This is a genomic window from Pseudomonas sp. PME37.24/025 (assembly GCF_055556615.1).
Genome location: NZ_JBVHNK010000019.1, coordinates 1 through 107,313, shown reverse-complemented (window position 1 = coordinate 107,313; position 107,313 = coordinate 1). Strand labels below are relative to the sequence as shown.

93 protein-coding genes, 1 rRNA gene and 12 pseudogenes are annotated in these 107,313 nt (G+C 57.2%); 55 read left to right on the top strand and 51 right to left on the bottom strand.

Translation table 11 applies throughout. The annotated features are described in order from the left end of the window. Positions 1 to 411: 411 nt before the first annotated feature. Positions 412 to 945: pseudogene (locus tag ACZ3HH_RS27505) on the top strand (DHH family phosphoesterase); the annotation flags it as partial. Positions 946 to 1,351: 406 nt separating this feature from the next. Here ACZ3HH_RS27505 and ACZ3HH_RS27500 read toward each other — a convergent pair. Both ACZ3HH_RS27500 and ACZ3HH_RS27495 read right to left on the bottom strand, forming a co-directional pair. Continuing rightward, positions 1,352 to 1,743: pseudogene (locus ACZ3HH_RS27500) on the bottom strand (erythromycin esterase family protein); the annotation flags it as partial. Between the two features lie 93 nt (positions 1,744 to 1,836). Beyond that, positions 1,837 to 2,622, bottom strand: a complete 786-nt coding sequence (locus ACZ3HH_RS27495; RefSeq protein WP_465809410.1) for a sulfite exporter TauE/SafE family protein — start codon at positions 2,620 to 2,622, stop codon at positions 1,837 to 1,839. A gap of 75 nt (positions 2,623 to 2,697) precedes the next feature. On the opposite strand from ACZ3HH_RS27495, the pseudogene ACZ3HH_RS27490 reads away from it, so the two are divergent. The 5 genes and pseudogenes from ACZ3HH_RS27490 (at position 2,698) to ACZ3HH_RS27470 (ending at position 7,146) form a co-directional block, all read left to right on the top strand. Continuing rightward, positions 2,698 to 3,329, top strand: a pseudogene (locus ACZ3HH_RS27490) (hypothetical protein). Between the two features lie 25 nt (positions 3,330 to 3,354). Further along, complete coding sequence (locus tag ACZ3HH_RS27485) at positions 3,355 to 3,828, top strand: MarR family winged helix-turn-helix transcriptional regulator (protein WP_465809408.1); 474 nt, start codon at positions 3,355 to 3,357, stop codon at positions 3,826 to 3,828. Between the two features lie 584 nt (positions 3,829 to 4,412). After that, positions 4,413 to 4,832 carry an organic hydroperoxide resistance protein gene (locus tag ACZ3HH_RS27480; RefSeq protein WP_465809406.1) on the top strand — a complete coding sequence of 140 codons (420 nt, stop codon included), beginning with the start codon at positions 4,413 to 4,415 and terminating at the stop codon, positions 4,830 to 4,832. Between the two features lie 29 nt (positions 4,833 to 4,861). After that, complete coding sequence (locus tag ACZ3HH_RS27475) at positions 4,862 to 5,881, top strand: alpha/beta hydrolase (RefSeq protein WP_465809404.1); 1,020 nt, start codon at positions 4,862 to 4,864, stop codon at positions 5,879 to 5,881. A gap of 494 nt (positions 5,882 to 6,375) precedes the next feature. Beyond that, on the top strand, positions 6,376 to 7,146 hold the full coding sequence (locus tag ACZ3HH_RS27470; RefSeq protein ID WP_465809402.1) for an alpha/beta fold hydrolase: 771 nt from the start codon (positions 6,376 to 6,378) through the stop codon (positions 7,144 to 7,146). Positions 7,147 to 7,488: 342 nt separating this feature from the next. Here the strand turns inward: ACZ3HH_RS27470 and ACZ3HH_RS27465 are convergent, their stop codons facing one another. Further along, complete coding sequence (locus ACZ3HH_RS27465; protein WP_465809399.1) at positions 7,489 to 8,406, bottom strand: LysR substrate-binding domain-containing protein; 918 nt, start codon at positions 8,404 to 8,406, stop codon at positions 7,489 to 7,491. 101 nt (positions 8,407 to 8,507) lie between these two features. Between ACZ3HH_RS27465 and ilvD the strand changes: the two genes are divergently transcribed. The 3 genes from ilvD to ACZ3HH_RS27450 all read left to right on the top strand — a co-directional run bounded on the left by ilvD (position 8,508) and on the right by ACZ3HH_RS27450 (position 12,194). Beyond that, a complete protein-coding gene (gene ilvD, locus ACZ3HH_RS27460; RefSeq protein ID WP_465809397.1) occupies positions 8,508 to 10,388 on the top strand; it encodes a dihydroxy-acid dehydratase in 1,881 nt (626 codons plus the stop codon). Positions 10,389 to 10,834: 446 nt separating this feature from the next. Continuing rightward, positions 10,835 to 11,323 carry a hypothetical protein gene (locus tag ACZ3HH_RS27455; protein WP_465809395.1) on the top strand — a complete coding sequence of 163 codons (489 nt, stop codon included), beginning with the start codon at positions 10,835 to 10,837 and terminating at the stop codon, positions 11,321 to 11,323. A gap of 532 nt (positions 11,324 to 11,855) precedes the next feature. Then, positions 11,856 to 12,194 carry a HopJ type III effector protein gene (locus tag ACZ3HH_RS27450; protein ID WP_465809393.1) on the top strand — a complete coding sequence of 113 codons (339 nt, stop codon included), beginning with the start codon at positions 11,856 to 11,858 and terminating at the stop codon, positions 12,192 to 12,194. Between the two features lie 76 nt (positions 12,195 to 12,270). On the opposite strand, the gene ACZ3HH_RS27445 is transcribed toward ACZ3HH_RS27450, so the two are convergent. Continuing rightward, a complete protein-coding gene (locus ACZ3HH_RS27445; RefSeq protein WP_465809391.1) occupies positions 12,271 to 12,762 on the bottom strand; it encodes a RidA family protein in 492 nt (163 codons plus the stop codon). Between the two features lie 122 nt (positions 12,763 to 12,884). Here ACZ3HH_RS27445 and ACZ3HH_RS27440 point away from each other — a divergent pair, with 122 nt between their 5' ends. Next, positions 12,885 to 14,294, top strand: a complete 1,410-nt coding sequence (locus ACZ3HH_RS27440; RefSeq protein ID WP_465809389.1) for an aminotransferase-like domain-containing protein — start codon at positions 12,885 to 12,887, stop codon at positions 14,292 to 14,294. Positions 14,295 to 14,512: 218 nt separating this feature from the next. On the opposite strand, the pseudogene ACZ3HH_RS27435 reads toward ACZ3HH_RS27440, so the two are convergent. Further along, positions 14,513 to 14,836 (bottom strand): annotated as a pseudogene (locus ACZ3HH_RS27435) (group II intron maturase-specific domain-containing protein); the annotation flags it as partial. A gap of 542 nt (positions 14,837 to 15,378) precedes the next feature. Continuing rightward, entirely contained in the window at positions 15,379 to 15,864 is a 486-nt protein-coding gene (locus ACZ3HH_RS27430) for a GNAT family N-acetyltransferase (protein ID WP_465809387.1), read from the bottom strand. A 351-nt stretch (positions 15,865 to 16,215) separates the two neighbouring features. On the opposite strand from ACZ3HH_RS27430, the gene ACZ3HH_RS27425 reads away from it, so the two are divergent. After that, on the top strand, positions 16,216 to 16,668 hold the full coding sequence (locus ACZ3HH_RS27425; RefSeq protein ID WP_465809385.1) for a hypothetical protein: 453 nt from the start codon (positions 16,216 to 16,218) through the stop codon (positions 16,666 to 16,668). 741 nt (positions 16,669 to 17,409) lie between these two features. Here the strand turns inward: ACZ3HH_RS27425 and ACZ3HH_RS27420 are convergent. After that, a complete protein-coding gene (locus ACZ3HH_RS27420; RefSeq protein WP_465809383.1) occupies positions 17,410 to 17,811 on the bottom strand; it encodes a hypothetical protein in 402 nt (133 codons plus the stop codon). A gap of 553 nt (positions 17,812 to 18,364) precedes the next feature. On the opposite strand from ACZ3HH_RS27420, the gene ACZ3HH_RS27415 reads away from it, so the two are divergent. Then, positions 18,365 to 18,820 (top strand): hypothetical protein, encoded by a 456-nt coding sequence (locus ACZ3HH_RS27415; protein WP_465809381.1) that lies wholly within the window; start codon positions 18,365 to 18,367, stop codon positions 18,818 to 18,820. Positions 18,821 to 19,021: 201 nt separating this feature from the next. Here ACZ3HH_RS27415 and ACZ3HH_RS27410 read toward each other — a convergent pair. Together ACZ3HH_RS27410 and ACZ3HH_RS27405 are read right to left on the bottom strand one after the other, a co-directional pair. Further along, positions 19,022 to 20,458: pseudogene (locus ACZ3HH_RS27410) on the bottom strand (IS1182 family transposase). A gap of 135 nt (positions 20,459 to 20,593) precedes the next feature. Beyond that, positions 20,594 to 21,511 (bottom strand): LysR family transcriptional regulator, encoded by a 918-nt coding sequence (locus ACZ3HH_RS27405; RefSeq protein WP_465809379.1) that lies wholly within the window; start codon positions 21,509 to 21,511, stop codon positions 20,594 to 20,596. A 110-nt stretch (positions 21,512 to 21,621) separates the two neighbouring features. Between ACZ3HH_RS27405 and ACZ3HH_RS27400 the strand changes: the two genes are divergently transcribed. The 3 genes from ACZ3HH_RS27400 to ACZ3HH_RS27390 all read left to right on the top strand — a co-directional run bounded on the left by ACZ3HH_RS27400 (position 21,622) and on the right by ACZ3HH_RS27390 (position 24,172). Beyond that, a complete protein-coding gene (locus tag ACZ3HH_RS27400; protein WP_465809377.1) occupies positions 21,622 to 22,254 on the top strand; it encodes an SRPBCC family protein in 633 nt (210 codons plus the stop codon). 141 nt (positions 22,255 to 22,395) lie between these two features. Continuing rightward, complete coding sequence (locus ACZ3HH_RS27395; protein WP_465809375.1) at positions 22,396 to 23,421, top strand: aldo/keto reductase; 1,026 nt, start codon at positions 22,396 to 22,398, stop codon at positions 23,419 to 23,421. A gap of 460 nt (positions 23,422 to 23,881) precedes the next feature. Then, on the top strand, positions 23,882 to 24,172 hold the full coding sequence (locus tag ACZ3HH_RS27390) for a hypothetical protein (RefSeq protein ID WP_465809373.1): 291 nt from the start codon (positions 23,882 to 23,884) through the stop codon (positions 24,170 to 24,172). A gap of 461 nt (positions 24,173 to 24,633) precedes the next feature. Here ACZ3HH_RS27390 and ACZ3HH_RS27385 read toward each other — a convergent pair. Continuing rightward, a pseudogene (locus ACZ3HH_RS27385) lies at positions 24,634 to 24,765 on the bottom strand (transposase domain-containing protein); the annotation flags it as partial. 4 nt (positions 24,766 to 24,769) lie between these two features. Here ACZ3HH_RS27385 and ACZ3HH_RS27380 point away from each other — a divergent pair. Together ACZ3HH_RS27380 and ACZ3HH_RS27375 are read left to right on the top strand one after the other, a co-directional pair. After that, a pseudogene (locus ACZ3HH_RS27380) lies at positions 24,770 to 24,965 on the top strand (hypothetical protein); the annotation flags it as partial. Between the two features lie 50 nt (positions 24,966 to 25,015). Beyond that, the gene (locus tag ACZ3HH_RS27375; protein WP_214384072.1) at positions 25,016 to 25,348 is read left to right on the top strand and encodes a DUF7957 family protein; all 333 of its coding nucleotides are present in this window, start codon (positions 25,016 to 25,018) and stop codon (positions 25,346 to 25,348) included. Positions 25,349 to 25,373: 25 nt separating this feature from the next. On the opposite strand, the gene tnpC is transcribed toward ACZ3HH_RS27375, so the two are convergent. The 4 genes from tnpC to ACZ3HH_RS27355 all read right to left on the bottom strand — a co-directional run bounded on the left by tnpC (position 25,374) and on the right by ACZ3HH_RS27355 (position 28,415). Next, positions 25,374 to 26,900, bottom strand: coding sequence for an IS66 family transposase (gene tnpC / locus ACZ3HH_RS27370; RefSeq protein WP_465809371.1), 1,527 nt, complete (start codon positions 26,898 to 26,900; stop codon positions 25,374 to 25,376). An 81-nt stretch (positions 26,901 to 26,981) separates the two neighbouring features. Further along, entirely contained in the window at positions 26,982 to 27,317 is a 336-nt protein-coding gene (gene tnpB, locus ACZ3HH_RS27365; RefSeq protein ID WP_250925277.1) for an IS66 family insertion sequence element accessory protein TnpB, read from the bottom strand. Continuing rightward, positions 27,314 to 27,631, bottom strand: a complete 318-nt coding sequence (locus tag ACZ3HH_RS27360; protein WP_465809368.1) for a transposase — start codon at positions 27,629 to 27,631, stop codon at positions 27,314 to 27,316. The genes tnpB and ACZ3HH_RS27360 overlap by 4 nt, the downstream gene beginning before the upstream one ends. Positions 27,632 to 28,145: 514 nt before the next feature. Next, complete coding sequence (locus ACZ3HH_RS27355) at positions 28,146 to 28,415, bottom strand: helix-turn-helix domain-containing protein (RefSeq protein ID WP_465809366.1); 270 nt, start codon at positions 28,413 to 28,415, stop codon at positions 28,146 to 28,148. Between the two features lie 811 nt (positions 28,416 to 29,226). On the opposite strand from ACZ3HH_RS27355, the gene ACZ3HH_RS27350 reads away from it, so the two are divergent. Next, on the top strand, positions 29,227 to 29,442 hold the full coding sequence (locus ACZ3HH_RS27350) for a hypothetical protein (protein WP_465809364.1): 216 nt from the start codon (positions 29,227 to 29,229) through the stop codon (positions 29,440 to 29,442). A 17-nt stretch (positions 29,443 to 29,459) separates the two neighbouring features. After that, positions 29,460 to 29,906, top strand: coding sequence for an antitoxin Xre/MbcA/ParS toxin-binding domain-containing protein (locus ACZ3HH_RS27345; protein WP_465809362.1), 447 nt, complete (start codon positions 29,460 to 29,462; stop codon positions 29,904 to 29,906). A 101-nt stretch (positions 29,907 to 30,007) separates the two neighbouring features. Here ACZ3HH_RS27345 and ACZ3HH_RS27340 read toward each other — a convergent pair whose 3' ends face one another. The 3 genes from ACZ3HH_RS27340 to ACZ3HH_RS27330 form a co-directional block, all read right to left on the bottom strand. Further along, positions 30,008 to 31,186 (bottom strand): tyrosine-type recombinase/integrase, encoded by a 1,179-nt coding sequence (locus ACZ3HH_RS27340; protein ID WP_465809360.1) that lies wholly within the window; start codon positions 31,184 to 31,186, stop codon positions 30,008 to 30,010. 684 nt (positions 31,187 to 31,870) lie between these two features. Then, the gene (locus tag ACZ3HH_RS27335) at positions 31,871 to 33,817 is read right to left on the bottom strand and encodes a site-specific integrase (RefSeq protein WP_465809358.1); all 1,947 of its coding nucleotides are present in this window, start codon (positions 33,815 to 33,817) and stop codon (positions 31,871 to 31,873) included. Continuing rightward, positions 33,817 to 35,922, bottom strand: a complete 2,106-nt coding sequence (locus ACZ3HH_RS27330) for a hypothetical protein (protein ID WP_465809356.1) — start codon at positions 35,920 to 35,922, stop codon at positions 33,817 to 33,819. Before ACZ3HH_RS27330 ends, ACZ3HH_RS27335 begins: the two co-directional genes overlap by 1 nt. 82 nt (positions 35,923 to 36,004) lie before the next feature. Between ACZ3HH_RS27330 and ACZ3HH_RS27325 the strand changes: the two are divergent. Beyond that, positions 36,005 to 36,469: pseudogene (locus ACZ3HH_RS27325) on the top strand (magnesium chelatase subunit ChlI family protein); the annotation flags it as partial. Between the two features lie 99 nt (positions 36,470 to 36,568). Here ACZ3HH_RS27325 and glyA read toward each other — a convergent pair. From glyA to ACZ3HH_RS27310, 3 genes are read right to left on the bottom strand one after another with little or no spacing between them, the layout of a single operon-like run. Beyond that, entirely contained in the window at positions 36,569 to 37,834 is a 1,266-nt protein-coding gene (gene glyA / locus ACZ3HH_RS27320) for a serine hydroxymethyltransferase (RefSeq protein WP_465809354.1), read from the bottom strand. Between the two features lie 55 nt (positions 37,835 to 37,889). After that, positions 37,890 to 38,708, bottom strand: coding sequence for a YggS family pyridoxal phosphate-dependent enzyme (locus ACZ3HH_RS27315; RefSeq protein WP_465809352.1), 819 nt, complete (start codon positions 38,706 to 38,708; stop codon positions 37,890 to 37,892). Continuing rightward, complete coding sequence (locus ACZ3HH_RS27310; protein ID WP_465809350.1) at positions 38,708 to 39,958, bottom strand: benzoate/H(+) symporter BenE family transporter; 1,251 nt, start codon at positions 39,956 to 39,958, stop codon at positions 38,708 to 38,710. The genes ACZ3HH_RS27315 and ACZ3HH_RS27310 overlap by 1 nt, the downstream gene beginning before the upstream one ends. A gap of 281 nt (positions 39,959 to 40,239) precedes the next feature. Here ACZ3HH_RS27310 and pdxR point away from each other — a divergent pair, with 281 nt between their 5' ends. Both pdxR and ACZ3HH_RS27300 read left to right on the top strand, forming a co-directional pair. Further along, a complete protein-coding gene (gene pdxR / locus ACZ3HH_RS27305; RefSeq protein ID WP_465809348.1) occupies positions 40,240 to 41,742 on the top strand; it encodes a MocR-like pyridoxine biosynthesis transcription factor PdxR in 1,503 nt (500 codons plus the stop codon). 32 nt (positions 41,743 to 41,774) lie between these two features. Next, positions 41,775 to 41,945: pseudogene (locus ACZ3HH_RS27300) on the top strand (magnesium chelatase subunit ChlI family protein); the annotation flags it as partial. A gap of 6 nt (positions 41,946 to 41,951) precedes the next feature. Here ACZ3HH_RS27300 and ACZ3HH_RS27295 read toward each other — a convergent pair. The 3 genes from ACZ3HH_RS27295 to ACZ3HH_RS27285 all read right to left on the bottom strand — a co-directional run bounded on the left by ACZ3HH_RS27295 (position 41,952) and on the right by ACZ3HH_RS27285 (position 46,515). Next, entirely contained in the window at positions 41,952 to 43,166 is a 1,215-nt protein-coding gene (locus ACZ3HH_RS27295; protein ID WP_460144128.1) for an aldose 1-epimerase family protein, read from the bottom strand. 266 nt (positions 43,167 to 43,432) lie between these two features. Next, entirely contained in the window at positions 43,433 to 45,409 is a 1,977-nt protein-coding gene (locus ACZ3HH_RS27290; protein WP_465809346.1) for a methyl-accepting chemotaxis protein, read from the bottom strand. A gap of 185 nt (positions 45,410 to 45,594) precedes the next feature. Then, the gene (locus tag ACZ3HH_RS27285) at positions 45,595 to 46,515 is read right to left on the bottom strand and encodes a LysR substrate-binding domain-containing protein (protein ID WP_465809344.1); all 921 of its coding nucleotides are present in this window, start codon (positions 46,513 to 46,515) and stop codon (positions 45,595 to 45,597) included. Positions 46,516 to 46,672: 157 nt separating this feature from the next. Between ACZ3HH_RS27285 and ACZ3HH_RS27280 the strand changes: the two genes are divergently transcribed. Then, on the top strand, positions 46,673 to 48,070 hold the full coding sequence (locus tag ACZ3HH_RS27280; RefSeq protein WP_465809342.1) for a NorM family multidrug efflux MATE transporter: 1,398 nt from the start codon (positions 46,673 to 46,675) through the stop codon (positions 48,068 to 48,070). Between the two features lie 141 nt (positions 48,071 to 48,211). Here ACZ3HH_RS27280 and ACZ3HH_RS27275 read toward each other — a convergent pair whose 3' ends face one another. Then, complete coding sequence (locus ACZ3HH_RS27275; protein ID WP_465809340.1) at positions 48,212 to 49,885, bottom strand: putative bifunctional diguanylate cyclase/phosphodiesterase; 1,674 nt, start codon at positions 49,883 to 49,885, stop codon at positions 48,212 to 48,214. Positions 49,886 to 50,148: 263 nt separating this feature from the next. On the opposite strand from ACZ3HH_RS27275, the gene rep reads away from it, so the two are divergent. Beyond that, a complete protein-coding gene (gene rep / locus ACZ3HH_RS27270; protein WP_123360904.1) occupies positions 50,149 to 52,158 on the top strand; it encodes a DNA helicase Rep in 2,010 nt (669 codons plus the stop codon). Positions 52,159 to 52,215: 57 nt separating this feature from the next. Continuing rightward, the gene (locus ACZ3HH_RS27265; protein ID WP_007934646.1) at positions 52,216 to 52,788 is read left to right on the top strand and encodes a xanthine phosphoribosyltransferase; all 573 of its coding nucleotides are present in this window, start codon (positions 52,216 to 52,218) and stop codon (positions 52,786 to 52,788) included. Between the two features lie 53 nt (positions 52,789 to 52,841). Here the strand turns inward: ACZ3HH_RS27265 and srmL are convergent, their stop codons facing one another. Next, positions 52,842 to 53,990, bottom strand: a complete 1,149-nt coding sequence (gene srmL, locus ACZ3HH_RS27260) for a PheS-related mystery ligase SrmL (RefSeq protein WP_465809338.1) — start codon at positions 53,988 to 53,990, stop codon at positions 52,842 to 52,844. A gap of 459 nt (positions 53,991 to 54,449) precedes the next feature. Between srmL and ACZ3HH_RS27255 the strand changes: the two genes are divergently transcribed. Next, on the top strand, positions 54,450 to 55,373 hold the full coding sequence (locus tag ACZ3HH_RS27255) for a hypothetical protein (protein WP_465809336.1): 924 nt from the start codon (positions 54,450 to 54,452) through the stop codon (positions 55,371 to 55,373). 321 nt (positions 55,374 to 55,694) lie between these two features. On the opposite strand, the gene ACZ3HH_RS27250 is transcribed toward ACZ3HH_RS27255, so the two are convergent. From ACZ3HH_RS27250 to dadA, 6 genes are all read right to left on the bottom strand, one after another. After that, a complete protein-coding gene (locus ACZ3HH_RS27250; protein ID WP_465809334.1) occupies positions 55,695 to 57,620 on the bottom strand; it encodes an acetyl-CoA hydrolase/transferase C-terminal domain-containing protein in 1,926 nt (641 codons plus the stop codon). A gap of 133 nt (positions 57,621 to 57,753) precedes the next feature. Then, positions 57,754 to 58,170 (bottom strand): c-type cytochrome, encoded by a 417-nt coding sequence (locus tag ACZ3HH_RS27245; protein ID WP_033053381.1) that lies wholly within the window; start codon positions 58,168 to 58,170, stop codon positions 57,754 to 57,756. A gap of 182 nt (positions 58,171 to 58,352) precedes the next feature. Continuing rightward, positions 58,353 to 58,901: a cupin domain-containing protein gene (locus ACZ3HH_RS27240; protein WP_007894746.1), complete on the bottom strand. Its 549-nt coding sequence runs from the start codon at positions 58,899 to 58,901 to the stop codon at positions 58,353 to 58,355. A 128-nt stretch (positions 58,902 to 59,029) separates the two neighbouring features. After that, positions 59,030 to 60,103, bottom strand: coding sequence for an alanine racemase (alr, locus tag ACZ3HH_RS27235; RefSeq protein WP_465809330.1), 1,074 nt, complete (start codon positions 60,101 to 60,103; stop codon positions 59,030 to 59,032). A gap of 98 nt (positions 60,104 to 60,201) precedes the next feature. Beyond that, positions 60,202 to 60,555 carry a RidA family protein gene (locus ACZ3HH_RS27230; RefSeq protein WP_038980768.1) on the bottom strand — a complete coding sequence of 118 codons (354 nt, stop codon included), beginning with the start codon at positions 60,553 to 60,555 and terminating at the stop codon, positions 60,202 to 60,204. Next, positions 60,527 to 61,831 carry a D-amino acid dehydrogenase gene (gene dadA / locus ACZ3HH_RS27225; protein WP_465809328.1) on the bottom strand — a complete coding sequence of 435 codons (1,305 nt, stop codon included), beginning with the start codon at positions 61,829 to 61,831 and terminating at the stop codon, positions 60,527 to 60,529. The genes ACZ3HH_RS27230 and dadA overlap by 29 nt, the downstream gene beginning before the upstream one ends. Positions 61,832 to 61,987: 156 nt before the next feature. On the opposite strand from dadA, the gene ACZ3HH_RS27220 reads away from it, so the two are divergent. Continuing rightward, positions 61,988 to 62,476, top strand: a complete 489-nt coding sequence (locus ACZ3HH_RS27220; protein WP_003177284.1) for an Lrp/AsnC ligand binding domain-containing protein — start codon at positions 61,988 to 61,990, stop codon at positions 62,474 to 62,476. A 124-nt stretch (positions 62,477 to 62,600) separates the two neighbouring features. Here ACZ3HH_RS27220 and ACZ3HH_RS27215 read toward each other — a convergent pair whose 3' ends face one another. Beyond that, the gene (locus tag ACZ3HH_RS27215) at positions 62,601 to 62,954 is read right to left on the bottom strand and encodes a YkgJ family cysteine cluster protein (protein ID WP_465809325.1); all 354 of its coding nucleotides are present in this window, start codon (positions 62,952 to 62,954) and stop codon (positions 62,601 to 62,603) included. Positions 62,955 to 63,102: 148 nt separating this feature from the next. On the opposite strand from ACZ3HH_RS27215, the gene ACZ3HH_RS27210 reads away from it, so the two are divergent. Next, complete coding sequence (locus ACZ3HH_RS27210) at positions 63,103 to 64,416, top strand: NAD(P)/FAD-dependent oxidoreductase (RefSeq protein WP_465809323.1); 1,314 nt, start codon at positions 63,103 to 63,105, stop codon at positions 64,414 to 64,416. A 143-nt stretch (positions 64,417 to 64,559) separates the two neighbouring features. Here the strand turns inward: ACZ3HH_RS27210 and ACZ3HH_RS27205 are convergent, their stop codons facing one another. Beyond that, on the bottom strand, positions 64,560 to 64,805 hold the full coding sequence (locus ACZ3HH_RS27205) for a DUF1127 domain-containing protein (RefSeq protein WP_123357428.1): 246 nt from the start codon (positions 64,803 to 64,805) through the stop codon (positions 64,560 to 64,562). 179 nt (positions 64,806 to 64,984) lie between these two features. Between ACZ3HH_RS27205 and ACZ3HH_RS27200 the strand changes: the two genes are divergently transcribed. After that, the gene (locus ACZ3HH_RS27200; protein WP_465809321.1) at positions 64,985 to 66,403 is read left to right on the top strand and encodes an aminotransferase-like domain-containing protein; all 1,419 of its coding nucleotides are present in this window, start codon (positions 64,985 to 64,987) and stop codon (positions 66,401 to 66,403) included. An 11-nt stretch (positions 66,404 to 66,414) separates the two neighbouring features. Here ACZ3HH_RS27200 and ACZ3HH_RS27195 read toward each other — a convergent pair whose 3' ends face one another. From ACZ3HH_RS27195 to ACZ3HH_RS27180, 4 genes are all read right to left on the bottom strand, one after another. After that, a complete protein-coding gene (locus ACZ3HH_RS27195; protein WP_465809319.1) occupies positions 66,415 to 66,939 on the bottom strand; it encodes a DUF1120 domain-containing protein in 525 nt (174 codons plus the stop codon). Between the two features lie 14 nt (positions 66,940 to 66,953). Next, positions 66,954 to 69,395, bottom strand: coding sequence for a fimbria/pilus outer membrane usher protein (locus tag ACZ3HH_RS27190; protein ID WP_465809317.1), 2,442 nt, complete (start codon positions 69,393 to 69,395; stop codon positions 66,954 to 66,956). Then, a complete protein-coding gene (locus tag ACZ3HH_RS27185; protein WP_465809315.1) occupies positions 69,395 to 70,099 on the bottom strand; it encodes a fimbria/pilus chaperone family protein in 705 nt (234 codons plus the stop codon). Before ACZ3HH_RS27185 ends, ACZ3HH_RS27190 begins: the two co-directional genes overlap by 1 nt. 127 nt (positions 70,100 to 70,226) lie before the next feature. Further along, positions 70,227 to 70,877, bottom strand: coding sequence for a DUF1120 domain-containing protein (locus tag ACZ3HH_RS27180; RefSeq protein WP_465809312.1), 651 nt, complete (start codon positions 70,875 to 70,877; stop codon positions 70,227 to 70,229). A gap of 280 nt (positions 70,878 to 71,157) precedes the next feature. Here ACZ3HH_RS27180 and ACZ3HH_RS27175 point away from each other — a divergent pair, with 280 nt between their 5' ends. Next, a complete protein-coding gene (locus ACZ3HH_RS27175; RefSeq protein WP_465809310.1) occupies positions 71,158 to 72,726 on the top strand; it encodes a phospholipase D family protein in 1,569 nt (522 codons plus the stop codon). Positions 72,727 to 72,910: 184 nt separating this feature from the next. On the opposite strand, the gene ACZ3HH_RS27170 is transcribed toward ACZ3HH_RS27175, so the two are convergent. Beyond that, positions 72,911 to 74,056: an MFS transporter gene (locus tag ACZ3HH_RS27170; protein WP_465809308.1), complete on the bottom strand. Its 1,146-nt coding sequence runs from the start codon at positions 74,054 to 74,056 to the stop codon at positions 72,911 to 72,913. Positions 74,057 to 74,238: 182 nt separating this feature from the next. Continuing rightward, positions 74,239 to 75,732 carry an aldehyde dehydrogenase gene (locus ACZ3HH_RS27165; protein WP_465809306.1) on the bottom strand — a complete coding sequence of 498 codons (1,494 nt, stop codon included), beginning with the start codon at positions 75,730 to 75,732 and terminating at the stop codon, positions 74,239 to 74,241. A gap of 227 nt (positions 75,733 to 75,959) precedes the next feature. On the opposite strand from ACZ3HH_RS27165, the gene ACZ3HH_RS27160 reads away from it, so the two are divergent. Both ACZ3HH_RS27160 and ACZ3HH_RS27155 read left to right on the top strand, forming a co-directional pair. Continuing rightward, positions 75,960 to 76,322, top strand: a complete 363-nt coding sequence (locus tag ACZ3HH_RS27160) for a cupin domain-containing protein (RefSeq protein ID WP_465809304.1) — start codon at positions 75,960 to 75,962, stop codon at positions 76,320 to 76,322. Between the two features lie 173 nt (positions 76,323 to 76,495). After that, positions 76,496 to 76,714 (top strand): peptidase inhibitor, encoded by a 219-nt coding sequence (locus ACZ3HH_RS27155; protein ID WP_465809302.1) that lies wholly within the window; start codon positions 76,496 to 76,498, stop codon positions 76,712 to 76,714. Between the two features lie 79 nt (positions 76,715 to 76,793). On the opposite strand, the gene rpmG is transcribed toward ACZ3HH_RS27155, so the two are convergent. Then, positions 76,794 to 76,949 (bottom strand): 50S ribosomal protein L33, encoded by a 156-nt coding sequence (gene rpmG, locus ACZ3HH_RS27150; protein ID WP_007894709.1) that lies wholly within the window; start codon positions 76,947 to 76,949, stop codon positions 76,794 to 76,796. A gap of 11 nt (positions 76,950 to 76,960) precedes the next feature. Next, on the bottom strand, positions 76,961 to 77,194 hold the full coding sequence (rpmB, locus tag ACZ3HH_RS27145) for a 50S ribosomal protein L28 (RefSeq protein ID WP_007894701.1): 234 nt from the start codon (positions 77,192 to 77,194) through the stop codon (positions 76,961 to 76,963). A 446-nt stretch (positions 77,195 to 77,640) separates the two neighbouring features. On the opposite strand from rpmB, the gene ACZ3HH_RS27140 reads away from it, so the two are divergent. Beyond that, on the top strand, positions 77,641 to 79,230 hold the full coding sequence (locus tag ACZ3HH_RS27140) for an ABC transporter substrate-binding protein (protein WP_465809299.1): 1,590 nt from the start codon (positions 77,641 to 77,643) through the stop codon (positions 79,228 to 79,230). Positions 79,231 to 79,365: 135 nt separating this feature from the next. Here the strand turns inward: ACZ3HH_RS27140 and radC are convergent, their stop codons facing one another. After that, a complete protein-coding gene (gene radC, locus ACZ3HH_RS27135; protein WP_465809298.1) occupies positions 79,366 to 80,040 on the bottom strand; it encodes a RadC family protein in 675 nt (224 codons plus the stop codon). A 136-nt stretch (positions 80,041 to 80,176) separates the two neighbouring features. On the opposite strand from radC, the gene coaBC reads away from it, so the two are divergent. The 5 genes and pseudogenes from coaBC to ACZ3HH_RS27110 all read left to right on the top strand — a co-directional run bounded on the left by coaBC (position 80,177) and on the right by ACZ3HH_RS27110 (position 84,958). After that, a complete protein-coding gene (coaBC, locus tag ACZ3HH_RS27130) occupies positions 80,177 to 81,385 on the top strand; it encodes a bifunctional phosphopantothenoylcysteine decarboxylase/phosphopantothenate--cysteine ligase CoaBC (RefSeq protein ID WP_007894693.1) in 1,209 nt (402 codons plus the stop codon). A 5-nt stretch (positions 81,386 to 81,390) separates the two neighbouring features. Then, positions 81,391 to 81,846 (top strand): dUTP diphosphatase, encoded by a 456-nt coding sequence (dut, locus tag ACZ3HH_RS27125; protein ID WP_007894692.1) that lies wholly within the window; start codon positions 81,391 to 81,393, stop codon positions 81,844 to 81,846. 329 nt (positions 81,847 to 82,175) lie between these two features. After that, positions 82,176 to 83,552: pseudogene (locus ACZ3HH_RS27120) on the top strand (phosphomannomutase/phosphoglucomutase); the annotation flags it as partial. A gap of 38 nt (positions 83,553 to 83,590) precedes the next feature. After that, positions 83,591 to 84,496 (top strand): acetylglutamate kinase, encoded by a 906-nt coding sequence (gene argB, locus ACZ3HH_RS27115; protein WP_008007602.1) that lies wholly within the window; start codon positions 83,591 to 83,593, stop codon positions 84,494 to 84,496. 201 nt (positions 84,497 to 84,697) lie between these two features. Further along, positions 84,698 to 84,958: a hypothetical protein gene (locus ACZ3HH_RS27110; protein WP_465809296.1), complete on the top strand. Its 261-nt coding sequence runs from the start codon at positions 84,698 to 84,700 to the stop codon at positions 84,956 to 84,958. 109 nt (positions 84,959 to 85,067) lie between these two features. Here the strand turns inward: ACZ3HH_RS27110 and pyrE are convergent, their stop codons facing one another. Beyond that, positions 85,068 to 85,712 (bottom strand): orotate phosphoribosyltransferase, encoded by a 645-nt coding sequence (gene pyrE, locus ACZ3HH_RS27105; protein WP_007894680.1) that lies wholly within the window; start codon positions 85,710 to 85,712, stop codon positions 85,068 to 85,070. A gap of 82 nt (positions 85,713 to 85,794) precedes the next feature. On the opposite strand from pyrE, the gene ACZ3HH_RS27100 reads away from it, so the two are divergent. After that, the gene (locus tag ACZ3HH_RS27100; protein ID WP_008030595.1) at positions 85,795 to 86,574 is read left to right on the top strand and encodes an exodeoxyribonuclease III; all 780 of its coding nucleotides are present in this window, start codon (positions 85,795 to 85,797) and stop codon (positions 86,572 to 86,574) included. A gap of 83 nt (positions 86,575 to 86,657) precedes the next feature. Here the strand turns inward: ACZ3HH_RS27100 and ACZ3HH_RS27095 are convergent, their stop codons facing one another. Together ACZ3HH_RS27095 and rph are read right to left on the bottom strand one after the other, a co-directional pair. Further along, positions 86,658 to 87,026 (bottom strand): DUF4870 domain-containing protein, encoded by a 369-nt coding sequence (locus ACZ3HH_RS27095; RefSeq protein ID WP_465809293.1) that lies wholly within the window; start codon positions 87,024 to 87,026, stop codon positions 86,658 to 86,660. A gap of 29 nt (positions 87,027 to 87,055) precedes the next feature. After that, positions 87,056 to 87,778, bottom strand: coding sequence for a ribonuclease PH (rph, locus tag ACZ3HH_RS27090; protein ID WP_008007612.1), 723 nt, complete (start codon positions 87,776 to 87,778; stop codon positions 87,056 to 87,058). A gap of 269 nt (positions 87,779 to 88,047) precedes the next feature. Between rph and ACZ3HH_RS27085 the strand changes: the two genes are divergently transcribed. The 6 genes from ACZ3HH_RS27085 to ACZ3HH_RS27060 all read left to right on the top strand — a co-directional run bounded on the left by ACZ3HH_RS27085 (position 88,048) and on the right by ACZ3HH_RS27060 (position 93,341). Further along, positions 88,048 to 88,911: a YicC/YloC family endoribonuclease gene (locus ACZ3HH_RS27085; protein ID WP_038980731.1), complete on the top strand. Its 864-nt coding sequence runs from the start codon at positions 88,048 to 88,050 to the stop codon at positions 88,909 to 88,911. A gap of 12 nt (positions 88,912 to 88,923) precedes the next feature. Then, on the top strand, positions 88,924 to 89,544 hold the full coding sequence (gmk, locus tag ACZ3HH_RS27080) for a guanylate kinase (protein ID WP_465809291.1): 621 nt from the start codon (positions 88,924 to 88,926) through the stop codon (positions 89,542 to 89,544). 167 nt (positions 89,545 to 89,711) lie between these two features. Next, entirely contained in the window at positions 89,712 to 89,975 is a 264-nt protein-coding gene (rpoZ, locus tag ACZ3HH_RS27075; RefSeq protein WP_007894670.1) for a DNA-directed RNA polymerase subunit omega, read from the top strand. Between the two features lie 57 nt (positions 89,976 to 90,032). Next, positions 90,033 to 92,138, top strand: a complete 2,106-nt coding sequence (spoT, locus tag ACZ3HH_RS27070) for a bifunctional GTP diphosphokinase/guanosine-3',5'-bis pyrophosphate 3'-pyrophosphohydrolase (RefSeq protein WP_007934594.1) — start codon at positions 90,033 to 90,035, stop codon at positions 92,136 to 92,138. 24 nt (positions 92,139 to 92,162) lie between these two features. Then, positions 92,163 to 92,543, top strand: coding sequence for a RidA family protein (locus ACZ3HH_RS27065; RefSeq protein ID WP_003229509.1), 381 nt, complete (start codon positions 92,163 to 92,165; stop codon positions 92,541 to 92,543). 57 nt (positions 92,544 to 92,600) lie between these two features. Continuing rightward, positions 92,601 to 93,341, top strand: coding sequence for a hypothetical protein (locus ACZ3HH_RS27060; protein ID WP_465809287.1), 741 nt, complete (start codon positions 92,601 to 92,603; stop codon positions 93,339 to 93,341). A gap of 138 nt (positions 93,342 to 93,479) precedes the next feature. On the opposite strand, the gene ACZ3HH_RS27055 is transcribed toward ACZ3HH_RS27060, so the two are convergent. Continuing rightward, positions 93,480 to 94,337 carry an SDR family oxidoreductase gene (locus ACZ3HH_RS27055; protein ID WP_465809285.1) on the bottom strand — a complete coding sequence of 286 codons (858 nt, stop codon included), beginning with the start codon at positions 94,335 to 94,337 and terminating at the stop codon, positions 93,480 to 93,482. A 189-nt stretch (positions 94,338 to 94,526) separates the two neighbouring features. Between ACZ3HH_RS27055 and exbB the strand changes: the two genes are divergently transcribed. The 6 genes from exbB to ACZ3HH_RS27025 all read left to right on the top strand — a co-directional run bounded on the left by exbB (position 94,527) and on the right by ACZ3HH_RS27025 (position 101,440). Then, a complete protein-coding gene (gene exbB, locus ACZ3HH_RS27050) occupies positions 94,527 to 95,480 on the top strand; it encodes a tonB-system energizer ExbB (RefSeq protein ID WP_465809283.1) in 954 nt (317 codons plus the stop codon). A gap of 6 nt (positions 95,481 to 95,486) precedes the next feature. Then, positions 95,487 to 95,915, top strand: a complete 429-nt coding sequence (gene exbD / locus ACZ3HH_RS27045; protein WP_038980717.1) for a TonB system transport protein ExbD — start codon at positions 95,487 to 95,489, stop codon at positions 95,913 to 95,915. Continuing rightward, on the top strand, positions 95,912 to 96,658 hold the full coding sequence (locus ACZ3HH_RS27040; RefSeq protein WP_465809281.1) for an energy transducer TonB family protein: 747 nt from the start codon (positions 95,912 to 95,914) through the stop codon (positions 96,656 to 96,658). Before exbD ends, ACZ3HH_RS27040 begins: the two co-directional genes overlap by 4 nt. A 288-nt stretch (positions 96,659 to 96,946) precedes the next feature. Further along, on the top strand, positions 96,947 to 97,876 hold the full coding sequence (locus ACZ3HH_RS27035; protein WP_008007618.1) for a hydrogen peroxide-inducible genes activator: 930 nt from the start codon (positions 96,947 to 96,949) through the stop codon (positions 97,874 to 97,876). Between the two features lie 9 nt (positions 97,877 to 97,885). Then, positions 97,886 to 99,961, top strand: coding sequence for an ATP-dependent DNA helicase RecG (recG, locus tag ACZ3HH_RS27030; RefSeq protein WP_465809278.1), 2,076 nt, complete (start codon positions 97,886 to 97,888; stop codon positions 99,959 to 99,961). Between the two features lie 78 nt (positions 99,962 to 100,039). After that, positions 100,040 to 101,440 carry an aminoacyl-tRNA deacylase and HDOD domain-containing protein gene (locus ACZ3HH_RS27025; RefSeq protein ID WP_465809276.1) on the top strand — a complete coding sequence of 467 codons (1,401 nt, stop codon included), beginning with the start codon at positions 100,040 to 100,042 and terminating at the stop codon, positions 101,438 to 101,440. A 96-nt stretch (positions 101,441 to 101,536) separates the two neighbouring features. Here ACZ3HH_RS27025 and ACZ3HH_RS27020 read toward each other — a convergent pair whose 3' ends face one another. Next, complete coding sequence (locus ACZ3HH_RS27020) at positions 101,537 to 102,883, bottom strand: hypothetical protein (RefSeq protein WP_465809274.1); 1,347 nt, start codon at positions 102,881 to 102,883, stop codon at positions 101,537 to 101,539. Between the two features lie 150 nt (positions 102,884 to 103,033). After that, the gene (locus ACZ3HH_RS27015; RefSeq protein WP_465809272.1) at positions 103,034 to 103,417 is read right to left on the bottom strand and encodes a helicase; all 384 of its coding nucleotides are present in this window, start codon (positions 103,415 to 103,417) and stop codon (positions 103,034 to 103,036) included. 592 nt (positions 103,418 to 104,009) lie between these two features. Here ACZ3HH_RS27015 and ACZ3HH_RS27010 point away from each other — a divergent pair. Further along, positions 104,010 to 104,390 (top strand): DUF6124 family protein, encoded by a 381-nt coding sequence (locus tag ACZ3HH_RS27010; protein WP_223569301.1) that lies wholly within the window; start codon positions 104,010 to 104,012, stop codon positions 104,388 to 104,390. A 2-nt stretch (positions 104,391 to 104,392) separates the two neighbouring features. Here ACZ3HH_RS27010 and ACZ3HH_RS27005 read toward each other — a convergent pair. Beyond that, a pseudogene (locus ACZ3HH_RS27005) lies at positions 104,393 to 104,905 on the bottom strand (type VI secretion system contractile sheath domain-containing protein); the annotation flags it as partial. 917 nt (positions 104,906 to 105,822) lie between these two features. After that, on the bottom strand, positions 105,823 to 106,050 hold the full coding sequence (locus ACZ3HH_RS27000) for a hypothetical protein (protein WP_465809414.1): 228 nt from the start codon (positions 106,048 to 106,050) through the stop codon (positions 105,823 to 105,825). Between ACZ3HH_RS27000 and ACZ3HH_RS26995 the strand changes: the two genes are divergently transcribed. From ACZ3HH_RS26995 to ACZ3HH_RS26985, 3 genes and pseudogenes are all read left to right on the top strand, one after another. Continuing rightward, positions 105,952 to 106,209: a contractile injection system protein, VgrG/Pvc8 family gene (locus ACZ3HH_RS26995; RefSeq protein WP_465809412.1), complete on the top strand. Its 258-nt coding sequence runs from the start codon at positions 105,952 to 105,954 to the stop codon at positions 106,207 to 106,209. The two genes, ACZ3HH_RS27000 and ACZ3HH_RS26995, sit on opposite strands and share 99 nt — an antisense overlap. Positions 106,210 to 106,591: 382 nt before the next feature. After that, positions 106,592 to 106,933 carry a phage baseplate assembly protein V gene (locus ACZ3HH_RS26990; RefSeq protein ID WP_465809270.1) on the top strand — a complete coding sequence of 114 codons (342 nt, stop codon included), beginning with the start codon at positions 106,592 to 106,594 and terminating at the stop codon, positions 106,931 to 106,933. Continuing rightward, positions 106,842 to 107,136 (top strand): annotated as a pseudogene (locus ACZ3HH_RS26985) (TonB-dependent siderophore receptor); the annotation flags it as partial. The gene ACZ3HH_RS26990 and the pseudogene ACZ3HH_RS26985, both read left to right, overlap by 92 nt. Before the next feature lie 102 nt (positions 107,137 to 107,238). Here ACZ3HH_RS26985 and rrf read toward each other — a convergent pair. After that, a 5S ribosomal RNA gene (rrf, locus tag ACZ3HH_RS26980) occupies positions 107,239 to 107,313 on the bottom strand; the annotation flags it as partial.

The window sequence follows — 107,313 nt, the reverse complement described above, 5'->3', positions numbered from 1 at the left end:
ACAGCAAGCTCGCGAGCGGACGAATAGCCATATACCGGCTTACTCCCACAAAACACTCACGTTGCTGATGCGCAAAACTACGCGCACACCAGACCCTGCATATCGATTTCGGTTCAAGGTGACGGAAACTTTCTTACAAAAAAAAGAGACACGTCTCACAAGACGCGTCAGAAACCACAACAGAAAAATGCGGATGATCGCGGCTACATACAGACTGCGCTGCACCGAGGTGAGATAGACTATGAAACTCGCCAGCGGATGACGCTTGAGACGCTGTCCGACTGGCAGCTGGCAGCTGGCAGCTGGCAGCTTTTGGACGAGGCTGTGTAAAAACGTTTTTGAGCGCGACAGGTACTCAAAACTAGACTGAAAATCGCGTTTCTACGCGAAATCCACATTTGCTGACGTCCTGATTTTTCAGGACAGTTGACCACCCAATCGGATATCCGGGCTTATGAAGTCCTCGCACGGCGGGCGAAACTGGAAGCGGACTGGCCCGAGCGGTACTTCTCCGAATGTCAAGCCACTATCGAGTCAGACCTGATTGGCGCGTTGGCGGTTGATATGAAACGGCTGAAAGCCGATAGCAACCTGCCGCAGGTTTTCGCGCAGATGGCGGTGTAGGATGCCAGTGCGCTGATCCAAACGCATCGTTCAACGATCGGTCACTGGCTGGCGGCGCAGGGCGGAGACTGGCTGTTGAACGTCATCGGCATCCGCGAGTGCAAAAGCTACTTTCTGGCTGAGCCCTTGGTCAGCCAATAAAAGTTGAGCCATTTGCTGTCGATCGAATGGCAGGCTGGAATGGCTGTGCTTGAGCTCTCACTGCTACGTAAGGAACTGTTGAAGTTGGGGTTGGCCCGCATCTCCGTTGTGAGTAAACCCCGCCTCTGGTTTTGTAGCCACATCGAAGGGCTGCTTTTGGCCGATTTCTGCCCCTCGTGACAGGCAGAAACCGGCCGAGGCTGTGTAAAAACGTTTTGGAGCTGGTTTGACGGTCAGAAGCAGAGCAAAAATCCCGTTCCTACGCAAATTTCAGCTCCGGTACTTCACCAAGTATGGGCAGATTTTACGTAGCAACGCGGGCTTAAAATCAGTGCCTGCGTTTTTACACAGCCTGGACCCATAGCGGACTCACGGTGCAAGAACGTTCCCGTCTACGCTATCCCAGCAAGCACGATGCTGAAAGCCAGGATAGGAATGACAGTCCGCCGTAGAGATGATCTTACCTATTCAGCTGATCGCTCCCATTCTCCTTTACCCAAGCATGGGGGCCGATCTGTACACAGGCATTTGGTACCTCGTCGGAGTGCCAGTGGCGGCGCTAGTACCGGGTTTGATCCTGCGAGTACCAACGCATGAAATCCCTCACCCACGCCCAGGTGGGGAATCGGGCAAAGGCCTGTTTTTTCCACGCGGAGCGGCCCAGGTCGCGGACACATCGGTCGATCTGACCGGCATCAGGCCAGCCGGCTTCGACCGCGACGATGCCAAAGCCGTGCTGCTCGATCAGGCGGCGGGTGATCGCCGCTCGGGCCTGGTAGAAGTCCTGGGTGCCGTGGCTGGCTTCACCGATCAGCACCACGCTGGCATCGCCAAAGCGGTCGAACAGTTCGCCAAATTCAGGTGAGTCGAATGCTGGCAACGGTTCGACATGACGGCGCAGCACGTTGGCCGCGTTGCCGGGTGACTCGCCGCGGGGGCGGCGGACCGTTGCAGGAGATCGTTTGCGGGACTGTTCATGGACGTCATGACCTCATCTGAACATGGTCATAGTTTTGACTACGTCAGCGTGAGCATGATTCCACTAAGTTTTGTGATCTATAGGGTGCCGGATCAGAACGCCAGCTTATAGCCGATCAACACCAGCATCGTGGCCAGGCACGGACGCAGCAGTTCGTCGGAGATACGCCCAGTCAAGTGGCTACCCAGATAAATCCCCGGCAACGAGCCGACCAGCAAGTAGCCCAAAATGTGCCAATCCATGTTGCCCATGCTTGCGTGGCCCAGGCCGGCGACCAGGGTCAGGGGTACCGCGTGAGCGATTTCGGTGCCGACCAGGCGGCGGGTAGGCAGCATTGGGTACAGAATGAACAGCGCTACTGTGCCCAAGGCGCCAGCCCCGATGGAGCTCAGGGCCACCATGGTGCCAAGGACCAGACCTGTAATGACGGTCAGCACATTCAACCGAGAGCCGCTGGGGTTATAGTGGCCGCCCGCCCGTTTGTGGGCGAAATCGAGCAAGCGTTTCTTGAAGAAAATCGCCAGCGCCGTGGCGAACAATACGAAGCCCAAGGCTTGTTTGATAACGGCATTCATCGCGTCGGGCGAGGTCTGCAAACGGCTCAGGAACCACAGCGTCAGCGCCACCGCCGGAACACTGCCGAGCGTCAGCCAACCGGTGATCGCCCAGTCGATGTTCTTGTTCTTGCGATGAACCAGCACACCACTGGATTTGGTAATGGCCGCGTACAGCAAATCCGTGCCTACCGCCGTAGCCGGGTTGACACCGAACCACAACAGAATGGGAGTCATCAACGAACCGCCCCCGACGCCGGTCATACCGACAATAAAGCCGACTACCAAACCTGCAACGACCAACCCGAAATTACCGAATTCCATTAATACGTCCAGAGAAATCGCAGGAGAAATAACCGGATCGCAGCATAGCGATTTTTCTTATAACCAGTTATATCGATGCGGTCTATTGTTATGCCAACTCATGGACCGGTGGCTCGTCATTTTCTGGCGCTGGGAGCGAGGCTGATCTATGGAGGAGATCTACGACAACATGGATTCAGCGAGCTACTATTCGAACTAGTTGCCCGACATCGTCGAGACGCTGACGAGGGTGATAGCCGTACTGGAGTTACAAACTATCTCGCTTGGCCCGTCCACATCCAGCAGCCAGTTGCTGAACTGGAAACGCAGATCGTTGAAGTTGAAGATTCTGCTGAAGTTGTTTGCCTTCGAATTGACGGTAGCGGGCTACCCATTGAAGAGCGTCGCGGCCTTCCATCTCAAGTGCCTACAGAGCAAGAGTGGGCAGATGGGCTTACATCTATGCGTATCACGATGATGTCGGACTCAGACGCAAGAGTAGTTATAGGCGGTCGGTAGAAGGCTACAAGGGTGCCATGCCGGGCATTGCTGAAGAAGTGCTTCTTTCGTTGAAGGCAGGTAAGCCGATTTTCCTGGTCGGTGGTTTTGGAGGGTGCACTCGCGACCTCGCCGAGACCTTAGGTCAGTGTTTCGGCCAATCAGTGGTATTGAGCAGTGGCATTGAGAAATTACATTGCGCACTAAAGATATTGGCGCTAAATTGTTAGCACCTCTGACTCCAAGGATCACCTGATGACTGTCGATGACAGCTTCACCACTGCAGGCGCTGGCAGTTGTGATGATTTGCTGCTGCATAACCAGCTGTGTTTCGCCCTGTACTCCACCTCGTTGATGATGACCAAGGTGTACAAACCACTCCTTCAGGAGCTCAACCTGACTTACCCACAATATCTAGCGATGCTGGTGTTATGGGAAAATGATGGTCTAACTGTTGGAGAAGTCAGCACCAGGCTGTTGACCGATCCAGGCTCGCTGACACCGCTACTCAAACGCTTGGAAGTGGAGGGGATGATCAAACGTACCCGCAGCCAGGAAGACCAGCGGGTGGTTCACCTGCACCTGACCCAACAGGGGAAAGCCCTACACAATAAGGCCAAAAGTATTCCTCAATGCATTCTGGCGGCCACCGGGACAAGCCTGGAACAGCTGCAAACCATGCAGAAAGATCTTCTTCATCTGCGCCGCAATCTGCACGACAGTTTTTGATTTTCTCCTTCCCCAGGGCCGGCCATTGCGCTGGCCCCCGCCGATAGTCTCTCACCCTTGCACTGTCGAAAGCCGCTGTCGCTGTTTTGTAGGTAAAACGTAGACAAGGCCGTTAAGCGTTTGCCCCACTCCACGAGAACAGTCTTGCAGGCGTATACCCCAGGTTTACGCGTAGAGCCGGCGTGCCACCGGCGACCCTTCCGACTCGTCGCTGTGCCTTGATGAAATCTGGCCACTCTATGAGTGCGGTTCATACCTCTACGGCCAGAGATTGTGCAGGCCTGAGCGGCATCTTCTGACACTTAGCCTGACGAAGGCCTGCTGCTGACCGGTGTGCGGAACGCCTATCAGGGCGCTGAATGAGCTAATCAGCAGCGATGGGCAGCACGGCAGCCTTGAGATCGCTCAAAAAAACCAAAACAAAATCCTTTTAAATCAACAACATAACCATTAGTTCAAATATTCACTCCAAAAAAGCTTGTGCGCAAACTACATGTGCGCTAAATTTATCTCACTCGGTTAGCGCACAAACATTTAGCGCTAAAGACAAAACCATTTCAGTCAAATATTCAGGAAAAGTAGCCATGAAAGTTCTCTATACCGCAGTCGCAACCGCTACCGGTGGCCGTGATGGCCGTGCTGTTTCCAGTGACAAGATTCTCGACGTAAAACTGACGACCCCGAAAGAACTGGGCGGTGCTGGTGGCGAAGCTACCAACCCTGAGCAGCTATTCGCTGCCGGTTACTCGGCCTGCTTCATCGGTGCATTGAAATTTGTTGCAAGCCAAAGCAAACGCAGCATCCCTGCTGACGCCTCGATCACTGCCCAGGTTGGCATCGGTCAGATCCCCGGGGGCTTTGGTCTGGACATCGACTTGAACGTCAACCTGCCGGGGCTGGATCAAGCAGATGCTCAAGCGCTGGTCGACGCAGCTCACCAGGTTTGCCCGTACTCCAACGCCACACGCGGCAATGTCGACGTCCGTCTGCACGTCACCGTCTAACTCAGCCAACTAAAAAGAAGAATCTGAACATGAACACTTTTGGTAAAACGCTCGTTGGCTCGCTTCTCGCTCTGTCGATCGGCAATGCGTTCGCAGCCACTGACACTGGCGTCGAGCACAACACCCAGGCATTCCTCGATGCACTGAACGCCGGTGGTGGCACGCCCATCGAGCAGCTTTCACCAAAAGATGCCCGCGCCGTACTGACCGGGGCTCAGGCTGGGGTCAAACTGACCCTGCCTAAAGCCGATGTCAGCCAAAAGACCATCTCAGTCGATGGCCAGGACATCAGCCTGACCATCGTGCGGCCGGCAGGTGTAAAAGGCCCCCTGCCTGTGTTCATGTACTTCCACGGCGGCGGCTGGGTGCTCGGTGACTTTCCGACCCACGAGCGTTTGGTGCGCGATCTGGTTGAGGGTTCCGGTGCGGCGGCGGTGTTCGTCAACTACACCTCCTCGCCTGAGGCGCACTACCCGACGGCGATCAACCAAGCGTATGCAGCGACGAAATGGGTGGCCGAGCACGGCCAGGAAATCAACGTCGACGGCAAGCGCCTGGCCGTGGCGGGTAACAGCGTCGGGGGCAACATGGCGGCCGTCGTTAGTCTGATGGCCAAGGACAAAGGTACGCCGGCGATCAAATATCAGGTGCTGCTGTGGCCGGTGACTGATGCCAGTTTTGAAACCGGTTCGTACAACCAGTTCGCCGAGGGTCACTTCCTCACCCGCAACATGATGAAGTGGTTCTGGGACAACTACACCACCGATCCGAAGCAACGCGCCGAGATCTACGCCTCGCCGTTGCGGGCTTCACTGGATCAGTTGAAAGGGCTACCGCCTGCGCTGGTACAAACCGCCAGTGCCGACGTACTACGTGACGAAGGCGAAGCCTACGCTCGCAAGCTGGATCAGGCAGGCGTCCAGGTCACCGCCGTGCGTTACAACGGCATGATCCACGATTACGGTCTATTGAACGTGGTCAGCCAGGTGCCGGAAGTGCGGTCGGCGATGCTGCAGGCTTCGCAAGAGCTCAAAATTCATTTGAAGTGACAACGACTCATTGCCCTGAGATTGCAAACCATGAACTGGTAATCGACCCCACACCGAATACAAAAAAGCCCGACCATTGAGTCGGGCTTTTTTGTGCCGCAGATTTAACGCATAGCGCTACTGCCACTCGATGAGTGCTGTTCATATCTCCCATCTCTCAATCCGCGAGCACCACCTGCTAGGACCCGAGATTGTGCAGGTCTGAGCGGTATCTTCTGACACTTGTCTAACAAAGCCCCTGTGCAGACGCTGAGTGCGGAACACCAATCAGGCCGCTGATGAGCTAATCAGCAGCATGACAGCCTTGCGATCGCAAAAAAAAACCAAAACAAAATTCTTTTAAATCAACATTATAAGAATAAGGTCAAAATTTTTACTCCAAAAACACTTGCGCGCAAACTATTGGCGCGTTAAATTTAACTCACTCGGTTAGCGCACAAACATTTAGCGCTAAAGACAAAACCATTTCAGTCAAATATTCAGGAAAAGTAGCCATGAAAAAGATTTTCTCAGGTTTGGCCCTCACCACCGCTCTCGCTACAACCTGCTTGGCGCATGCGGCTGACGTCAAGCCAACGGTAATTCTCGTGCACGGCGCTTTTGCTGATTCGTCGAGTTGGAATGGCGTGGTGAAGATTCTGGAAAAAGACGGCTATCCCGTCATTGCCGCCGCCAATCCATTGCGTGGCGTTGCTAGTGATGCCCAGTCCGTTGCGAGCATCGTCAAAAGCGTTAAAACGCCCGTCGTACTGGTTGGCCACTCCTACGGTGGAGCAGTCATTAGCGAGGCGGCTTACGGCAGTCAGAATGTGAAAGGCTTGGTGTATGTCGCCGCCTTCACGCCGGAAAAGGGCGAAACGGCGGCGGAGCTGGCTGGACGTTTCCCTGGGGGCACGCTGGCCTCGGCCTTGGCAGCCCCTATTGATCTTGCTGACGGCGGCAAAGATCTCTATATCCAGCAAGACAAATTCCACGACCAGTTTGCGGCTGACGTATCTGAGGCGGACGCCCGTCTGATGGCTGCCGGTCAGCGTCCCATCACTGTTGCCGCGTTGAACGAGGCCGCTACCGAACCGGCTTGGAAAACCATTCCATCGTGGTTTGTTTATGGCGACAAAGATAAAAACATCCCACCCCAAGCCATGGCTTTCATGGCGGAACGTGCGCACGCCAAGCAAACAGTGGTAGTCAAAGGTGCTTCACATGTTGTGATGGTGTCGAATGCGCAGACTGTCGCCAATCTGATCGAGGAAGCAGCACAATAAAGGCCACGGCTGTCAGGTTTTTACCCCATACAACGAAAGGCCCGCGCAAGCGGGCCTTTCGTTGTATGGAAAGCTCAGAGCCAGGGATATTGGCATTTATTTCGTTCTTTGGTCTTACACAGAGCCCCTCGCTCGCTTACCTTGGCTCGGCTTACCGGCCACTTTGGTTCGTTAGCTACTCGATTTCAGCCGGTCGCCACTGGCCGAAATCGGCCAGAAGCGGACCTTGGCGCCATTGGATCGCGTCAGGGCGTCACACCTAACAACGCCAACAAGCACCAACTCCGTAATAGATCGCATTACCGACCTGGCGTGTCCGGCGCTTAATCGCCCTGCCTGGGATCAGTTCATGTCCAGCTCGAGCAATTGACTGGCCATGTACAGGAAGTTGGTGAGGGTCGGCGTCGTATCGTCGCGGCGGTAGACCAGGCCTGTTTCCAGATGCGGCGCAGTATTCTCCAAAGTGAGATAGCGCACCCCCGAGCGCGCCAGGTGACGCATTGATGCAGGCACCAGCGCAATGCCCATGCCTGCCGATACCAAGCTGATGATTGTCTGCATCTGGATAGCATGCTGGGCAATATGCAGGCTACCGCCGCACGCTGTGTAGTAGCCGGTGACCAGATCATAGAACGCCGGTGCCGCACGCCTGGGAAATACCACCAAAGGGCAAGAAATCATCGTGTCTGAAGATAACCGTCCATCCACATCGACCAAGCGCCCGTCTAGCATCCACGTCTCCGGCACAGCGGCAATCAGTGGCTCAACTACCAAAAATCGGTAGGCCAATTGATCGGGAATAGAGGCCCAAGGGTTGGCGATCACAATGCCTGCGTGCCCCTGCCCCTCGACCAGCGCCGCTATCTGAAGGTCACTAGTGGCCTCCATCAGCGAAAGTTCCACCGCCGGATACAGGCTACGGAAGCGTTGGACCAGCATGGGAAGAATGCTGTAGTCGGCGGTGCTGACAAAAGACAGTTCCAGCGTGCCGGCATCGCCCCGAAGAATGGCTTGCGCCGTATTGCCAAGCGCATCGATGGCGCCGAGCGCGGCCCGCACCTGAGGTAGCCACTGCTCGGCGAACGGGGTCAGCGCCACGCTGCGCTTGGTGCGTACGAACAGCGACGCGCCAACTTCGCGCTCCAGCGCCATGATTGACTGGCTCAGCGGTGGCTGGGTCATGCACAGGCGTTGCGCTGCCAGGCTGAAATGCAAGGTCTGGGCGACAGCTACAAAATGCCTGAGCTGGCGAACATCCATCTCTTATATCTCCAAAGACTTAATAAGCCATAAATAATATATTTTAATATCATCTACACAATCGCTAGCCTGAGTCCATACCGTCAGCCCAGGAGGATTCAATGCCCGCTTATCGTTCGAGAACCACTACCCACGGCCGCAATATGGCCGGCGCCCGCAGCCTTTGGCGAGCCACAGGCATGACCGATGATGACTTCGGCAAACCCATCATTGCCATCGCCAACAGCTTCACGCAGTTTGTCCCAGGTCACGTACACCTCAAGGATCTCGGCCAACTGGTCGCCGGCGAAGTGGCGCAGGCAGGCGGCGTGGCGAAGGAGTTCAATACCATCGCCGTCGACGATGGCATCGCCATGGGCCATGACGGCATGCTCTATTCATTGCCCTCGCGGGAACTGATCGCCGATGCCGTTGAATACATGGTCAATGCCCATTGCGCCGATGCACTGGTGTGCATCTCCAACTGCGACAAAATCACCCCCGGCATGCTGATGGCCGCCATGCGCCTGAACATCCCTACCGTGTTCGTTTCTGGTGGTGCGATGGAGGCCGGGAAGGCGGAGATCAAAGGCAAGCTCCAGTCTCTGGACCTGATCGACGCGATGGTGATCGCCGCCGATGATTCCTATAGCGACGAGGAGGTCGCGGCGGTCGAGCGTGCCGCCTGCCCTACCTGCGGTTCGTGCTCCGGCATGTTCACTGCCAACTCAATGAACTGCCTGACGGAAGCACTTGGCCTGGCATTACCGGGCAATGGTACGGTACTGGCGACTCATGTTGAGCGTGAGGGATTGTTTCGCCAGAGCGGTCGGCTGATCGTCGAGTTAGCCAAACGTTGGTATGAACAAGACGACGCGCGGACGTTGCCGCGCAACATTGCCAACCGAGCGGCTTTTTCAAACGCCATGAGCCTGGACATCGCCATGGGCGGCTCGACCAACACCGTCCTTCACCTATTGGCAGCTGCGCGCGAAGGCGGTGTGGAGTTCAACATGGCCGACATTGACCTGCTGTCTCGCCGAGTCCCGTGGCTGTGCAAAGTCGCGCCCGCCTGTAGCGATGTTCACATCGAGAACGTGCATCGAGCCGGTGGCATCATGGCGATCCTTGGCGAGTTGGACCGTGCAGGCTTGATCGACACGGGTTTGCCTGTCGTCCACGCGCCCACTTTGAAAGACGCGCTGGACCGCTGGGACATCGCCCGCCGCCCGGACGAGCAGGTGCAGACATTTTTCCGTGCAGCGCCGGGCAATGCCCCCACCCAGAGAGCGTTCAGTCAGTCAGCGCGCTGGAATGATCTGGACACAGACAGGTCAACGGGCGCTATCCGATGCGCTGAACAGGCTTTCAGCAAGGACGGAGGCCTCGCAGTGCTGTTTGGCAACCTGGCGCCGGAGGGCTGCATCGTCAAAACAGCCAGCGTCGACCCCTCCATGCTGGTATTCAAAGGCAAAGCCGTGGTCTTCGAAAGCCAGGAGGCCGCCGTGGCTGGCATCCTCGGCGACCAGATTATGCCTGGCGATGTCGTGGTCATCCGCTACGAAGGCCCCAAGGGCGGCCCTGGTATGCAGGAAATGCTTTACCCCACCAGCTATCTCAAATCCAAAGCGCTGGCCAAGTCCTGCGCTCTTTTGACCGATGGGCGGTTTTCGGGCGGCAGCTCCGGCCTGTCCATCGGCCATGTATCACCGGAAGCGGCGGAAGGTGGACTGATAGGCCTGGTGGAAACAGGGGACGTGATCAAGATCGATATTCCCAACCGTTCCGTTGAACTGATGGTCGAGGAAACGACTTTGAGCCGGCGTTACCGCTCGATGGACGCCAAGGAGGGGCAAGCCTGGCAGCCAGCATCACGGGCTCGAAAAGTGTCGGCTGCGCTTCAGGCATATGCAGCGCTGACATCGAACGCGGCTCGCGGCGCGGTCAGGGATGTGGCGCAGGTTCAGCGCCGATTTGGCGGCAGGCGAGCGGCGCTGAATTAGCAAACGCTGCGTGACCAGAGTTTGTCCGCGATCGCATTGTCAAAAGCGCTATCGCGGGCAAACAGCGCTGACACGAACCTCAGCTATCGGCCAAACTGGATCTTCACGTTCAAAACTCCAGCGGACTCGGAGATGTTGGCGCCGACGCCGAATTGATCCAGTTGCCGAGATGTCACTGACCTACTCTATTCCTCGCAAAACATTGCCTTTGCTGAATTTGTGCAGATTTGGAGATGGGTCAGTCTTGCGTCAGCACGTGGGGCAAATTGGCGTCGGCGCCAACAAACGGAGGGATGCAGCTATAGATCGGTATCCCACCTTCGCGACGGGCCGCTACCGGCCATAAGCAGTGGCCAATGGATGGCATGAACCTGCTACGCTGAGTCCTCGCAGGAGTTTGAGCCAGCCTTCACCCATAAGCATGTCAGTAGTCAGGAACAGTCACCATGCATCATATAATCGGCTTATATACCTCGAAAAAAACAGAGCGTTTATGGCCGCTAGACCCAGAAGACCGAATTGTTTTCAGATCCGACTGCTTTCATGCGTTTGGATATTTTTCCCTTATAGCACCTGCTTTTGAACAATATGCACAAAGAGATGCACAGATAAGCATTACAGCAATGAATGTAATGTTCCGCTTGAGAACTGACGATCTAGCTGACGCATTGGCAATTTTCAACGATCTCGAAACACAGCTCTGTCAGCGACCAACAAGTTGGCAGGAGTATCTCGGTGAAATCCAACACCCAAGGCAAGAGAAGCGGCCAATCAAACCGCGATTATTCAGACGTCGAGCCGTTCGGATCGTCCAAAGGTTGCGAGCATTAATACTCAAAGCTCAAGCCCAGGATAAATGCTTGGCATATGGAAATGATGTTTGCTACCGCGCACTGCGCGGCATAAAAATGCCGCCCGGCACCGTGTACTCCTAGAGCCGAATCTACGGTTCAAGCGTTCGCTTCGCTCGGCGGGGACGGGATAAACCCCATCCGATAATCAAACGAAAGGATCCAGCCGAGTGGCTGCTTCTGGCCGATTTCTGCCTGTGACCGCCGGCAGCAATGGGCAGCTCTTTACCGATCATGGTTACTAAGCTTGCTGGTCAAGTCCGATGCAAATGGCTGGTCAGATGCAATGCAAACGAGTGATCAGTACCGATGCAATCAGGTGGTCAAGTGGAGTGCAATTCCGCACCTTGTGTTTGTGACACTCAAGACTCGCGCCTACGCAGATGTCACAGGTGTCTACACGGAGCAAACAGCAGCCAGGCGCGAAATATTCCTGAAGCTCCATATACCCTCCCGCCATAACTCAGCAAGTGCTCGGACGATAGCAAAGGACCGCGTCTGTAAGCTTGCATGTGGTTCGAAATGATCTCAAAAAAAATAAAAAAAATTACTATATGTAAGTGCCTGAATACGTTTGTGAATATCACATGTAACAGTTAAGAAAGAGCCGGAAAGCATGACTGATCTGAACATCCTGCGCGCCAGCCTCAAGAGCGGCGAACACGCCTTCGCCCAGACCCTGGCGTTTATTGCCGCCGGCTACGAATACCAGCCCCGGGCCTTCAACAACGGCGGCGTCGAAAACGCTGCCGGGCAGAACGAAGGTTCGTGCAAAACCCTGGGGCTGGCGCTGCTGGAAGGCTTGAGCGATGAAGAAGCCTTGCTGGCGTTCGGTGAGCACTATCGCTCGGTCGTCGCCACCCCTGAGGGCAGCGATCACGGCAATATCCGTGCGCTGATGGCTCATGGTTTAGCCAGTGTGAAATTTGAAGCACAGCCCCTGAAGCACTGCTGATCCCTCTGTGTGCGGGCTTGCTCGCGATGGCCGCGACACGGTCCATCAAAGAACCCAATATTGCCCGCTGAATTGATTACACCGACGGATGCAGCGCCGCGATCATGTCGATTTCGATAGGGGCGTTTTTCGGCAACTGGTAAACACCGACAGTCGTTCGCGTATGTCGACCGGCATCGCGCAATATATGCATGAGGACATCCGATGCACCGTTGGCCACTTCGCTCAGATCCACAAAATCGAGTGTGGACTTCACATACACCGTGATGCGAAGGAGCGCCTTGACGTTATCCAGTGAACCAATAGCCTGTCGGATCAGCGCCAGCCCGCGTATCGCACTGATGCTGGCGGCCTCTTGAGCATCGGCCATGTCGAGTTCCTGCCCGACGCGGCCAGGGTACTGGATTTCGCCGTTCATGCGCGGCACCAGGCCACTGACATACACCTCATCGCCGTGCCGAAGCAGCGGCGCGTAGCGCCCCCCGGCAGCGTTCTCGTCGTAGATATCAAAGCCGAGTTCTTTCGCCATCGTGAGGAAACGTTCATCGCGGGTTATCTGCTGAATCATCTACTGGACCCCCTTGGTCAATCATGCGAACCGTGCAGATCATGGTAGAGACAGACGTTTGCGTTGATCAGAGCAAGTTCGTATAGAATCCAGCGAACTTTACTGCCAGGGAGACCAGTAAAATGCAGGCTCAGCGCGCAATGATCGCCGCCATCGAATTCCAGCCGGGAGTTCCGCTGGTGCAGCAGATTGTCGATCAGCTGTCTGTGGCAATCAGCCAGGGTGGCTTGCCTCACGGGGCCAAATTGCCACCGATTCGCGAACTTTCCGAATTGATGAACGTCGGCAAATCCACGGTGGTCGATGCCTTGGACCGATTGCGCGCCAAGGGGCTAGTGGTTTCACGCCAGGGCTCGGGCCACTACGCCCAACGGGCCAACAGTCAGCCACCGACTGTGGCGAGCCTGGATCTGCAACCTCAGGACATTCTCAGTCGGGTCCGCCGCGCTGTGCTGTTGAACAATGGCGCGCTGCGTCCTGGTTGTGGATTCCTGCCCGGTTCGTGGCTGCCCGCCGAAGAACTGCTCAAAGCCGTACGGGGCACCCTTCGTGCGACCGCGCTGCGCATGGGCGAATGCGGTGAGGTGGGCGGTTACCTGCCGCTGCGCGAGACGTTGCGGATGAAGTTGTCGACCGTCGGCATCGACGTGCCGCTGGGGCAGATCATCACCACCGCCAACACTGTGCAAGCCATCGACCTGCTGATGCGCCTGTTGATCAAACCCGGTGACACGGTGCTGCTGGACGATCCGTGCTACTTCAACATGCACGCCAACCTGTCGTTACATGGCGTCAACGTCATCACCATTGCCCGCGATTGCGAGGGCCTGGATCTGGAGGCGTTCGAGCAATTGCTGATTGCCCATCGCCCCGTGCTGTACATGACCAACAGCACGCTGCACAACCCGACCGGCCACTCGTTCTCCGCCGCCCAGGTTTATCGTTTGCAGGAATTGAGTCACCGTTACGGTTTCCACATCGTGGAAGATGACCTTTATGGCGATCTTCAGCAAAGACGCACCCCGAGACTGGCCGCGAGTGGTCTGGACAACATCAGCTACGTCTCCGGTTTTTCCAAGACCCTGACCGCCAATAGCCGGGTCAGCTACGCGGTGCTCTCGCCGCAACTGGCAGCACGCTTGATCCGTTTGAAGATGAGCTGCGGCGGCGTGACCTCAGAGCTGGCGGAGCAAATTATCTGCACGATGCTCAGTAATGGCAGTTACACAAAACACACTCGCCGCACAGTCGATCGCCTCTACGAATCGAGCAGCCGCGTGGCACGCTGGTTGCTGGAGGCCGGATGCTCAGTGTCTTCGCTACCGGGTGAGGGCCTGTTTATCTGGACCCGTTTGCCCGAAGGATTGCACGCCGAGACGCTGGCCAGTAAAGGTCTTGAAAACGATCTCGTCCTGGCACCTGGCACCTTATTGAGCAAAGCGGCTGATGCCGGTAGCTTCCTGCGCTTCAACGTCGCGCACAGCGATAGCCCACAGGTGCGCGAACGGTTTTTCCGATTGCTCGATGGCTAATTTTTTCTGATAAACCGAGTTGTTGCCATCGCGAGCAGGCTCGCTCCCACAGCGATTCAGAATCGGACGCGGAGTTGGTGGCAACACCGAACTAATGTGGGACTGAGCCTGCTCGCGATGGTCGCACCACGGTCCACCAGAAAAGCCATCGAGTAGGAGGCGGCTTCACAGCCACCGTCCTCTCACACCACCGTACGTACGGTTCCGTATACGGCGGTTCAAGTTATGCGGTTAAGCCGGTTTATCGTATCCAGTATCGAGACCAGCCCGAGTCGATCCCACAGCTTCTTCGGTAGCACCTGATTCATATGTGGCGCTCCCGAGTTCCACCATGGGCCTCGGCCATTGACCGCCGATTTCCACGCCCGTGCCTCATCGAGTCCCAGCCGTATCAAGTTGCGCGCCCTCATAGAGGGCCACTTCCATTGACGCCAGATGACACAGCGAAGCTTGTGACGCACCCAGCCATCAATTTCCTCAAGCGGCCGCTTGCTCTGACTTAGCTTGAAGTATCCTGCTCAGCCACGCAGTGCGGGGTTTAACAGCATCGGCATCCCGAATTCCTGATTACGCGGCTCAATGGCTGGCCCATCGGTTTCCCCTGTCAACGCTTCACCCTGCACCTCACGGCGCAACATGCATGACTCGGGGCCTGGTTGATTCGCCATTTCTTACCAGTATCGAACTTTCATCGACTATCCTCCGCCAGCTTTAACTGGCGCACTAAGCGTCCGGCGAAGACACCTACCCTGATGCGCATCCAGGGCAATGGTGTCCTCTGCGGCATTACCTCAAAACTATTTCTGACCTATTCGAATTGGTAATTCAACCAAATATGGTGCGTGCCATCGGTGTCGATTTTGTCCCTCCTGATCCCGATATCCCTCTCAAATCATCTGAACACTGCCTCCGACTATGCAGAAAAAATCATCTGCCCGATCAGTGCCGGTTGTGGAGGCAGAGTGTCGAACTACCGAGGGCCGGCGCGGGCCATGATGATCCAACCTGTCGCGAAGGGCTGCAATCGACTCTTGCGGACCTTGCAGCGTGCCGTTTTTGCCTGCTTCATGACTATTCCAACTGGTTAAAACAGTCGGGTCATCAGCACATAAGGCACGCCAAACATGTCTGGCAGATTGCGTACCACCCCGAAGCCGGCTCGCTGGTATAAGTGCTGCGCAGCTTCCATTATCGGGGTTGTATGTAATGCGATTAACGTCGTGCTATCGCGCTTCGCGCGGTTGATGCATTCGTCGAGTAGAGCCTGGCCAACGCCATGGCCCCGTGCTTTTGGCACAACTGACATCAACCGTACCATCGGCCATTCGGGCGCAAAAAAGTCGGGCTTGGGCTGGTTTGGACCGACATAGCCGGCCGCGCCGACTATTTCGCCGTCCAGTTCGGCGACAAGTACTTCGCTGAGAGCAGCACTGGCGGTAAGCGCCCCGAGTCGCGGAGCGAGCTCATTCCACCCCGGCATGGCGGTGGCCAGCTCTGTCCAGGCATCACGCACTACTTGATCGACCAGCGGCTTGTCTTCTGGAAAGAAATTTCTAATGGAAACAATCATCGGTCTTGTTGGCTGTAAGCCTGCCTCATGTGATCAGAAAAAAGGGGGAGACATCGTCCGCTCTTGGCCGATCTCTGCCGGTCACGACAGGCAGAAATCGGCCAAATAGCTGCCTCTAAGCCTTATCCGCGCATGCGCCGCCAGCTGCCTGCTGTCTCCACCACGCAGAGCGTGATAACAATCAGCGCTGATGGAAATGGTCGCGGCACACATTCAGCCAACGCATCGCGGGTGATTCCGCTCCTACAAAAGCGCGTGCGACTGCCGATCAAGCAGAGTAGCTGTCTTGCAACTAGCTTTACCTCGAACACTAAAGCCTCCGTCCACAACTCAACCAGCTAAAGGTTCGTTATGACTAAAAAAATCGATCTGACGATCAGCCACGATTACCTCAATCCGTTTGCCTCGCCGGACAACCCCAAGCTAAGCCCCGAGCTGGTGGATTACCTGTCAGATAGCGCCTGGTACCACCCCGAGCTGAGCCTGCAGATCCGCTGCCCGGAAGATGAACGAGAACGCCTGCAGCAAGCCATCAGCAATACCTTTACGGAAAAGAGCGAACAACTCAGAGGGGATATTCGCACCCAGCGGCTGGTAGCGCTGACACTCCTGGGCTTGGCACTAGCCTTGGTGCTGGCAGGCACGGCTCTGGGCATTGAAGGCACCATCCCCGTGGGAGTCGTTACCGTCACCGCGTGGATGCTGCTCTGGCGCAGCGCAGAGATATTCTTTCTGGATATCCGCAGGGTTAACCGGCAGCTGCGTAAGTACCAGCGCATCGCCAGCGCATCAAAGCAGTTTTGATCGAGGTTGATCGCTCCCACGCTACGCGTGGGACTGCAGCCTTCGCTGCTCTAGTACCCACAAACCAGCCACTGCGCGCGGGAAGCCCGCAGCGACGCAGCTCGTAGGATGAGTTGAGCAGAGCGATACCCATGCGGTTGCGGCTCATCTGGTTGATGGGTAAGAGATAGGTGCGTCTGCACTATGCAAAAACCCTCAAACCAACCGAGTTACCGAGCAGCAAAGGTCAACGAAGGGCCGAGAAACCACTCAATGTGGTGAGTAGGTTCTCCGATGGTGGTCATGCCAGAGTTCAGGCGAGCTGAAAATCCGACTTTTTCAACAGAATCGACCCATTGCTGCCCTTCATGAAGGGCAGCAATGGGGTCGAAAGCAGCTCTTGATGCACGGCCTATCGCGGATTTAACGGATAGGGATTCGAACCCCTTCTGTCGTCGCCACAGGCCGCTTAAGGCCAACAAGAATGGCTTTTCCGCTAGACCCTTTGACGTTTTCACAAAGCCTGGGTCGATTGCAGCAGGTCAGCTCAGGCAAATTCTAGCCAGAAGCGAACATCGAACCTGCTTGGTGACTCAATGATGACGCTCTGCGATAGGGCGATAATGTCCGCTTGAAATAATCGGACACCATCGTTCTAATGGCTTGGGCTCTGATTACTAACATCCGCTCAGTACGGAAAAAGACCTAACGTCGTGTCCGGGATCATATGACAACTAAAAAGCGAACGATTTTAACCACTTGTCATGTATTTGCAAATTCTTGCGTTACACTTTTTTTAAATGCAAACACCCACAGCATGATAATTGCAATAGGGGGAAGAAAAGCTGTTAAACACCACCATCCGCTGTAGCCGGACTTCTTAAAAATTACGAAGAGTGAAAATATCGGCATGGCAATATGGGCAACTATCAACGTTATATTTTGAGGAATTGCCAGGAAGTATTTATTGGGCAATTCATTTCTGGCAGGCCAAGCTCTAAGAGCCAGAATAGGGAAGCCAAGCCATGCTCCTAGTGGTATGCCAAATGGTGTTAACAGGAATATTAATGACCAATATGGAGAGAGCCCTGCCTTTTTAAGTAAAAATATATATGGAACTCCAAGCAAAATAAATACAATCAACTCGATTTTCACTTGAAACATTTAGATATCCTTATGCATAACTATAAATAGACACCAAGCGGTGCGAACTAGCCGGACGGGTCTGGTGTACAACATTCCTTGTTCCTCTGGCTACCCGTGTCTTGGCTAAGGCTTTTCAGCGTACCGATGACTGTATAAAGGCGTTATACACCATGGATGGAAACCCTCGTTTGCTCGACCTGGTGCGCGAGCAAATTTGCCTGACAACCTACTCGATTCGCACGGGACGTGTCTATCGCTAGTGAGTTGAGAGATCTTTTCCATCGTTATACGCCACGAATGGGACTGCCGAGGTCAATGATTTTTATCCGGGCTTACGGTGTATTTTATACCTACAGGCACTCAGCGCCCAAGCGCTCTTTAACTGAGGCCAACCGGCAGATTTTTGACGGTATATGCCTGTGCTGACCGGCTGCAATGGGTCGATTGCAGTCCTTGCCGACAGGCTGAAAACGGCCAAAAGTACCCGCTCACAAGACCCGCAAACTATAGAGATGCTAACTCGCCTAGGCTAAGCTGACTCAAGCGGCCTGAGAAATCCCGGGGACTAAAAATGGAAGAAACGCTCTCTTCGATATTTATGCGCACTAAAGGAAAGCCCATAACTTTCAATGGGAAAACCGTCGTTGCGATCATGGAGATCGAGATCACGAAGCCCAGAACCGTCTTTTCAATTCGCCGATTGGGTGCTACGAACGGTCGAGTGCAAGGGTTAGCATTAAAGGCGGTAAGTGGGCAGATCGTCGTCGACGGCTCCCGCGATGGCTATCCCGAGATAATTTTGTGGTCTGATACCAGTCCTGATGCTGTAGAGATAGAAGTGTTTTCCAAATTCGGAAGTACTTTAAAAATCTGGAACGTATGGAAAAGCACTTTTGGCATGAATGCATGGGTTGGCAATGCAGGAATTCACGTCTGCGAGCCCGATGGCAAGATGACATTGGAATGTAGCGACGGTGTTGGTGATGTCGACTTCTCCGATTATGTGGTTGTTTTAGAAGAACGATAATGCCGATAGTTATGTCCGCTTTGGATCCAGGCTGTGTGAAAACGCGCTGAATACGTCGAAAACTGAGAGTCGCGAGGATTGCCTGTGGAATCAGCGCGGAAGCGCGAATTACCTTTAGTCAGCTACATAGACGTTTGTAATGCCGTTTGGGCCGCGTCAGCGGCCCAAACGGCTTCTAACTGGCGAGCCAAGCGGCTGGGTTCACGCCCTGATCGCCTCAAGCAGTCCTGCGATGCCGAAGATGCTCATCATTCGTTTGAGGTTGTAGGCGAGCACATGAAGGCTCATCTCAGTGCTCACCCTCGGCAGGGTTTTGGTCAGGAAGAGGGTACTTCCCATCCAGTACTTGAGCGTTCCAAAAGGATGTTCAACGGTCTGTCGACGAACCCTCATCATCGCTGGATCATGTTCTAGCCGAACTTGCATCGCATCGACTACAGCCTCATGTTCCCAGCGTTTCACACGGCGCTCCTTACCCGTCGTACATTGCTTTTGCATTGAGCAAGACTGGCAGCCCGAGAAGTAGTAACAATGCAATAACATGCCGTCTTCCATCGACGAATGCCGCCGAGTCAGTAACTGCCCCGCCGGGCATCGATACTCGTCCGATGCAGCAACGTAGATGAAGTCCTGCTTGCCAAATCTGCCTTCCGCTTTGCTGCCAGATGTCGGGGGTTTCGGTACGAAGGTGGTGATACCAGCCTGCTCGCAGGCAAGGATTTCCAGACCCTTGTAATAGCCTCGGTCGGCTACCACGGTCAGCGACTCAGCGCCGATCTCTTCACGCGCTTGGTTCGCCATATTGCTCAGTTACCCACGATCATTACCAACGTTAGTCACCTCATGGGCAATGATCAGATGGTGTTTGTCGTCGACAGCTGTTTGTACGTTGTAGCCAACCGTTCCGGTGCCTCGGCCGCTCGTGACCATTGAGCGTGCATCTGGGTCTGTGAGGGAGATCTGTTGGTCTGGACTGTCGTGGAGCTGCGCCTCGATTTCCTTGAGTTTCTGCATCTGCTTTTTCAGTGTTCCTATCTTTTCTTTAAGCCGCTCTGCTTTGGCCTCGGCCACTTCGGGCGTTGCCCGATCCGCCGAATCCATCGCCGCCAGATAGCGATCAATGCTCTGCTCGATCTGCTGCATGCGTGCCTTCACCTTGCCCTGAGTGAAGTTGCGGTCGCGATTATTGACGGCTTTGAATTTGCTGCCGTCGATGGCGATGATCGACTGAGAGAAGAGATTGAGGTTGCGGCAAAGAACTACGAACTGGCGGCATACGCTGCGAATGGCTTTGCCGTTGTCTTTTCGAAAGTCGGCGATGGTTTTGAAGTCCGGAGCCAAACGCCCCGTTAGCCACATCAACTCGACGTTGCGCTCGGCCTCCCGTTCCAGCCGGCGGCTGGACTGAATCCGATTGAGGTAGCCGTAGATATAGATCTTCAGCAAGACCGCTGGATGGTAGGCCGGACGACCCGTTGCAGCAGGATCAACGCCTTCAAACCCAAGTGCACCCAGGTCGAGTTCATCGACGAAAACGTCGACCACTCGCACTGGATTTTCTTCGGCTACGTAATCGTCCAAGCACTCAGGCAGCAACGTGACTTGCATCCGAGCCTCACCCTCAATGAATCGCTTCATGATCGCCCCCGCTACGATCTAGACGATCAGAAGGTTAGACAATCACTGGCGTTTTCACACACCCTGGGCCGAAAGCTGCCCTTGGTGTTTGGCAGCGTCTTGCTAATCACTGACGTCACCTCGCCCAAACGCTCATCAGCTTTCGTCCGCTCGCGAAGCCAATGAACTCGAGCAGAAATCGATAAATGTACTGATCTTGGCCGGAAGGTGACGCCGCGAAGGGTAAATGGCGTAGAGCGGGAATCGCTCCTCGCCCCAGTCGGGGAAGAGGTTGATCAGTTTTCCTGTTTCCAAGAGATTCTTTGCACCCAATTCCAGAATCTGGGCAACGCCGCCTCCTTCGACACATGCTGTCAGCATGGTGCCTACATCGGACACCAACAGTGGCCCCGTTGGGCTGATGTTGACGACCTTCTTGTTACGGTGCAGCTCCCACTCATAGGGACGCCCAGTTGCTGCGTTGTAGAACAATATCTTTCTATGTGAAGCCAGGTCCTCTGGCTTTGTCGGCCGTCCGTACTGGCGGATATAGTCTGGGGCCGCAACCGTAAGCACTTTGGTTTCGAGCAGGCGCCGGCCGATGAAAGACCCGATGGGGGGGGGGCCGAACCGAATGGCCAGATCAAAGCCATCTGCTACAAGATCTCCCAGATCATTTCGCATGATCAGCTCCAGCTGGATGTCAGGATAACGATTCAGGAATGACGGCAGCATTGCCGAAATCATGACTCTGGAAAAGTATGGATCGACGTTCACCCTCAGGCGGCCCTTCACGGACTGAGCACCGCTGCTCGCCAAAGCGGCCGCTTCCGCGATGCCCGCCATCAAGGGCACCACACTCTCTAGCAAACGCGCCCCTTCGTCAGTGATCACCAGGGTACGTGTCGTGCGCTCCACTAGACGTAAGCCCATGCGCCTTTCCAATCTGCTGACGGCCTTGCTGACTCCTGAGGGACTTAATCCCAACGCATGAGCCGCGCGCGTGAATCCTTTGCAGTCGGCGACTGCGGCAAGCACGGTCATTTCCGCCATGAGTGGACCGTCAAATTGCATCACGCCTCCATTGTGTACTTTATTCACAAGTATTGTGAGTTTTGCCTACTTTATTACACAATAAAGTTGGCTCAAAGTGGGGGCGTCATGAATCTTGATGGAGTTCCTGAATGAAAAAACCAACGAGCTTTTTTCCGCTGATAAGCGCTTTAATCTTGAGCAGCTTTGCGCTGTCGGAAACCAGCGCCGCCCAGGATCATATTGATTCAGGCGACCGGCGTCCCATGGCCAATGACCTGAAACTGCGGGACCGCAATATCCATTGGCCTGAGGGTTTTTCGCCCGCAGAAGCAGATTTGTTCGCCCACAACGAGGCTCACATCGATGCTTCCTGCGATGTTGTTTGGAGGCATATTGTCGATGCCCGCAACTGGCAAAAGTGGTATCCCAATGGTACTCGGGTACATCTTCAGCCTGGCGCAGCGGAGCTGACCGCCGCATCAATATTCCAGTGGAGAACATTCGGCTTCGACCTAGAGAGCAAGGTCGTCGAATTTGATTCGGTCAAGCGCATGGGATGGTTTGGCTACGCGCCAGGAAAGGCACCGAATTTTTATCACACATGGTATCTGGAGCCTGAAGGGCCCCGCTGTCACGTGGTTACCGAGGAAGTAGGCAAGGGAAGTGATGCACGAAGCTTCCGGCAAGCGGACGAGTCGACGCTTCATCGTGGCCATGATCTTTGGTTGGCGGGGCTCAAATGGGTGAGTGAGACGCTATCCTCCGTGTCCGGTGTTCACTGAGTTTCAGCCATTTTGATAACCAATATGCACAACCACATTTCTCTGAAGCGCACGTGGTCTTCGGAGCGATTGCCATCATCCCTCCAATGAAATCACCAAAACGTGTCTTGAGTCACACAGAACTTCTTTCAGGAGTATCACATGCAATACAGCACCCTCGGCCGCTCCGGCCTTCGAGTATCACGTCTGTCGTTGGGCACCATGACCTTTGGCTCGGGATCAGGCATCTGGGAAAAAATTGCGGGCCTTGACCGAGCTGCCGCCGTCAACCTGATCGCAGCTGCAATCGACCACGGAGTTAACCTGATCGACACCGCGGATGCCTATTCACAAGGTCGATCTGAAGTCATCCTGGGTGAAGCCCTGGCCGAATTAGGTGTCGATGAGACGAGCATGATGGTCGCCACGAAGGTCCGCTTGCGCACCGGGCCGGGCCACAACGATGTCGGCCTGGGTCGCTCACACATCATCCGATCAGTCGAAACAAGCTTGCGACGCCTAGGGCGCGACCACATCGATCTGTTTCAGCTGCATGACAGAGATGCACTGGTCCCTCTGGATGAAACACTACGAGCGCTTGACGATCTCGTGCGTCAGGGAAAAGTTCGTCACATTGGGGCGTGCAACTTCAGTGGTGCCGACCTTGAGCGCGCTGCAAGTATCAGCAGCCATGCGCATTGGGCGCGATTGACCAGTAACCAGGTCTATTACTCATTGGCGGCACGCGATATCGAATACGAGATTACTTCGGTAGCGAAGTCCAACGATATTGGCCTGATTGTCTGGAGCCCGCTTTCTGGTGGTTATTTGAGTGGGAAGTACACGGCAGGGGGGCCGCTGGCTGGGGCGGGTCGACGGGCGAACCTGAACTTTCCACCCATCGATCCGACGAAGGCGGATCCTATCGTGCAGGAGCTGCGCAGCGTAGCGAAAGAGTTGGGCACCCAACCGGCCCAAGTTGCTTTGGCATGGACGTTGGGGCAACCCGCTATATCGTCGGTGACGATTGGTGCCCGCTCTGCCGAACAGGTTCTCGAAAACCTGGCGGCGATTCACTTGCAGCTCCCTCCTGAGCTTGGCCATCGGCTGAGTGACGTATCTGCACCGGCCAGGATCTATCCCTACTGGATGCAGGAGTTCCATGACAAAGATCGAGTGTTTGCCTGACCTCGGCACGCCAGCTGTTCCATTGCTGTCCAATCAGTGGGCTGAATCCTGTTTGCCCCCGATGCGAGGCGGCTTCGATAGGTCCGTTACTGTTTTTCGACGATGTCAGCTTCTGGCCCAGAGTGTGTAAAAACGCATGCGCCGTCTTGAAGTCTGCGTTGCTACGTAAAATCTGCTGATGCTTGTGTAATTAGCAGACCAGAAATTTGCGTAGGAGCGAGTTTTTTGTTCCAGCCCCGACTGTCAAACTTGTTCTAAAACGTTTTTACACAGCCTCGGCCGAAAGCTGACCTAAGCGAACGTCTGCATTTGGCCGTTTTCCGCCTTTCGGCGAAAAAAGTCCTATGAGATTAGGATAAGGTGCGGTCAGTTTATTGATCGCACCCTAAGCATTGGTCTTAGTCAGCCATGCCTGGGATGTAGCTGCTACAAGCACATCACGCTGGCCGATGTGGAAAAGGTGGCAACTGAAACCATAGTGACAGTGGATGAAGTTATTTTTCGGAGGCGCTTTGACCTCCTCACGCCGATGCAAAAGCAGCATCTGCGGGCCATGGCCGACCTCGGCCCTGGGCCGCACCGCTTGGGCGCGATTGCCGAGCGCCAAGGGCGTCGAGTCCAAGCTGTCGCGCCGGTGCGCAACAGCTTGATCGACAAAGGGCTGATCTGGAGCCCTGGCCACGGGGAGACCACATTCACGGAGCCGTTTTTTGACGAGTTCATGGAAGCGGATAGGCTAGATAGCGTCTAGATGATGCAAGAAGCGAGTACTGGACTCAGCAGTTTTAAACTGGGCATGAACGCGTTAGAACTGTAGAGGATTTTCCCCAAGACGCTGTGCATCGAATCAAGGTCGGAACCGTGAGACGGCCTCTCCCCCAGCTCAAGGGGGAGGAGCCTCAGCCATTGCCTATTGGCGATGGGACAGGTCGCTATCAACTCGTCATGGACGAACCAGTAGCTTCACTAAGCGGCTGTGCAGCCGATTGATTCGCTGACTGGTCAGCGGGGTGCGGTCAAATGACCCCTATAGCCACCCTGCGTGAAGTCTAGCGGGAGCGGAGGCAAGGGTAAACAGTGGTCGATTGTTGCCTGTAGGGAAGCGCAGCAATCAACCCGTAGCAATCACTCGTGAAGGGCAACAGTCGCCCCTAAGCAACCACTCGAAGCAGCCGCCAAACAGTAAGCGTCCGCCCAACACACCTTGCGTGGTTAAACGGGCGTCCACCTATGCGGCAGCAACTCGTCAATTTCACTCGCCCGCTGCATCGGCAGACGTGTAAGGACGTCCTTCAAATACTCGTATGGATCATGCCCATTGAGTCGCGCCGACTGGATCAAACTCGTCGCAGTAGAGGAGCTTTCCAATTGGGTAGAGCAGCGCGGATCAACCGGCATCGCCGATAACGTGCGCTGCGCGCTTACCACTGGATGAAAACCTGGAGTTCATCAGCACCGAATCACAGAGCTTTCAACCTCTGGCCGCCACGTACCTGACAGCAGGCTGGAGCAGGTCAAACCGACGTCGCAGCGTGATACGGTAGAAAACCGCATTGGAGTAACCATCGCGGTGATAAGGACAGGAAGAGAACGTATGCAACTCGAAGTTAGCGGTAACTGGATTTTCGGAGAGGGGATAAGGTTTGAGGTTGAATATCCTGCCCTTGAAGCCGTATTGATCAACGGGCGGGTGCTGGTGACGTTTGACTGGATGGCTTTTGAGAGGAATGCTCCTGCGCAAAATCTTTTTTGCTACGACTCGTCAGGCAATCTACTTTGGCGAGCGCCAGCTATTGGAATGGGGGCCGTGGATGCCTATACCGGTGTAACGAACGAGGAGCCTCTTTGGGTAGGAAATTTTTCTGGATTCAATTGCCGGATAGATGAAACATCTGGCCAAGTTCTAGAGACTTGCTTCACGAAATAAACACTGCCCGCGTCTCCAAAGACGGTTAAACGGGCGCCCATTTGTGTGGTAGCAGCTCGGCAATCTCACTTGCCCGCTGCGTCGGCAGGCGCGTGAGAACGTCCTTCAAGTAGGCGTACGGACCATGCCCGTTGAGTCGTGCCGACTGGATCAAACTCATGATCGCAGCCGCACGTTTACCACTGCGTAACGAGCCTGCAAACAGCCAATTCGAGCGGCCAAGAGCCCACGGCCGGATTTGATTCTCGCACCAGTTGTTATCGATGGCCACAGCACCGTCATCGAGGTAGCGCGTCAGCGCTATCCAGCGTTTGAGGCTGTAATCCAGGGCTTTGGCGATGGCCGATCCCTCGGGCACAAGCTGCCTCTGGGCAATCATCCAAGTATGAAGCGCATTGGTGATCGGCGCCGATTTTTCCTGCCGTATTCGCTGCCGGGCAGCTGGTTCTAGCTCGCGAACCTCTCGCTCAACTTCGTACAAGGCCGCGATGTAGTGCAGCGCTTTTTCGGCGATCTGGCTCTTGTTGGTCGCGTGCAAGTCGAAGAACTTTCGGCGGGCATGGGCCATGCAGCCGATTTCTGTAACGCCCAGTTCAAAGCCTGCCTTGTAGCCAGCGAAGTCATCGCAGACCAGCTTGCCGTTCCAGTGGCCGAGGAAATTTCGAGCATGTTCGCCAGCACGGCTCGGGCTAAAGTCGTAAACGACCGCCGCCAGATCGGAGAACTGACTGGTGGCATAGGCCCAGACGTAAGCGCGATGAGTTTTCTTCGCGCCAGGCGTCAGCATTTGTACCGGCGTTTCGTCAGCGTGGACGACGCCGTGCGTCAGCACGGCTTCGCGCAGCGCATCAACCAGCGGTTGAAGTTGCACGCCGCAGTTGCCCACCCACTGCGCCAAGGTCGAGCGAGCAATAGGCAGTCCGGCGCGGCCGAAGATTTTCTCCTGTCGATACAGCGGCAGATGGTCGGCAAACTTGGCCACCATGACGTGGGCCAGCAGGCCCGCTGTCGGTATGCCTTTGTCGATGACGTGCGCAGGAACCGGCGCCTGGATCAGCGTTTCGCACTGTTCACAGGCCCATTTTCCACGGATGTGGCGCTCGACAGTGAAGACGCCCGGTGTGTAGTCGAGCTTTTCGCTGGCATCTTCGCCGATACGTTTGAGGGCGCAGCCGCATTGGCAGTGGCTGTTTTCCGGTTCGTGATGGATCAGTGTGCGAGGGAACTGCGGCGGCAGCGCAGCGCGCTTGGGTTGCTGGCGTACTTTACCTTCAACGGGCGCCGGTTGCAGCGCTTCAAGCTCAGCTTCGATGGCGGCGATATCGGTGTCGATCAAGTCATCGAGCAAGCTGGCTTGATCCGGACTTAGTTGCTCGCTGCGCTTGGCAAACTTGAAGCGTTTGAGCAGTGCGATCTCGTGGGCCAGTTTCTCGTTGACCGACTTGTGATGAGTGATTTGCTTGTCCATCGTCTCGACGCGCTGGATCAACTGCGCCGCCAAGGCGCGCAGTTCTTCAGGGTTTAATTGATCGAGATTCGGATGCGAAGTCATGCCGCAGATTTTGCCAGAGAGGGCTCATGGCGGCGATAGACTGATGGGCCAATTGCGCTGGTATGCACGCCATGGCAGGTGTTAAAGCATTGAAATGATTCCGCCTGCACCGACGCGCTGCCAAGGTAAACCGAGTACCAGGGCCTGAAGTTGCTCGGCATCCAACTCAACTTCGGAGCCGTGTCGCACACCAGGCCAGAAGAAGCGTCCTTGATTCAAACGCCGGGCGGCAAGCCAAATTCCTACACCGTCATGCACCAACACTTTTATACGATTGGCGCGGCGGTTGGCGAACAGATAAGCACAGTGCGGCTTCGCCGCACCGAACACCGCCACGACCCGCGCCAACGCGGTTTCAGTGCCGGCCCGCATGTCCATGGGCTCGGTGGCGAGCCAGATGGAGTCGATGCGAATCATCGCAGCAGGTCTCGCAAGAAAGCGGAGCATGCCGCTGCATTTTCTGCCGGCCAGCTCACCACTACTACGCCTTTTGAATGAGGCACTTCGATTCGAATCGTGGCAGGAAGAACTTGAGGTACCGCTGTCGACGACAATGCCTTGACCGGAATAAAGGCAGTTTGCAGTGCCAGGTTTTTCTGCGCATGCACGCGAATCCATTTATGGACAAGGTTGGCGTTGAGGTTGTGGGTCAAGGCGACATTGGCAATCGAGGTGTCAGGCTGCGCGCACTCGGCAATGACCTGGGCCTTGAAGGACCGAAGTGATCTCACCGAGTATTCGCGAGAGGCGACAAAACCTCAGGGCCAAGTTTAAGCTGCAAGAGTTCAGCGCTTGATGAGTCTTTGGCCACGTAACTACCTGAAATTGAGTGGTCAAAGCACGCCGAAAGCGATATCACGATGGACATGATCACTAGAATGCGTACCGGGCCTCCCATTCCACTCCCCCCTAGACAAAACCAGTATAGGGATTGCTGGAGCATCCCCAAGGCGCATGCGCGCGGTCCTGATCGTACGATTTATTCCGAATTCTGTAGGCAGCGATCAGAGCTTGTGAAGAACTCTTCACAACATGACATCTCAAGCCCTGAGGCAATGAACAAGTGAAGATTGTGTTCCAGCCAGGATGGATGCGCTCATAAAGATTCTGAATCATCTCTGACCCGACCGCCCACACGAAAACAGAACCTCCCTGCATGGTGGGAAGCTTTTTAAGGTCGGTCAGCGAGTAGCATTGCCCTCATTTACCTAGCTAAGCACACGGTGCTTTCTCTGATGACAAATTCTACTTCAGGCTCTCAAGCTCGCTGATAACCCTGGCTAAAAGCTCATCCGAGTCCTCCGGCCCCATGTTGCTGTATACCGCCGTAAGAAGGGTCAGCGGGTGAATCCCTAGATGTTTTGCAATTGCAGCCATTTTGGGCAGGGTAGGAGTTTTCTGGCCATTTTCGAGTTCGCTAACGTACCCCTGATTGATGCCAACAGCATTTTGTGGAAGCCCTTTGCTGCGACGAATAGCTTTAACGGTAACCCCGAAGGATTCTCTGAGATCCATTTGCTGATCCGCAAAAGGCACGATAAAGCCTTGCTGCGAAACAAAGAGCTATACGCTATAGCAATATTTGCGGTTTTCTCATATTTAAACAGTCTGACACTAGTCGCTGAAGCTCAACGTACCTGTAAGGGGGCTAGTAGTTGCGGTTCCATATCCCCATACGCTGACTTGGACGCTTCCGGTGAATGCTGCTGAAGGTGGCGCAGAGAGAACAAGACTCGTGATTGTTTTTTCTTTCGAAGGTCCAGCTCTCCAAGCTTGTAGCTCGCAACCGATGTCCGGTACAGGACTGCGCTTTGATCGCTGTCGACTCCCCGGAAAACCTTAATGCTTTCAAGCTCCTCCAAAGCCCAGGCACTGCGCCCGCTTACGGAGGGAGGGCACATCATATGGACATGCTTTATCACAACGTCTTTGGCTGTAGAGAGATAATACTGCAGCCCGTACGCGCACTCGATCACTGCGGCCCGGTTTCGCTGGCCTGTTCTCATCGAAGTGATCGTAGCGATGAAACAAAGTCCCTCTATTTCGCAATGAGTCAAAGTTCGTACCTCTCGGTGCTTCGGGTCGAAAAGGTGAATCACTGAGTGCTCCAGAGTAATGACCCAGACAGGGCCATTGTGCGTTAAATGACAAGCATTATATGCTATAGCAATATATTGGAGGATGGCGCGTCGATGACCGCCACTAAATATGCTGCTTCGTGGCCAATCCTTCTGAGGACAAGGGTCGTCGTTTCTCTAAGCGCTTCATGCCTTTCGACACAGCACGTGATAGGGCTCGGTGAACCCATTACCCATACGAGGGCAGGATGAAAGGCAGACGTAAAATCAAAAAAAATAAATGGCTTTTGCTGGCTCAATTTGAGGTCGAAGCCCGTTGCATGATGGCGAAAAGATCAAAAAAAGCTGCAGATAGATTTCTTGATGCTGCATTGGTATTTGGGAAGGATTTTGAGCCTACTGGAAAGCTGGCCGGCGATTCGCGTAGCGCAGTTGAGGCAGATATCAATACGGAAAAACCCTAGTCAAGTAGGTGTACTCCATGTTTGCTGACGCTTTGCGCGAGATTGCTTACCGTGCCTATCGAGGCCGACTGGCGCTACTCCTTCAAATCCCCACGGACACTTCAGATCAGCAGATCCACAAGATGATTGAAGCTGGCTTCTCGGCTTGTAATGTCCAAACTCTTTGTGACCTCGGCACATTAAGCCCTCTAGATCGCGAATGGATTATTCCGCTCAAAACTTTCAAAATGAGGTTGGTCCGGGGTCAACGACTGACGATGGAGGAAAGTGAACGCCTATTTCGTTTTGCGCACATCACAGCCTTGGCCGAGACGCTCTTTGAGGACAAGGCAAAAGCCAAGCGTTGGCTCTCTGGACCCAAGGTTCGCTTCTCGGCTAAAAACCCGATTGCGATGATCTCTACGATCCAGGGCACTCAGGAGGTTGAAGAGGTGCTAATTCAAGCATTCGAAGGGACGCATTGACAGCCTTGGCCTCAGTCCGACATTTCCATGCGAGTGTAAAAAGGTGTCTGTGTCTCCCTAGCGACCAAACTCGGCAAATAGCGATTGGCAGACTCTGCGATTCAGCGGTTCGCCCTCCCACGGAGGGAATGGCTTAATACGCTTTGAAAGCCTTCACGTCTTTGATCTAGTGTCGACAGTGCTTCAAAGACTAGCTGGAGATCTTCAACAAGTGATTTATCATCATCACTTGCTGCTTCCTGTAGCATAACACTTACTATTTTCCGTGCCCGATTATGCTCTTCTGAGTCATAAGAGACTTCCTGTTCAAGCTCCTCATATGCCCAATCCATGTAGCGCCATAGACTCTCAATACTTGAATGACCGCTAATACTTGCCAATTTAGACAGAATTGTCGTCAAAAGCTCCACACCAATAGCTCCCTTCTTACCGATGCTTTTTAACCGCGTAACCAACTGAAGTGTGATGAAGCGATGCCTCAGCATATGAGCAGTAGCTATTTCTGCGACGCCCGCCTCATTACGGAGATCTGAGAAAAGCTGTGTTACAGAAGCCGGAGCCATTCTCCCACCCATGCGAGTACAGAATGCCCAACCTTCATCTACGAACCTAGGATTTCCTTTAAATATCTTACGGATATGGATAGCCCGAGAAATCGTGACGTACTCGCTCAAAGCCTGGATTGTGACTTCAGGAAGCGGAATTTCCCGTTCCGGATTTCCTTTCCTTTTAGAAGTAGTAACCCTTAGACGACCAGATTCCATAGCATTTAGAACACTCTCACTGGTTACGAATGTCAATTCTTCTCGACGAATGCCTGCGTCCGCCAACACAGTTAGCATCATGCGATTACGCCTACGGACAAAACTGGTTTTGCTTAGTCTGTCGCTAGCTTCCATAAGCTTAGACAACACGCCTGAAGACATTGGGTGAACTGTACGCGGAACGCTGGCGGCAATCATTGCTCGGTGATGAACCTTAGTCCTTACTATTCCATTAGACATTTTTATGGCTTTGACAGCCAGTGTGATTTGCAAGTATTCATCCACACGCCCTATTATTTTCTTCCCGAGAATATGATCTTGAGCCCACTCAAAAAATGCTATGACCCGCAACAGCAATCTATTAATATGACTGCTAGAGACCTTCCTAATAATCGGAAGCCAGTCTGCAAAATCAATAAGCTCATCATCCGCCACGTCAAACAATGCTATTTGTTTTTCTGATAAAAAACGAATGAGAGATGATAGCTCTGATGCATAGGTGTTAACTGTAGACAACGCGAGGCCCTGTCGGCGGCAGGATATGAGATACATATTTATTTGCCAGCATATCTTTCCTGATGGCCAATATAGCGCACGCAAACCAGGCGCTCTCCATCGAGCACTGCCATTTCGTATTACAAAGCCTGGTAGACAGAAGTTGTTAGAGGCCCTCAGCCATAACTGATCGCTACGCGTCATTTCACTAGCTTCAAATGTGGGTTTTGTTCATACCGCCTAAAGTGCCTACTCAGTTCGATACTTGCGGATTCATTGTCCTTAGCGAGCTTCTGTAGCTTTTCTAACAAATCAAGATATCGAGCTGTCATCTCCAAAGACGAGTCCACTGCTAAGCTGATTTTAGCCTCTAGCTCAGATACCCGACTTGTGCGTTGAGAATTAGTGCTCTTAGAGTCGCGACCCCGAACAATATTCCTTGCGGCAACAAGCAGATTAGTTAGCCCCCCATCGTAGAGATCCGCTACATGCTTCCGTAATGTCTTTGGACTTACAGGTCGGATTCCAAGGGACTCATTATGCCACGATGCCAGGCTATCTACATTAGTGAAATTAACCCAATTCAGTGAGTGCAGGTCATTTTCTTTTACCATCAGATTAAAAGTCTCAACACGACACTGAATGGTTCGTTTAGTAGCAGACGATTTAGCCAAGGTACCAGGCGCAATTTCCCCTTTACTCAGTCTAGGCATCAGCCCCCCCTTCCGAGATCGAAATCAAAACCGTGAACACTTTCTGTCGACCACATTGAATTTGAACTGGGCGGGCCGAATAGAATCCCTGCTCAGACATAATCTCAAGGTAGCCCTGAACCTCATCCTCACTAAGCATGCTCATACTGGAACACCCAAAATACTTGAGGACGACTGCCCTGAGGATTTTGACGTTGTTTGTTTGATCATCTGAATAAACCGCTGATGTCGCCATCGCTGCCTCTGATGCAGACAGCTCTTTACCAGTCAAACTTTCCTTAATATATCGCCAAGTTTTTTCAATATTATTATGCCCCATAAACCACGTCAGTGCAGGCAAGGCGTTTTCGTTACCACCGTGATGAAAAAAACTCATAGCAAAGTACCGACGTAACTCATGAGAGCGCACCAGCCAAAGCCTGTCGTTTGAATCTCGCAGGTCGAAAATTAAGCTTAACTCAGTAAGCAAACCGTTGATCGCAGCCGGATCTAACGGAGTTAGCCCCCTCGAACCCAAATTAAAAAATGCCAGTTTATCTACGATCGGATCATCCGGAGGCGCAATAGCTTTACAAATTGACTTCAGCTCTCTGAGAGACAATAGGCAATCAAACACTATTTTCGGTATTGGTTTATCGAGAGTGCGGCGAGAGTTATCTATGCCTGTTTTTCTCAGAGCCACCGTAATAGTCTTCGCTTTAATTTCACCCTCGGGAAGAGATAGCAGTTCCATAACTTCTTGCCTTCGGCAACACCCTAGCATTCCTATGAAAACATAGCAGACCGCGTTATGCAGGCGCAAAAGTGTATATGCGGTAGTCATATTTAATTGTGACGCCTCACCCAGTAACGGCCTATAGGGTGTTCGACGCCAGCTTTCAGCTATAGCCGCTAGATCAGGATTAATTTCCAGAGCAGTTTCAGCCATAGAAATACGTTTCGTAAGACCTGCATCAACGTATTGTGCATCAACCATACGCCGCTCTAGCAATCGAACAAAGTCGATAAGCTTTGGATATACATCGAGTATCCAGTAACAGCACCGGGCCAAGAGCTTACGTCCAACTGCAGACGGAATAGTAGGCGTTCTGTTATCAGGCCTAATCCTAAAGGGCCTAACCGCTTCAGCTACTGAGTCTGTGTCAGCCAGCTCAACAGTCGTGAGCTCCGGGAGGTAGGCAAGCGTTCTGCTGAATACGATGGCCCAGCGCGCATAATTTGCTACCACCGTCCCTTCTTTTTTAAAGCTTCGGTGCGACGAATGCTCCTCATATCGGGTTAAGTACTTTACGAAATTGTCTAACATTCTTACCCGACGTGATCTTACTTTCATCGCCGCGCCAACGAAGGACGATTTCACTTTTCCATCAGAACTATAGGCCCCATTTTTGCGTAGATATTCTATGATCCCGAGGATATTAGAAGGATCTATACCAACCTCATTTTCCAGAAAGCTTTCCCAACGCTCGACAAAACGTGATGTAGCGCAAACTCCTCCTGACTCGAATATTTCAAAAAAGTCTATTAAATCGTCGATGCCGACGAGCCTGAAGCCCTGAACTCTAAATACATCACCATATCTGAGAGCAAGAAATTCAACGAACCAATATAGATAATTATGAAAAGCATCCACTCCTCGCAAACTGCTACCACCCAAACCGATCACGCCATCATGGGCCCAAATCGTTATCCGCTTACATTGCTCCAATATCGCAGCATGTTGATCATCGCCCCATGCACCACCAGGCAGATCCCTATCCCATCTAAGTACGGTACCTCCTTTTAAACTTCCGCTCACAAGACGCAAGTTGTTCTTATTGTCGACTCGCCATACCTCGGCGCTTATTTCTGAGTGCAGCCAATCGGGTTTGTGTAGCGGAGTATATCCACGTGACGTCCGATCAAAGAATGCAATTATCCCTTCAGGTAGAATATCCATTACCTAACCTCCGGGAGCCTGATCTGGCCGGCTAGAGAATTTTTTAGGTCCGATGCCGCTTTTGCCAGCCTCGAATAGTCTCCCATCGCCAGCGGCATATCCAACTGCAATGCGTCAATGAATTCAACCCAAAACCTTGGCGCTACTCCCGTACGCTTGTCCGGAGCGTCAAGGAAATTTTGACTAGCATTGATCAGCGAATCACGATATAGCATTGCGACTGCTAAAGCGTGCGGATCGTCAGCTACGATTAACGTACCGCTTGATGCCACCACTTCATCTTCCTCTTTAGCTACCGATTCATCGGTACAATCACGCTCATCCGGCGGCGTGGTTAAACTATGCAGAAACTGGTGCAACTCTTCCACTGTAGTAAAATCCGAAGCCTTAAGTTTTTGTAAGTCACAATCAAGCGATGATACAATAAGAAAATTTTGATGCCTGCGTATCTGGCGCTCATATATAACCTGCCTCAGTGCGGGTGGTATATAGTGCCCAATTGTTGTACTAACATTATTGTGACCAAACGCTTTTGCCGTTGCGAGCAGGTCTCCATCAGTTTCTAAGTAACGCAAAACTCCAGAGTTAACTCTTATTGATTTAAATGTAATTTTTTCTGCCCACGATTTGATTTCTGAATGCCGCTCAACAAAGGGGATAATTCTTGTACTGAACGCTTTTTTTCCATGACTTCTAAATTGAACGTTCGATCGAAGCGCGTTCATCAATGTTTTTTCAGAAAAAGCGAACAAGTCGTAATTAAGTCCACTCATTCCCACCCACAACCGAGAAGCTTCCTCCATCCGGTTTTGCTTCCTTAACTCATCCCTGATCGGTTTAGTCCACTCCATGACCTTGTCGATGAGAGTTTCGCAGTAGGAATTTAATCTTACTGACTTCTCTTCTCCAGCTCGCGGTTTGACTACTGTGAGTCTAACCTCATTACCTTGCTCACCAGCCGATGAAAGCAAACACGGACGCCCATCCTCATCCTCTACTTTTGCCCTATAAATAGATGTAGCATTTAGCTTTGGGTACTCGATCATAAGCAACAATATGCAAGCCACTGCCGCCGTGCTTGTCATAATGCCCAAATATGGCAAGATTTGATTTTTTCCATAAGCTTGTACAAATTGCCAATACGGATATGGACTTGCACTTTGGACTATACGTCCATTGCCACCGAATTTTCGGTGGGGCTTTGGAATGCCGTCCATGTCCATTTTGACCACGCACAGTATATTCCCAAGAAGATTTGGATGTTCTCCATCCTTTCGTAAATAATGCTTGCCGTTGCTCGGATCGAAAAAGCGCTTTCTTTTAGTAATATCTTTGATTACACCTAGGAATTCTGTTTCAGTATCGCGAATCAGACTTTCCCCTTCCGCGTGCATTTTAACCAACATTTCAAACTCTCTGCGCGCACAGGCCTTGATAGTTGACAATGCATGCTTAAGCCTTCGGGTATAGTCATCTAAATATGTCTCATCACAATGGATAATCGATATTGACTCAAGGAGGTCCTCATTGTAAGAGTCTGCCTCCCTGTTAAGGTTCTTTGGCGCATTCATAACTTTGCCATTGTTCTCAAGCAAAGTAGAACGGTGAGCAAGGATGTGATCCGGACTTGGAACAGCCAAATATCCCGCTCTCGTATCTAGTTTAGGAATGGCGCGCGCGGCGATCAAATAATCAAGCAACCGCCTAAAAGAAGCCCAATTGTTAGTGGTAGTGGTAAGCGCACGGCCTTTTGTTGTGTTCGCTTCGTAGTATTTTCTTCTCAGTGAGGCAAGCTGCGTAGCGAGATCGGATGCTGACATGGATTTGCTAGGGCTCGCCCATCCCTCGCGGCGCGACAGGTCAAACCAAAAGCTCAGGACTTTTCTAGCTGAATATGTCGGGGTCGCTGCTTTGTACCCTCGCGCATAATGTTTCAGCGCCTGCATGAACGCAGCGTGGTTTGGCCAGTGGTCTAAGAAGCCGAAATCAATCTCGGTGAACCCGTTTTGACGTGCATCGTTTCGGACCTTGAGCACGGTTCCACCGTCCCCATTCTTCTTCCCTTCCCCAAAACGACTCTCTTCCGGTGATGAAAACGCGGCCATAGGCGCCTCTCTTGATTCAGACGGCGCTAGGGTCACCTATGGTTCTATTTCCCTCAAGTTGCCTCCCTCACAAAATCTCACAATGAATCCCTGCCCCTGTGGATATCTTGGCGAGCCGAGCGGCCGTTGCTCCTGTACACCGGACATGATTCAGCGCTATCGCAACAAATTGTCAGGGCCCTTGCTGGACCGCATCGACCTGCATCTAACCGTCGCCCGGGAAAGCACGGCGCTGAACCCGATCAAAACCGGTGACGACACGGCCAGCGCTTCTGCCCTGGTCGCCCAGGCCCGGGAGCGCCAGCAACGGCGTCAGGGCTGCGCCAACGCCTTTCTCGACCTGCCAGGGTTGCGCCAGCATTGCGCGCTATCCAAAGCCGATGAAGGCTGGCTGGAAAGCGCCTGCGAGCGACTAACCCTTTCGCTTCGTGCCGCTCACCGCCTACTGAAAGTCGCCCGTACCCTGGCGGATCTGGAACAAGTAGACGCTATCGGTCGCAGCCACATAGCCGAAGCACTGCAATATCGGCCATCAGCACCCAGCTAGAGACTCGACAGGTTGGCATCGGATGCGCTTGTTCGTCCCAGGTGCCTGGTTTCTCGCCCAATGATGACATCAGCCGGGTAATAGCCCGGAGCAACAGGGTTAACGATAGACAGGATGACGGCGGCAGAGCTCCACCACCTGTTCGCGCACGTGGTGCCCGACCCTCTCGCTGTCGCCGTTTTCCAGGGCGTCCAGTACGTCGCACAACCAGCCCGCCAATTGTTCACATTCGATCACGCCGAAACCACGGGTGGTGATGGCTGGAGTACCGATGCGCAACCCGGAGGTCACGAACGGTGAGCGCGGGTCGTTGGGCACCGAGTTCTTGTTAGCGGTGATATAGGCATTGCTCAGGGCCGCATCGGCTTCCTTGCCGGTATAAGGCCTGTCGGAGAGGTCGATTAGCATCATGTGGTTATCGGTGCCACCGGAGACGATCTTGTAACCCCGCTCTTGCAGCACCGCCGCCATAGCCCGGGCGTTGATCACCACCTGGGCCTGATAGGTTTTGAACTCTGGCTTCAGTGCTTCCTTGAAAGCGACGGCCTTGGCGGCGATCTGATGCATCAATGGGCCGCCCTGGACACCCGGGAATACCGCAGAATCGAGCTTTTTGTAGAATGCTTCATCTTGCCCCTTGGACAAAATCAAGCCACCCCGTGGGCCCCGCAGGGTCTTGTGCGTGGTGCTGGTGACCACATGGGCGTGCGGCAATGGGTCCGGGTATTCTCCCGCGGCGACCAACCCTGCGACGTGGGCCATGTCGACCCAGAAAATGGCTCCGACCTTGTCGGCAATGGCCCGCATGCGCGCCCAGTCTTTGTACCGGGAATAGGCAGAAAAACCACCGATCAGCAGCTTCGGTCGAGTTTCCAAGGCAATACGCTCCATCTCGTCGTAGTCGAGAAAGCCCGTCTCCGGGTCAAGGCCATAAGGAACGATCTTGTAATGACGGCCCGAGAAGTTTGAAGGGTTACCGTGGGTCAGGTGACCACCTTGGGCCAGGTTCATGCCCATCACCGTGTCGCCGGGACTGATCAACGCCAGGAATACCGCGGCGTTCGCCTGAGCACCCGCATGTGGCTGCACGTTGGCATAGTCGCAGTTGAACAGGGCCTTGACCCGCTCGATGGCGAGGCGCTCGGCCACATCGACATACTCGCAGCCGCTGTAGTAGCGCTTGCCTGGATAGCCTTCGGCGTATTTATTGGTGAGCACGGTGCTCTGGATTTTCATCACCAGAGGGCTGGCGTAATTTTCGGAAGCGATCAGTTCGACGTGGTCTTCCTGACGATGTTCTTCGTTATGAATCGCCTCACACAGCTCGGCGTCGAATGCTTTAAGGGTCAGCGTTGAGTCGTACATCGGATTGGCTTCCTGTAGAGCTGGATCAAGATGTTAAGGGGAGTGTCAGCGGCGACTACTCATCACTTCCCGGATGGGCATCCGCGGTCGGCCAGTAGTAGCCATCAGGCATGGCACGTGCACCGAAGATGGCCTGACCGACACGCACCACGGTGGCCCCCTCTTCAATGGCGATTTCGAAATCACCGGACATGCCCATGGACAACTCCTCCAGCCCGACGCCCGCCGGGGCGTGCTGGCGCAAGCGCTCGCGCAGTTCGCGCAGCCGTACAAAGCAAGGACGGACACGGACCACGTCGGCCGAAAACAGCGCCAGTGTCATCAACCCACGCACCCGTAATGCCGGGAACGCCGGCAGGGCATTCAAAAAGTCCGCGACGGCTTCGGGCGCCAAGCCGTATTTGCTGGCTTCGCCGGAGGTATTGACCTGAACGAACACATCCAGCTGGCGCCCCTCGATGTGCAGACGACGATCCAGGGCCTCGGCCACTCGCAAGCTGTCCAGCGCCTGAAACTCACTGGCAAAACGCGCTACCTGCTTGGCCTTGTTGGTTTGCAGGTGGCCGATAACCGACCATTGCAAGTCGGCCAGATCGGCCATGACCTGTGATTTGCGCTGCGCTTCCTGCACTTTGTTCTCACCCAGTAGCCGGCAGCCGGCAGCATAGGCCAGACGCAGATGAGCTTCGTCAAAGGTTTTGCTGACCGGCAGCAGGCGCACACTCGCCGGATCACGTCCGACCCGCTGACAGGCATTGGCGATTCGCTGCTGCACGGCTGCCAGGTTGCGGCGAAAGTCCTCGACGCTGGTGGCCTGTGGGTAACGGCCATGACGCTCGTGCAGGGTGACGGTTTCTTCCAATTGATCGAGCATCAGCGGGTGGCTCCTTTGGTCGTCACAACAGCGTCGGCAGCCGGAATGACCACCGTCTCGCGACGCGGTAAGCGGCCATTGAGTAAGGCGTAGGCTGCCAGACCGATCAGCCCCCCCCAGAACGCCCCACCAATCCCCAGCAAGGTGATGTTCGCGGCGGACGCCAGAAAGGTGATCAGCGAGGCTTCGCGGGTTTTGACGTCAGCCATGGCGCTGGCCAGGCTCGCGCCGATAGTGCCGAGCAGAGCCAGCCCGGCCAGCGTCGTAATGAAGGTGGCCGGTAACGCCATGAACACTGCAGCGAGGGTCACCCCGAAAATCCCTACAAGGATGTAGAACAGTCCCGCGGCAACCCCGGCGATCCAGCGCTTGGAAGGATCCTCCGAGGCTTCTTTGCCGGTGCAGATGGCCGCCGTGATGGCCGCGATATTGAAGGCGTGAGAACCGAAGGGTGCCATTAGCAGGGAGCCCAGCCCTGTGACAGTCAGGATAGGGTTAGCGCTGGTGCTGAAGCCATCGTTGCGCAGCACCAGCATGCCCGGCATGTACTGGCCGGTGAGGGTGATCAGAAACAGCGGCAGTGCCACGCTGAGCAACCCATTGATCGAGAACTCAGGTCGGGTGAATACCGGTGCCGCGAATTGCAGCGCCAACCCCGAAAGATCCACACGGCCCTGCGTCAGAAGAAACGCCAGCCCCAGCACCAGAATGCCCACCACCGCGTAGCGGGCGGTAAAACGCTTGAGCACAACGTAAATGGCAATCAGCAACCCGACCAACATTGGGTCAAGACTCATGCCACCAAATGCGCCGATACCGAACTGCAACAAGATGCCGGCCAGCAGGCCCGCAGCCACACCCGGCGGAATCAGGCGGATGACTTTTTCGAAGCAACCGGACAAACCCAGCAGCACGAAGGCGGCGGCCGAAATGATGTACGCACCCACCGCCTCGGCGTAGGGCGTGGTGGACAACGCGACAACCAGAAAAGCCGCGGCGGGTGTCGACCAGGCGGTAATGATCGGCTCACGGCTCACCCAACTGAGAAACAGCCCGGTAATGCCCACGCCAATCGACACCGACCATACCCATGACGCCGTCATCTCGGGGCTGAGCCCGGCCACTTTGGCGGCCTGAAAGACCAGGATGAACGTGCCGCCATAGTTGACGATGACTGAAATCAGCCCGGCGACAATCGGATGCAGAAGGTCGCGTAAACGCAGGGGCGATGGGGATGGTGAAGAAGACATGATTGCTTTGCTCCTTGCAAAACGAGGTGTTTGCCCCCGGGGTGAGGGGATTTACAGCGCTGAAATGGCATGTTTTTCCCCTACACTTTCTCGTAGAAGGCCAGACCACTTGCCAGACCGCTTGCTGATCCCTGCCTCAGCCATACACGCGGGCAAAATTCTTCATGAAGTCGCTCAATGCCTCGACCGAGCGCCGAGCGCAAAGGCAGTGACGAGGGGCGGATTCTACGGATAGACTGGCCTGCCTTTGCAGGCCAATTTATTAAGATCAGGCAGACCGCATGGCGATAACGTTCGAGCTGGAAACGCTGAAAATGCGCCTCAACGATGTTGAGTTTCAGCTGTTGAATCTGCATCAGCGGATTCAGCGCGCACTGCGTGCATTGATCCTCGATGGCGCCCTTGGCCCAGGCTTGAAGCTGCCCGCGACCCGGGTCCTGGCCAAGTCACTCGGGGTTGCCCGCGACACCGTTGAAAACGCCTACGTGCAACTGCACCGCGACGGTTTTATCGTGCGGCGCGAGGGGGCTGGCAGTTATGTCTGCGAAACGCTGGGCACCGAATTGCGCGGCGCAGCAGCGCGCCGACGCATCAAGGCGCAGGAGGTCAAAAGCAGTCAGGCAGCACCGGGGGCGGGATTGAGCCAGCGCGGGCGGATGATCTTCGCCAGTGGCGGCGTTATCGATCAGCAGGTGATCAAGGCATTCGCGACCGGCCTGCCGGAAACCCGCACCTTCCCCACCGATGTCTGGGAGCGCCTGCAACGCCAGGTGATGAAGGACTATCGCGCCAACGTGCTGTTGCACGGCGATCCGCAAGGTGCCGAGCCGCTACGCAAGGCGATTGCCACCTACTTGAACCTCGAACGCGGGGCCAAATGCTCCCCCGACCAGATCATGGTGTTGAGCAGCACTCGCCAGGCTCTTTTTCTGTGCGCGCAGTTGCTGGTGGACGCCGGCAAACCGATCCTGCTGGAAAACCCGGGTTACTATGGCGCCAAAAAGGCCTTTGAAACCGCCGAGACCAAGGTCCTGCCCATCGATGTCGATGAACTGGGCATACGCACCGACCTGCTGTACGCCGACCGCAGCGGCGCCAATTGTGTTTATGTCACGCCGTCTCATCAATACCCCACCGGCGCAACCTTGCCGCTGGAGCGTCGTCTTGAGCTGATCAACTGGGCCGCGGAGAAGGGCAAGTGGGTCATCGAAGATGACTACGACAGCGAGTTTCACTACGACGGGCAACCGACCGCCTGCGTACAGGGCCTGGACAAGTATCAGCGTACGCTCTACATCGGCACCTTCAGCAAGACCCTCTACCCTGGGTTGCGAATGGGCTACATGGTACTGCCCCACGAGTTGATCAAAGCCTTCACCTACGCGCGCAGCATGATGGACGGCCACACGCCACAAATCCTGCAACTGACCCTGGCGCGCTTTATGGAGGACGGCCATTACAACGCCCACGTCCGGGCGATGCGCAAGCTGTATGCCGGACGCCGCTCCATCATGCTCGACACGATCGGCAAGCACTTGGACGGCATCGTTACCGCCTTGCGCCCTCCTGGCGGGCTACAAATCCCCTGCCTGCTGCACGATGGCTGGTCTGAAGAAAAAACCATCCGCCAAGCAGCCAGCGCGGGCGTACAACTTTCCGGCCTCAGCCGGTTGTACGCCGGCAAGGAGAAGAAACAAGGCTGGTTATTGGGTTACTCGTCCCTGACCGCTTATGAAATCGAAGCGGCCATGCTGCGCTTGGCCAATGCACTGAAAACCCGGTAGGGCATTTTGGGAGGGCTCGCGCGATTCCCGTCACCGCTGAACAAACCTGGCTGGAAACGGCGTATTAACGGCTGACCTTGTCGCTGCGAGCGGCCCATCGACTGCTCAAGGTCGCTCGCACCCTGGCGAACCTTGAGCTAATCGATGGCATCACCCGTGAACACTTGGCTGAAGCGCTGCAATATCGACCGACAACGCTCTAGTCGACATCACCCCTTGGTAAGATCAACCAGCGGCGTCTGCCGCACCTCAGTCTCCCGCCCACCCTGAATCTCGCTCACCTGCTTCAACGCCTTATCCACAGCGGCCTTATCCGCCAGCAAGCTGTAGTTGATGCGGAACTGCTTCTGTTCCTTCGGCCCAATCGTCGGCACCAGGTTCAGTGGCCGCTGATACCGGCGGTTGTAGGAAAAACTTGTCCCCGGTTCCAGCCCCGTGACATAGCCCTGCCCTTGGGTATCGGTGTTTTTCCACAGGGAGAAGACGGGCAGTGTTTGCGTATTGAAGCCGACCGAGACGCCCAGGCTACCGGCCTTGTTATGCAACACGGTCAGCGTATCGCCCTTGGCATCGGCATACGGCACCACGTTGTAAACCGTTTCGTCGTAGTCCTTGGTCGGTGCGCGGTAGGTTTGCCAGTCCGGCAGATCGCCCTTGGCCTTGTCGTTGAACGGCGACACCTGTTTCACCGGCGCGGCGAAGCGGGCGCCTTGCTCCAGGAACGGCGTACTGAAGTTACTGTGATACAGCGCCTGGTATTCCTTCGGATAGTCGCCATTGTTGGTCAGAGTATCGTTGAGGGCGAACACTACGCTGCCGGGTTCGGTGACCAGTTCGGTGGCGACGGAGAAGTCGACTTTCTTGAACGCCTGCTCTTTCAGCTCGCCGCGCAGAGTGATGGCATACGGCGGTTTTTCGTCGATGTGCAGGGTGACTTTGTTCGCCGGGATGTTCGCGGCGCGACCGTGCAGAGTCAGCAGTTCGCCGTTGTCGATGCCGGGGTGGCCGACCCATTCGTAGCCGCAGCGGGTGACCAGTTCATTGAAGCCTTCCAGCCAGCCCAGGCCACCACGGCCGTTGAGCTCGATGAAGGACGGATTGACCACTTCCTTGACCGGCGAATCCCAGCCCATGCGCACATCACCTACAGACGCTTGTAGGACGTTCATGCCTCGAGTGGGCACCACCGAGAGCTTCATCGTGCCGTTATCGATGTCGACGATGCTGACACCTTCCTGTCGACCGCCGTGCAAAGTGCGCAGGGTCACGCTGAAGGGTTTGTCGGTTTTTGCCCCGAGTTGCTGGCTGGTGATTTGCCAGTTCTGGGCAGCTTTGTCGGTGTCGAGCAGGACGTAGTCCCAAGCCATGGCCTGGGAAGCAGCGGACAGTGCGCTGAGAGCAACGAAGAGTTTGAGTGGAGTCATGGCAGCAGCCTTTCTTGGAGTTGTGCCAATTTTATAGACTTGAAGAAACGTTTCAGCAAGCATAAAAATCGAGACATCGGTACAAATGCCAAGAAAGACATCTCATGAGGAGTTGAGCCCTGGATTTGGACAAATCGGGGATTGAGTTAATGCCATCGCGAGCAGGCTCGCTCCCACATTTGGATCGAAGGTGAACACAGAGTTTGTGAACACCCGAGATCAACTGTGGGAGCGAGCCTGCTCGCGATGGCGATTTCGGCAGCGACTCAGCGAAACCGGTCAACCTCATGCCGCAAATCCGCCGCCAGCTTCTCCAGCTCTTTGGCAGTCACCGCCAGGTTCGACACCACTTCGCGCTGCTCACTGTTCGCCAAAGCAATGCTTTGCAGATTGCTGCTGAGCAAGGTCGCGGTGCTGCTTTGCTCTTGGGTCGCGGTGGTGATGGCGGCGAATTGCTGACCGGCCGAGCGGCTTTGTTCATCGATCCGCGCCAGCGCCGAAGCGACATTGGCGTTGCGCGACAAACCTTCCTGCATCAACACATTGCCCTGCTCCATGGTGCTGATGGCGTTGCCGGTTTCCTGCTGGATGCTTTGAATCATCCCGGAAATTTCGTCAGTGGCCTGGCGGGTGCGTGAAGCCAGGTTGCGCACCTCATCAGCCACCACCGCAAACCCACGACCTTGTTCACCGGCGCGGGCGGCTTCGATGGCGGCGTTGAGCGCCAGCAGGTTGGTTTGCTCGGCGATCGCGGTAATCACCCCGACAATGCCGCCGATTTCCTGAGAGCGCTGCCCCAAGGTATTGATCACCGTCGCGGTGCTGTTCAGCGCGCCGGCGATTTGCTCCAGGGATGAGGACGCTTCGTCCATCGACGTACGACCGATCTGAGTTTGCTGTGCGTTTTCCTGCGCCAGACGCTGGGTGTTGCCCATGTTGTCGGCGATGTTCAGCGAGGTGGCGCTGAATTCTTCCACGGCGCCGGCCATGCTGGTGATTTCGCCGGACTGCTGTTCCATCCCGTCATAGGCACCACCGGACAGACCGGACAACGCCTGGGCACGGCTATTGACCTCTCCCGAGGCTTTACGGATGTGCTCGACCATGGTCGACAGGGCCTGGCTCATCTGGTTGAAGGCGCGGGCAAGCTGGCCGATCTCATCATTGCTCGACACGTTCAGGCGAACACTCAAATCACCGGCCCCCAAGGCTTCGGCTTGACGCACCAGATCACCCAGTGGCGCCAGTTTGCTGCGCAGCAACCAGACCGCCGCACCGACCGCCAGCAGCATCGCCAGCAGACTGCCAATCGCCAATTGAATACCGACGCTCCAGGTCACGGCGCGGATTTCGCTTTTCGGCATGCTCGCCACCACCGACCACGGCCCGCCTTCGAACGGCACGGCAACACTGTAAAAGTCTTGCGACTTGTCGTTCCAGAAGTCGCCTTTGCCCGGTGTCTTGGCCAAACCGACGATGCTCGGGACCGCTTGATCCGGCGCTTGTACACCGGCAATCGGCACCAGCCATTTGCCTTGTTCATCCAGCAACGCCAGGGAACCGGTCTGGCCGATGCGGAAGCGTTTGAGGTTGGCGAACTGCGCGTTCTGCGCGTCGGTGTAATCGAATCCTACGTACAGCACGGCAATGATCTTACCGCTGCTGTCACGTACGGGGGTGTACTGCGACATGTAGAAGCGTTCGAAAAGCAACGCTCGACCCACGTAGCTCTGCCCCGCCATCAAACGGGCGTAAGCCGGGTTCGCGTGGTCGAGCAAAGTGCCAATGGCGCGGCTGCCGTCTTGTTTGGTGACATTCGTGCTGACCCGAATGAACTCCTCACCACTGCGCACGAACACGGTCGCGACGCCTGCGGTCATCTGCTTGAACTCGTCGACCTCTGCGAAGTTGTTGTTCAACACTTCACTGCCCAAGTGCAGGCCCGGGGTCTGCACACCCGCCACGGCCACCGGCTCATCCGGATGCACGCTCAAACCGGCGCTGAAGCGCTTCTCGAACAGGCCGGCAAGGCGCTGGGTGCTTTCACGCAAGGTGCCGTGAAAGGTGCTCAACTGATCGGCAAGCAAGCGCGCCTCACTGGCCAGATGCTCTTCGCGGGTGGCGAGGTTGGCCGAGTCAAGCGAGCGCAGGGCGAATACTGTGCTGCCGCTGATGACAATCGCCAGAATCAAGGCAAGCGCAAGACCCAGCTGTGAGGCAATCCGAGCACGAGGTTGAGACATGACAGCTCCTGACCCAGTGGCCGGATCATTCTGACCCCATCGCACACTCGGCAAAATTTCTGATTGTGGGGAAAACATGGAACCTGCACGAAGGTTCCATCAGCAGATTTTCGGCGGCAAAGCTGAATACTTGAGTAGTTAACGGGGATATGGCTCAAGGCCGCCATTGCGGCGACTCCATCGATTCAGCCAAGGCGTTCGACATCCGGTAATTCCATGGCCCGGACTTCGCCTTGCAGGAAATCGCTGAGACGGCGCAAACGCTCTCCGCCGGGGCGGGTTTTCGGCCAGACCAGGTAATAATTCTCACCACTGGCGACGGCCGTCGGCCACGGCAAACTCAGACGTCCCTGTGCAACATCCTCCGCCACCATCAGCAAATCGCCCATGGACACGCCGTATCCCCGGGCAGCGGCGATCATGCCCAGCTCCAGCGTATCGAACACCTGCCCGCCCTTGAGCGAGACCTGATCGGTCAAGCCCATGCGCTCCAGCCAGTTGCGCCAGTCACGGCGGTCCGGCGTCGGGTGCAGCAGCTCAGTACTGACCAGGCGCGCAACGTCCCACGGTTGATCCTTCAGAAGATTCGGCGCGCCCACCGGAATCAGCTCTTCGGGGAACAGCAAAGTCGCCTCCCAGTCCGGTGGAAAATGCCCGTTGCTGAGAATGACGGCGCAGTCGAAAGGTTCGTGGTTGAAGTCCACTGTATCGATGTCCATCCAGGCGCTGGTCAATTGCACCTCGTTCCCCGGACGCAGGTGCCGAAAACGACTGAGCCGCGCCAACAGCCAACGCATGGTCAGGGTCGACGGGGCTTTCATGCGCAGGATGTCGTCTTCGGCGCGCAAGGTATTGCAGGCCCGTTCAAGGGCGGTGAAGCCTTCGCGAATGCCAGGCAGGATCAGCCGCGCCGATTCGGTCAGTTGCAGGTTGCGCCCGCTACGGTGAAACAGCCGACAGGCAAAATGCTCTTCGAGCGTACGAATATGCCGACTCACCGCACTTTGCGTGATCGACAGTTCTTCGGCGGCGCGGGTAAACGAGCTATGCCGCGCCGCCGCTTCGAATGCTCGAAGGGCATACAAGGGAGGAAGACGACGGGACATCAGGAAAGCTCCTACAGCGTGATTGCTTCAACTTATCAGAAACTCTCTCGCATGAGTTTTAATCATGCCACCCATCCTTTTTATCCCTTTGTGCAAACCCCGCAGAGCGCCGAGAATCGACGCTTCCTGTTCTCTCTGACAATCGAGCGTGATGATCATGCAGCATCCAGCGCGTATTGAACTCTGGGCCATCCTGCGGCTGGCGGGGCCGTTGATTGCCTCGCAGTTGGCGCACATGTTGATGGTCCTCACCGACACGTTGATGATGGCGCGCCTGAGCCCCGAAGCACTGGCCGGCGGCGGCCTGGGCGCGGCGACGTATTCATTCGTGTCGATTTTCTGCATCGGCGTGATCGCCGCCGTCGGCACCCTGGTGGCGATTCGTCAGGGCGCAGGCGACATCATTGGCGCGGCGCGGCTGACCCAAGCCGGGTTGTGGCTGGCCTGGTTGATGGCGCTGGTGGCAGGTTTGCTGCTGTGGAACCTGAAACCGGTGTTGCTGCTGTTCGGCCAGACCGAAACCAACGTTCAGGCGGCTGGCCAGTTTCTGTTGATCCTGCCGTTCGCCCTGCCCGGCTACCTGAGCTTCATGGCGCTGCGCGGCTTCACCAGCGCCATCGGCCGGGCGACGCCGGTGATGGTCATCAGCCTCGCCGGTACCGTGGCCAACTTCCTGCTCAACTATGCGTTGATCACCGGTATGTTCGGTCTGCCGAAAATGGGCCTGGTGGGCATCGGTCTGGTCACGGCGATCGTTGCCAATCTCATGGCGCTGGCGCTCGCGCTGCACATTCGTCGGCATCCGGCCTACGACGCATATCCGTTGCGCCAGGGTCTGTCGCGGCCCAACCGTCAATACTTGAAGGAATTGTGGCGCCTGGGCCTGCCGATTGGCGGCACCTATGCGGTGGAAGTCGGCCTGTTTGCCTTCGCTGCGCTGTGCATGGGCACCATGGGCAGTACGCAACTGGCGGCGCACCAGATCGCCCTGCAAATCGTCTCGGTGGCGTTCATGATTCCGGCGGGGCTTTCCTACGCAATCACCATGCGCATCGGTCAGCATTACGGTGCCGGACAACTGCTGGATGCGCGGCTGGCCGGACGGGTCGGGATCGCCTTCGGCGCTGCGGCAATGCTTGGCTTCGCGATGGTCTTCTGGCTGCTGCCGCATCAGTTGATCGGCTTGTTCCTGGACCACAACGACCCGGCGTTCCGCGAAGTCATCAACCTGGCCGTGAGCCTGCTGGCGGTGGCGGCGTGGTTCGAACTGTTCGACGGCACACAAACCATCGCCATGGGCTGCATCCGCGGGCTCAAGGATGCCAAGACCACGTTCCTGGTGGGTTTGGGTTGCTATTGGCTGATCGGCGCACCGGCCGCCTGGTGGATGGCCTTCCATTTGAACTGGGGGCCAACGGGGGTCTGGTGGGGTCTGGCGCTGGGGCTGGCGTGTGCGGCGGTGAGCCTGACGCTGGCGTTTGAGTGGAAGATGAAACGGATGATTCGGCGCGAGCCGTCGTCAGGGGCGAGTTTTCAAATCGCCCAGCCAGATTGAGATCCCCTGTGGGAGCGGGCCTTTGTGGCGAGGGAGCTTGCTCCCGCTGAGTCGCGAAGCGGCCCCAAATGCTATGCGACTGCTTCGCAGCCGAGCGGGAGCAAGCTCCCTCGCCACAAAAGCACCCACAGTTGTTTGTGCTTAGCTCACGACTTCCAGTGCGGGCTGCTGACTGGAACCGAACGTCAAATACTCCACCAACTCCGCCAACGGCAACGGCTTGCTGATCAGGTACCCCTGAACCTGATCGCAACCAAACCCGCGCAACAAATCCAGCTGCTCCGCTGTTTCCACACCTTCGGCGACCACTTCGAGATTCAGGTTGTGCGCCAGGTTGATCATGGCGTGAACCAGTTTGCGATTCTCTTCCCGTTCTTCCATGCCGCCGACAAAGCTCTTGTCGACCTTCAACAAGGCAATCGGCAGGCTGTTGAGGTGCACGAACGAAGAGAACCCGGTGCCGAAATCATCCAGCGAGAAGCGCACGCCCAAACGCCCGAGAGCGTCCATGGTCTGTTTGACCAGATCGCTGCGACGCATCACCGCGGTTTCGGTCAGTTCGAATTCCAGCCATTGCGCCTCGACGCCACGCTCGGCAATCAGCCGACTCAGGGTCGACAGTAATTGGCTGTCCTGAAACTGCCGGAACGACAGGTTGATTGCCATGTGCAGCGCTGGCAGACCTCGTTCCCGCAACGCCTGCATGTCCCGCAGGGCCCGGGAAATCACCCAGTAACCCAGCGGCACGATCAAACCACTTTGCTCGGCCAGCGGCACGAATTCGCTGGGGGGCAACAAGCCGCGTTCGCCATGACGCCAGCGCACCAACGCCTCAAGGCCAACGATCTGGCCGTCCTCAAGGTTCAGGCGCGGCTGGTAATGCAATTCCAGCTCATCGCGGCGCAAGGCCCGGCGCAGCTCGCTTTCGAGGTCGGCGATGCTGCGGGCATTGCGATTGATCCGTTCGTTGAAGATGTGAAAGGTGCAGCCCTGAGTGCTCTTGGCCTGCTGCATGGCGATGTGCGCATGCCACATCAACGGGTCGGCTCCGGCCTGCGCTCGCGCGTGAGCGATGCCGAGGCTGGAACCGATCAACAGGCTTTCGCCGTCGACCCAATAGGGTTCGGACAGGGCTTCGGTAATGCGTTCGGCCATCCATTCGGCACGCTGAGGGGCGCGGCGGGTGTCGATCAGCAGGGCGAATTCATCGCTGCCCAGCCGCGCCAGTTGATCGCTGGCCTCCAGCTGGCTTTTCAGCCGCGAGACCACTTGCAGGATCAACCGATCGCCGGCCTGGTGGCCGAGGGCGTCGTTGGCGTGTCGAAAGTTGTCGAGGTCAAGGTGACCGAGGGCCAGGCCGCGACCGTCGTTTTCGGCCAGACGCGCCGCCAGCAAGGTCTGGAAACCCTGACGGTTGGCGATACCGGTCAACGGGTCCTGCTCGGCCAGGCGCTGCAAAGTGTTTTCCAGCACGCCGCGCTCACGTACATGACGCAGGCAGCGGCGCAACATGCCGGGATCCAGCAGATTGCGCACCAGCCAGTCGCTCACACCGTCGGGCGGCGCCAGCGGCTCGTGTTCGAGCAGCAACACAGTCGGCAGGTTGCAACGGCCGGGTGCTGGCTGGAGAGCAGGAATCGTCAACAACACCGCGCTGCGGTTGTCATCGAACAGGTTGCTGACCGACTCCCAGCTCGGCGCGCTGAGCAGCACAGCCGAACTCCCCATCGGAGCCAGACACTCGCGCAACAACGCTGCCCACACCGGCTCTTCGGCCAGTAGCAGCAAACGCAAGGGTTCGACAGGCGTAGACAAGCTAGCTCCCTAGACTCTGCAAAGATGTAGGCGGCGGGCATTATGCCGCGCAGGTAACCAATGACAACATGACATCGGTTATCAAACACGACTTTGGCGTATTGAATACGAACATTAGACGCAAATTCACTGCGCATCCTGCGTGAAAGTAGCAAAACCGGCAAATAGAGATAGCGTGTTGCGTCACAAGTCGGAGAGAGCAGCACAATTCGCTGAGCCTGTTAAAATGCCGGCCCATTTCGCTAATGACTCCCTGACTTCGTATGTCCCGACTCAATCCCCGGCAGCAAGAAGCCGTGAACTACGTCGGCGGCCCTCTTTTGGTGCTCGCCGGCGCAGGCTCCGGCAAGACCAGCGTGATCACCCGCAAAATTGCGCATCTGATCCAGAGTTGCGGCATCCGCGCCCAGTACATCGTCGCCATGACCTTTACCAACAAGGCCGCGCGGGAGATGAAGGAGCGGGTTGGCACGCTGCTCAAGGGCGGCGAAGGCCGCGGCCTGACGGTCTGTACCTTCCACAATCTGGGCCTGAACATCATCCGCAAGGAACATGTGCGGCTGGGCTACAAACCGGGCTTCTCGATCTTCGACGAGACCGACGTCAAAGCCCTGATGACCGACATCATGCAGAAGGAATACTCGGGCGACGACGGCGTCGACGAGATCAAGAACATGATCGGCTCATGGAAAAACGACCTGATCCTGCCGCCTGAAGCCCTGGAAAACGCCCGCAACCCCAAGGAACAGACCGCCGCCATCGTCTACACCCACTACCAGCGCACGCTCAAGGCGTTCAACGCGGTGGACTTCGACGACCTGATCCTGCTGCCGGTCAAACTGTTCCAGGAACACGACGATATCCTGGAAAAATGGCAGAACAAGGTCCGCTACCTGTTGGTGGACGAATACCAGGACACCAACGCCAGCCAGTATTTGCTGGTGAAACTGCTGATCGGCAAGCGTAATCAGTTCACCGTGGTGGGCGACGACGACCAGTCGATCTACGCCTGGCGCGGCGCCCGTCCGGAAAACCTGATGCTGCTCAAGGACGATTACCCGTCCCTGAAAGTGGTCATGCTCGAGCAAAACTACCGCTCCACCAGCCGCATCCTGCGCTGCGCCAACGTGCTGATCTCAAATAACCCGCACGAATTCGAAAAGCAGCTGTGGAGTGAGATGGGCCACGGTGACGAAATCCGCGTGATCCGTTGCCGCAACGAAGACGCCGAAGCCGAACGCGTGGCCGTCGAATTGCTGACCCTGCACCTGCGCACGGATCGGCCATACAGCGATTTTGCGATCCTGTATCGCGGCAACTACCAGGCCAAGCTGATCGAGCTGAAGCTGCAGCACCACCAGATTCCGTATCGCCTGTCCGGCGGCAACAGCTTTTTCGGACGTCAGGAAGTGAAAGACCTGATGGCCTACTTCCGGCTGATCGTGAACCCGGACGACGACAACGCCTTCCTGCGGGTGATCAACGTCCCACGCCGGGAGATCGGTTCGACCACGCTGGAGAAGCTGGGCAACTACGCCACCGAGCGAAAAATCTCGATGTACGCCGCCACTGACGAAATCGGTTTGGGCGAGCATCTGGACACGCGCTTCACCGATCGCCTGTCGCGCTTCAAGCGTTTCATGGACAAGGTCCGCGAGCAGTGCGCCGGCGAAGACCCGATCTCTGCCCTGCGCAGCATGGTCATGGACATCGACTACGAGAACTGGCTGCGCACCAACAGCTCCAGCGACAAGGCCGCCGATTACCGCATGGGTAACGTCTGGTTCCTGATCGAGGCGTTGAAGAACACGCTGGAGAAAGACGAAGAAGGCGAGATGACCGTTGAAGACGCCATCGGCAAACTCGTTCTGCGCGACATGCTGGAGCGTCAGCAGGAAGAGGAAGACGGCGCCGAAGGCGTGCAGATGATGACCTTGCACGCCTCCAAGGGTCTGGAGTTTCCCTACGTGTTCATCATGGGCATGGAAGAGGAAATCCTCCCGCACCGCTCCAGCATCGAAGCCGACACCATTGAAGAGGAACGTCGACTGGCCTACGTCGGGATTACCCGAGCGCGTCAGACGTTGGCGTTCACCTTCGCCGCCAAGCGTAAGCAATACGGCGAGATCATCGACTGCGCGCCTAGCCGTTTCCTCGATGAACTGCCGCCGGACGACTTGGCCTGGGAAGGCAACGACGACACTCCTGTTGAAGTCAAAGCGGTTCGCGGTAATACCGCATTGGCGGATATACGCGCGATGTTAAAGCGCTAGAATCGAGCACTTTTATAAGAGTTTAGGGGCCACAAGGCGCCAAAAGAGGAACGCTTCATGGAAGCACTGCACAAGAAAATTCGCGAAGAAGGCATCGTGCTTTCCGACCAGGTTCTGAAAGTCGACGCCTTTCTGAACCACCAGATCGACCCGGCCCTGATGAAGCTGATCGGCGACGAATTCGCCACGCTGTTCAAGGATTCGGGCATCACCAAGATTGTCACCATCGAAGCCTCGGGCATTGCCCCGGCGATCATGACCGGCCTGAACCTTGGCGTGCCGGTGATTTTTGCCCGTAAGCATCAGTCCCTGACCCTGACTGAGAACCTGCTGTCGGCGACGGTTTACTCGTTCACCAAGCAGACCGAAAGCACCGTGGCGATCTCCCCGCGCCACCTGACCAGCAGCGACCGCGTGCTGATCATCGACGACTTTTTGGCCAACGGTAAGGCTTCGCAAGCGCTGATCTCGATCATCAAACAGGCCGGCGCGACCGTTGCAGGCTTGGGTATTGTGATCGAGAAGTCGTTTCAGGGTGGGCGTGCGGAACTGGATGCCCAGGGTTATCGCGTTGAATCGTTGGCTCGGGTGCAGTCGCTGAAGGATGGCGTTGTAACCTTCATCGAATAAAGCCACACCGCATCTCCCTAGTGGGAGCGAGCTTGCTTGCCCCCACTTCGGTTTCAAGCCTTCGGCAGATCCATTCTGTACCCCGCCCCAGGCGCTCCTTCATGCATCGCCGCCTGAATATCCGCATACAGGGCGTTCGCCTCAGCGGTAGTGATTGATCGCGAACAATCACGCAGCACTACGCGCAAAAGCACATTTTCCTGGCCCGGCAGCAGCCCGAGCCGTTCAATTGCCTGCCCGGGCAAATCCGAGAACGCCCACCGTCCCTTGACTTGCATCTCCTCGATCCAGTCAGAGCAATCGCCGGCCGCCTGCAACATTTTTTCGGTCAACACTTCTTCGCTCAGCCCCGGCGTTACCGCCAACGAAATGTCACGAGCAATCGACGGCAAACGAGATACTGCCGTCCATGGATTCAGATCATGCATCTGCGCCTGCACTCGCACGTTCTGATCACGCAGCAAGCGGATATCCGGAATGCCTTTTCGCAACATCGTCAGGCGATCCAGCCCCATCCCAAGCGCCAGTCCTCCATGATGCAGCGGATCTATGTTCAAGCGTTCCAGCAAAGACCTCGCAATACGACCGCACTCCAGCACCTCAACCGGAGCCCCGTCATTCAAGACATTTACTTCGATTCCGCCCTCCGTGTAGTGATGCGGACTATCACTGTAGACCCAAGATTTATCGGGAACGGCAGACTTAAGAATATCGCCGACCAAACGCAACAGATGTTCGTGCGTTGCCAGTTCCGGGTCACCCAGCACCCAAATATCCATTTGATGCGGTTCCGCGCAATGCCAACGATCCCGACTATCACGACGGAAAGTAATACCTGGCGCTGCCAGCAATATCGTCTGTCCCGGCTGTCGCACCTGAGCCGCTCGCTGAAGCGCTACCGGAATCTGGCTGGTGGTTTGTGTTCGCAACAGCGAGTACTCATCGACCCAACGGGTGTGCTCACTCCCAAGCGTAACCTCTGCGGGGTCATAACCGAGCAGACCGTAATTTTCTTCAGCAGACACAATCCTCGGCCCGGTTTGTAGTTGCGCTTGAGGCCAACCTTTTTCAGCGAGTCCCTGGAGGATTTCATTTAGCAGCAATCGGACGGCGTGATCGGGATCTTTTGTTTCGGTTAGATCAACCAGTAACAGAGCCTGATGAACAGAAATGTCTGCCAAGTATTTCTTTGATGCGCGCACTATACACCCCTTAATCTACAGTTAAATATCGAGCCAGAAAAGCAAGCCCATAAATAAACCTAACGACACATGGTCATCTACCACAACCAAAAAAATGGCAAATATAGAATTTTCAGAACTGGACTACAGATGTACCCCACACAAATAACCGAATTAAACCACCTGAGAATCCTGGCAGATAAATTTATTCTAAAAAACTCCCAAGAAATCATTTAACACATTAAAAAATTCTGTATTAATTACTCCACTCCCAAGAAATTCAGGGAGCAAAAACCAAAAAATGAAAAAGGATGATCAGATGAAAAATGAAAAAGCCGTCAAAGAAAAGCTTAACCGGATCACTTCTGGCCCGGATAACTTTGGGTGGGCACCGTTAGCTTGGGCTCACACTGAAGAGTAAATGATACCAATGCGCGGCTAGCGTTCTTGCCGCGCATTGGAAAAAATCAGGAGGGTTTTATGTCACCAGCAAACATGATATCGACACTCTTCGGCCATGAAGAGTTATCAATTATTGCAGACTCAAAGGACTTCCTCAGAGAATGTTCGCTCCTAGGGTTCAATACGGCCAATATTTCTGATCTAAAGACATTACCAAAAAACAGTATTGTTTTTTCTTTTAGCAATGACGCTGCAAAAATGACGTTTGAACTAGCAAAAAACACAAAAAGCAAAAAAAGCGTTTTCTGCGCGACTCAAGTATTCGAGCCCACCGTAGCGACTGCACTATATAGTCTGAAGCTTTTGCTGAGCTGCAATTTTGAGCACGCCTTATGTACACAGAGATCCGTGTTAAACATGCTCAATTCAAATGAGTTATTTTTCCTGTCCGGTAACGACGCCGATGCGCAGGTCTCAGTTTTTCCGCACGCACAGCCTTACGCACTACTTGCCGAAGACGTATCTCACGATTTTGTTCAGTCCGTAGCAGAGTTTTTTGAAGTTCATTACGCACACATGAACCCACAAGAGCCCTGTCCGTTTTCTTTTACCGGCACATTAAAAATCGCGGGAATACTGACAGTACTTAGAAAACCCAATCCGATATTACCAGAAGGTTTGAAAACCTCACTTAAATGGTTGAGTGATCGAATTTCGGAAGAAGGTGCTCTGCTATCAATCAAAGACAACACCATCACTTCACTAAAAACAAATAAAGAGGAGCACATAAAGCTTCTGGATCTTGCGGCTGGCTCTCGTGGACTGAAGTTGACAGAATTCGCCATCGGGGTAAACGAGGCTATCGCATCAAATATCGATTACAAAATCAATTCACAAATGAATGAAGGCATCAGCGGGGTTCACTTAGCTATTGGTGATGGGTCTTCCGGCTATCACATAGACTTCCTTAGTCCATCCGTGAGCGTAAATCCAATACACTAGTTAATTCAGTCGCAACCAGAGAACGCTCAAGACACCTGTTCTATACCTCTACTGCAATAACGCCTGCGCATGCTGCCCCCTGGTTGCTGAATACATCGCTATTGTGGGCAAGCCCGCTCCCGCATTGGATGTTCGCCGAACACAGAATTTGTGCTCTCTGAAGATCCGCGTGGGAGTGAGCCTGCTCGCGATGAATATGCTGCTGTTTTTCTGATGGGCCGTGTCATCGTTCTTCGCGGGCAAGCCTCGCTCCTACAGGTTATCGTCGTTCTTAAGATCAACACTAACCTATAGGGGCGAGACTTGCCTGCGAAGACGTCCTCACTGCTGCGCGGTGGCTTTGAGGCCGGTGAGCAACAACCGCTGAAACAGGTCCTCTCTCAACCCCTCGGGATGGGTCAGCTGCATCCTTTCCAGATGCACCGGGAATTCCGAAGCCGCTGGCGCATCCAGCGCAGCCTTGCCCAACTCCAGAATCTCCGTGAGCTTGAACTTGCTCTTCAACCAGTTCAGCGCCCGCAATAAATCCCGCTCTTCAGCGGTGAAATCACAGCCCAGCGGATATTCCGGAAACAAATTCAAATGCCGACCCTGAATGGCCTGCAACCGCTGTGGCCTGTTGTCGGCGAAACGCGGATCGAGGCGGAAATGCTTGGGCAATTTGCCAACGCTCTGCGCCTGCTCGATCAGCCCCGGCTGGAAGCGTGAGTCGCTGATGTTCAGCAACGCCTCGATCACTGCCGCGTCGGTCTTGCCGCGCAAATCGGCGATGCCGTACTCGGTGACGACGATATCCCGCAGATGCCGCGGGATCGTGCAATGACCGTATTCCCAGACGATATTCGAACTGACTTCACCGCCCGACTCGCGCCAACTGCGCAGCAGCAGGATCGAACGCGCGCCTTCCAGAGCATGCCCCTGGACGACGAAGTTGTACTGCCCGCCGACACCGCTGAGTACCCGTCCATCCTCTAACTGATCGGCCACCCCCGCGCCCATCAAGGTCATGGTGAAGACGGTATTGATGAAGCGCGCATCAAGGCGCTGCAAGCGTTTGAGTTCCTCCTGACCGTAGAGCTCGTTGATGTAGCTGATGCGGGTCATGTTGAATTCGAGCCGTTTGCCTTGGGGCATCTCCCGCAGGCGTTCATAGAAACTGCGCGGCCCGAGGAAAAATCCGCCATGCACGCAGATCCCGTCGGTTTGTGCGGCCTCATCCAGCGTGCCGGCATTCGCCCGCTGCTGGGTCGGCACGTCCGGGTAGACCTTGCGCCGCACGATCCCGGCGTCCGCTAATACCAGCAAGCCGTTGACGAACATTTCACTGCAACCGTAAAGGCCCTTGGCGAACGGTTCGATGCCCCCTTCGCACTCAATCAGCTGCGCCCATTGACTGAGATTCAGATCCGCCAGCAATGCCTTGTAACCATCACTGTCAGCCTGCCGCGCCAGCAACGCTGCCGTCAGGGCATCGCCCATGGCACCGATGCCAATCTGCAAAGTGCCGCCGTCGCGCACCAGCATGCTGGCGTGCAGTCCGATGAAATGATCCTGGAAACCCACCGGCATGTTCGGCGTGGAAAACAGCGTGGTGCTGTCCTTCGCGTCGATCAGCAGGTCGAAGCTGTCGATGGCGATTTCCGCATCGCCGGGCATGTACGGCAAATCGTTGTGCACCTGGCCCACCAGCAGGATCGTTTCCCCCGCCGCCCGGCGTTTGGCGATCATCGGCAACAAGTCGAGGGTGATGTCCGGGTTGCAGCTCAGGCTCAGGCGATCGGGATGTTCGCTGTGGCTGGCGACCAGTTGCGCGACCAGGTTCAAGCCGGCGGCATTGATGTCCCGGGCGGCGTGGCTGTAATTGCTGCTGACGTAATCCTGCTGGGCCGATGCGCTGTTAAGCAGGCTGCCTGGTTGCATGAAAAATTGATGAATGTGGATGTTGGCCGGCAGGCTGTCGCGATGCAGGTCGGCGAGGAAATCCAGCTCCGGATAATCGCCGAACACCCGCTCGATAAAGGGTTCGAGGAAGCGCTTTTGCAAGCCATCGCCCAATGGCGGGCGGCCGAGACACAGGGCGGTGTAAATCGTCAGTTGCCGCTCGGGCAGTTGCGCGATCCGTTGATACAGCGCGTTGACGAAATGATTGGGTTTGCCCAGCCCCAGCGGCAATCCCATGTGGATATGCGCCGGCAACCGCGCCAGAACGTCATCGACTGCCTGCTCGATAGAACATAACTGCACCATCTGATCCTCCCGCCCGTTCCATGAATTGGGGTTGGACCGAGCTTGCCGGGTCTTTGCTGCAAAGCATAGCCTCAGGGGTAAATCGCAGGCACAAAAAAGCCGCTCGTAAGCGGCTTTTCGTTGAAGACCGGGCTTACTTCAGGCCAGACATCTTCTGGATGGCGCCCTTGAGCTCGGCGTCGGCGCAATCGGCGCAGGTGCCTTTTGGCGGCATAGCATTGAGGCCAGAGATTGCTTTCGCCAGCAAGCCATCAACACCGCCTTCTTTCTTGGCGCGCTCGCCCCAAGCTGCGGCATCACCGATTTTCGGTGCGCCCAACAGGCCGGTACCGTGGCAAGCGTTGCAATGTTTCGCAATCACTTCGTCAGGGGTCTTGGCACCACCACCGCCACCAGCAGATGCAGCGACTTCCATCCCCTTGCATTCTTTGCCCTGCACACAAACCTGGCCGACGGGTTCAAGACGTTTAGCAATATCGTCGTTGGTCGCTGCTTGTGCGCTGACTGCCCAAAGGGCCAATACGGTTGCTGGTACAGCCAGCATTTTCATAATTAGATTCACGCGTTCACCCTCAATGGTGGCTAGTCACGCCCACGGCCACGGTTCGCAGGCGGGCGCAAGTATAGCGGTAAGCCCGTCACACTGAAACAACCCCAAAGTCGAAGGGGTCTTGTCGTGGAATGGGAATACAGCATGGGCGTCTCCACAATCCGGGCAGGACGCCTCTTCTCTTAGAAATTCGCTGGGGTAGCTGCGCTGATTAGTCGCGCCGGAGCATCGAACGGATTACGGAAGCGGTGCGGCTTGGTACTTTCAAAGTAGTAGCTATCGCCGGCCTCGAGCACAAATGTTTCGAGCCCCACCACCAGCTCCAGCCGACCTTCCACCAGAATCCCGGTTTCCTCGCCCTCATGGGTGAGCATCTCGTCACCGGTGTCGGCGCCAGGCGGGTAGATTTCGTTGAGGAACGCGATAGCCCGGCTCGGGTGAGCCCGACCGACCAGTTTCATGGTCACTGCCCCATCGGAAATATCGATCAGCTCGTGGGCCTTGTAGACGATCTGAGTCGGTTTTTCCTGCAGGATTTCTTCGGAAAAGAACTCGACCATGGACATGGGAATCCCGCCCAGTACCTTCCTCAGCGAACTGATCGAGGGGCTGACGCTGTTCTTCTCGATCATCGAAATGGTGCTGTTGGTAACACCCGCGCGTTTGGCGAGCTCACGCTGGGAAAGACCTTTGAGCTTACGGATCGATTGCAGTCGTTCACCGACGTCCAATGCTGGAGCCTCCAGGGATTCAGGTTGCAGGAATATTGAGCGTTATCATGGCGACAGCGTTCAGTATTTACAACACTTGGGCCTGAATCCTGTTTAGCGAAGCGACTTTCGGTCGGGAGCGTTATTCGTCAGGCCCCGGAATAGAGCAGCGGCACCCGACGCAGGTTGCAGAAGATCTGGTAAGGAATCGTGCCCGCGGCCGTAGCAACGTCACTGGCGAGGATATTTTTACCCCACAACTCGACGGGCGAACCGAGGCCGGCTTGCGGCACATCGGTCAGGTCGACACAGAGCATGTCCATCGACACGCGGCCAATCAACTGGCTGCGCTGCCCGGCGACCATCACGGGCGTACCGGTCGGTGCCTGACGTGGATAGCCGTCGGCATACCCCATCGCCACCACGCCAACGCGCATTGGCTTGGGGGTGACGAATTTCGCGCCGTAACCAATCGGCTCGCCGGCCGGCAGTTCACGCACGCAAATCACTTTCGATTCCAGGGTCATCACCGGTTGCAGGCGTGACGCCACGGCATTGGCCTCTTCGAAAGGCGTTGCGCCGTAAAGCATGATGCCCGGGCGCACCCAATCGCTCGGAATCTGCGGCCAACCGAGCACCGCCGGCGAATTACGCAGGCTGATTTCAGCCGACAACCCCTGACGCGCCGCCTCGAATACCGCGACCTGCTCGGCGCTGGTCTGGCAATGTAGCTCATCGGCGCGGGCGAAGTGACTCATCAGCACGATCTTCGCCACTTTGCCGCTGGCCAGCAGCCGTTGATAGGCCGCCTGGTAATCCGCCGGGTGCAAGCCAACCCGATGCATGCCCGAGTCGAGCTTGAGCCATACCGTGATCGGTTTGTTGAGCGCGGCTTTTTCGATGGCTTCGAGCTGCCACAGCGAATGCACCACGCACCAGAAGTCATGCTCGACGATCAGCGACAGTTCATCGGCTTCGAAAAAACCTTCGAGCAACAGCACCGGCGCACGAATGCCGGCGGCACGCAGCTCCAACGCCTCTTCAATGCACGCCACGGCAAACCCGTCCGCCTCGGCTTCCAGTGCCTGGGCACAACGTACCGCGCCATGGCCATAGGCATCGGCCTTGATCACCGCGAGGGCCTTGGCCCCCGTGACTTCACGGGCGATCAGGTAGTTGTGGCGCAGGGCTTGAAGGTCGATCAGGGCACGGGCTGGACGCATGGCGGCAGACTTCTAGTCAGTCATTTGAAAAAAAACCGGCGCTGGCTGACAGCGTGAACCGCCAACAGCACCGGGAGAGGGATCTTTCTGGCTGAGCGTTATGGCAGCGCGGCAACAACCGACAGCTCGACCAGGATTTCCGGTTCGCACAGCTTCGATTCAACGGTAGCGCGGGCCGGGGCGACGCCCTTTGGCAGCCACTGGTCCCACACCGAATTCATGCCTTCGAAGTGCGCATCGATGTCTTTCAGGTAAATCGTCACCGACAGCAGACGGTTCTTGTCGGTCCCGGCCAGATCCAGCAAACGCTCGATGTTGGCGAGGGTTTCACGGGTCTGCTGTTCAATCCCGGCGCTCATGTCATCGCCGACCTGTCCTGCCAGATACACGGTACTGTTGTGGACAACGATCTGGCTCATGCGCTCATTGGTGAGCTGGCGCTGGATTGACATGTTTTGCGGACTCCTGACGTTTGTTGCCATAACGGGAAATATCGAGGCCTTCGGCGCTGATCTGCGGCGTTTTCTTCGCCATCAGATCGGCCAGCAAACGACCGGAACCACAAGCCATGGTCCAGCCGAGCGTACCGTGGCCCGTATTCAGAAACAGGTTTTTGAACGGCGTGGCGCCAACAATCGGCGTGCCATCCGGAGTGGTCGGACGCAGGCCGGTCCAGAAGCTCGCCTGGGGCAGATCGCCGCCCTGAGGATAAAGGTCGTTGACGATCATCTCCAGGGTTTCGCGTCGACGCGGGTTCAACGACAGGTCAAAACCGGCTATTTCCGCCATGCCGCCGACGCGGATGCGGTTGTCGAAACGGGTGATCGCGACCTTGTAGGTCTCGTCGAGAATGGTCGACGTCGGGGCCATCGCCGGGTTGATGATCGGCACGGTCAGCGAGTAACCCTTGAGCGGATACACCGGAGCCCGGATGCCCAACGGCTTGAGCAATTGCGGCGAGTAGCTGCCCAGCGCCAGCACGTAGCGGTCGGCGGTTTCCAGCTTGCCGTCGATCCACACGCCGTTGATGCGGTCACCGGCGAAGTCGAGGCGCTGAATGTCCTGGCCAAAACGGAATTCCACACCCAGCTTCGTGGCCATTTCAGCCAGGCGGGTGGTGAAGATCTGGCAGTCGCCGGTCTGGTCGTTCGGCAGGCGCAAGGCACCGGCGAGGATGTCGGTGACACTGGCCAGGGCCGGTTCGACCCGGGCAATGCCGGCGCGGTCGAGCAGTTCGAACGGCACGCCGGACTCTTTCAGCACGGCGATGTCTTTGGCGGCGCCATCAAGCTGCGCCTGGGTGCGGAACAGCTGGGTAGTCCCCAGGCTACGGCCTTCGTAGGCAATGCCGGTTTCGGCGCGCAATTCGTCGAGGCAGTCGCGGCTGTACTCGGACAGGCGCACCATGCGCTCCTTGTTCACCGCGTAACGGCTGGCGGTGCAGTTGCGCAGCATCTGCGCCATCCACAGGTATTGGTCGATGTCGGCAGTGGCCTTGATCGCCAACGGTGCGTGACGCTGCAACAGCCACTTGATGGCTTTGAGCGGCACACCCGGCGCGGCCCACGGCGAGGCATAACCCGGCGAAACCTGCCCGGCGTTGGCGAAACTGGTTTCCATGGCCGCCGCGGGCTGACGGTCAACCACCGTCACCTCAAAGCCGGCCCGTGCCAGATAATAGGCACTGGCGGTACCGATGACGCCGCTACCCAAGACCAGAACGCGCATTTTCATATCCCTCATCGCGGCTTACCGCTGACGTTTATTGTGCAGACCGAAGATGTGGGCAGTTTAAAAAAGATTAGCCAGTGCTTTTCACTATATAAGTGCCTATATTTGGCGACAATTCTCGGCAAAAACCCTTTTCACGGAGGCGCATCCCCTATGCGGACCAACACTCAGACCAAACGTGAGCTGGACAAGATCGACCGCAACATCCTGCGAATCCTGCAAGCGGACGGGCGCATTTCCTTCACCGAGCTGGGGGAAAAGGTCGGCCTCTCCACCACGCCCTGCACCGAACGGGTACGGCGACTGGAGCGCGAAGGGATCATCATGGGCTACAACGCCCGCCTGAATCCGCAGCACCTCAAGGGTAGCTTGCTGGTGTTCGTCGAGATCAGCCTCGACTACAAATCCGGCGATACTTTCGAAGAGTTCCGACGCGCGGTGCTGAAACTGCCCCACGTACTGGAATGCCATTTGGTGTCAGGGGATTTCGATTACCTGGTGAAAGCACGGATTTCAGAGATGGCCTCGTACCGCAAACTGCTGGGCGACATCCTGCTCAAGCTGCCGCATGTGCGCGAATCCAAGAGCTATATCGTGATGGAAGAAGTGAAAGAGAGCTTGAGCCTGCCGATTCCGGATTGAGGCTTTGTGGTGCATGTTCGGGCCCCATCGCGGGCAAGCCCGCTCCCACAGGTGTTGCGCCGATCTTGTGGGAGCGGGCTTGCCCGCGATGGGGTCGACTCGGTGACTCTAATTCACGCAACAGTCAGACCAACACCTGCCGGGTAGAAGCCATGTACTCATGAATCTGCTGCTCGACCCGCGGATGGATCAGCTCCACCGGTCGCCGTCCGTTGGGGCATGGCAACGTCTTGGTGGTACCGAACAGCCGACAGATCAGCGGTCGTTCGTCATACACCGTGCAGCCGTTGGGGCCCAGATGGACGCAGTTGAGCTCATCCATCGCCGCATCCTGCTCCGCCCGGGTCTTGCGCGGCAGGCGGGACATTTCTTCGGGCGAGGTGGTCACCGGCCCACAGCAGTCATGGCAGCCGGGCACGCACTCGAAAGAGGGAATCTGCTGGCGCAGCGTGCGAATTTTCTGGCTGTTGCAACTCATCGAAGCGGTGACCGAATGCGGAATAGACCGGGATTCTGACGCAAAAACCCCGATCCAGACAGCGCCAACCGACCGGTGTTGCCCGTGTCCGAAGCAGCGGCTTATGCTCCGTCAACTTTTTCAAACACACGAACTCAGGATGACGCACATGAACGCCCCCGTTCAGCAACCAGCCCCGAGCCATCAGCACACCGCCTCTTATTACGCCGCCAGCAGCTTGCCGCAACCCGATCTTGCGGCGCTCACAGGTGAGCTGGTTGCGGACGTGTGTGTGGTGGGCGGCGGGTTCTCCGGGCTGAACACCGCGATTGAATTGGCCGAACGTGGCTTCAGCGTGGTGCTGCTGGAAGCGCACAAGATCGGCTGGGGCGCCAGCGGACGCAATGGCGGGCAATTGATTCGTGGCGTCGGCCATGGCCTCGATCAGTTCGCCAACGTGATCGGTGTCGATGGTGTGCGCCAGATGAAACTGATGGGGCTGGAAGCGGTGGAAATCGTCCGACAGCGGATCGAGCGTTTTCAGATCCCTTGCGACCTGACTTGGGGTTACTGCGACCTCGCCAACAAAGCCCACGACCTGGAAGGCTTCGCCGAAGACGCGATCGAGCTGCACAGCCTCGGTTACCGTTACGAAACCCGTCTGCTGCAGGCCAATGAAATGCACAGCGTGGTGGGTTCCGACCGCTATGTCGGCGGCTTGATCGACATGGGCTCCGGGCATCTGCACCCCTTGAACCTGGCACTCGGCGAAGCGGCCGCCGCCGGGCAATTGGGCGTGAAGCTGTTCGAACAATCGGCGGTGACCCGCATCGATTACGGCCCCGAGGTCAAGGTCCATACCGCCCAGGGCACGGTTCGCGCGAAGACGCTGGTGCTGGGTTGCAACGCCTACCTCAACGATCTCAATCCGCAACTCGGCGGCAAAGTGCTGCCCGCTGGCAGTTACATCATCGCCACCGAACCCTTGAGCGAAGAACTGGCCCACGCGCTGCTGCCGCAAAACATGGCGGTCTGCGATCAACGGGTGGCGCTGGATTACTACCGACTCTCCGCGGACCGACGCTTGCTGTTCGGCGGTGCCTGCCATTATTCAGGACGCGACCCGAAAGACATCGCCGCGTATATGCGGCCGAAGATGCTGGCGGTGTTCCCGCAACTGGCCGGGGTGAAAATCGACTATCAATGGGGCGGGATGATCGGCATCGGCGCCAATCGCCTGCCGCAGATCGGTCGGCTCAAGGAGCAGCCGAATGTGTATTACGCCCAGGCTTATTCCGGTCATGGGTTGAACGCCACGCATCTGGCGGGCAAGTTGTTGGCTGAAGCTATCAGTGGTCAGCAGAGCGGAGGGTTCGATCTGTTTGCCAAGGTGCCGCATATCACCTTCCCCGGTGGTAAGCATTTGCGCTCGCCGTTGTTGGCGTTGGGGATGTTGTGGCATCGGATGAAGGAGTTGGTCTGATCGGTTAGCGGCGTTCTTACGGGCCTCATCGCGGGCAAGCCCGCTCCCACAATGGTCGCTGGTGTTCACAAGAATTGTGTTCACCGCCAATCCCTGTGGGAGCGGGCGTGCCCGCGATGAGGCCCGAAAGAGCGCCCTGAAACTCAGATCCGCCAGAAGGGTTTAAGCCCCTCCTCCCGCGCCTGCTCCTGACTCAATCCGACATCCCTGAGCTGTTCCGGCGTCAATTCCAGCAACACCTTGCGCGTGTGCAGACGATGCCAGAACAGGCCCCAGCGACCCAGGCAGGACGGTGCGTTGCGCATGACCGCCTCACGTGCTCCGTTTTTTTGCCCTGCCGCCAGTTCCTGACTGTGTAACGTCAGCCGCACATCGCTCAAGCCGTTCATTTTCATTGCTCCTGTTTACTTGGGTAGCCAGAGCTTTCATGATGCGCGGACGGCGAAAAGCATTACAGATTCAACGATGGTGTATTAACTCCATACAGATTTTCCGTTTCAGCCTCTGAATCACATATTTTTGCCCCATCTGTGCTGGTCAACCGAATCACCCACACCGAGACTGCGCCATGACCCTTTACGTTAACCTCGCCGAATTGCTCGGCACTCGTATCGAACAGGGCTTCTATCGTCCCGGCGACCGGTTGCCCTCGGTGCGGGCGCTGAGTGTCGAACATGGGGTCAGCCTGAGCACGGTGCAGCAAGCCTATCGAGTGCTGGAAGACGTTGGTCTGGCGATGCCCAAACCCAAGTCCGGCTACTTCGTACCGGTGAGTCGCGAGCTGCCGGAACTGCCAGTGGTTGGCCGGCCAGCCCAACGACCAGTGGATATTTCACAGTGGGATCAAGTGCTGGAACTGATCCGCGCCGTACCGCGCAAGGACGTCGTGCAACTGGGTCGCGGCATGCCGGACATCACCACGCCGACCATGAAACCGCTGCTGCGCAACCTGGCGCGAATCAGCCGTCGGCAGGACATGCCCGGTCTGTATTACGACAACATCTACGGCACCCTCGAATTGCGCGAGCAGATCGCTCGCCTGATGCTCGACTCCGGTTGCCAGTTGAGCGCCAACGATCTGGTGATCACTACCGGTTGCCACGAAGCACTGTCCACCAGCATCCGCGCCATCTGCGAGCCGGGTGACATCGTCGCCGTAGATTCGCCGAGCTTTCACGGCGCCATGCAGACGCTCAAGGGTTTGGGCATGAAAGCCCTGGAAATCCCCACCGACCCGCTCACCGGTATCAGCCTAGATGCTTTGGAACTGGCGCTGGAGCAATGGCCGATCAAAGCCATACAGTTGACCCCCAACTGCAACAACCCGCTGGGCTACATCATGCCGGAGACGCGCAAACGTGCGCTGTTGACACTCGCACAGCGTTTCGACGTGGCGATTATCGAGGACGATGTGTATGGCGAACTGGCCTACACCTACCCGCGTCCGCGCACGATCAAGTCCTTCGACGAAGACGGCCGCGTCCTGCTCTGCAGTTCTTTTTCCAAGACCCTGGCACCGGGCCTGCGCATTGGTTGGGTCGCGCCGGGCCGTTATCTGGAACGGGTGCTGCACATGAAATACATCAGCACCGGCTCCACGGCGCCGCAACCGCAAATTGCGATTGCCGAATTTCTCAAGGCCGGTCACTTCGAACCGCATTTACGGAAGATGCGCACGCAATACCAGCGCAATCGCGACGCGATGATCGACTGGGTGACCCGCTACTTCCCCGCTGGCACCCGAGCCAGCCGTCCGCAAGGCAGCTTCATGCTGTGGGTCGAACTGCCGGAGGGCTTCGATACCCTGAAACTCAATCGGGCGCTACATGATCAAGGCGTACAGATTGCTGTCGGCAGTATCTTTTCCGCCTCGGGCAAATACCGAAATTGTCTGCGGATGAACTACGCTGCCAAAACAACTCCGCAGATCGAAGAAGCAGTGCGCAAGGTCGGTGCGGCAGCGATCAAATTGCTGGCTGAAGGCTGAAGGCTGAACAATCAGTCCAGCAGAAATCGCCCCCATGCCTGGAACGGGGTTATGTCGCGAACGCGTGTCGCTTGTGGGGGGACGAGGGTTTCGATGTCCAGTTCCAGGCGCCAATGCTGGCCAGCCAGAGGCTGACCGTCGAGCCTGGGTCGGATGCGATCGCCTGGCCGCAACAGCGCTGCGTTGTGCGCACCATCGGATTCTCTTAGCCAGTTGACTGCCTGGCCATCGAGTCGTGTAGCAACCAGACGCATCTGCATAATGCCCGGCCCGAACCGATAGTGCTGCGCGTCGACAGCCGGCGCCTCGAACCGCAGCCCCATCGGTTGCGGCTCGCTGCATTGCACGTTCAGATATATCCGCCGAATGCCAAAACTCAGAGCCGCCCCCGTATTCGACGCCTGCAAGCTATCACGGGTATGCGAACCGTAATCCAGCGCCATGGGATTGAGCTGTATCGTGCAATCCGTCTGCGCATAACTCGGTAGCGCGACCGGCCACAATGCCAGCAACAACAGCCTGACAAAATCTTTCATGAACGTCCTCTGGATCAACTATCACCCGCCCGACAGGTCACTTCGGCGGCCTGGTAAGGCGCGGTGGTTTCGGGGAGCTGGCGCGTATCGAACTCAAGCAGGCAGCGACGATCGTCGGGCAACGTCAATTGCAGCCCAAGCCACTCGGGGGCATCGGCGATGTACACCAGACCGGCCTCAACCACACTGGTCAGGTATACGCCATCGCTGTCGTACACCGATCCCCCCTTGGGTACCCACTGCCCGGCCTCGGTACGCACATGCAGCATCAGCCGGCGGGCGCTGCTCAGCTTAAAGTCGAGTCGAGGCACCGCGCCGCGTCCGGCTTCGATTTCCTGAAAACCATTGAGCACCTCGACATTACGCGGCAGACTGACGGTGTCTATTTCCAGACGACTGCTCTGGTACGCCGGCAGGCTGGCCGCTACCGCCCTGCCAGTGCCATCGGTCCAGACCGGCCCCTGAGGCGTGCTGATTTTTATCCCGGCATCGGAGCCAATCTTCAGCAGACCGAACGTATCGCGCAGCGCATAAGGTGATGGCGTGAGTCCACTTTCGTGGACAGCCATACCGCCGCGCAACGCGAAGTCATAACTGCGGGCGCCGACACTGCTGCGCGAATAGCCGAGGTCGACACTGGTGTAACGAGGCAGCAAACTGATTCGCCCGTCGAGATTTGTCTGGCCGGTATCGGCACGTTCGGTATTGATGCTGTAGCTCGAGGTCTCGCTGACTTGTTCGTTGTAACGTGCGCCGGTGCGCATCCCCTGCTGACCGTCCTGACGACCGTATACCCTCAGACTACGGTTTCGCCCGAGGGGAAAGCCAAGGGTGGCGTAAACGCCCGTACCGCGATCATCGTCACCACTTTCGCGTTGCACATTCAGCGACAGATTGGCAGCACCGAATTCCCGAGACCATGAAGCACTGATCCGCGATCGATCCTGGCTACCGGTCATGGCATAGCGGGTCATCGAACCGTTGAACGCGCCCCAACGCCGATCTGAGTAATTAACTGAAGTACCCCATTGACGTTCTGCCCGGCCATAAGGGTCATCGATCAGAGATTCCGCCCCCGTGTCCGCCAAGGTTCGAAACCCGTTATTGCGCTGAGCTGCGGTCAAGCTGGCGGACAAGCCGGAGTCCAACGAGGTGCTGAAAGTCGCCTGCAGGCTTTGGCCCTGCCCCGCTGACGCTGTCCGCGAACTCAAGTGCTGAATGCTCACCACCGAGCCGCGCGTCAATGCTTGTTGCACCCCCCAGCCCAATGACTGATAGGCATTGCTCCCCATCCAACCGGCGGTGAATAACGAGTCCGAGCCCCACTGCCAATCCTTGCTGGCGGCAAAAAACGAGGGCGTTTCGCGTTCGTCATGGGTGAACCGTCGCACCTGGCCCGCAGCGATGGCGAAACCCGGTGGGGTCATCCCGCTCAGCGGACGCACATTGGCTGCCGGCACCCGGAAGTGGCGCTGTTCGCCGCTTTCTTCGATGACTGTGACCTCAAGGTCCAGTTGAAGGCTGAGCACAGGTAGATCACGCAAGGTGAATGGCCCAGCAGGAACCAGGGTGGTGTAAATCACGACACCACTTTGGCGCACTTCTATCCGCGACGGTGAGTAAGCCATCCCTTCGACTGCCGTTCCGACGCCGAGGCCCTCCTGACTGCGCAAGGCGAACGCAGTTTCCGGCAGGACCTGAATGCCGGCAAACGGCTCACCGGCAAACAGCGACGAATACATATTGAGCTGACCAAGTTGTACATTGGCCTGATAACGCTCCCAGGTTCGCGATGCCTGGGTGTACAACATCTCGAACCGCGTCACCCCCTCGAACGCAGTGTAATTCTGGCGACTGCGCACGACCCAGTCTCCGGCATTGAATCCCAGTTCCGTTCCCAGGTTGCGATACTGCCTGGATGCGCCCGCGCCTGAGCTGGAAACCACTAGCGCGTCATAGTTCAATACCCCAGCTACGCCACCTGACGCCCAGTTTCGCTGCTGCCGAGGCTGCGCGAGCAATAGATCAGTGGGAACCAAAAGCGCCACTTGTTGCTGGCCTGGAGAGAGTCGCACTTGCGCAGCGGCTATCCCCTCAGTTGCCCGTAAACACGCTTTGTCGTCGACACTGTCGGGCAAACCTGGCGGCGCAGCGATACCGGCATGATCGAGCAGCTTCGCATCAAGGCATAACTGGCCTTCGTCATCGAAGGTGGCCAGCACCTGCCCGACGGGCGAACCGTTGACCTGCAGGAGGACTCGCATACGGCCGGCCTGAAAACGGGGCGAATCGCGAAAATGCTCGGCGACTTTCGGGTCGATACCCCGGGCCTCAAGCACCTCTCGATCGAATTCGATCGGCGTTTCGGCCCAGGCTTTTCCTGTGGCATCAATCACCAGAACCAGACTGCCGACCCAGCAACGTGAGTCGCCATACCAAGGCTTGCGGCGACTCATTATCGGCTGCTCAACGGCGCATCATGGCTGTCGACCGCGAATCCATAAGTCGTCGCGGGGAAAATCCGCACATGAGTGCCCAACGTCGACACGGCGGCGAGCGTCAGTACTTCGCCGGGCAGGATGTAGGTGCGCCCGAGATCGAGCATCGCGCCGCTGGGGATCAAGCTCACCGATCTGGAGAGCCGCACCACATATGGACTGGGGTTGCTCACCAGCACGCGGTCGCCAACAACGCTCCAGAGCAAATGTTTCCAGGGCATGCGGTCCACTGCCAGGTTGGCTGGACGCAGGATCACCGGAATGTTTTGCCGCACGCCCAGGCTGAGCCGAGCACCGTCGGCGCCTTGACGGGGCTTTATCCCCTCGAACACCACCCGTTTCAGGCGTTCGGTTTCCAGAGGTTTGGTGCTGCGCAAGATGAACCTGACCTGCTGGCTCTGTCCGGGCTCAACCCGGGCCACGGGCGGAGTCAGCAGGAATAATGGTTCGTCATCCTCTGCGATGTGTTCGATCGTGCTGTAGAGCAATGCCGGTTGTTCGTCGGAGTTTTTGACATTGAGGGTCGCTTCGCCCAATGCCTCATCGACTATCACGACGGGGGTTTGCGGCACCATGCCAGCCGCCATCGCCAGCGCACTGAAGAATGACAGGCACAGGGCCGCAACGGCACCGAGCGCCAGCAAAGATTTAGGGGGACACATGAAATTCTCCAGAGGGCATCGACCAGCACGGCGAACGCAATGCCTGTCGATGCCCGATGTCACGCTAGGAAACGGTCGATAGCGGTCTGACCGTCAGCCCATTAACAGCACGTTATGCCGCGTCGGCTCAGAGGTAGAACACGTCGAACGTCACCGAACCGTCGAGTGGGAACTCGTCGGTGGTGGCTGGCAGTTCGGAAGTCGGACGAATAGCCGCAGCCACTTTCATCGGAAAGACATGCAGGCGCGCGGCGGCCGGGCCGGCTGCTGCACCAGGCCCCCAGGAATAGGAAACCGGGGCGTTGGACATCAGGCCGCTGACCGGAACTCGCCACACCGGATTGGCCGGAGAGCGCACCAGAAAAGTCTGCGGGTTGCCATCGGTCAGGGGCTGGCCGGTCAGCAGGCCGAAGCCGCCAATGCCGATGCCGTTCGTGCTGCCGAGGCCATAGTAAAGGTGATCACCGGGACGGTTATTGAACGTGAGGCCCGGTACTTTGGTAGCGCCACGATTATCCGTGACTGCAATCTCCACCGCTGCGGGTGCGTCGCATGCGATTTTCAAAGTGATGTCACGCGGTGGCAGATTGTTTTGTGTGGTCGCGCTCAACGTCGCGGAATGGATCCGCCCCAGATCGATATTGCTGCCACCGGCGAATGCAGGAATGCAGGAAGTTGGAATGACCGTACCGCTGACGCTAAGGTCGACACTTGCCGCTTGAACGGCTAATGGAGCGATGGTTGCTGTTAAAGCGGCCATCAAAAAAAGCTTCTTCATAAACACTTACCTGTGAATGGGTGAAAGCACCAACGCGATTGAATGCAGCGAGAAATCTGGCTTTCTTCCGACACGTCGAATACCCGAAGATCATTCCGTTTCTTGTAAGTTTTTTATGTAGGAGAAGTCGCTATATCAATTGGGCATTCGTGACAGAACCTGTGGCTCTTTCGGTTGCTTGAGCGACGGATCCGATCAATCGGGGTCATGTCACCGTTCAAACGTGTGGGGTCCCAATGCCGTGCCATACTTCGGTTGACCCTGACGCGAGAAACCTGCCTTGATACTCATTCCGGTCCGGCCCTTCGCTCTGTTGCTCGCCTTGTTGCTCGGCAGTTGCACCAGCCTTGATGTCGTCCGCGAACCGAGTCAGGCCTTGCCGGCGGCCGATTCGGCGTTCGGCCGTTCGATCCAGGCCCAGGCCGCCCCCCATCAGGGCCAATCCGGCTTTCGCTTGCTCTCCGACAGCGCCGAGGCCTTTACCGCCCGCGCCGAGCTGATTCGCAACGCCCAAAGCAGCCTCGATCTGCAGTACTACATCGTCCATGACGGTATCAGCACACGAATACTGGTGAGCGAGCTGCTCAAGGCCGCCGACCGCGGCGTGCGGGTGCGGATTCTGCTCGACGACACCACCAGCGATGGCCTGGACAGGATCATCGCGACCCTCGCCGCCCATCCGAAGATTCAGATCCGCGTGTTCAACCCGCTGCATCTAGGCCGCAGTACCGTCGTTACGCGAACGATGGGCCGGTTCTTCAACCTGTCGCAGCAACACCGGCGCATGCACAACAAACTGTGGGTGGCGGACAACAGCGCGGCGATCGTTGGCGGGCGCAACCTGGGGGACGAGTATTTCGATGCCGAGCCAAAAATGAATTTCACCGACATCGATATGCTCAGTGTCGGCCCGGTTGCAGAGCAGCTGGGGCATAGCTTCGACCAGTACTGGAACAGCGCTCTGAGCAAGCCGATCGAGCAGTTTCTCTCGACCAAGCCGACCGCCAGGGATCTGAAAAACACCCGGACTCGATTGGACGAGTCTCTGGAGGAAACGCGCAAACAGAACCACGCGCTTTATCAGCAGTTAATGGCCTACACCACTCACCCGCGCCTGGATGTCTGGCGCCGGGAGCTGATCTGGGCCTGGAACCAGGCGCTGTGGGACGCTCCAAGCAAGGTGCTGTCCGACGGCGAACCTGACCCGCACCTGCTGCTGACCACCCAGTTGGCGCCCGAGCTCAATGGGGTCAGCAAAGAGCTGATCATGGTCTCGGCCTACCTCGTACCCGGCGAACCGGGGCTGGTTTACCTGACCGGTCGCGCCGATGCCGGCGTATCGGTCAGCGTGCTGACCAACTCACTGGAAGCCACCGATGTACCCGCCGTGCATGGTGGTTACGCGCCTTATCGCAAAGCCTTGCTGGAGCATGGCGTGCAATTGTTCGAATTACGCCGACAGCCCGGCGACAACGGCGGCAGCGGGCCGCGCCTGTTTTACAGAAAGTCCAACCACGGTTCCGGCTCCAGCCTGCACAGCAAGGCAATGATCTTCGACCAACAGAAAGCCTTCATCGGCTCATTCAATTTCGACCCGCGCTCGGTACTGTGGAATACCGAAGTCGGGGTACTGGTGGACAACCCGCAGCTCGCCGGACGAGTGCGTGAACTGGCACTGGAAGGTATGGCGCCTGCCCTCAGCTATCAGGCCCGGCTGGAAAAGGGTCAGATCGTCTGGGTCACCGAAGATGACGGCAAGCAGCACACATTGACCAAAGAACCGGGAGGTTGGTGGCGACACTTCAATTCATGGCTCAGCAGCATGGTCGGCCTGGAGCGGATGTTGTAGCCAAGAGGCTGGTGATGAATTGTGGCGAGGGAGCTTGCTCCCGCTCGGCTGCGCAGCAGTCGCAAAACGGCATCCGCGTTCTATCTGAATAAGCGGTGGCGCATGATTTAGGGCCGCTGCGCGACCCAGCGGGAGCAAGCTCCCTCGCCACAGGCAAACTCCCTCACCACAGGTTGTGCAGCGCTCAGGCCGGTTCGGCAACTGTCCCAAACGCGCCTTGCCGCGACACCAGAATTACCAGCCCCAACGCGCCCGCCGCCATCAGCAACGGCAAGGCATGCCCGCTGATCCACTGGCTTCCGGCACCGGCTGCCAAAGATCCGATCAGGCAACCAATGCCCCAGAGCTGTGCGATGTGGGCATTGGCCCGCACCAGCGCATCGTCGCGATAACGCTCGCCGATCAGGATCAGCGACAAGGTGAACAAACCACCGGCACTGGCGCCAAACAGCACCCACAGCGGCCAGATCAGTAGCGTGTCAATCAGCAACGGAATCGCCAGGCTCGACAGCAACAAGAGCATCGCACAGCCGGTGAATAACGTACGCCGCGACAAGCGATCGGCGAGCGCGCCAATCGGCAATTGCAGCAAGGCATCACCCACCACCACCGTGCTGACCATCGCCAAGGCGATTTCCGTGGTGAAGCCCTGACGCAGGCAATAGACCGGCAGCAAAGTCAGGATCATCGCCTCGAACGCGGCGAACAGCGATACCGCCCAGGCAATTGCCGGCAAGCCGCGGCAGAAGGTCAACAAGTCTGCGAGGGTTACGCTGCAGGCTTCGCTGGTGGGTGCGCCGCCGCGACCCAGCAGCAGGAACGGTGACGTCATCAGCAAACCGACACCGACCCAGAAGCCATAATCGTGCTCGGTGCCCAACGCACCCAACAGCAACGGCCCGGCCAACTGGCTCAGCGCATAGCTACTGCCATACAGCGCCACCAGTCGACCGCGCCATTGCTCGACCACTAGTTGGTTAATCCAGCTTTCGCCGAGGATGAAGACGAGGGTCAGGATCACCCCGATCATCAACCGCAGCGCCAGCCAGACCGGGTAGCTCGGCCACACTGCCAGCAAACCGATGGATACCGCCCCGGCCCACAGGCACAGGCGCATCAAATTGGCCGTGCCAAGACGGGCCGCGAGGTGGCTGGAGATTTTCGCCCCCAGCAATACGCCAATGGCCGGCATCGCCGCCATCACGCCGATCGCGAACGAGCCGTAACCCCAGCCTTCCAGACGCAGCGATACCAACGGCATGCTGACACCCAAGGCCAGGCCGACACTCAAGACAGACGCCAAAACAGCGAAATAAGTCGCCCAACGCATGTTCCACACTCCTGTGGATTTTTTATGTGCAGCGCAAAACACTGTGGGAGCGAGCCTGCTCGCGATGACGGAGCAACATTCAACATTGACGTCGACTGTCATACCGCTATCGCGAGCAGGCTCGCTCCCACAAGGGATCTATGTTGCGTCGGGCCTCGATATGAACCGGGGCCCGCTACACATTACAACTTGATCCAGGTCGCCTTCAGCTCGGTGTATTTGTCGAACGCGTGCAGCGACTTGTCGCGACCGTTGCCGGACTGTTTGAATCCACCGAACGGTGCGGTCATGTCGCCGCCGTCGTACTGATTGACCCACACGCTACCGGCACGCAAAGCCTTGGCGGTCAGGTGAGCCTTGGAGATGTCGGCGGTCCAGACTGCAGCGGCCAGACCGTAAGGCGTGTCGTTGGCGATCTGGATGGCTTCTTCAGCGCTGTCGAAGGTGATGACCGACAACACCGGACCGAAGATTTCTTCCTGAGCAATTTTCATCGCGTTGCTCACACCATCGAAAATCGTCGGCTCGACGTAGGTGCCACCGGTTTCCTGAAGAATGCGCTTGCCGCCAGCCACCAGTTTGGCGCCATCGGTGTGACCGGATTCGATGTAGGACAGCACAGTATTCATCTGCTGGGTATCCACCAGCGCACCGACGTTGGTTGCCGGGTCCAGCGGGTTGCCCGGCTTCCAGGTTTTCAGGGCCTCGATCACCAGCGGCAGGAATTTGTCCTTGATCGAACGCTCCACCAGCAGGCGCGAGCCAGCGGTGCAGACTTCGCCCTGGTTGAAGGCGATGGCACCGGCAGCGGCTTCGGCGGCGGCTTGCAGGTCCGGCGCATCGGCGAACACGATGTTCGGGCTCTTGCCGCCAGCTTCCAGCCAGACGCGCTTCATGTTCGATTCGCCGGAGTAGATCAGCAGTTGCTTGGCGATCTTGGTCGAACCGGTAAACACCAGGGTGTCGACGTCGTTGTGCAGGGCCAGGGCCTTGCCGACGGTGTGACCGTAACCCGGCAGCACGTTCAGCACACCTTTTGGAATACCGGCTTCAACGGCCAGCGCCGCAATGCGGATCGCGGTCAGCGGAGATTTTTCAGACGGTTTAAGGATCACCGAGTTACCGGTGGACAGCGCCGGCCCGAGCTTCCAGCAGGCCATCATCAACGGGAAGTTCCACGGCACGATCGCACCAACCACGCCGACCGGCTCGCGAGTCACCAGACCCAGCTGATCGTGCGGGGTGGCGGCGACTTCGTCGTAGATCTTGTCGATGGCTTCACCGCTCCAGCTCAGGGCTTGCGCCGCGCCGGGAACGTCGATGTACAGGGAATCGCTGATCGGCTTGCCCATGTCCAGGGTTTCGAGCAGGGCCAGCTCTTCGGCGTGCTGTTTCAGCAGGCCGGCAAAACGAATCATGGTGGCTTTGCGTTTGGTCGGTGCCAGGCGCGACCAGGCGCCGGAATTGAAAGTGGCGCGGGCGTTGTCCACGGCACGCTGGGCGTCGGCGGAGTCACAGCTGGCAATCTTGCCCAGCAGACGGCCATCGACAGGGCTGATGCACTCGAAGGTCTCACCGGAGACGGCATCGGTGTATTCGCCATTGATGTAGGCGCGGCCTTCGATCTTCAGATCGCGAGCCCGTTGTTCCCAGTCGGCACGAGTCAGGGTGGTCATTCGAGTGTCCTCCTCTTATTGAATACGAGTGCCCCGCGTTCTATGCGGGTGCTGTCAGGAATTCTGCCCGGCCAGCCTGCTTTTCGGCTCAAGGCAACCGTTACCCTAAACCAGCGGCCGGTGAAGTTTCAATATATTTGACACAAGGCCGGCAAACGGCCTTGCGATGTTCATTTTAATAAACATAGACTTTCAATTTTCCAGCGCAATCACGGGGGAATACCAGCATGAGCATTCAGGATATCGTCGATTTCAGCCAGGCCAACACCCAGCCCGATCGTTATCGGCCCGACCCTGCAAAAGTCCTCAAGGGCGACCCCGAGCAAGCGGTGTACAACCATTACAACAGCCCGTGCGGCCAGATGAGTGCAGGTGTTTGGGAAGGCGAAGTCGGCCAGTGGCTAGTGAACTACACCGAGCACGAATACTGCGAAATCGTTCAGGGGGTTTCAGTGCTGCGCGACGGCGATGGCAACGCCAAGACCCTGCGTGTGGGCGATCGCTTCGTGATCCCGGCCGGTTTCAAAGGCACCTGGGAAGTGCTGGAGCCGTGCCGCAAGATCTATGTGGCTTTCGAGCAGAAGGCTTGAGTCGAAGTGAATCGAAACAAGCACTGACAATCTGACGCTAGTCGATCACCGCGACAGCGGATAAGACTGCTCATGGGCGCCACGCACTTGTCGTCGGAATGGCAATGCACAGGAGGTGCGGCCAATCCGGCGGGAGAGCGCCCCGAACCCATGAACTTTGCAAGGAGGCAAACATGCCAGTCTTACCCGATCAATGCGATCTCGCCATCGCCCAATACACCATCGGCCAAAAATGCACGCCGGAGCTGCTCGAAGAAGTTCGCGCCCTGGCCAATGGGGCTCCCGTGCGCGCCACAGGACCGACGTACCCCTCGAGCTGGGACCTGCGCCCGCGGCGCATCAACCTGCATACCAATGCCGACAGAGTCATCGTCAGCATCAACTGCGGTTGACCAAAATCCTTGATTCACTCGCAACAAAAAAGGCCCGTATCTCGCGATACGGGCCTTTTTCGTAAGAGGGAAAAATCAATTACTTGATTTTGCCTTCTTTGTAGATCACGTGCTTACGAACAACCGGATCAAATTTCTTGATCTCGATTTTGTCCGGAGTAGTGCGCTTGTTCTTGTCGGTAGTGTAGAAGTGACCAGTACCGGCGCTCGAAATCAAACGAATCAATTCACGCATGATTAGCTCCCTTAGATCTTGCCGGCTTTGCGGATTTCGGCCAGCACGACAGTGATGCCACGCTTGTCGATGATACGCATGCCTTTGGCAGATACGCGCAGACGCACGAAACGTTTCTCTTCTTCAACCCAGAAGCGGTGATGCTGCAGGTTCGGCAGGAAACGACGACGGGTTTTGTTGTTTGCGTGGGAAATGTTATTCCCAGTCACCGGACCCTTACCGGTAACTTGACATACTCTCGACATGCCTCAGCCCTCTAAAACCACATGCCCAACCCGGCATGGGTTGGCCGCTTAATCTCTCAGTCATTTGGCGCCAGGCGCCGCGTTTCTTTAGAGGTCTTACCGGCTACACCTACAGTGAAGGAACCGGGCCCCTAGAAAAGAGCGCTGCTTTATACCAGAAAGACTGGAGAGCAACAACATTCCGTGTGCACGGACTCGATAAATTCCCCATTTTCCGGGCGCCGGGCGCCTTGGATAAAGGCTGTGGTCAATGAAGACCGCTCGTCGCAGAGAATCGGCCAACAGGCCAATCGAAGATTTTTCCCAGCCAGCACTCACCGAAAACTAGCGCCCATAGTCCCCTTAAAATGAAAAAGGGGATAGTCATTTGCAAAAGAGCCCACTAGGGTAAGCCTTTTCCAGACTGCACTTGCAGATGGGCCTTCGATCTGTAAAGGAATCCGACCATGCGCCTTGCTGCCCTACCGCTGCTGCTCGCCCCACTGCTGCTGAGCCCATTGGCCCATGCCGCCGCCCTGACCGTCTGCACCGAGGCCAGCCCTGAAGGGTTCGATGTGGTGCAATACAACTCGCTGACCACCACCAATGCCTCGGCCGATGTGCTGATGGACCGCCTGGTGGACTTCGACACGGCCAGCGGCAAAGTGGTCGCCAGCCTGGCGGACAGCTGGGAAGTCACACCCGACGGCCTGACCTACGTCTTCAAATTGCACCCGCTGGTGAAATTTCACCATACCGAATACTTCAACCCGACGCGTGACCTGACCGCCGAAGACGTGAAGTTCAGCTTCGACCGCATGCTCGACCCGGCAAACCCTTGGCACAAAGTGGCGCAGAGTGGCTTTCCGCACGCGCAATCGATGCAGTTACCGGCGCTGATCAAGAAGATCGACGCACTGGATCCGCTTACCCTCCGCTTCACCCTCGATCACCCGGACTCGACCTTCCTGCCGACCCTGAGCATGGGTTTCGCCTCGATCTATTCGGCTGAGTACGCGGACAAACTGCTGAAGGCCGGCACTCCGGAGAAACTCAACAGCCAGCCGATCGGCAGCGGCCCGTTCATCTTCACGCGCTTCCAGAAAGATGCCTCGATTCGCTACAAGGCCAACCCGGATTACTTCCGTGGCAAGCCGTCGGTTGACCCGCTGATCTTCGCCATCACTCCAGACGCCAACGTGCGCTTGCAGAAATTGCGCCGCAACGAGTGCCAGATCGCCCTGTCGCCCAAACCGCTGGACGTACAGGCTGCGAAGCAGGAACCAACGCTGAAGGTGGAAAAGACTGACGCTTTCATGACCGCATTCGTCGGCATCAACAGCCAGCATCCGCCGCTGGACAAACCCGAAGTACGTCAGGCAATCAACCTGGCGTTCGACAAGGCCAACTACATCAAGGCCGTGTTCGAAGATACCGCTGAACCCGCCAACGGTCCGTATCCGCCTAACACCTGGAGCTACGCCAAAGGTTTGCCGGGCTACCCGCATGACGTCGAAAAGGCCCGTGCGTTGATGGCCAAGGCCGGGCTCAAGAATGGTTTCCAGACCACCATCTGGACCCGTCCTTCCGGCAGCCTGCTGAACCCCAATCCGAGCCTCGGCGCGCAATTGCTGCAGTCCGACCTGGCGGAAATCGGCATCCAGGCCGAAATTCGCGTGATCGAATGGGGCGAGCTGATTCGTCGCGCCAAGGCCGGCGAGCACGACCTGCTGTTCATGGGCTGGGCTGGCGATAACGGCGACCCGGACAACTTCCTCACACCGCAGTTTTCCTGCGCGGGGGTCAAATCCGGCACCAACTTCGCCCGCTACTGCAACCAGGACCTGGACAAGCTGATCAGCGCCGGCAAGACCACCGGCGAGCAAGGTGTACGCACCAAGCTCTACGAACAGGCCCAGGCGCAGATCCAGCAACAGGCGTTGTGGCTGCCACTGGCCCACCCGACGGCCTTCGCGCTGACGCGTAAGGATGTGCAGGGTTATCAGGTCAGTCCGTTCGGCCGACAGGACTATTCGAAGGTTAACCTCAAGCCATAAGCACCAACACAAAACCTGTGGGAGCGGGCTTGCCCGCGATAGCGGACTTTCAGACGACAACTTTTTTGAATGTGCCAACGTCATCGCGGACAAGCCCGCTCCCACAAGGGATTTACTTCGCTCCGAATCCCTCGCTCACATCCACCCATACTCGGCCATGGACAGCGGATCGCCGTCACCGACGATGAAATGGTCAAGCACCCGCACATCGATCAGGTCCAGGGCCTCTTGCAGGCGTTTGGTCAGCATTCGGTCGGCCTGACTGGGGTCAGCGTTACCCGACGGATGGTTGTGGCACAGGATTAGCGCTGCGGCGTTATGGGCCAGAGCGCGCTTGACCACCTGCCTGGGATGGACGCTCGTGTTGTCGATAGAGCCGCGAAACAATGCCTCAAACGCCAGCACTTGATGCTTGGAATCCAAAAACAGACACCCGAACACCTCATGAGGCTCGTGGCGCAGCATCGCTTTCAGGTAGTCCCTAACCGCCTGCGGATTTTCCAGCGCCGATTTCTGACGCGCACATTCGGCCAAATGCCTTCTGCCCATTTCCTGTGCCGCTTGCAGCTGAGCGAATTTCGCTGGCCCAAGCCCTAATTGCCTGCTGAACGCAGCTTGATCGGCCTCTAGCAGCGAGCGCAGGCTGCCAAATTGATTCAGCAGGTGTCGCGCCAGATCCACCGCGCTTTTACCCGACACGCCGGTTCGTAAAAAAATCGCCAGCAGTTCGGCGTCCGAAAGACTCCCCGAGCCCAACTCAAGTAACCTCTCCCGCGGCCGCTCGGCCGCCGGCCAATCGCGAATACTCATAGCACCTCCCTGGAATGTGGGCGCCGCTGTTCCATAGCGGTCGCTGTGATATCGTAGCCCATCTTTTTTGCTGGCGAATTCATCCCTGGGGAGGGGGTATCGCCAAGCAGTCATCAACGAAATGAAAGGCAGACCTATGCAGCGGCTGTATCGGAAACGCATCGTTCTGGGCGTCGGCGGCGGCATTGCTGCCTACAAGAGCGCCGAGCTGGTTCGCCGTCTGATCGACCAGGGCGCCGAAGTGCGCGTGGTCATGACCCGTGGCGGCAGCGAATTCATTACCCCGCTGACCATGCAGGCTTTGTCCGGGCATCCGGTCCATCTCGATTTGCTGGACCCGGCGGCCGAAGCCGCAATGGGCCACATCGAGCTGGCCAAATGGGCCGATCTGGTACTGATCGCTCCCGCCACTGCGGACCTGATCGCCCGACTGGCCCAAGGCATTGCCGACGACCTGCTGACCACGCTGGTGCTGGCCACCGACGCGGTGGTCGCGGTTGCCCCGGCGATGAACCAGGCCATGTGGCGCGACCCGGCGACCCAAGCCAACCTGCAAACCCTCGAAAGCCGCGACCTCAAGGTCTTCGGCCCAGCCTCCGGCAGCCAGGCCTGCGGCGACGTTGGCATGGGCCGCATGCTCGAAGCCACCGACCTCGCCCAGTGCGCGGCAGACTGCTTCCAGCGTCAGGCACTGACCGGCAAACACGTGCTGATCACCGCTGGCCCGACCCAGGAAAACATCGACCCGGTGCGCTACATCACCAACCACAGCTCCGGAAAAATGGGCTTTGCACTGGCCGAAGCCGCGGTAGAAGCCGGCGCCCGCGTGACCCTGATCACAGGTCCCGTGCACCTGCCGACCCCGGATCGCGTCACGCGCATCGACGTGGTGAGTGCCCGCGACATGCTCGCTGCCTGTGAAGCGGCGATCCCTTGCGACCTGTTCATCGCCTCTGCTGCGGTCGCGGACTACCGCCCGGAAGTCGTCGCCCCACAGAAACTCAAGAAAGACCCTACGAACGGCGACGGCTTGTTGCTACAGATGGTGCGCAACCCAGACATCCTGGCCACCATCGCCACCCGTCCCGACCGTCCGTTCAGTGTCGGTTTCGCTGCCGAAACCGAACACTTGCTCGATTACGCTGCACGCAAGTTGAAAGACAAGAACCTCGATCTGATCGTCGCCAACGACGTCGCGAACCCGAGTATTGGCTTCAACAGCGAAGAAAACGCCTGCAGCGTGATCGACCGTGAGCTGCACGCCACACTCTTCGCCCAGACCAGCAAGAGCAAAATCGCTCGCCAGCTGATCACTTTTATCGCCGAACGTCTGAACCAGGTTTAATTTACATGCACGCTTTGCAAGCCAAGATCCTCGACCCACGCATCGGTACCGAATTCCCGCTGCCGCAATACGCCACGCCAGGCTCCGCCGGCCTCGACCTGCGCGCCATGCTGGAAAAAGACACCGTCATCAAGCCGGGCGAAACCCTGCTGATTCCGACTGGCCTGTCTGTCTACATTGGCGATCCAGGTTTGGCCGCGCTGATTCTGCCGCGCTCCGGCCTGGGCCATAAGCACGGCATCGTGCTGGGCAATCTGGTCGGCCTGATCGACTCCGATTACCAGGGCCCGCTGATGGTGTCGTGCTGGAACCGTGGCCAGACCGATTTCAACATGGTGGTAGGCGAACGCCTGGCCCAATTGGTGCTGGTACCGGTAGTTCAAGCGCATTTTGAAATGGTCGAAGAGTTCGTCGAAACCCAGCGCGGCACTGGCGGGTTCGGACATTCCGGCAGCCACTGATCTGATAGAGAACCCTGTGGCGAGCGAGCTTGCTCGCGCTGGGCTGCGAAGCGGCCCCAAGATTTTATGGGTGCTGCGCACCCAAGCGGGAGCAAGCTCCCTCGCCACAAATTGCACAGACGTCATCTGGAAGGTTTACCACTGGAAATCAAGGCATTGGCCGGCCAATTGCTCGCCGATGTTGATGGCATGGCCTTTTCACACCACGAACTCTCGGTGGAAAACACCGTCATACCCTTCAGTTTGAGCCTGCAGACGATTTTTTCGCCGGCAGGTCCAGCCACTTTCAAGATGGAGCATTCCTACAGATGAGCACCCCAGCCCAAGTCGCACCCAAGTTCCCCGACAGCATCTTCCGCGCCTACGACATTCGCGGCACCGTCCCGGAGTTCTTGAACGCTGAAACCGCTTATTGGCTCGGTCGCGCCATCGGTTCCCAGAGCCTGGCCCAGGACGAACCCAACGTGTCCGTCGGCCGTGACGGTCGCCTGTCCGGTCCAGAACTGGTCGAACAACTGATCAAAGGCCTCGCCGACAGCGGTTGCCACGTCAGCGATGTCGGCCTGGTGCCAACGCCTGCGCTGTACTACGCCGCCAACGTGCTGGCCGGCAAATCCGGCGTGATGCTCACCGGCAGCCACAACCCGTCGAACTACAACGGCTTCAAGATCGTCATCGCTGGCGACACCTTGGCCAACGAACAGATCCAGGCCCTGCACGAACGCCTCAAGACCAACAACCTGAGCAGCGGCAAGGGCAGCATCACCCAGGTCGAGATCCTCGACCGTTACAACACCGAAATCGTCCAGGACATCAAACTGGCTCGCCGCCTCAAAGTCGTGGTCGACTGCGGTAACGGCGCGGCCGGCGTGATCGCCCCGCAACTGATCGAAGCCCTGAACTGCGAAGTTATCCCGCTGTTCTGCGACGTCGACGGCAACTTCCCGAATCACCACCCGGACCCGGGCAAGCCTGAAAACCTCGTGGACCTGATCGCCAAGGTCAAGGAAACCAACGCTGACCTGGGCCTGGCCTTCGACGGCGACGGCGACCGCGTCGGCGTGGTGACCAACACCGGCAGCATCGTTTACCCGGACCGCCTGCTGATGCTGTTCGCTCGTGACGTGCTGGCGCGCAACGCTGACGCGGAGATCATCTTCGACGTCAAATGCACCCGTCGCCTGACGCCGCTGATCAAGGAATACGGCGGTCGCCCGCTAATGTGGAAGACCGGTCACTCGTTGATCAAAAAGAAAATGAAACAAACCGGCGCCCTGCTGGCCGGCGAAATGAGTGGGCACATCTTCTTCAAGGAACGCTGGTTCGGTTTCGACGACGGCATTTACAGCGCCGCTCGTCTGCTGGAGATCCTCAGCAAAGAAAAATCCACCGCGGAAGAGCTGTTTGCGACCTTCCCGAACGATATTTCTACGCCGGAAATCAATATCCATGTGACCGAAGAGAGCAAATTCAGCATCATTGATGCTCTGCACGACGCGAAGTGGGGCGAAGGCGCCGACCTGACCACCATTGACGGCGTGCGAGTCGACTATGCCAAAGGCTGGGGCCTGGTTCGCGCCTCCAACACCACACCGGTGCTGGTGCTGCGCTTCGAGGCCGATGACGAGGCTGAATTGCAGCGCATCAAGGACGTATTCAAAGTCCAGCTAAAGCGTGTTGCACCTGATCTCCTTTTACCGTTTTGATCTTTGATGGCCTTTTTTTGAAGTGCCTGGAGCCCTGAATGACCCTCGAACGCGAAGCCGCCGCCAACACCGCCAAGGTCCTGTCCGAAGCGCTGCCTTACATTCGCCGCTATGTCGGCAAGACGCTGGTGATCAAATACGGCGGCAACGCGATGGAAAGCGAGGAGCTGAAAACCGGCTTCGCCCGCGACATCGTGCTGATGAAAGCCGTCGGCATTAACCCGGTGGTGGTTCACGGCGGCGGCCCGCAAATCGGCGACCTGCTCAAGCGTCTGTCGATCGAGAGCCACTTCATCGATGGCATGCGCGTGACTGATGCGCAGACCATGGACGTGGTGGAAATGGTCCTCGGCGGCCAGGTCAACAAGGACATCGTCAACCTGATCAACCGTCATGGCGGCAGTGCCATTGGCCTGACCGGTAAAGACGCCGAGCTGATTCGCGCGAAAAAGCTCACCGTCACCCGTCAGACGCCGGAAATGACCCAGCCGGAAATCATCGATATTGGCCAAGTGGGCGAAGTGGTCGGGATCAACACCGACTTGCTGAACCTGCTGGTCAAAGGTGACTTCATCCCGGTGATCGCGCCAATCGGTGTCGGCGCCAACGGCGAGTCGTACAACATCAACGCTGACCTGGTGGCCGGTAAAGTTGCCGAAGCGCTGAAGGCTGAAAAGCTGATGCTGCTGACCAACATCGCCGGCCTGATGGACAAGTCGGGCACGGTTCTGACCGGCCTGACGACTCAACAGGTCGACGACCTGATCGCCGACGGCACTATCTACGGCGGCATGCTGCCGAAGATTCGTTGCGCGCTGGAAGCGGTACAAGGCGGCGTGGGTAGCTCGTTGATCATCGATGGTCGGGTGCCGAACGCGATTCTGCTGGAAATCTTCACCGACACCGGTGTGGGCACTTTGATCAGCAATCGCAAGCGTCACTGATTCAAACCTTAAAAAGATCGCAGCCTTCGGCAGCTCCTACAACAGCGGATTTTCGGATGTACGAAAACTCTGTAGGAGACAACGAAGTCTGCGATTTTTTTATGCGCGCAGGAAATGCCTGACCTGATTGGGCGAAACGTCCGACATCGCAAAAGAATCAATCTGCATAGGATCGTCCCTGAATCCACAGGAGATCTCTCCATGCAAAAAGACTATGTCCCATACGGCAGTGATGTTTCACCTGGCACCTATGCCTGCGTCGATTGCGGTCATGAGTATTCGAACCAAGCCAAAACCTCAATGCCGCCGTGCCCGCAACTCCGCAAAACCCCACACACCCGTCATGGCTGGAAAATTCTTACCGGTCAGGGCGATGCCGCTGTTGATCCGTACCCAGAGAAAGCCAGTAAACCCGTGGGGATCAAAAAGGCCGAGACACTCAGCAGCACCAGCAAAGAATAATCCTGGGAGACCGAACCACGCATCAACAAAAGACCCCGCTCAGATTGCTTAGCGGGGTCTTTTGTTGTCTGCGATCCCTTGCAGGAGCGAGTTCCTCCAGGGGATGGCGTCAGACGCCGAATTGGGCGCGGTAGGCTTCGACCGCCGGCAGGTGTTGCTTGAGCTGCGGATCATCCGCCAGGAACTCCAGCACCTGGTTCAGCGAAACAATGCTGATCACCGGGATACCAAAGTCACGCTCCACTTCCTGGATGGCCGACAATTCACCGTTGCCACGCTCCTGACGGTTCAGGGCGATCAACACGCCCGCGGCTTTGGCGCCGTCCTGGGAAGCGATGATCTGCATCACTTCACGGATGGCGGTGCCTGCGGTGATTACGTCGTCGATGATCAGCACGTCGCCAGTCAATGGCGCGCCAACCAGACTGCCGCCTTCGCCATGGGCCTTGGCTTCCTTGCGGTTGAAGCACCATGGCAAATCACGGCCATGATGTTCGGCCAGCGCCACGGCGGTAGTCGCCGCCAACGGGATGCCTTTGTAGGCCGGGCCGAACAGCACGTCGAACGAAATACCGCTCTCGACGATGGCTGCCGCATAGAAACGACCCAGCTGCGCCAGGGCAGAACCCGAGTTGAACAGGCCGGCATTGAAGAAGTAAGGACTGGTGCGTCCGGACTTCAGGGTGAACTCACCGAAGCGCAAAACGCCACGATCAATGGCAAAACGAATGAAGTCGCGCTGATACGCTTGCATGAAAAAAACCCCAAATACCACGGATTTAGCTAATTAGGTAGACGCCGTGTATCATACCCGCACGCGATTTTTGGGGCCACTTATGCGGATCATCAGTGTGAACGTCAATGGTATTCAGGCTGCAGTCGAGCGTGGTTTGCTCAGTTGGCTGCAAGCACAGAATGCCGACGTCATCTGCCTGCAGGACACCCGCGCCTCCGCCTTTGAACTGGACGATCCAGCCTTCCAACTGGATGGCTACTTCCTTTATGCCTGCGAAGCCGAAGTTCCCGCCCAAGGTGGCGTGGCTTTGTACTCGCGGTTGCAACCGAAGGCAGTCATCAGCGGTCTCGGCTTCGAGACGGCCGACCGCTACGGGCGTTACCTGCAAGCCGATTTCGACAAGGTCAGCATCGCGACCTTGCTGCTCCCTTCGGGGCAGAACGGCGATGAAGACTTGAACCAGAAGTTCAAGCTAATGGACGACTTCGCCCGTTATCTGGATAAACAGCGACGCAAACGTCGCGAGTACATTTATTGTGGCTCGCTGTACGTGGCGCAACAGAAGCTGGATATCAAGAACTGGCGCGACAGCCAGCAATCTCCGGGCTTCCTGGCGCCTGAGCGTGCCTGGATGGACGAGATTGTCGGCAACATGGGTTATGTCGATGCCCTGCGTGAAGTCAGCCGTGAAGGCGACCAGTACAGCTGGTGGCCGGACAACGAACAGGCCGAGATGCTCAACCTGGGCTGGCGCTTTGACTACCAGATACTGACGCCGGGCCTGCGGCGTTTTGTACGCAGCGCACGCCTGCCGCGTCAGCCACGGTTCTCGCAGCATGCACCGTTGATCGTGGACTACGACTGGACGCTGACTATCTAAGCGTCTTTTCGCAGATGCAAAAAAGCCGACTTCGCTGTCGGCTTTTTTGTGGGTGATGATTTTCTAATGTGGGAGCGGCGTACTTATGTCACCAACCGCCAGGTGAAGGGATAGCGATAGGGCACCCCCTCATTGGCCTTGAGCCCGGCAATGATGCACAGCACCATCGCTCCGATCAGCACCAATGGCAGCAGCGCAAAGCCAATCAACACCAGCATCAGCAGATAACAGATGCCCGAGACCAGGGCCACGGTGATCTGAAAGTTCAGCGCCTCTTTGCCCTGGGCGTCAATGAACGGATCGGTTTCACGCTTCCACTGCCAGAGTATCAGCGGCCCAATCAGGTGACCGAACGGCAACCAGACACCGAGAAACGCCGAGAGGTGACAAAACATCGCCCACTGACGAGCCTCGGGGCTCGGGGTGGGAAGCAGCTGCTGTTCATCATTCATGGCGCTCTCCTTGCCGGACGTCGAAATAATCAGTCGGCCAGTGCAGCCTTCTGCAGTTCGAAAATCTCGATCATGCCTTTCTTCGCCAGTGCCAGCATCGCGTTCAGCTCTTCCGGCTGGAACGGCGCGCCTTCGGCAGTGCCCTGAACTTCGATGAAACCGCCAGTGCTGGTCATCACCACGTTGAGGTCAGTCTCGGCAGCCGAATCTTCCAGGTAGTCGAGGTCAAGCACAGGCTCGCCCTGGTACATGCCCACCGAAACGGCAGCGATCATTTGCTTGAGCGGGTCGCCACCTTTCAGGCCGCCGCGCTTCTTGATCACTTTCAAGGCGTCGATCAGTGCAACCATCGCACCGGTGATGGACGCGGTGCGGGTGCCGCCGTCAGCCTGGATCACGTCGCAGTCGACGTACAGGGTGACGTCGCCCAGCTTGGTCATATCCAGCGCAGCGCGCAGGGAACGGCCGATCAAACGCTGGATTTCCAGAGTACGGCCGCCTTGCTTGCCGCGGCTCGCTTCACGCTGGTTACGCTCACCAGTGGCGCGTGGCAGCATGCCGTATTCGGCGGTCAACCAACCCTGGCCCTGACCTTTGAGGAAACGCGGCACACCGTTCTCGACGCTGACGGTGCAGATGACTTTGGTATCACCGAACTCGACCAGTACAGAACCCTCGGCGTGTTTGGTGTAGTTGCGGGTAATGCGGATCGAGCGGAGCTGATCGGCAGCGCGACCACTTGGACGTTTCATAGGGATTACCTGTACGGAGGACGGAAAACTGCCGAGCATTATAGAGCCGTGGACCGCCCGTGGGCACTTCTAAAAAAATCGCCCGACGATTGAAGCCCCTGAATAGAGCTTAGCCGACGGCCTGCAGCTCTTTGTCACAGCGTGTGTTTGGGCGCATCCGCCCCACTGCGCTACAATCCTGCGCCTTTGCTGCCTGTCGGCTTTAATTCACAGATAGCGGGTCCGTGAAACCATGGGTTACGCGCTGACCTGCATTGCGAGGTACCTCCATGGTGCACAGCATGACCGCCTTCGCCCGCGTAGAGAAAGCCGGCGTCCAGGGCACCCTGAGCTGGGAATTGCGCTCGGTCAACAGCCGCTACCTGGAACCCCACCTGCGCCTGCCGGAATCTTTCCGCGACCTCGAAGGCGCGGTCCGCGAAGCCCTGCGCCAGGAACTGTCCCGGGGCAAGCTCGAATGCACCCTGCGCTTTACCGAAGAAAGCACCGGCAAACCGCTGCAAGTGGACCGCGAGCGCGCCGCGCAACTGGTCGCTGCCGCCGAGACGGTCGCCAGCCTGATCAAGAACCCGGCTGCACTGAACCCGCTGGAAGTCCTGGCCTGGCCCGGCGTGCTGGTGGCCGATGCCGCCGACCCGCAAGCGCTGAATGCCGAAGCCCTGGCGCTGTTCCATCAGGGGCTGAAAGAACTCAAGGCCGGTCGCGAGCGCGAAGGCACTGAGCTGGCGCGATTGATCAACGAGCGCCTGACCTCTATTGAAGGGGATGTGGTGATCCTGCGTGAGCTGGTCCCGCAGATGCTCGCCACCCAACGCCAGAAAGTCCTCGACCGCTTCACTGACATGAAGGCCGACCTCGACCCGCAGCGACTGGAACAGGAAATGGTCATGCTCGCGCAAAAGAGCGACGTCGCCGAAGAACTGGATCGCCTGAGCACTCACATCATCGAAGTTCGCCGGGTGCTCAAATCCGGCGGCGCTGCCGGTCGGCGCCTGGACTTCCTGATGCAGGAACTCAACCGCGAAGCCAACACACTGGGCTCCAAAGCCTTCGACCCGCGCAGCACGACAGCGGCGGTCAACCTCAAAGTGTTGATCGAGCAGATGCGCGAACAAGTGCAGAATATTGAGTAAGGCAAACCCGACATGACCCACAGCACCGGCACCCTGTACATCATTTCCGCCCCTTCGGGCGCGGGCAAGAGCAGCCTGGTCAAGGCCCTGACCGACGCTGATGCGGAGATCCGTGTCTCGGTCTCCCACACTACCCGCGCCATGCGCCCCGGCGAAGCGAACGGCGTGAACTATCACTTCGTCGAACGCAGCGAGTTCGTGAAGATGATCGAGCACGGGGATTTCCTCGAGCGCGCCGAGGTGTTCGGCAATCTCTATGGCACCTCGCAAAGCCACCTGCAGCAGACCCTGGATGAAGGCCACGACCTGATTCTGGAAATCGACTGGCAGGGTGCCGAGCAGGTGCGCAAGTTGATGCCCCAGGCGCGTTCGATCTTCATTCTGCCGCCGTCCCTGCAAGCCTTGCACCAGCGCCTGACCAATCGTGGCCAGGACAGCGACGAGATCATCGAAGGCCGGATGCGCGAAGCTGTCAGCGAGATGAGCCACTACGTCGACTACGACTACCTGATCATCAACGACGATTTCGCCCATGCACTGCGCGATTTGCAGGCGATTTTCCGCGCCAATCAGCTGCATCAGAAGCGTCAGCAGCAGCGTCATGGCAAATTATTGGCTGAATTGCTCGGCTAAACAGCTCTTCCCAAAACCGCTGCAAGGGCTTTACATTGGCACTTATAGCGCGTCGAAGAGCCTGGTCAAAAAATCAGCGCTTCCCTAATCGCTGGTGATTTTTTAAACTGTTGAGTCCGCTCGCCCACCCGGGCAGCGCGCATATTGCATTCGCTCCGAGGAATACCATGGCCCGCGTAACCGTTGAAGACTGCCTGAACCACGTGGAAAACCGTTTTGAACTGGTCATGCTGTCCACCAAGCGTGCCCGTCAACTGGCCACCGGCGGCAAAGAGCCCCTGGTTCAGTGGGAAAACGACAAGCCTACTGTTGTAGCGCTGCGTGAAATCGCCGAAGGCCTGATGAGCTACGAGTTCATCGCCAACGCAGAAATCGTCGAAGACGAACCGCTGTTCGCAGCGTTCGAGGACGAGTCCAACGAGGCAGTATAAGTCCATGCCTGGTCGACGTAGCACGGCGCGGGGTCACAACGAACGGCAGGAATTATCATGCCGAGCATAGACGCCCTCGCCGATCGCTTATCGACCTACCTCGGCAAGGACCAGGTCAATCTGGTCCGCCGAGCGTACTTCTACGCCGAACAAGCCCACGATGGCCAACGCCGCCGCAGCGGTGAGGCGTACGTCACGCACCCACTCGCGGTTGCGAATATTCTTGCCGACATGCATATGGACCATCAGAGCCTGATGGCGGCCATGCTGCATGACGTGATCGAAGACACCGGTATTGCCAAGGAAGCACTGCAAGCGCAGTTCGGCGAAACCGTGGCCGAACTGGTCGACGGGGTCAGCAAACTGACCCAGATGAACTTCGAGACCAAAGCCGAAGCCCAGGCCGAAAACTTCCAGAAGATGGCTATGGCCATGGCCCGCGACATTCGCGTGATCCTGGTCAAACTGGCTGACCGCCTGCACAACATGCGGACCCTGGAAGTGCTGTCCGGCGAAAAACGCCGGCGGATTGCCAAGGAAACCCTGGAAATCTATGCGCCCATCGCCAACCGGCTGGGCATGCACGCCATCCGCATAGAGTTCGAAGACCTCGGCTTCAAGGCCATGCACCCGATGCGTTCCGCGCGAATCAACCAGGCGGTCAAACGCGCCCGGGGCAACCGCAAGGAAATCGTCAACAAGATCGAAGAATCCCTCAGCCACTGCCTGGCCATCGACGGCATTCAGGGCGAAGTCAGCGGTCGTCAGAAACACCTCTACGGCATCTACAAGAAAATGCGCGGCAAGCGTCGGGCCTTCAACGAGATCATGGACGTCTATGCGTTCCGGATCATCGTCGACAAGGTCGATACCTGCTACCGCGTGCTGGGCGCTGTACATAATTTGTACAAACCGTTGCCGGGGCGCTTCAAGGATTACATCGCGATCCCCAAGGCCAACGGCTACCAGTCGTTGCACACCACGCTGTTCGGCATGCACGGTGTACCGATCGAGATCCAGATCCGCACCCGTGAAATGGAAGAGATGGCCAACAACGGCATCGCCGCCCATTGGCTGTACAAATCCAGCGGTGACGAGCAGCCCAAAGGCACTCACGCCCGCGCCCGCCAGTGGGTCAAAGGCGTGCTGGAAATGCAGCAACGGGCCGGTAATTCGCTGGAATTCATCGAAAGCGTGAAGATCGACCTGTTCCCGGACGAGGTCTATGTGTTCACGCCCAAAGGCCGGATCATGGAGCTGCCCAAAGGCTCCACGGCGGTCGACTTCGCTTACGCGGTGCATACCGATGTGGGCAACAGTTGCATCGCCTGCCGGATCAATCGTCGTCTCGCGCCGCTGTCCGAACCGCTGCAAAGCGGCTCCACGGTCGAGATCGTCAGCGCCCCGGGCGCGCGGCCGAACCCGGCTTGGCTCAACTTCGTGGTCACCGGCAAAGCGCGGACGCACATTCGTCATGCGCTGAAACTGCAACGCCGTTCCGAGTCCATCAGCCTCGGCGAACGCCTGCTGAACAAGGTACTCAACGGCTTCGACAGCTCCCTGGAAAAAGTCCCGGCCGAGCGCGTGCAGTTGATGCTCCACGAATACCGCCTCGAACTGATCGAAGACCTGCTCGAAGACATTGGCCTGGGCAATCGCATGGCTTACGTGGTTGCCCGTCGCCTGCTTGGCGAAGGCGAGCAATTGCCAAGCCCGGAAGGCCCGCTGGCGATTCGTGGCACCGAAGGCCTGGTACTCAGTTACGCCAAGTGCTGCACGCCGATCCCGGGCGACCCGATTGTCGGCCACCTGTCCGCTGGCAAAGGGATGGTGGTGCACCTGGACAACTGTCGCAACATCAGCGAAATCCGCCACAACCCGGAAAAATGCATCCAGCTCTCGTGGGCCAAGGATGTCACCGGCGAATTCAACGTCGAGCTGCGCGTCGAACTGGAACACCAGCGCGGCCTGATCGCCCTGCTGGCCAGCAGCGTCAACGCGGCCGACGGCAATATCGAAAAAATCAGCATGGACGAACGCGACGGTCGTATCAGCGTGGTCCAACTGGTGGTCAGCGTGCACGACCGCGTGCACCTGGCCCGCGTGATCAAGAAACTACGCGCCCTGACCGGGGTGATTCGCATCACCCGCATGCGCGCCTAGCCCCCCCATTACAAGGAGTCATTCATGACCAAGACTGTTATCACCAGCGACAAGGCCCCGGCCGCCATCGGTACTTATTCCCAGGCGATCAAGGCTGGCAACACCGTTTACATGTCGGGTCAGATTCCTCTGGACCCAAAAACCATGGAACTGGTCGAAGGCTTCGAAGCCCAGACCGTCCAGGTGTTCGAGAACCTCAAAGCCGTGGCTGAAGCGGCCGGTGGTTCGTTCAAGGACATCGTCAAACTGAACATCTTCCTCACCGACCTGAGCCACTTCGCCAAGGTCAACGAGATCATGGGCAAGTACTTCGACCAACCTTACCCAGCCCGCGCCGCCATCGGCGTAGCAGCCCTGCCAAAGGGTTCGCAGGTTGAAATGGATGCCATTCTGGTCATCGAGTAATGTGTCCGGCGCAGCCCACTAAAGGCTGCGCCGATCTTGCTTTGAAAGGATTCCACCATGCGCCAAGCGCTAGCTCTCTCGCTGGTCGCCCTTCTCTTGGGCGGTTGTGCCAGCGACCCTGCCGACCGTGATATCAGCGGCACCTGGATCAATCAGTCGGCAATCGATGCTGCATCCAAAGGCGGCCCCCTGCGCGAAGCGCTCCAGGCCTATGGCCCGAATCTGGAATGGGACGTCAACACCAGAGCCGGTCAGGCCCGCTACACCAATGGTTTTGAAAATGTCGAAGGCAAGCTGCTGGGCGAAGAGTCCGGCGCCTGGAGAGTCGACTTTTATGGCAGCTCCGCCAGCGAGTTGAAGCGTGATGGCAAGCAACTGAGCCAGGCCGCCAATGACAACGAGCCGGAGCAAGTCTTCGACCGTGCAGCGGTCCCGGTGCCGGAAGGCGCACCAATTGGCGCGAGTTTCGAGCGGGCACTGTACTCGGCTTATATGGGCGGCAGCTGGAAAATTCTCAGCGGCCCGGGCGAAGGCAATACCGTGCAATTCCAGGCCGATGGCCAGGTTGCCGGACTGCCCGGTGCGGATCGTTATGCCCTGTGCCTGGCGGGCGATTGCGCATCGATGAGCGGCGGCAACGACAACATCTGGCTGCAGGTAAACGGCCAGGGCAATACCTGGATCTTTGCGCGCAAGGGCAAAGAACTGGAGATCTTCCAGACGGTGAATACTGCACTGGCGGACGAGATGCCTTCGTTTACGCCGGGTGATCGCAAATGGTTGCTGGAAAAGCAGTAACCCGAATCTGAAACCAACAAATAACACTGTGGGAACGGGCTTGCCCGCGATGAGGCCATAACATTCAACATCCAGGTTGACTGTTACACCACCATCGCGGGCAAGCCCGCTCCCACAGTTGTTGTGTGTAGCCGGATTTCAGCAGCGGCCTTCGAGGATCGCGGCATAGCCTTCGCGGTAACTCGGATACTTCGGCACCCAACCCAACGCCTTCGCCCGGGCATTGCTGCAGCGCTTGCTGCCGGCACGACGCACACTCGCATCCTCGGCCCATTCGGTCACGCCCAGATACTCACGCAACCAGCCCACCACCTCCGCCAATGACGCGGGCGCATCGTCGACGCCTATATAGTCATCATCCAGCGTCACCCCACGCCAATCGGCCTCAAGCAAAAACGCCAGCAAACCCGCCGCGTCATCGACGTGAATGCGGTTGGCATACAACGGTGGATCGATCGCCACGCGATAACCGCGACGGACCTGAGTCAGCAGAAACTCTCGGCCCGGACCGTAGATCCCGGTCAAGCGCACGATGCTCGCCGGGATGCCGCTATCACGCGCCACTTGCTCGGCTTCCAGCATCACACGCCCTGAATAGCCAGCCGCCACAGTCGGCGAGTTCTCGTCGACCCACTCGCCCTCTTGCTGGCCGTAAACGCTGCTGCTGGAAACGAATAGCAGCCGATTGGGCACTTGCCCGTAGTCGCCCAGCCATTCCAGCACGTGCTGCAAACCCTGAATATAAGCGGCTCGGTATCCGGCCTCATCGTGATCGGTAGCCGCCGCGCAATACACCAGGTAATCCACCGCTCCGATTGGCCAGGTCGCCGGGCAGTCTTTATTGAACAAGTCACCGGCAACGCCAATCACCCCTTGGGGCAGGCGTGAGACGTCACGCCGCAAGCCGTGAACCTCCCACCCTGAATTCAACAATTGCGTGGCCAGACGACTGCCGACATCACCGCAACCGGCGATCAAAACAGAAGGCGCGGACATCAGAAAACTCCTATCGGAAAGCTACAGACTAGCGCCGGCAAAGGACACGCGGCTAGCAATGAAGGAAAAAAAGATACTCTATTACTTTTGTTAACAAGAATTACTTGCAATAATGCACGCCACTTTTGTTCTCGGCCTCACGAGGCCTGGAAGAACATTTACCGTCTTTTCCTCTCAGGTCCGGCCAGCATGACACGCTATCAATTTCCCGCTTCGCCAACCAAACGACCTCGCGCCTGGAGCGCGGTGGCCGCCCTGCTGCTCAGCCTGATGCTGACGCCGACCGCCGCCTTCGCCGACGCACAAGCGCCGGTCACACAGCCTGCTGCCGCTCAAACACCAGCTGCACCTGCCGTGACACCTGCCGCGACCGATCCGGTCCAGGCCGTGGACGCCGCTGACGTACCGGAAGTCCTCGAAGCCGACAACACGCTGGGCATGGCCCATGACTTGTCGCCGTGGGGCATGTACCAAAACGCCGACATCATTGTGAAGATCGTGATGATCGGCCTGGCCATCGCCTCGATCATCACCTGGACCATCTGGATCGCCAAGGGCTTCGAGCTGATGGGCGCCAAGCGTCGTCTGCGCACTGAAATCGTTCACCTGAAAAAAGCCGCCACTCTTAAAGAAGCCAGCGCCACGGCGGCCAAGCAAGGCACCCTCGCCAACCTGCTGGTCCACGACGCGCTGGAAGAAATGCGCCTATCGGCCAACAGCCGCGAGAAGGAAGGCATCAAGGAACGCGTGAGCTTCCGCCTCGAGCGCCTGGTCGCTGCGTGCGGTCGCAACATGAGCAGCGGCACCGGCGTACTCGCCACCATCGGTTCCACCGCGCCGTTCGTCGGTCTGTTCGGCACCGTATGGGGCATCATGAACAGCTTCATCGGCATCGCCAAAACCCAGACCACCAACCTCGCCGTCGTAGCTCCCGGCATCGCCGAAGCCCTGCTGGCAACCGCGCTGGGTCTGGTTGCAGCGATTCCTGCGGTGGTCATCTACAACGTCTTCGCCCGCTCCATCGCCGGTTACAAGGCGCAAGTGTCCGATGCCTCGGCAGAAGTCCTGCTGCTGGTCAGCCGCGACCTCGACCACCTGCCGACCGAGCGCAGCTCGCAACCGCACATGGTGAAAGTGGGGTAATCGGCCATGGGCCTGCATTTGAAAGAAGGCGCAGACGACGATCTGGCCGAGAACCACGAAATCAACGTCACGCCGTTCATCGACGTGATGCTGGTGCTGTTGATCATCTTCATGGTAGCGGCGCCGCTGGCCACCGTGGACATCAAGGTCGACCTGCCTGCTTCCACCGCCAAACCGGCGCCGCGGCCAGAGAAACCGGTGTTCCTCAGCGTGAAAGCTGACCAGCGCCTGTTCCTCGGCGAAGACGAAGTGAAGGCCGAGACCCTCGGCGCCACACTCGACGCCAAGACGAAGGGCAAGAAAGACACGACGATCTTCTTCCAGGCCGATAAAGGCGTGGACTACGGCGACTTGATGAGCGTGATGGACGCCCTGCGCGCCGCCGGCTATCTGAAGGTCGGCCTGGTCGGACTCGAGACGGCAGCCAAGAAATGATCAACACGCGCCAAAAGCTGACGCGTTACAGCTGGAGCCTGGGCGTGGTGCTGGGCGTCCATGCGCTGGCCATTGCGCTGACGCTGAACTGGACGTCGCGCCCGCCGATCGAGCTGCCGCCGCAGGCGATGATGGTCGAGCTGGCGCCGGTTCCGGCCCCGCCGCCGCCCGCACCGCCGAAGGTGATCACACCGCCACAACCTCCGGCCCCGGCGGAGGAGCTGCCGCTGCCGAAACTCGCTGAAGCGCCGAAGGCCGAGATTGCCGTGCCGAAACCGGTCAAACCCAAGCCGAAGCCTCAACCGCCCAAGCCTGTGGAGAAAAAGCCGGAACCGCCGAAGGAAAAGCCTTCCGAGGAAAAACCGAGCGACGCGCAACCGACCCAGGCACCGACGGAGAAATCCGCTCAGCCGGCACCCGGTCCATCGCCCGCGCAGCAAGCTGCCAAGGCTAGCTGGCAAGGCACCCTGCTCGCGCACTTGGCCAAGTACAAAAAGTACCCGGCCAGTGCACAGCAGCGGGGCAAGGAAGGTTTGAACCGTCTGCGCTTCGTGGTCGATGCTGAAGGGAACGTGTTGTCGTTCGAACTGGTGGGCCGCTCCGGCAACGCCGATCTGGACCGGGCCACCCTGGAAATGATCCGCCGCGCCCAACCGCTGCCCAAGCCACCGGCCGACATGCTGAACAATGGCTCCATCGAAATCGTTGCACCGTTTGTTTATTCGCTGGAACGTCGCCGTTAAGACGCAATACAAAACCCTGTGGGAGCGGGCTTGCCCGCGATAGCGATGTAACAGTCAACAAAGATGTTGGATGTGATGACCTCATCGCGGGCAAGCCCGCTCCCACAGGGTCATGCTTACTTCAGAAAGATCCGCGATCTCGCAAAAAAGGCACCGAAAGGTGCCTTTTTGCATATCCGCAAACGCCAAACCCGCATTGCCCTGTGTCACTCAGCACACTCAGTCTGATAACGTGCGTCTATCGATTGCAGCCGGTATGCTTGGCCCGCAACTTCATGGACGCTTGCTATGACTCTCACAGAATTACGCTACATCGTTACCCTCGCCCAAGAGCAGCACTTCGGCCATGCGGCCGAGCGTTGCCACGTCAGCCAGCCGACCTTGTCGGTGGGCGTGAAAAAGCTTGAAGACGAACTCGGTGTGCTGATTTTCGAGCGCAGCAAGAGCGCCGTGCGCCTGACGCCGGTCGGCGAAGGCATTGTCGCCCAGGCACAGAAAGTCCTGGAACAGGCCCAAGGCATCCGCGAACTGGCCCAGGCCGGCAAGAACCAGCTGACCGCGCCGCTGAAAGTCGGCGCGATCTACACCGTCGGCCCGTACCTGTTCCCGCACCTGATTCCACAACTGCACCGGGTCGCCCCGCAGATGCCGTTGTACATCGAAGAAAACTTCACCCACGTGCTGCGTGACAAACTGCGCAACGGCGAGCTCGACGCGATCATCATCGCCCTGCCGTTCAATGAAGCCGATGTACTGACTTTGCAGCTCTACGACGAGCCGTTCTACGTCTTGATGCCGGCCCAGCACCCATGGACCCAAAAAGAATCCATCGACGCCGCCCTGCTCAACGACAAGAGCCTGCTGCTGCTCGGCGAAGGCCACTGCTTCCGCGATCAAGTGCTGGAAGCCTGCCCGACCCTGGCCAAAGGCAACGACGGCGCCAAACACACCACGGTGGAATCCAGTTCGCTGGAAACCATTCGCCACATGGTCGCGTCCGGCCTGGGCATTTCGATCCTGCCGCTGTCGGCGGTGGACAGCCATCACTACGCCCCCGGCGTGATCGAAGTTCGCCCATTGAGCGCGCCAGTGCCGTTCCGCACCGTGGCCATCGCCTGGCGCGCGAGCTTCCCGCGGCCGAAGGCGATTGAAATCCTCGCCGACTCCATTCGCCTGTGCTCGGTGGCCAAGCCGCCAGCGCCGGTGGTGGCCGGTTAAGTCGCTGCCATGACCGAGTTGTCGCAAGTGTCGGTGACGGCACTCAAGGGTGTCGGCGAAGCCATGGCCGAGAAACTGGCCAAGGTCGGCCTGGAGAATCTCCAGGACGTGCTATTCCACCTGCCGCTGCGTTATCAGGACCGCACCCGCGTGGTCCCGATCGGCCATTTGCGACCCGGGCAAGACGCCGTGATCGAAGGCACCGTCAGCGGCGCCGACGTGGTCATGGGCCGACGCCGCAGCCTGGTTGTCCGTCTGCAGGACGGCACCGGCGGGCTCAGCCTGCGCTTCTACCATTTCAGCAACGCCCAGAAAGAAGGCCTCAAACGCGGCACGCGCATTCGCTGTTACGGCGAAGCGCGGCCCGGTGCGTCGGGGCTGGAGATCTACCACCCGGAATACCGCGCCATCACCGGCGACGAGCCGCCGCCGGTGGATGAAACCCTGACCCCGGTCTACCCGCTCACCGAAGGCCTGACCCAACAACGCCTGCGCCAGTTGTGCATGCAAACCCTGACCCTGCTCGGCCCCAGCAGCCTGCCCGACTGGCTGCCGACCGAACTGGCCCGGGACTATCAACTGGCGCCACTGGCCGATGCAATCCGTTACCTGCATCACCCGCCCGCCGATGCCGATGTCGACGAGCTCGCCCTCGGTCATCACTGGGCGCAGCATCGGCTGGCCTTCGAAGAGCTGCTGACCCATCAACTGTCCCAGCAGCGCCTGCGCGAAAGCATGCGTGCCTTGCGCGCGCCGGCGATGCCGAAAGCCACCACGCTGCCCGCTCAGTATCTGGCCAATCTCGGCTTCACCCCGACCGGCGCCCAGCAACGGGTCGGCAATGAAATCGCTTACGACCTCAGCCAGCACGAACCGATGTTGCGGCTGATTCAGGGCGACGTGGGCGCCGGTAAAACCGTGGTCGCCGCCCTCGCCGCGCTGCAAGCGCTGGAGGCCGGTTATCAGGTCGCATTGATGGCGCCCACAGAGATTCTCGCCGAGCAGCACTTCATCACCTTCAAGCGCTGGCTCGAACCGCTGGGCATCGAAGTCGCGTGGCTGGCCGGCAAGCTCAAGGGCAAAAACCGCGTCGCCGCGCTGGAACAAATCGCCAGCGGTACGCCAATGGTGGTCGGCACCCACGCGCTGTTTCAGGAAGAGGTGCAGTTCAAGAACCTGGCGCTGGCGATCATCGACGAACAACACCGCTTCGGCGTGCAGCAGCGTCTGGCATTGCGGCAGAAAGGCGTCGGCGGGCGAATGTGTCCGCACCAGTTGATCATGACCGCCACGCCGATTCCCCGGACGCTGGCCATGAGTGCCTACGCCGACCTCGACACCTCGATCCTCGACGAACTGCCGCCCGGCCGTACGCCCGTAAACACGGTGCTGGTCACCGATACCCGGCGCGTCGAAGTGATCGAACGGGTGCGCGGCGCATGTGCCGAAGGGCGACAGGCCTATTGGGTGTGCACGCTGATCGAAGAGTCTGAAGAGCTGACCTGTCAGGCCGCCGAAACCACTTTTGAAGACCTCACCGCCGCTCTTGGCGAGTTGAAGGTCGGGCTGATCCACGGCCGTATGAAGCCCGCCGAGAAAGCCGCGGTGATGGCCGAGTTCAAGGCCGGCAACCTGCAACTGCTGGTCGCTACCACCGTGATCGAAGTCGGCGTCGACGTACCCAACGCCAGCCTGATGATCATCGAAAACCCCGAACGCCTCGGCCTCGCGCAGCTGCACCAGTTGCGTGGCCGTGTCGGCCGGGGCAGCGCCGTCAGCCATTGCGTGCTGCTTTACCATCCGCCGTTATCGCAGATCGGCCGCCAGCGGCTGGGCATCATGCGCGAAACCAACGACGGGTTTGTCATCGCCGAAAAAGACCTCGAACTGCGTGGCCCCGGCGAAATGCTCGGCACGCGCCAGACCGGTCTGCTGCAATTCAAGGTCGCGGACCTGATGCGCGACGCCGATTTATTGCCCGCCGTACGCGACGCTGCTCAGGCCTTGCTCGAGCGTTGGCCGGATCACGTCAGCCCGTTGCTCGACCGCTGGCTACGTCATGGGCAGCAATACGGCCAAGTGTAAGCACTGTCGCAGTTTCTGGACCCTGGCTTTAAACAAGCTGGTTATACTCCTGCAATTGTTTGCAAACGGATACAGACCATGCCAGAAGCTGCCCTCGCCCCCGAAACCCCGCACGCTCCGTCTGTTATTCGGCTGCTGCTCGGCAAGCTGGGCATCGCCTACGAAGAAGTCCTCGACCATCACGGCCTGAACGCCGCGCGTAAACTGCAGGCAGTTTTGCTGGACGATGCCGTCGGCGCGCTCATGGTGCTGTTCCCCCAGAACCAATTGCTCGACCTCAACCGCCTCGCCGAACTCACTGGCCGTCGGTTGACGGCTGTATCCACCGAACGCCTGGTAAAGATGCTCGGCAAACACAGCCTGAGCCTGCTCCCCGGGCTGCCGGCACTCACCAGCTCGCCGTGCCTGTATGAAGAAAGCCTGCTGCGCGAACCGACGTTGCTAATCAACTCGGGTGAACCGGGCGTGCTGCTGGAAATCACCAGCGACGATTTCAAAATCATGCTCACCAACGCCAGCGCCGCCAACTTCGGCGAAGCCCTGACGAGCATCCGCCCGAACCTCGACCGTCCCGACGATGACCGCCAGGAAATCACCCAGGCCGTACAAGTGTTCACCGCTCGGCGCATCCAGCAACGCCTGGAAGAGACCATCGAGATTCCGCCGCTGGCCGAGACCGCGCAGAAAATCATCAAACTGCGCGTCGACCCCAACGCCACCATCGACGACATCACCGGCGTGGTGGAAACCGACCCGGCCCTGGCCGCACAAGTCGTCAGCTGGGCAGCGTCGCCGTACTACGCCTCGCCGGGCAAGATTCGTTCAGTGGAAGACGCCATCGTCCGCGTGCTGGGTTTCGACCTGGTGATCAACCTGGCGCTGGGTCTGGCCCTGGGCAAAACCCTGAGCCTGCCCAAAGACCACCCGCAACACACCACGCCGTACTGGCAGCAATCGATCTACACCGCCGCCGTCATCGAAGGCCTGACCCGTGCCATGCCACGCGCCCAGCGCCCGGAAGCCGGCCTGACCTACCTCGCCGGCCTGCTGCACAACTTCGGCTACTTGCTGCTGGCTCACGTGTTCCCGCCACACTTCTCGCTGATCTGCCGCCACCTGGAGGTCAACCCGCATCTGTGCCACAGCTACGTGGAACAACACCTGCTGGGCATCAGCCGCGAACAGATCGGCTCATGGCTGATGCGCTACTGGGACATGCCAGAAGAACTGGCCACCGCCCTGCGCTTCCAACACGACCCAAGCTACGACGGCGACTACGCCGAATACCCGAACCTCGTCTGCCTGGCCGTGCGCCTGCTGCGCGGTCGTGGCATTGGCTCCGGCCCGGATGAAGACATCCCCGACGCCCTGCTCGAACGCGTCGGCCTGACCCGCGACAAAGCCAACGACGTCGTCAGCAAAGTCCTCGAAGCCGAAGTCCTGCTGCGCGAACTGGCTTCGCAATTCAGCCAAGCCTAAAAGCATCGCGGGCAAGCCTCGCTCCCACAGGATCACCAAAACCCTGTAGGAGCGAGGCTTGCCCGCGAAGAATCCAACTCGGCCAAACTGACCACCTCAAGCCAAATAGCGCACCATCCAACCACCAGCGGGACGCCAAAAAGCACCGCAAACAACGATCCGACCATCCGTCATTAATGCCATGTCCCGCGCAGACTCCAATACCCCCTCTTCGTCGAAAACGGTAAAGCCCTTACCATTAAACATCGGGTCCAGAGAACCATCAGAAAGGTAGCGTGCCGTCACAGCTGAAAGCCCTTCAGCGACAGAACCTCTGCCAGTACTACCAACGACGATGACCGAACCATCCGCCTGCGATGCACAACGCCGCCAACTCAGCCCCTGAGGCACCAACTCGGAAAACAGTGGCTTCCCACCATTGAATACGAGATTGAAAGATCCACCGGAGTTTAGAACGGCGATCAACCCGCTGGAGACGCCATCGCGGATGGAATTGCCTACCGCAACAATCCTGCCGTCGGCTTCTCTTACCGATATAGCACTCAGACCAATTCCGCTAGAGCTGGGAATGGTCACAGCACGACCGCCATTAAATCCGGAGTCGACACGTCCCGTTGCGTCGAAACGCATCACGTACGCGCCACTGGAAAACGGGCTTTCCCCGGCATACCGGCCACAGACCAACACTTTGCCGTCCACCTGAACCGCGACACCATTGCTAACATTCCAGTCATATGAAATGCCTTCAAGCTCGACAATCGCAAAGCCGGATTCATTAAACGTCTTGTCGGTCGAACCATCCGAGTTAAGGCGAAGCACAATCCCTTTCTGCTGACTGGAACCATCTGTTACGTTGCTCACCAGAACAATTTTTCCATCCTGCTGCTGAACCGCCGAAGTTCCCGTAATGCCCGCAGTTCGTGGAGACCCTTCGGAAAACGCTTTGTCATCCAGATCAGCAGCCCCCACCGCCACCCCTGCATCCTGGGGCCCGCCTATATCGTCATAAGGAAGAAAACGCACACCTTGCTCACCGAACGACTCATCCAGCTGTCCATCCTTGCGCTGCCGCACGAGAACCAGACCACTGTCACTCAAGTCGTTTAACAGGTACTGACCAAGAATCAGCCATCCACCATCGCTTAGCGCGCTGAGTCCGAATATAGGATTCATGCTGGCATTTTCTAAAGAAACCTCAACGAAGCCGGTTTCTTTTCCACCAAACTCAGTGTCGAGCGTTCCATCCTCATTCAGTCGCATGATCGCGGTAGGGTAGCCTTCCTCCCTTGAAGGAATGGCAACAACCAGCTTTTTTTCGGGTAACGCGAGAACTGCTGCCATCTCATATCCAGAAATCCCGGGAAGCGGCAATCTCAGTACGCCGTCCTCGGCAAAAGTTGGATCGAGAGTGCCTGCCTGCGTAGCGCGCGGTGCTTGAGTCATGATCTTGCTCCATCAAGGTGTATGAAAGCCCTTTGCCGCAGGGACTCATGCCATAGTGGAACACCCAGACACACGGTCTAGCACCTGTTACAAATAACAGTTCTAGTGTCCGTAAGAGACAAATCGCTGGCATTACACGCCAATATCACATCAAGCCTTAGGCTTGGCCTTTCGCGGCTTCAAATACTTGGTCAACCCCTGAAACCAGATCACCAACGCCGGGTTGCCCTTGATCTGAATCGACTTGTCCTGAATCCCCGTCATAAACGCCAACTGCTTGTTCTTCGCCTGCATCGTGGCAAAGCCATACGCTGCATCCTTAAATGCAATCGCAAACGCTGGCTCCGCATACACCCCAAACTTACTGGTAATGCGCTGGTCCTTCACAAAGAAATGCCGCGCCACCTTCCCGTCCAGGGTCTGTAGCTGGAACACCAATTCCTTGTCACCCAACTGCTGCTGAAACGCAGGATTAGTCCGACTGGCCTTACCCATCAACAAACCCAGCATCCACAGAAGAAAACGAAATTTCATGCGCACAGCCTCAAAAGAAAAATGAACGGCCGGCGCAGTGTAGCGGCTTCAAGCCAGAACGCCACTGTCGGGTTGCGTTAGAAGAAGATGAACCACTTTTCCCGCATGATGACTGCCAAGTCACGCTTTCCCGCCTCAACCTTGATCGCTCCCATGCTCCCGCGTGGGAATGCATCCCGTGACGCTCCGCGTCATACCCAACACCCGCCCTACACCTGAAGAAACATATTTCTGTATGAGCTGCCGAAGGCTGCGATCTTTTGATCTTGATGCCCTCAAACCTCTGGGAAATTTCCTTCAAAACGCCGGGCTGTCCATGAACTAGGCGCCCTTAGCCTTCATCGATAACCTGTATCCGTCACCGCAAAATCGGTGACTCGGACGTGCAAGTCCGATTCAGGTGCACAATCGTTGATGGCAATTCATCGAGCGTTTTCCTATGCTCGCGGATCGTTATGGCGGCTGTGCGTCGGAGACCTTCGGGTCTGCCGGGCACCTGGACCGGTCTTGCACACCAACGCACAGCTGCCACCTCTTTCGAAGTGCAAAGCGAAACGGTGTCAGCCTCTTAATTCCCAGGAAGCTAACATCTATGATCAAGCCAACACCGAATCCCCCCGAAAACCCAGCCACATCCCCCTACGAATCCTTCGATTCGAAAAAACTCCACGAAGCCGCCGAACGCGCCCTCGACCACCATTTCGCCCCACCACCCAACGAAAAACCCAAACGCAAAGGCAAGCTCTTCACCGTCTCCCCCGACATCGATACCGAAGCCCTCTTGGCCAACGCCTCAGAAGACCTGAAGTCCATCAGTGCCATCGCCGCCGACCTGGCTGATGACATAGACGGCACCCGCCGCTCAGTCGCCCTGGCGCTCAGCAGAATGGCGGATGGGGTTCAGTTGTTGGTAGAGCGAGCGCTGGATCATATTGATTCGCCGAATCCGGCGGAGTATCGGGCTAAGGGATAGCGGAACAGGTAGTGCTCGTGGCTGTTGGCGACGGTTTCTTTGTACACGAACGATTTGACCGGGTTTTCTTCCGGGTCGTACGGGTTACGCAGCAGGAAACGCGGAACGGTCAGGCCTACGTAACGGGAGTCTTCCGACTGGCGGAAGCTCTGCCATTTGGCAAATTGCGGGCCTTCGAAGTGATCTTTCAGATCTTTCAGGTCCGGCAGGCCGGTGAAGCTTTCCAGACCGAAAAATTTCGGGCCGGCAGCCGCGATGAATGGAGCGTGCGACATGCAGGCAACGCTGGATACGTACTGCATCAGTTTCACGTCCGGCGAGCTTGGGGACATGAAGTAGTTGGCGATGATCGCGCCCACAGGCTGACCGCCGAACTGACCGTATTCAGCGGTGTAGATGTGCTTGTACAGGCCAGCCTGCATCACTTCCGGCGAATCTTCGAAATCGTCCAGCAGGTCTTCTTTGGAGACGTTGAGGATTTCGATCTTGATGTTTTCGCGGAAATTGGTGCGGTCCTCGCCCGCGAAATTCTCTTCTGAAACGGAGGCTTTTGCGAGTTCAAGGTAATGAGCGGAAAGTTTGCTTGAGTAGGACATCCATGGCCTTTAATTAGGATTACGGTCATACAGCCATTGAAGTTGCAATGGTGACAGTATCAAAGAGCTGCGATGAGTCTCATCCAATTGAATTCACGCTCTTTCAAGGCGCGCACCCCAATCACAACGATGGCCATTTGCAAGCATCCGATTAAACAATAAAACTGCGTCTTTTTGTTGCTGTCGGAGATCTACCCTATATGGCACAGGGGATCCCCTGACTTTGGTTTTTACTTCCCCTCACTCGACGCATCACCCATGCAACAACGAGCCAGAGCGGTTCATTAACCTCGCCAATAATCACAGAATATTCACGCGCTGAAACGGAACTCAGCATGACAAAAATAAACAATAAAAAATGTAGGAGTTTTCCGAAAGTTACAGTCATTCATGGATATAGCGATAACTGACAACAAGCAATATAAGGCGCCACCAACCTTGTATTTACCCATCCACCTCCAAATACCTACTCAGTTCGCCTCAAACTTCTTACAAAAGTATCGAAAGCCATTCGCGCATTACTGACGCAACATTCTGAAATGGGAAAAACTCTGACGTATTTTCTGGACGCGTCCTACATTTCATTCTTTTACCCTCTTGTTAGCGTGCTGGGCATTTTGCGTTTGCTCACGCCGGGCGTGGCTTTGGCACCGCGACTTGTCTCCTCTTTCGGCTTAAGGACGAGCCACGGAAAAGCAAAAGGATAAGCGTAAGTCGCCCCGGTCAATGCTGCTCACTTCACGTTGTTGATTCCAACGGTTCGCAACAATTTCAAAGTGCGGCCTTTGAAGGCACTGAAACCATCAGCACCTTGTATCCGATCCAAATCGAGCTGGTTAGCGAATACCCCTGATTTCGATCTGGAAAGCTTGCTCAGCCAGCCAGCGTTTCTCCAGTTCGGCCTCATGGGTGAAGGCATTCATGGCCGTATCGAAGATGTGCTCATAGGTGAAGCTGATAGACGCCTGACCTGTCAATATGGGGAAAATAACTTCGAGTTCGTCCAGCGGACATGTGCCGGGGATGGCATCGGGTGGCACCACAAGCATTCCCGGGAAGGCCATGTGCCGGTGTTCGCCGACGATCAGACCGTCTTCCCCTGCTGGGCGAAACCCCTTATCAGCAAGACTCTGGCCTGGTGGCGGAACATTAGATCGTCAGCCAGTTCTCCCTGCGTTTCAGCACCCGCCCCAACACGACCACCCGCCGACACTACGACCTGAAACGCCCGAGTCTGTTGCTGGAAAGTCGCTTCACAGCCGAGTTCACTCCTGAGTTTGAAGACTATCGCTACCCGCTGTTTTTCGAGAAAAACGCGGTAAATAGCTCGCCCGGCAGACGCTGGAACGGCACCGTACCGATTACCAATTGGCCGAAGCGAACGCGACCAGTCGACCCTGTACAGCAGTCATTTTTTCAGCCTGACGCACACCCACGCGAAACGTACAACGCTCTATGGCCGCTGTTCAGTGTCACTCACGCTGGAAAACAACCCCAGGTACTTGAAGAGTCAGTCACCAGCGCTGCCGAACCTGAGGACGATTTGCCCAGGGCTACGCAACCGCTTCAGCGCGATTCCCTGGGGACGTGTTTTATCGGCTACCGATGCCTCCCCGAAAACCTGTGCTGGTCTGCCAGACCGCGCGTGTCACCGGCCGGCCCCGCGAAGAGATTTATTGCGATGAATATGGCCGCGTCAAAGTCGAATTTATTGGGACCGTGCTGAGCGGCAATAGCGAACACAGCAGTTGTTGGCTGCGGGTGTCCTCCAGCTGGGCGGGGGGAAATTTCGGCGCGGTGATCATTCCACGCATCGACATGGAAGTCCTGCTCACACTATCTGGACGGCAATCCCGACCATATGCTGCAAGCCGAGTTTTTCACCGACGCAACCAAATACACCGAGCTGATGGACGCGGACTACCAGCGACGCAAAACGGTGGTTGACTGGACCAGTGGCGGTCTTGCGCCGATCAATGCGTTCAATCTGGAGTATGGCAATTCGGCCATCGACTTCTACAACCCGACCAGCTGCCTGCGTCGTCTGGAACAGACCGGCATCTACCTGTAAGACCTTCATCGAGACGGATAAGTGGCGTGTCTCTTTGGGTCTGCGTCAGGACTGGGTTGAAACCACCTATGAAGATCAAAGCACGCAAGACCTGGATCTGACCCGTTCCGGATTGAAGTTTCTATAGCCCAGAAAGACAAAACCCCTGTCTGCATAAGCAGACAGGGGTTTCGGAATTCAATCTTGACGATGACCTACTCTCACATGGGGAAACCCCACACTACCATCGGCGATGCATCGTTTCACTGCTGAGTTC

Bases quoted from the DNA above. Each gene is read 5' to 3' on its own strand.
- ACZ3HH_RS27495 (WP_465809410.1), bottom strand. From the start codon at position 2,622: ATGGAATTCGGTAATTTCGGGTTGGTCGTTGCAGGTTTGGTAGTCGGC.
- ACZ3HH_RS27485 (WP_465809408.1), top strand. From the start codon at position 3,355: ATGACTGTCGATGACAGCTTCACCACTGCAGGCGCTGGCAGTTGTGAT.
- ACZ3HH_RS27480 (WP_465809406.1), top strand. From the start codon at position 4,413: ATGAAAGTTCTCTATACCGCAGTCGCAACCGCTACCGGTGGCCGTGAT.
- ACZ3HH_RS27475 (WP_465809404.1), top strand. From the start codon at position 4,862: ATGAACACTTTTGGTAAAACGCTCGTTGGCTCGCTTCTCGCTCTGTCG.
- ACZ3HH_RS27470 (WP_465809402.1), top strand. From the start codon at position 6,376: ATGAAAAAGATTTTCTCAGGTTTGGCCCTCACCACCGCTCTCGCTACA.
- ACZ3HH_RS27465 (WP_465809399.1), bottom strand. From the start codon at position 8,406: ATGGATGTTCGCCAGCTCAGGCATTTTGTAGCTGTCGCCCAGACCTTG.
- ilvD (WP_465809397.1), top strand. From the start codon at position 8,508: ATGCCCGCTTATCGTTCGAGAACCACTACCCACGGCCGCAATATGGCC.
- ACZ3HH_RS27455 (WP_465809395.1), top strand. From the start codon at position 10,835: ATGCATCATATAATCGGCTTATATACCTCGAAAAAAACAGAGCGTTTA.
- ACZ3HH_RS27450 (WP_465809393.1), top strand. From the start codon at position 11,856: ATGACTGATCTGAACATCCTGCGCGCCAGCCTCAAGAGCGGCGAACAC.
- ACZ3HH_RS27445 (WP_465809391.1), bottom strand. From the start codon at position 12,762: ATGATTCAGCAGATAACCCGCGATGAACGTTTCCTCACGATGGCGAAA.
- ACZ3HH_RS27440 (WP_465809389.1), top strand. From the start codon at position 12,885: ATGCAGGCTCAGCGCGCAATGATCGCCGCCATCGAATTCCAGCCGGGA.
- ACZ3HH_RS27430 (WP_465809387.1), bottom strand. From the start codon at position 15,864: ATGATTGTTTCCATTAGAAATTTCTTTCCAGAAGACAAGCCGCTGGTC.
- ACZ3HH_RS27425 (WP_465809385.1), top strand. From the start codon at position 16,216: ATGACTAAAAAAATCGATCTGACGATCAGCCACGATTACCTCAATCCG.
- ACZ3HH_RS27420 (WP_465809383.1), bottom strand. From the start codon at position 17,811: ATGTTTCAAGTGAAAATCGAGTTGATTGTATTTATTTTGCTTGGAGTT.
- ACZ3HH_RS27415 (WP_465809381.1), top strand. From the start codon at position 18,365: ATGGAAGAAACGCTCTCTTCGATATTTATGCGCACTAAAGGAAAGCCC.
- ACZ3HH_RS27405 (WP_465809379.1), bottom strand. From the start codon at position 21,511: ATGCAATTTGACGGTCCACTCATGGCGGAAATGACCGTGCTTGCCGCA.
- ACZ3HH_RS27400 (WP_465809377.1), top strand. From the start codon at position 21,622: ATGAAAAAACCAACGAGCTTTTTTCCGCTGATAAGCGCTTTAATCTTG.
- ACZ3HH_RS27395 (WP_465809375.1), top strand. From the start codon at position 22,396: ATGCAATACAGCACCCTCGGCCGCTCCGGCCTTCGAGTATCACGTCTG.
- ACZ3HH_RS27375 (WP_214384072.1), top strand. From the start codon at position 25,016: ATGCAACTCGAAGTTAGCGGTAACTGGATTTTCGGAGAGGGGATAAGG.
- tnpC (WP_465809371.1), bottom strand. From the start codon at position 26,900: ATGACTTCGCATCCGAATCTCGATCAATTAAACCCTGAAGAACTGCGC.
- tnpB (WP_250925277.1), bottom strand. From the start codon at position 27,317: ATGATTCGCATCGACTCCATCTGGCTCGCCACCGAGCCCATGGACATG.
- ACZ3HH_RS27355 (WP_465809366.1), bottom strand. From the start codon at position 28,415: ATGGATCTCAGAGAATCCTTCGGGGTTACCGTTAAAGCTATTCGTCGC.
- ACZ3HH_RS27350 (WP_465809364.1), top strand. From the start codon at position 29,227: ATGAAAGGCAGACGTAAAATCAAAAAAAATAAATGGCTTTTGCTGGCT.
- ACZ3HH_RS27345 (WP_465809362.1), top strand. From the start codon at position 29,460: ATGTTTGCTGACGCTTTGCGCGAGATTGCTTACCGTGCCTATCGAGGC.
- ACZ3HH_RS27335 (WP_465809358.1), bottom strand. From the start codon at position 33,817: ATGGATATTCTACCTGAAGGGATAATTGCATTCTTTGATCGGACGTCA.
- ACZ3HH_RS27330 (WP_465809356.1), bottom strand. From the start codon at position 35,922: ATGGCCGCGTTTTCATCACCGGAAGAGAGTCGTTTTGGGGAAGGGAAG.
- glyA (WP_465809354.1), bottom strand. From the start codon at position 37,834: ATGTACGACTCAACGCTGACCCTTAAAGCATTCGACGCCGAGCTGTGT.
- ACZ3HH_RS27315 (WP_465809352.1), bottom strand. From the start codon at position 38,708: ATGCTCGATCAATTGGAAGAAACCGTCACCCTGCACGAGCGTCATGGC.
- ACZ3HH_RS27310 (WP_465809350.1), bottom strand. From the start codon at position 39,958: ATGTCTTCTTCACCATCCCCATCGCCCCTGCGTTTACGCGACCTTCTG.
- pdxR (WP_465809348.1), top strand. From the start codon at position 40,240: ATGGCGATAACGTTCGAGCTGGAAACGCTGAAAATGCGCCTCAACGAT.
- ACZ3HH_RS27295 (WP_460144128.1), bottom strand. From the start codon at position 43,166: ATGACTCCACTCAAACTCTTCGTTGCTCTCAGCGCACTGTCCGCTGCT.
- ACZ3HH_RS27290 (WP_465809346.1), bottom strand. From the start codon at position 45,409: ATGTCTCAACCTCGTGCTCGGATTGCCTCACAGCTGGGTCTTGCGCTT.
- ACZ3HH_RS27285 (WP_465809344.1), bottom strand. From the start codon at position 46,515: ATGTCCCGTCGTCTTCCTCCCTTGTATGCCCTTCGAGCATTCGAAGCG.
- ACZ3HH_RS27280 (WP_465809342.1), top strand. From the start codon at position 46,673: ATGCAGCATCCAGCGCGTATTGAACTCTGGGCCATCCTGCGGCTGGCG.
- rep (WP_123360904.1), top strand. From the start codon at position 50,149: ATGTCCCGACTCAATCCCCGGCAGCAAGAAGCCGTGAACTACGTCGGC.
- ACZ3HH_RS27265 (WP_007934646.1), top strand. From the start codon at position 52,216: ATGGAAGCACTGCACAAGAAAATTCGCGAAGAAGGCATCGTGCTTTCC.
- ACZ3HH_RS27255 (WP_465809336.1), top strand. From the start codon at position 54,450: ATGTCACCAGCAAACATGATATCGACACTCTTCGGCCATGAAGAGTTA.
- ACZ3HH_RS27250 (WP_465809334.1), bottom strand. From the start codon at position 57,620: ATGGTGCAGTTATGTTCTATCGAGCAGGCAGTCGATGACGTTCTGGCG.
- ACZ3HH_RS27245 (WP_033053381.1), bottom strand. From the start codon at position 58,170: ATGAAAATGCTGGCTGTACCAGCAACCGTATTGGCCCTTTGGGCAGTC.
- alr (WP_465809330.1), bottom strand. From the start codon at position 60,103: ATGCGTCCAGCCCGTGCCCTGATCGACCTTCAAGCCCTGCGCCACAAC.
- ACZ3HH_RS27230 (WP_038980768.1), bottom strand. From the start codon at position 60,555: ATGTCAATCCAGCGCCAGCTCACCAATGAGCGCATGAGCCAGATCGTT.
- dadA (WP_465809328.1), bottom strand. From the start codon at position 61,831: ATGCGCGTTCTGGTCTTGGGTAGCGGCGTCATCGGTACCGCCAGTGCC.
- ACZ3HH_RS27220 (WP_003177284.1), top strand. From the start codon at position 61,988: ATGCGGACCAACACTCAGACCAAACGTGAGCTGGACAAGATCGACCGC.
- ACZ3HH_RS27215 (WP_465809325.1), bottom strand. From the start codon at position 62,954: ATGAGTTGCAACAGCCAGAAAATTCGCACGCTGCGCCAGCAGATTCCC.
- ACZ3HH_RS27210 (WP_465809323.1), top strand. From the start codon at position 63,103: ATGAACGCCCCCGTTCAGCAACCAGCCCCGAGCCATCAGCACACCGCC.
- ACZ3HH_RS27205 (WP_123357428.1), bottom strand. From the start codon at position 64,805: ATGAACGGCTTGAGCGATGTGCGGCTGACGTTACACAGTCAGGAACTG.
- ACZ3HH_RS27200 (WP_465809321.1), top strand. From the start codon at position 64,985: ATGACCCTTTACGTTAACCTCGCCGAATTGCTCGGCACTCGTATCGAA.
- ACZ3HH_RS27195 (WP_465809319.1), bottom strand. From the start codon at position 66,939: ATGAAAGATTTTGTCAGGCTGTTGTTGCTGGCATTGTGGCCGGTCGCG.
- ACZ3HH_RS27190 (WP_465809317.1), bottom strand. From the start codon at position 69,395: ATGAGTCGCCGCAAGCCTTGGTATGGCGACTCACGTTGCTGGGTCGGC.
- ACZ3HH_RS27185 (WP_465809315.1), bottom strand. From the start codon at position 70,099: ATGTGTCCCCCTAAATCTTTGCTGGCGCTCGGTGCCGTTGCGGCCCTG.
- ACZ3HH_RS27180 (WP_465809312.1), bottom strand. From the start codon at position 70,877: ATGAAGAAGCTTTTTTTGATGGCCGCTTTAACAGCAACCATCGCTCCA.
- ACZ3HH_RS27170 (WP_465809308.1), bottom strand. From the start codon at position 74,056: ATGCGTTGGGCGACTTATTTCGCTGTTTTGGCGTCTGTCTTGAGTGTC.
- ACZ3HH_RS27165 (WP_465809306.1), bottom strand. From the start codon at position 75,732: ATGACCACCCTGACTCGTGCCGACTGGGAACAACGGGCTCGCGATCTG.
- ACZ3HH_RS27160 (WP_465809304.1), top strand. From the start codon at position 75,960: ATGAGCATTCAGGATATCGTCGATTTCAGCCAGGCCAACACCCAGCCC.
- ACZ3HH_RS27155 (WP_465809302.1), top strand. From the start codon at position 76,496: ATGCCAGTCTTACCCGATCAATGCGATCTCGCCATCGCCCAATACACC.
- rpmG (WP_007894709.1), bottom strand. From the start codon at position 76,949: ATGCGTGAATTGATTCGTTTGATTTCGAGCGCCGGTACTGGTCACTTC.
- rpmB (WP_007894701.1), bottom strand. From the start codon at position 77,194: ATGTCGAGAGTATGTCAAGTTACCGGTAAGGGTCCGGTGACTGGGAAT.
- ACZ3HH_RS27140 (WP_465809299.1), top strand. From the start codon at position 77,641: ATGCGCCTTGCTGCCCTACCGCTGCTGCTCGCCCCACTGCTGCTGAGC.
- radC (WP_465809298.1), bottom strand. From the start codon at position 80,040: ATGAGTATTCGCGATTGGCCGGCGGCCGAGCGGCCGCGGGAGAGGTTA.
- coaBC (WP_007894693.1), top strand. From the start codon at position 80,177: ATGCAGCGGCTGTATCGGAAACGCATCGTTCTGGGCGTCGGCGGCGGC.
- dut (WP_007894692.1), top strand. From the start codon at position 81,391: ATGCACGCTTTGCAAGCCAAGATCCTCGACCCACGCATCGGTACCGAA.
- argB (WP_008007602.1), top strand. From the start codon at position 83,591: ATGACCCTCGAACGCGAAGCCGCCGCCAACACCGCCAAGGTCCTGTCC.
- ACZ3HH_RS27110 (WP_465809296.1), top strand. From the start codon at position 84,698: ATGCAAAAAGACTATGTCCCATACGGCAGTGATGTTTCACCTGGCACC.
- pyrE (WP_007894680.1), bottom strand. From the start codon at position 85,712: ATGCAAGCGTATCAGCGCGACTTCATTCGTTTTGCCATTGATCGTGGC.
- ACZ3HH_RS27100 (WP_008030595.1), top strand. From the start codon at position 85,795: ATGCGGATCATCAGTGTGAACGTCAATGGTATTCAGGCTGCAGTCGAG.
- ACZ3HH_RS27095 (WP_465809293.1), bottom strand. From the start codon at position 87,026: ATGAATGATGAACAGCAGCTGCTTCCCACCCCGAGCCCCGAGGCTCGT.
- rph (WP_008007612.1), bottom strand. From the start codon at position 87,778: ATGAAACGTCCAAGTGGTCGCGCTGCCGATCAGCTCCGCTCGATCCGC.
- ACZ3HH_RS27085 (WP_038980731.1), top strand. From the start codon at position 88,048: ATGGTGCACAGCATGACCGCCTTCGCCCGCGTAGAGAAAGCCGGCGTC.
- gmk (WP_465809291.1), top strand. From the start codon at position 88,924: ATGACCCACAGCACCGGCACCCTGTACATCATTTCCGCCCCTTCGGGC.
- rpoZ (WP_007894670.1), top strand. From the start codon at position 89,712: ATGGCCCGCGTAACCGTTGAAGACTGCCTGAACCACGTGGAAAACCGT.
- spoT (WP_007934594.1), top strand. From the start codon at position 90,033: ATGCCGAGCATAGACGCCCTCGCCGATCGCTTATCGACCTACCTCGGC.
- ACZ3HH_RS27065 (WP_003229509.1), top strand. From the start codon at position 92,163: ATGACCAAGACTGTTATCACCAGCGACAAGGCCCCGGCCGCCATCGGT.
- ACZ3HH_RS27060 (WP_465809287.1), top strand. From the start codon at position 92,601: ATGCGCCAAGCGCTAGCTCTCTCGCTGGTCGCCCTTCTCTTGGGCGGT.
- ACZ3HH_RS27055 (WP_465809285.1), bottom strand. From the start codon at position 94,337: ATGTCCGCGCCTTCTGTTTTGATCGCCGGTTGCGGTGATGTCGGCAGT.
- exbB (WP_465809283.1), top strand. From the start codon at position 94,527: ATGACACGCTATCAATTTCCCGCTTCGCCAACCAAACGACCTCGCGCC.
- exbD (WP_038980717.1), top strand. From the start codon at position 95,487: ATGGGCCTGCATTTGAAAGAAGGCGCAGACGACGATCTGGCCGAGAAC.
- ACZ3HH_RS27040 (WP_465809281.1), top strand. From the start codon at position 95,912: ATGATCAACACGCGCCAAAAGCTGACGCGTTACAGCTGGAGCCTGGGC.
- ACZ3HH_RS27035 (WP_008007618.1), top strand. From the start codon at position 96,947: ATGACTCTCACAGAATTACGCTACATCGTTACCCTCGCCCAAGAGCAG.
- recG (WP_465809278.1), top strand. From the start codon at position 97,886: ATGACCGAGTTGTCGCAAGTGTCGGTGACGGCACTCAAGGGTGTCGGC.
- ACZ3HH_RS27025 (WP_465809276.1), top strand. From the start codon at position 100,040: ATGCCAGAAGCTGCCCTCGCCCCCGAAACCCCGCACGCTCCGTCTGTT.
- ACZ3HH_RS27020 (WP_465809274.1), bottom strand. From the start codon at position 102,883: ATGACTCAAGCACCGCGCGCTACGCAGGCAGGCACTCTCGATCCAACT.
- ACZ3HH_RS27015 (WP_465809272.1), bottom strand. From the start codon at position 103,417: ATGAAATTTCGTTTTCTTCTGTGGATGCTGGGTTTGTTGATGGGTAAG.
- ACZ3HH_RS27010 (WP_223569301.1), top strand. From the start codon at position 104,010: ATGATCAAGCCAACACCGAATCCCCCCGAAAACCCAGCCACATCCCCC.
- ACZ3HH_RS27000 (WP_465809414.1), bottom strand. From the start codon at position 106,050: ATGGCCTTCCCGGGAATGCTTGTGGTGCCACCCGATGCCATCCCCGGC.
- ACZ3HH_RS26990 (WP_465809270.1), top strand. From the start codon at position 106,592: ATGCCTCCCCGAAAACCTGTGCTGGTCTGCCAGACCGCGCGTGTCACC.